This is a genomic window from Burkholderia sp. HI2761 (assembly GCF_002223355.1).
Classification (GTDB): Bacteria; Pseudomonadota; Gammaproteobacteria; order Burkholderiales; family Burkholderiaceae; genus Burkholderia.
Genome location: NZ_NKFN01000008.1, coordinates 167613 through 280876, shown reverse-complemented (window position 1 = coordinate 280876; position 113264 = coordinate 167613). Strand labels below are relative to the sequence as shown.

Genomic DNA, 113264 nt, shown 5'->3' with positions numbered 1-113264 from the left:
GAGTGGCTTTCGCGACATGCACGGCCGCGCCTTCGTCGGCGATCACCAGTTGCGCGGCCGCGCGCGACGCAGGCGCGAGGCTGAACGCGACGAACAGCGCGCCGGAGACGATGAAGTGCCGGCGGCCTTCGTCGATGTCGTCGTGGGAATTCATCACAGCCCCTTGCTGATCGTGACGGGAGCGGAAGCGGGTTCGGGGGGCGGCAGCCCCGCGACCGAGCGCACCGCCGCGAGAATCCGCATGTGCGTGCCGCAGCGGCACAGGTTCGGTTCCATGTGCGTGCGCAGTTCCTGCTCGCTCGGCTTCGGATTGCGTTCGAGCAGCGCCTGCGCGCGCATGATCATCCCGGCGATGCAGTAGCCGCACTGCGCGGCCTGGTGCTCGATGAACGCGCGTTGCAGCGGGCCGGGATGCTCGGCGGTGCCGAGGCTCTCGATGGTGCGCACGCTGCGCGAGCCGAGCGCGGCCACCGGCATCAGGCACGAGAAGGTCGGCTTGCCGTCGACGATCACGGTGCAGGCGCCGCATTGTCCCAGGCCGCAGCCGAACTTCGCGCCGTGCAGGTGCAGGTCGTTGCGCAGCGCGTACAGCAGCGGCGTGGACGGATCGATGTCCAGCGTGTGCCGCACGCCGTTGACGGTGAGGGTAATCATCGTGCGGAGTCCTCTTTTCTGAGCCTGGCGGCCATCGCGTTCACGCCGGACCATGCGGGACGATCGGTATAGGTCTCGCGCACGTATGCGGCGAGATCGGCGATCTGCGCGTCGTCGTACTGGTCGATGAACGAAGGCATCATGTTCAGCGTGTCCTCGCCGTGCCAGCCGATGCCGTTGAACATCATCTGGATCGCGTTACGCGGCGTATCGGCGTTGACCGCCGTGCTGAACGCGAGCGTCGGCCGCTCGCCGAGCGACTGCATCGGCGCGGCCGGCCCGTGGCACTGCGCACACGACGCCTGGAACAGCGTTGCGCCGCGCCGCGCGGCCGGCGTCGTCGCGGCGCGCTCTACCGGATTCGCGGCCGCACGCGCGTTCGCCGGTTTCTGGATCGACAGAATGTAGGCGGCGATCGCCTCGACGTCCTCCACCGGCACCGTCGCGAGATCGCGCGTGACCGGCAGCATCGGCCCGGCCGCCGCGCCGTGCTCGCTCGCTCGGCCGGTGCGCAGGTACGTGACGAGCTGCGCCTGCGTCCACGGGCGCGTCGCATGGCCCAGCGTATTGAGCGACGGCGCTTCCCAGCCGTCGACGATGCCGCCGTCGAACGCCTGGCCGCTGCGTTCGCCGCCGATCGCATTCAGCGGCGAATGGCACGACGCGCAGTGGCCGAGCCCGTCGACGAGCATCCTGCCGCGGTTCCATTGCGCGGACTGCGCGGGGTCCGGTTGATACGCGCCTTCGCGCAGGAACAGCACGTTCCAGAACGCGACCAGCGGCCGGAAGTTCAGCGGAAATATCAGGTCGTTGGCGGGCGCCGTCGCGTGTACCGGCTCGCGGGTCATCAGGTAGGCGTACGCGGCGGCGATGTCGTCGTCCGACATCCGCGTGAAATGAACGTACGGAAACGCCGGGTAAAGCGGCCGGCCGTTGCGTCCGATGCCGGTGCGCAGCGCACGAGCGAAGGCATCGCGCGACCAGCGGCCGATCCCCGTTTCGGCGTCCGGCGTGATGTTGGTCGCATAGATCGTGCCGAACGGCGTCGCGAGCGGCAGCCCGCCCGCGAACGGCTTGCCGTCCTTCGCGGTGTGACAGACGACGCAGTCGCCGAGCGCGACGACGCGCGCGCCGGCGCGCACCAGCTGCGGATCGAACGAAGCAGGGGCGGGCGGATCGATCGGCGCGATCGACGGCCGCACCATGATGCCGATCGCGACCGCGAGGCCGACGATCGCGATGCCGGCCGCGCCGAACCAGAGTCGTTTGTGCTTCATGTGCGCTCCAGGCGATGCGGTGCGCCGCAAGCCGTGCGATGCGCGGCAACACCGGACGATGCGTGTCGGCGATGCGTGGTCGTTCGATGCGGCCGCGACCGCCTTACCGCACGGCGATGATTGGCGACGGGGATCATATTGTCACTCCAGCAGTCGATGACGAGCGCAAGCGCCGTCCTGCGCGGCCGCTCATGAAGGCAGTCTACGCAGAGGCCGCGATGATTGCCTGAAGCGCGGGCTGAAACGTTCTGAAAGGTGTCCGGCCCCGGATCGACCGGGGTTCGGCGCCGGGGGCGGATGACGGCCGAGCGGGGGATACGCGGCATTGTGCGGCGCCGCGTCGCGGCCGGACCTTGATTGTCATGAAGCGGCCCGCGCGGCCCGCGCGTCGAGCGCCGGCGGCGTCCACCCGCCGCCCAGCGCACGCACGAGGCTCACCGTCGCGACGGCCAGCGCCTGCCGGCTGTGAATCAGCTGGCGCCGCGCATTCAGTGCATCGCGATCGGCGTCGATGACTTCCAGATAGCTGACGTAACCATGCGCGTAACGGCTCAGCGACAACCGCGCCGCCGCGTCCGTCGCGCGCGCCGCGTCGTCGTAGCGCACGATCCGCTCCTTTTGCGCGGCGATGTCGTTGAGCGCATCCTGCACGTCGCGCAATGCACCGATCGCGGTCGCGCGATAGTTTGCGTCGGCGATTTCGGTGCCGGCCCGCGCGGCGGCCACCGCGGCATCGCGCTTGCCGCCGTCGAACAGCGTCAGCGCGACGTTCGCGCCGAGACTCCACAGCGAGCTGTTGCGGTCGAGAAACGACCGCAGGTCGCGGGTGGCGAAACCGCCGTCGGCGGTCAGCGTCAGGGTCGGCAGCCACGCGGTGCGTGCGATGCCCAGTTCGAGCGACGCCGCATCGGCGCGCCGTGCCGCCGCGAATACGTCCGGGCGTTGGGCGAGCAGCGCGGACGGCAGCCCGGCCGGCACATCCGGCACGCGCACGGGCACGGCGCGCGTGTCGATGTCGAACGCGGTCGGCGATACGCCGGTCAGCACCGCAATGGCGTCGACGAGGTTCTCGCGCAGCCGGCGGCTCTCCGCGAGATCGGCATGCGCGGTATCGAGATCGGCCGACGCGCGCAGCCCGTCGAGATCGCTTGCCGCGCCGGCCCGCACGCGTGCGGCGATCACGTCGAGCGCGGTACGCCGCAACCCGATCGCGCGCATGAGTGTCATGAGATCGTCGTCGACGTAGCGCAGCGTCAGGTAGTCGACGGCCACTTCGGTTGCCACCCGAAGACGCACCGCATCGCGGTCGGCCGCCGCCTGCAGCACGTTCTGTCTGCCGATGTCGGCATCGCCGCGCAAGCGCCCCCACAGATCGACTTCGTAGCTCGCGGCGACGGGAACCGACCAGTTGTGCATCGTGCGCTTCGGCAGCGCGTTGTCGACCGTGCCGGATACGCGCGAGCGGCTGAACGACGGGTCGACGCGCACGCTTGGCGCCAGCGCGGCATCGCGCATGCCGAGCAGCGCTTGCGCCTGATCGACCCGCGCGGCCGCCGCGCGCAGGTCGAGGTTGTGCGCGAGCGCGGCGTCGACGAGGCGGCCGAGCTGTGGATCGCCGAACCCCGCGGGCCACTCGGCGAGCGACGGCGCGTGCGTATCGGTTGACGGATCGGCCGACGGATCGGCATGACGGAACCGGTCGGGCTCGACCGGGACGGGTGCGAGCGGCTGCGGTGCGATCGAGCACGCGGCCAGCAGGCTCGCGGCGAGCACGGCGAATGCGCGCTTCATCGCGATGTGCCGCCGTGCTGCAGCGTGACGACGACCGACAGCCCGGGCCGGATGCGCGGCTCCGACGCGGCCGGCCCGTCGAGCAGGATCTTCACGGGTACGCGCTGCGTGACCTTCGTGAAATTGCCGGTCGCGTTGTCGGGCGGCAGCAGCGCGAACTGCGCGCCCGTCGCGGGCGACAGGCTGTCGATGCGGCCGGTGAACGCGCGCCGCGGCAACGCATCGAAGCGCAGTTGGACGACGTCGCCGGCGCGCACGTGCCGCAGTTGCGTCTCGCGGAAATTGGCGACGATCCATGGATGCGGCTCGACCAGCGTGAGCAGTGCCTGGCCCGGCGCGACGTGTTCGCCGGTCTCGACGGTCTTCTTGCCGACGTAGCCGTCCGACGGCGCGACGACCGCCGTGTAGCCGAGTTGCAGCAGCGCGTCGCGCAATTCGGCATCGTTCTGGCTCGCTGCGGCATCGGCGGCCTGAGCGGCGGCGAGTGCGCTGCGCCGTTGCGCATCGGCCGCCGCGACGCGCGCGCGGGCGGATTTGCGTGCGGCATCGGCCGCGTCGAACTCCTGCTTCGACAAGCCGCGCGGCGTCTCGCGGGTCAGCTCGCGTGCGCGCGCGTAGTCGAGTTCGGCCTTGTCGGCATCGGCGTGCGCCGACACGAGCGCCGCGTCCGCCTGCTCGATCTGCGCGCGTGCGCGGCTCGCGTCGGCATGCGCCTGGGCGACGCGTGCGCGCTGCGCCGCGACGCGTACGTCGAAGTCGCGCCGGTCGATCTCGACGAGTGCGTCGCCCGCGTGCACGAACTGGTTGTCGTCGACGAGCACGCGCTCGACCGTGCCGGCGACGCGCGGCGAGATCACGTGCAGGTGGCCGGTCACGTATGCGTCGTCGGTGCCGCGATCGCGTGCGTCGAACTCGTACACGAGCAGTGCGACGAGCAGCAGCGCGATCATGGCGATCGCGACGATGGCCGGCCGTCGGGCGCGCGCGGACGCAGCGGGCGACGGCGTGGGGGAGGGTGGGGTCATGATCGGCAAACTCCATCGTACGGGCAGGATTCGACGCGCCGCGTTATGCTTGCGCCAGCTTGACAGGCGGGAGCCGCTCGACGATGAACACGACGTTCGCCACCGGCAGTGCCATGCCGGCGCCGGCCGCAGGCCCGGCCACCGACATCCCGACGTTTCGGTCGATCGCCGCGATCGCGGCCGTGCTGCTCGGCGCGATCATCGCGACGTTGACGTCGCGCATCACGTCGCTCGGGCTGGCCGACGTTCGCGGCGCGCTTGGCGTCGGCGTCGACGAAGGCGCGTGGATCAACACCGCGTTTACCGCGTCGCAGATGTTCGTCGGGCCGCTCGCGATCGCGGCGGCCTTCATGTTCGGCACGCGCCGCGTGTTGATGGCGGGCGCCGCGGTGTTTCTCTGTGCGGAAAGCGTGCTGCCGCTCTGCACGCAATTCGGCGCGTTCATCGTGTGCCAGGCGATCGCGGGGCTCGCATCCGGCGTGTTCGTGCCGTTGACGGTCGGCTTCGTCGTGCGCACGCTGCCGCCGCGGCTGATTCCGTTCGGCATCGCCGCGTATGCGATGAACCTGGAGATGTCGCTGAACCTGTCGGCCACGCTCGAAGGCTGGTACAGCGAACACCTGAGCTGGCGCTGGCTGTTCTGGCAGAACGCGGTGCTGACCGTGCCGTTCATCGCGTGCCTGATGGTGTCGCTCGCCGACGAGCCGATCAAGCGCTTCGCGTCCGGCATCGACGCGCGCGGAATGCTGCTCGGCGCGGGCGGCTTCGCGTGCCTGTGCATCGCGCTCGACCAGGGCGAGCGGCTGTTCTGGCTGCAGTCGCCGCTGATCGTCGCATTGCTGGCCGCCGGCATCCTGATGATCGCCGCGTTCCTGATTCACGAACTCGCGTCGCCGCGCGCGGGCCTCGATCTCGGCTACCTCGTGCGGCCCAACATCGCGCTGCTGATCGTGCTCGTCGGCCTCGTGCGCTTCACCGTGCTCAACACGAGCTTCATCCCGTCGCTGTTCCTCGCCAGCACGTACGGCCTTCGGCCGTTGCAGATCGGCGATACGCTGCGCTGGATCGCGATGCCGCAACTGCTGTTCGCGCCGTGCGTCGCGCTGTTGCTGCAGCGTGTCGATCCGCGGCGGCTCATCGTCGCCGGCTTCGCGATGGTGGCGATCGCGTTCGCGCTCGGGTCGCGGCTCACGCCGGTCTGGGCCGAGCCCGACTTCATTCCGTCGCAGTTGCTGCAGGCGCTCGGTCAGACGATGGCGCTCACGTCGGTCATCTTCTTCTTCGGCAAGCACGTGACGGCCGAACATGCGTTGACGTTCGGCGCGGTCGTGCAGACGACGCGCCTGCTGAGCGGGCAGCTCGGCACGACGTCGATCGCGGTGATTCAGCGCATCAGGGAGGCTACCCATTCGAATCTCGTCGGTCTGCATGTGTCGCTGTCGGATCCCGAGACGCTCGAGCGGCTGCGGGCCGGCGCGGCATCGCTGGTGGCGCATGGCGCCACGTTCGCGACGGGCAACCAGGCGGCCTATGCGCTCGTCGATCGCGCGGTGCGCGTGCAGGCCACCACGCTCGCGCTGGCCGACAACTTCCGCGTGGCGATGGCGTTCGCGCTCGCCGGTGCACTGCTCGGCATCCTGCTGCGTCCGGTGCGGGCGCCGTAAGCGCCGCATCGTGCGTCTGAAATAATCTGAAAATTCCTGAACGGCGCGTCTGCCGCGTCTGCCGCGGCGGCACGCGCGCCGCCGCGGCAGACGGCGCTTACGCTTGCAGGAACGCGAGCAGTTCGGCGTTGATGCGATCGGCGTTCACGACGCACATCCCGTGCGAGCCGCCCTCGATCACCTTCAGCACCGCGTGCTTCACGATCTTCGACGAGAGCCGGGCCGAATCGTCGATCGGCACGATCTGGTCGTCGTCGCCGTGCAGCACGAGCGTCGGCACGTCGATCTTCTTCAGGTCGTCGGTGTAGTCGACTTCGGAGAATTCCTTCACGCACAGGTACTGGCCGTGAATGCCGCCCATCATCCCCTGTGACCAGAAGGCGTCGATCGTGCCCTGCGACGGCTTCGCGTTCGGGCGGTTGAAGCCGAAGAACGGCACGGCGAGATCCTTGTAAAACTGCGAACGGTTCTCCGCGACGTTCTTGCGGATGCCGTCGAATACGTCCATCGGCAAGCCGCCCGGATTGGTCGGCGACTTCACCATCTGCGGCGGCACCGCGCCGATCAGCACGGCCTTCGACACGCGCTTCGTGCCATGGCGGCCGATGTAGCGCGCGACTTCGCCGCCACCGGTGGAGTGGCCGACGAGGGTGGCCTCGCGCACGTCGAGCGTGTCGAGCAGGGCGGCGAGATCGTCCGCGTACGTGTTCATGTCGTTGCCGAGCGACGGCTGGCTCGAACGGCCGTGGCCGCGGCGGTCGTGCGCGATCACGCGATAGCCGTGCTGCACGAGGAACAGCATCTGCGCATCCCAGGCGTCCGCGCACAGCGGCCAGCCGTGCGAGAACACGACCGGCCGGCCGCTGCCCCAGTCCTTGAAGTAGATCTGCGTGCCGTCCTTGGTGGTGATCGTGTTCATCGTGTGCGCTCCTGGGTGGGCTGAAGAGGTGCTGCGGGAAGGCGTGCCGGCTGCGGCCGCCATCGCGGGCAGGGCGGCTGCGGCGACGGCCGTCGCGCCGGCGAGCAGCATGTCGCGGCGGCGGGCCGACGCGACGGCATCGGTCTGTTCGGAATGCATCTGGACTCCTGAGGTATGCGGCTGCGATGCCGCACGGGATGGTGGATCGGTGGCGGTCTGCCGCGGCCATCCCGCCCGGCAGCCGTCCGGCCTGCGCCCGCCGCGCGACGACTGGTGCGCGCGGACGAACGAATGCCGTCAGGAGCGTATCCCGGCGCGGTGCGCGCCGTACTGAAATCCGGCTGAATTTTCTTGAACGCCGCGGCGTGGCGAGCGGATTTTGCCGCGCTGCAGAAAAATTAAGCGCGCGACCGGGACTCTTCAGCGAACGGCGGCTATCGTCAGCATCGGGTCACCGGCACACGTTGCGCACCATGCGAACGGCGCCGGCCGGCCCGCGCCGACCGTCACCTGCCTAGATATGCCGCCATGGACGCCTTCAATCGTTGGGAGCACATGATCACGTCGCTCAGGCCGTCGCCCGCCGCGAGCCTCCGGATGATGCCGATGCCGCGCGAGCGGACGGCCGACGGCTCGCGTCGCCCGCATCGGGACGACGCGCCGATGCCCTCGAGCGGCGACGTGCGCCGCCGCTGCGCGATCATCGCCGTCGAGCGGCAAACCGATTCGTCGATGCTGGTGTCGTGGAGCGACCCGACGCGCTGCCGCTACGACGAACAACGCTGGATCAGCGCGAAGGCGCGCGGGCCCGGGCTCGGCCGTTGCGCGCTCACCGGGCAGCCGATCCGGACCGGCGACGCGATCTACAAACCTCAGTGGCGCGGCGAGAAGCGCCCCGCGAATTGCCGCGAAATGATTCTCGCGACGGCGCTCGAGCAATTCGTCGCCCGGCAGTCCCGGGCATGACGTGCGGCGCCACACGCTTCGGCCGCGTCCGCGCACGCGCACGCGGCTTCCCTACTCGAAAGGAACCATCATGAGCACGTTCACCACCCGCGACGGCGTATCGATTCATTACAAGGACTGGGGCAGCGGCCGCCCGGTCGTGTTCATTCACGGCTGGCCGCTGAATGCCGACATGTGGGACGTGCAGATGCATCATCTCGCGTCGCACGGCCTGCGCTGCATCGCGTACGACCGGCGTGGCTTCGGGCGATCCGATCAACCCTGGAGCGGGTACGACTACGACACGCTGGCCGACGATCTCGCGACGCTGCTCGAGACGCTCGACCTGCATGACGTGACGCTCGTCGGTTTTTCGATGGGCGGCGGCGAGGTGGCGCGCTACATCGGCCGGCACGGTACGCGCCGCATCGCGAAGGCGGTGCTGATCGGCTCGGTGACGCCGCTCATGACGCGGCGCGACGATCATCCGGACGGCGTGGACGTCGCGGTATTCGACGGCATTCGCGCCGGCATCGTGGCCGATCGCGCGGCGTTTTTCGACAGCTTCTGGCCGCTGTTTACCGGATCGAACCGCGACGGTTCGACGGTTTCGCGCGCGGCGCTCGACTGGACGTCGTTCATGGCGCTGCAAGGCGGGATGAAGGGCACGCTCGATTGCGTTCGCGCGTTTTCCGAGACCGATTTCCGTGCCGACCTGCAACGGTTCGACGTGCCGACGCTCGTGATTCACGGCGACGACGACCAGACGGCGCCGCTCGCGCTGACGGGCGCCGCGACGGCGAAACGCATTCCGCATGCGACGCTGAGCGTCTACGAAGGCGGCCCGCACGCGCTCTACCTGACGCACGCGGCCAGGTTGAACGACGAGTTGCTGGCGTTCGCGCAGGCCTGAGCGAGCGAGGCATGCAGGCGGCGGGGCGGGCATGCGCGCCCGTTCCGCGCGGCGAATCGCGCCGCGAACGCAGTGAAACAAGCCGATGGACATTCGACCGCCGCAGTAATAGAAGGGCCTGAAAATAACCGGCCGGTCGAATCAAAACAAAAAAAGCACCGCATTGCTCCAATGGAAAACGATTCGTCTGATATATCGAAATCGTATTCATGGACGCATGCACGATTTGCACATGAAACGTGCGCGGCTCCGCCGCATTTCGGTGCAGGCGCGCAAAGCGGCGCCGCATCTCACTTCGCGGCGTTTTTTTGTCATTTCAAAAAATTCGAGCCGTTCATTCTGATAATTTGAATCATTCGACCATGCAAATACCGTAGCATTGATGCCGAACCGGCACCGGTTTCAATCGGAGCGCCGTTGAATGTCACCCACAAGAAATTCCCATGATCCGGATTGGAACACTTCACGTTTTTCTCGACAGACGTGAAATTCGTTCGAACGGCAAGCTGCTGCGTATCGGCAGCCGCGCATTCGAAATTCTCGAGCTGTTGATTCGGGCGAACGGTGCGCTGGTATCGAAAGACGACATCATGCAGCGCGTCTGGCCGCACACCGTGGTGGAGGAAAACAACCTGCAGGTGCACATCGCTTCGCTGCGCAAGGCGCTGGCCGGCGACCGCAACCTGATCGTGACGGTGCCCGGCCGCGGCTATCGGCTGGTCGTCGAGCAGGACGACGGCGATGCGCCCGTGCGTCCCGCGATGTGGCGGCCGTCCGCGGCGCCGAGCGCGTTGTTCGGCCGCGAACAGACGGTCGCCGACGTGCTGGCCGCACTGCGGAGCGCGCGCGTCGTGACGCTGGTCGGCGCGGGCGGCATCGGCAAGACACGGGTCGCGATCGAGGCGGCCGCGCGCGCCGACGCGCATTTTCCCGAAGGCACAGTATTCGTTTCGCTCGCCACCGTCGCGTGTCCGCGCTTCGTGCCGGACGCGCTCGCGGGCGCGTTCGGCATCGCGCAGCCGACCGGGTCGCTGACGCTCGAGGCGGTGCTTGCCAGCGTCGCGCGCCGCCGGATGCTGCTCGTGCTCGACAATTGCGAGCACCTGCTCGACGCCGCCGCGCGGATCGCGAGCGCGCTCACCGATGCGGACGACGGGCTGTGCGTGCTCGCGACGAGCCGGGAATCGCTGCGCATCCACGGCGAGCGCGTGTATCCGGTGCCGCCGCTCGACGTACTCGACGAAGGTGCCGGCGAGCGCGACGCGATGCGCGCGAGCGCGGTGCAATTGTTCGCGGCGCGTGCACGGGCGGCCGACCCGCGTTTTCCGCTCGATGCGCGCAGCCTGTCGTTGATGGCGTCGGTCTGCCGTCGCCTCGACGGCCTGCCGCTCGCGATCGAGCTGGCCGCGGCCCGTGCCGCCGTGCTGGGCATCGACGTGCTGGCCGCCCATCTCGACGATCACTTTCGGCTGCTGACCGGCGGTTTTCGCACCGCGTTGCCGCGCCATCAGACGCTGCAGGCGATGTACGACTGGAGCTACCGGTTGCTCGGGGAAGCCGAGCGCCTGCTGCTGCGATGGCTCGGCGTGTTCCGCGACGGCTTCTCGATCGAGGCCGTGCGCGAAGTCGTCGGTGCCAACGGGCCGGCCGGCGCCGACCTGCTCGATACGATCGCCGGCCTCGTGTCGAAGTCGCTGCTGATCCTCGAAACCGCGAACGGCGCGCCGCGCTATCGGCTGCTGACCACGACGCGGGCCTACGCGCTACAGCAGCTCGACAGTCACGGCGAGCGGGCGGCTGCCGCACGCGCGCATGCGACCTACTTCCTCGCGTTGTTCCGGCGCGCGACCTACGGCGGCGGCGAGCCGGGCAGCGAGGCGGGGAGCACGGCCCGGCTCGATGCGGTCCGACGCGAACTCGGCAATCTGCGTGCCGCGCTCGACTGGGCATTTTCGGCGCATGGCGACGCGGAACTCGGCATCGCGCTCGCGGCCGTCGCGGTGCCTTGCCTGTTCAATCTGTCGCTCGTCGACGAATGTCGCGAGCGGGCGCGCGCCGCGCTCGATGCGATGCGCGACGCGGACGCGGACGCGACCCCGGTGTCCGACGACGCGCGCGTGCGATTGCTGGCCGCGTATGCGGCTGCGCTCGCGCATACGGCAGGGTCGACCCAGGTCGCGCATGATGTGTGGTCGGAAGTGCACGCGCTCGGGCTCGGTGCGGCCGAGGCCGAGTTGCCGTCGCGCGAGTCGTGACACCGGCTTCGTGCGCATCGGTCACGTTTCAGAACGATTCAGCCCGGTTACAGGACAGCGGCAGGCGGCACGCGTAGATTGCGTGAACGGCGGGCGCCGGCACGCCGTCGGCACGCGTGCGCGCCGACCCCGAGCGCCCGTCGACATCGCGCGACCTCACTGAACGCCGGCGCGGCGAAATGCCCGGCGTGCGCGTCGTCGCGCATCCCGCTCAACCGACGAACCGCCGCATGAAACCTGACCCATCCGACCTTTCCCGTCACGCGACCGACCTCGGCCTGCTGTTCCTGCGTGTCGCCGCCAGCGTGCTGCTGATCGTGGTTCACGGCTTGCCGAAGATCGTTCATTACACAGCCGAAGCCGCCGCCATCGAGGATCCGTTCCATCTCGGCCGCACGCTGTCGATCCTGTTCGCGATCTTCGCGGAGGTCGTGTGCCCGATCTTCATGATCGTCGGTCTGTACCCGCGGCTGGCGGCGCTTCCGGTGATGATCGTCACGCTCGTCGCGCTGGTGTTCGTTCACCCTGACTGGCCGCTGCGCGATGCGCAGTTCGCGTGGATGCTGCTGATCCTGTTCGGCACGATCGCGATCGCGGGCGCCGGCCGCTATGTGTTGCGGCTGCCGTTGCCGGGTGTCATGCAGCGGCGCGACTAGCCGCTGCCAGCGCGTCGGCGGCCCGCACGCGATGTGCCTGCCGGTTCCGTGCCCGCAGCGACCTACGTGCTGCCGCTTTCACCCTTTCGCGCGCCGCGCTTGCGATCCGACATGTTGAATTTCTCCGATACGGCGCTCTACGGCGCGCCGATCGTGCTGGCCGACCTCGCCGCGTGGCGGCTGTTCGGGCGCGCGCGCTCCATGGCTCGTGCCGTCCGTCGATGCGCGGCGTTCGCCGCGCTGAGCGCCGTGCTGTTCGCGACCGGCATCAGCCCGCTCGCCGTTCCCGCCTCGCTAGGCGGGCTCGACCGAATCGTGGTCCAGGCCGTCTGCATCGCATGGTGGCTCCAGTGCGCGATCGTGTTCAGTCTGCTGATCAATCATCTGCTGCTGCCGCGTGCGTGGCGCAACCAGCGTCTCTTTCACGACATCGCCGAAGGCATCGTGTTCGGCGCGGCCGCGGTGGCCGCGCTGGGCTACGTGCTCGGCCTGCCGCTGAGCGGCCTGGTCGCGACATCCGGCGCCGTCGCGGTGATCCTCGGTCTCGCGCTCCAGAACACGCTGAACGACGTGTTCTCCGGGCTCGTACTGAATACCACGCAACCGTTCCGGCTCGACGATACGGTTTCGATCGGCGAACTCGAAGGGCGGATCGTCGAGAGCAACTGGCGGGCGACGAAGCTGATCGACAGTCTCGGCAACCTGGTCGTCGTGCCGAACAGCACCGCGGCGCGCGCGACGATCGTGAATCTCAGCGAACCCGCGGGCCTGCACGGCGTCACGCTCGTGCTCGACCTCGATCCCGCGGTACGGCCGGCCGTGGCCGTCGGCGCACTGGAGCGGGCCGCGGCGAGTTCGCTCGACGTGCTCGCGCGCCCCGCGCCGATCGCCGTCGTGAAGGCCTTCCGCGCGAACGCGATCCAGTACGAACTCGTCTGCTACGTCGACGCCCTGCTGAAGAAAACCGCCGTGCGCAACGCGCTCTACGATCTCGCGCATCGGCATCTGGCCGCGGCAGGCGTCGCGTGGCGGCCGCTCGCGGGCGCTGCGGCGGCGCCTGCATCGTCATCGATATCGCAAGGGCATCCGGTATCGCGTCGGCTGCTGCTGTTGCGTGCGGTCGAATTGTTCGCGTGCGTCGACGACGACGATCTGGCCGTGCTGGCGGATGCGCTGGTAGTGCGTTCGTTCGGCAGGGGCGACGTGATCTATGCGTCGAATTCGGAGTCGCGCGTGCTGACGGTCGTCGAATCGGGCGTCGCGGCGGTGTTCGTGCCGGGCGCGTCCGGCGATGTCGAAGTCAGGCGGATGGCGCCGGGCGATGCGATCGGGCAGTCGGTCGTGCTCGCCGGCACGCGGCTACACGCAACCGTCCACGCGGTGACCGCGATGACCGTGCATCAGTTGCGCAGCGAGGATCTGTCGGCGCTGATCGCCAGGAAGCCGGCGCTCGGCAGGCTGATGTGCGAGTCGCTCACCGACCATATCGCGACCGAGGAAAGGATGATGATTCCGCCGGTCGAGAAGGCGCACGCGGGATTCAGCCTGATCGGGTGGCTCGAGAAGGAAATGAAACGGCTGCACGATTCGCTCGGCTGACGCACGGCCGGATCGCGAGGGCCGCCCGCGGGCTGCGGCCCGTGAACGGGTGCGTCAGTCCGGCGTCGTGAACCGATCGACGAGATCGGGCTGGTCGAGTTGCTCGACCCACCAGTGCAGCGCGCGGCCCGCTTCGTCGCCGCGCCATGCGAGATAGCAGTGCGTGGTATCGCGCATGCCCGTCACCTGGCGCGCGACGAGCTTGCCGTCGGCGATCGCGCGCGCCGCGATGCATTCCGGCAGGGTGCCGACCGCGAGCCCTTCGCACTGCGCTTCGAGTTTCGCTGCCAGCGTCGGTACCGCGAGGTACGGCTGGCCTGCGTCGATCGCGACCGACTGCGGCTGCAATTCGCGCGACGTATCGCTGATCACCGCGCCGCGATACTGGACGACCGACGCCATCGACAGCGGTTCGGGCAGCGACGCGAGCGGATGGGACGGCGCGACCGCGAACAGATGTTTGAGCGAGCCGATCGGCCGCGCGATGATGCCCGGCAATTCCGGCGGTTCGCCCGCCGCGCCGACGACGAGATCCGCCCGCCGCGAAATCAGTGCATCCCACGCGCCGCCGAGCACTTCGGTCGACAATCGCAGCCGCGTGTCCATCCCGAGCGCATAGAACCGGTGTACATACGGCCACAGCGCGCCGAACGGCAGGATCTCGTCGATACAGACGCGGACTTCCGTTTCCCAGCCCTGTTGCGCACGCAGCGCCTTCATTTCGAGTTGCTCGGCCGCGCGCAGCAGACGCCGGCCTTCCTCGACGACGATGCGGCCCGCATGCGTGAGCTTCGCGCGCCGTCCGCTGCGGTCGAACAGCGCCACGCCGAGATCGCTTTCGAGTTTCTGCACCAGGTAGGTCAGCGCGGACGGGACGCGATGCAGCAGTTCCGCTGCTTCGGCGAAGGTTCCGGTGCGGTCGATCGCGTCCAGGGCTTCGAGCGCTTCGAATGACAGCTTCATCGCGAATTCCGGTAGGGTGGCTGGCGCATCATACCAGTGCCGGTACGGCGCGGGCGCCGGGCGAGCCGGTCCGTCGCGACGTGCTCGGCGTTCATGCGTAGAAGTCGATCAGCGTGTCGAGATTGCGTTGCGCGCGCCGCTCGAGCGGCGCGAATTCCGCCGATTGAAACAGCGGGGCCTGCTCGCGCAGATGCTCGAGCGCCTGCTTGCGGCCGGCGCGGAAGCTTGCCGACGGCGCATCGGGATCCTGCGCCCACTCGCGTGCAATTGCGCGGTCGTACTCGTGAAGCCGGTCGGGCGCGGCCGCGAGGATCGCGAGATCGGCGTCGAGAAAAATCCGCCCCGCGCGCTGCAATTGCGGATCGGCGGCGAACGTTTCGGGCAGCCGGTGCGACCGCGTCGCGAGGACGAAATCGGCTGCGACGGACACATGCGACGCGTGCGCGTGCAACCATGGAGCGGTACAGTGCGTGTTCGTGACCTGCGCGAGCCATTGCGCGCTGCGCGCTTCGTTGTCCGCGTAGTCGGGCAGCGTCGTCGCGTAGACGACATCGTGGGCCCATACCGCAAGCTCGATGGCCGGCCACAGCGGTTGCGACCGATACGGCGCGAGGTGCGCGAACAGTTCCGCCAGATGCGCGAGCGTGTGATAGAAGCGCTGCGGCTCGCCATAGGCGTGCGCGACGAGCGGCCACACGGCCGCCGTGCCGAAGCAGGCGTCGCAGGCGGCGCGCAGCGTGCGCTCGATATCGGGGGTGACGGCATTCATGGCGGCGATCGGCTCGGGCGGACGATGCGCGCAGCATAACAAACGCGGCGACGTGCAGGCATGCAACTTGCGCGCGAGCACGGCCCGCACCCCCTTCGGAGGTTTCCATGAAACGATGCTGGCCGCGACAATCGATGCTCGCGATAGGTGTGTCCGCGATATTCGGGCTGCATGCAGCCGCCGCATCGGCAGCGCCCGACGTCTCGATCAGCCGTGCGGATTACGGGACGACCGCGAGCGGGCAGGCGGTGAGCCAGTACACGCTCGCGAACCGGCACGGCGTGACGCTGAAAGTCATCACGTATGGCGGCATCGTGACTGCACTCGACGTGCCGGACCGCACCGGCCGCGTTTCCGACATCGTGCTCGGCTTCGATTCGCTGCGCGACTACGAAGCGCACAACGGCAACATCCATTTCGGCGCGCTGATCGGCCGGTATGCGAACCGCATTGCGGGCGGGCGTTTTACGCTCGACGGCAAAACGTGGAAGCTGCCGGTCAACGACGGGCCCAACACGCTGCACGGCGGCCCCGACAGTTTCGACGCGAAGGTGTGGACGGTCACCGGCACGCACAGCGACGCGAGCGGTTCGAGCGTCACGCTGCGCTACGTGAGCCCCGACGGCGAGAACGGTTTTCCCGGCACGTTGACGACGGACGTGACCTACACGCTGACCCGCGACGATCAGATCCGCATCGACTACCGCGCAACGACCGACAAGGACACGGTCGTGAACCTGACCAACCACAGCTACTTCAATCTGGCGGGGCAGGCCGGGGGCAGCGTCGAGCGGCAACTGATCGAGATCGCCGCATCGCGTTTTACGCCCACCGACGACACGTCGATTCCGACCGGGCAACTGGCGAGCGTCGCCGGCACGCCGATGGATCTGCGCCAGTTGACGCCGATCGGCGCGCATCTGCGCGATGCGTATCCGCAGCTCGCGATCGCCCATGGCTACGATCAGAACTGGGTGCTGGACCAGGGCGGTCAGCCGGCGCCGGCGTTTGCGGCGCGCGCTTACGACCCGGCGTCGGGGCGTTTCCTCGAGCTGTATACGACGCAGCCGGGGCTGCAGTTCTATACGGCCAACGGGTTGAACGGCAGTGTCGCGGGCAAGGGCGGCACGGTCTACCGGCAAACCGATGCGTTCGCGCTGGAAGCCGAGCATTTCCCCGATTCGCCGAATCATCCGGCCTTCCCGTCGACGGTGCTCAAGCCGGGCGAGACGCTGCACGAAGTGACGGTGTGGCGGGTGGGGGCGCGATGAGGGACGCTTTCAATGCGACGACACGAACACCGCATCGTCGAACGCCTCCGGAATCGCGAAGCTCGCGCGCATGCGCTGCGTTTCCTTCGCCGGCGTCAAGCCGAACAGGCGCTTGAATTCCCGGCTGAACTGCGACGGGCTCGTATAGCCGACCGCGTAGCCGGCCGCCTCCGCCGTCAGGTCCCGACGCACCATCAATAACCGCGCCTGATGCAGGCGCGTCGACTTCAGGTACTGCATCGGCGACACCTGCGTGATCGCCTTGAAATGACTGTGAAAGCTCGGCACGCTCATGCCGGCCGCGTCGGCCAGTTGCGACACGTCGAGCGGCCGCGCGTAATCGGTGTGGATCACGCGCAATGCGCGCCCGATCCGGCCGAATTGCCCGCGCATCGCCAGTGCGCTGCGCATCGCGTCACCCTGCGCGCCGGTCAGCACGCGGAAATACAGCTCGCGAAGCAGCGTCGGGCCGAGCACCGCGGCGTCGAGCGGCCGCTGCATCGCCTCGACGAAACGCAGCACCGACGCGTGCATCGCTTCGTCCATCGGCGTCGACATCATGCTCTTCGGCGCCTGCACGGTTTGCGCGAGGCCGGCGCGATCGATCTGCGCGGCGAGCTCGGCGGCCAGCGTGAAATCCAGGTGCAGGTACAGCGCGAGCAGCGGGCGCTCGGGCGTGGCGTCGGTTTCCATGCTGAACGGGACGGGCACGGAGACGGCCAGGTAATGACGCTCGTCGTACAGATAGCGCTCGCCGCCGAAGTAGCCGCGCTTCGATCCCTGGCACACGATCACGATGCCCGGGTCGTACAGCACCGGCGTGCGCGATAGCGCGCGGTTCGAGCGCAGGATGCGCACGCTCGGCAGCGCCGTCAGGTTGTAGCCTTCGTCGGGCGCCAGCGCGCGCAGCAGCGTCACCAGGCGCTTCCGGTCGCGCGGGGGCAGCGCAGGAGATCGGGCGGGGGCGGGCGAGCGGTTCATAGTTTTGTGCAAGAAAATCAGCGGAATCGGGCTTATTCGGCGCAGTTCGTCAGACTAGTATGCACGCTTCGATCGACATTCGGGAGAAGCTCACATGGCATCCGGCAACATCATGCTCATTACCGGCGTCAGCAGCGGTTTCGGCCGTGCGCTTGCCTGCGAGGCGCTGGCCGCCGGTCACACGGTGGTCGGTACGGTGCGCAGCGCGCAGGCGGCGCGCGACTTCGAGGCGCTGTCCGCGCACGCGGCCGTCGCGCGCGTGCTCGACGTGACCGACTTCGACCGCATCGACGGCGTCGTCGCGGACATCGAGGCGAACGTCGGGCCCGTCGACGTGCTGGTGAACAACGCGGGTTACGGGCACGAAGGGATCATGGAGGAGGCGCCGCTCGACGAGATGCGCCGGCAGTTCGACGTGAACGTGTTCGGCGCGGTCGCGATGATGAAGGCCGTCGTGCCGTTCATGCGCGAACGCCGGCGCGGCCGCATCCTGAACATCACGTCGATGGGCGGTCACATCACGATGCCGGGCATCGCGTATTACTGCGGCAGCAAGTTCGCGCTGGAAGGCATTTCCGAAACTCTCGGCAAGGAGCTCGAGCCGTTCGGCATTGCGGTGACGGCCGTGGCGCCGGGCTCGTTCCGCACGGACTGGGCCGGCCGCTCGATGGCGCGCACGCCGCGCTCGATTGCCGACTACGACGCGCTGTTCGACCCGATCCGACGTGCGCGCGAGGAGAAAAGCGGCAAGCAGTTGGGCGACCCCGCGAAGGCTGCGCGGGCGATGCTCGCCGTGATCGCAGCGGACCATCCGCCCGCGCATCTGCTGCTCGGCAGCGACGCGCTGCGGCTCGTGCGAAACAAACTGTCGGCGCTGGACGACGAAATCCGCGCGTGGGAAGCCGTGACGGTGTCGACGGACGGCTGACGCGCGCGGCATCGTTCATTTCCCGTCGGTGGATGATCGGCCCTCGCGGCCCGCGATGGCATTGGGGTTTCACAATAATGGCCGATAATGGCAGCCGGCCCGTTCGCCACGTTCATCCACCTCACAGGAGCATCGCGATGCCATACGTCACCACGAAGGACAACGTCGATATTTTCTACAAGGATTGGGGTCCGAAAGATGCACAGCCCGTCATGTTCCACCACGGCTGGCCGCTGTCCAGCGACGACTGGGATGCGCAACTGCTGTTCTTCGTTCAGAACGGCTATCGCGTGATCGCGCACGACCGGCGCGGCCATGGCCGCTCGGCGCAAGTCTCGGACGGTCACGACATGGATCACTACGCCGCGGACGCGTTCGCGGTCGTCGAGGCGCTCGACCTGCGCAATGCGGTGCATATCGGTCATTCGACGGGCGGCGGCGAAGTGGCGCGTTACGTCGCGAAGCACGGGGAGCCGGCCGGCCGCGTCGCGAAGGCCGTGCTGGTCAGCGCGGTGCCGCCGCTGATGCTCAAGACCGACTCGAACCCCGAGGGCTTGCCGCTCGACGTGTTCGATGGCTTCCGCAAAGCGCTCGCCGACAATCGTGCGCAGTTCTTCCTCGACGTGGCGAGCGGCCCGTTCTACGGGTTCAATCGCGAGGGTGCGACCGTGCACCAGGGCGTGATCCGCAACTGGTGGCGGCAGGGGATGGAAGGCAGCGCGAAGGCGCATTACGACGGCATCAAGGCGTTTTCGGAAACGGACCAGACCGACGACCTGAAGTCGATCTCCGTCCCGACGCTCGTGCTGCATGGCGAGGACGACCAGATCGTGCCGATCGCGGATGCCGCGCTGAAGTCGATCAAGCTGCTGAAGAACGGTACGCTGAAGACCTATCCGGGCTATTCGCACGGGATGCTGACGGTCAACGCGGACGTGCTCAACGCCGACCTGCTCGCGTTCGTGCGGGCATGACGGCGGCGGCGCCGGCCCGCTGCGGCGGGCGGCGTCGCGATCGAAGGCGGGCGATCCGGCCGCGCGTGGAAAAGGGCGGAGCGCCGGTGCCGACGGCCGGCTTGAACGGCAGCATGATCGCGAGCGCCGCGTAGCGCACCGGCGATCGGCATTACGCTTCGTTCGCGCCGCGTTTGCACGCGCTAGCCATTGCGCAGGAACACGACGTAGCCGCGGAACCACGGATTCGTTGCGAGATACGGCGGCGCGTCCCACTCGCCGCCCTGGATCACGCCGATGCGAAACGGCAGTTGCAGCCGTGCGACGCGCGGCAGATAGGCCGCGTAATCGGGGATCGTGCTGCGGCCCTGGTAGGTCTGCACGACCACCTCGTCGACGATCCCCTTGAGCTGGTTGACCTGGTCGGTATCGATGCGGCTGCTCCAGTCGAGCAGCCCCGTGATGCTCAGCCGGCAATCGGCGGGCAAGGTTTCGCGCAGCGTGCGCAGGAACGCGAGGTAATCCTGCAGGTGGCGCGTACCGGCGTCGAAATCGATCTGGATGCCGGCGATCGTGCGGCCCGACGCACGCCAGCGGGCGAGCTGCGCGAGCATGATCTGCGTGACGCGCGGCGTCCAGCGCAGCGTATGCGCACGATAGACGAGCCACACGCGCGCGTCGGGTGCGGGCGGCAACGCGACGCCCTGCGCGATCACGCGCACCTGCGACTCGTCGCGCGGCGACGCCTCGATCTGACCTTGCAGCACGTAGACGGCGCGCGCGCCGCGCACGACCGCCTGCGGCTTCACGCCCGCCCACAGCCAGAACGCGTCGTACCGTGCGGCGTCGACGGTGCCGGCCAGCGCGCCGCGCGCGGCCAGCAGCAGCGCGATGCACGCGATGCGCTTCATGCGGCGCTTACCAGTAGTAGCGAAGCTTCCGCGCCCACGGGCTGTCCGGATAGGCGGTCTTCAGCGTGTCGAACCAGCGCTTGCGCGTGCTCTTCGACACCTCCTTGCCGCCGCATTCGTTGGAGCCGCCCGGCGCGTAGCACTTGATCGCGCGATAGAACGCGTACGCGCGGTCGTTCGGGTTCGCCTGCGTATCGGCCATCACCGTCACGTAGCTCGACATCCGCTCGTACGGCTTGCCCGCGAACTGGGACGGCGCCGCGCCGAGCGTCGGCGGCACGCGCGTGGCAGTCGTGCTCGACGCGTTGCGAACCCACGGCGGCACCGGATCGATTTCGAGGCCGGGCGCCGGCGGATGAAGCCGCACGAAATCGGCGAGGCAGTTCAGCCCTTTCGGATCGGCGGGATTCTGCTGCAGCGTCGCGGCGATGTCGCGCGCCGAGAGGCACGTGTAACCGTCTTCGTTTTTCGCGCCGGCCGCGATGAACGGCTTCAACGGATCGGCGGGCGTGCCGGACACGAGCGCCGTATCGGCGAGGAAGTCCGCGTAGTGCGACCGCGTGAGCTCCTTGTACAGCAGCGTGTACAGCGCGGTGTCGCGCAGCGCGCCGCCGGTCGCCCGGTTTTGCGCCTGCGCGCGCAATAGGTCGGCATTGGCCGCGCGCTGCAGCAGCACCGCGCGGATCGCGGCGTTCTGCACGAGCGAATCGTCGGCGAACGCATCGTTGACGAGCCCGGCCTGCTCCAGGTTGATCGCGAGCGCGAGTTCCAGCATTTCGCGCTGGAAGCGGAATGTCGCGAGCGGGATCAGGTCGCGCCACAGCTGGCGCGCCTTGTCGTTCTGGCCGCTGTCCTCCAGCGCGAACCCGCGCAGCGCCTGCTGGCTCAGCCCGAAGTAGTCGAGCGGCGCGGCGGGCGTCTGCGGCAGCAGCTCGAGGGCGGCATCCGGCTTGTGCCCGATCTGCACGTACCAGGTCGCGAGCAGGTAGTCGTGGAGCGCGGGCGCGTTCGCGAAGCGCGGCTTCTGTGCCTGCAGTTCGTCGAGCGTCATCGGCTTGCGGTTCGCATCGCTGCTGTCCGACGCACGCATGCGCAGCAGATCGACGGTGGCGAGCACGGTCGGCGACTGGATCTGGCTTGCGTCGAATTCCGCGCCGAACAGCAGCTTGCTGTCGAGTTCGTTCGCCAGCTGCATCAGCGGCACGTTCGACGTCGCCGGCGACCAGCGCGCGAGCGCATGGCCGTACAGGTCGGCCTGTTGCGTGACGTTGCCGCCGAGCCATGCGACACGTCGCAGCAGCCCGGATGCGGACACCGCATAGCGGCCCTTCGGATACACCTTCAGGTAGGTCCGGAACACTGTGTTCGCCGCGTCGAGCGATACCTTCGTCACACGCGCGCGCGACGGTGTCGGGCTGTCGTTGTCGAATACGTTGGCCTGCGCGGCATTCAACTGCGCGCGCCCGGCCATGTAGAGGCCGGTTTCCTTCAGCCACGGGTCCGCGCTGTGCGATGCGTTCGCGAAGGCGCGGGTCGCGGTGAGGAAGTCGGCGCGATAGAACGCGTTCGTGCCGTCGAGGTACGCGGCGAACTGCTGGCCGAGCGGCGACTTGACCGGCGGCTTCGTCCACGCGGCGCTCGCGCCGCCCGCGGCACAGGTCTTCTGCGCGATGTCGGCGCGTGCCGCGCGCAGGCGCGCGGCTTCGTCGTCGGGCAGGCCGCCGGCGCCGCCCAATGCGTCGTTGAACGCTTCCGCGCCGGCGCTCATGCTGCGGCAGATGCTGCCTTCGCCGTCCGCGTACCGGTTCGACGACGCATCGGCATCCGCTGCGCCGTCGGTCTTGTCGGGCTCCTTCTGGCCGATATAGATCCATCCGGAGAAATCCATCGGGAACGGCACGACGATCCGGTCGATCCGCTCTTTCGCCGGGATGGTCTTCGGATCCGGAAACACCTGCGCGACCTTGCCGCTGTCGACCATCATCAGCATCGCGTTGATGCGCGTGTCGTTGGCGGGCGTCAGCATCGGCACGTTGCCGCACGAGTATGAAGTTTGCCGGAGCGTGTTCGGCACGTAGCAGCCGTCGTCTCCGCTGGCATGGGCGGCCGGCATCCAGAGCAGACCGGCCGCCAGCGCGGCGAACAGGTTTCGGTGCAGCATCGGGTTTCTTCGCATTTTTCTTGTGCTGGGTAGGGGGCCGCGACGGCCAGTTCTCTCAGGGGGCGCCTTGCCCCGGCGCGTATCGTACCTCACGGGCCGTCATGGTTGGCGTGGCCGGCGTGATCGGCGTGATCGGCGTGATCGGCGTGATCGGCGTGATCGGCGTGATCGGCGTGATCGGCGTGATCGGCGTGATCGGCGTGATCGGCGTGATCGGCGTGATCGGCGTGATCGGCGTGATCGGCGTGATCGGCGTGATCGGCGTGATCGGCGTGATCGGCAAGGTACCGTTCGGGGTGCTCACCAACTGAGCGGGCAGCACGCGGGCGTCGCGCGCCTGCCACGATCGCGCATCAGGCGCACACGCTGCTGGCGACGCCTCCGTCGTCCATCTCGTCGAGCGCGGCCCGCAAGTCGTCGATGGCCACCATCAGCTCGCGGACCTGCCGCAACGACGGGTACTGATGCAGCACGGCTTGCCATTGCGGCACGGTCAGCAGCGCGTGCCAGATGACACCGAGGCCGTCCGGATCGGCGTCCGGCTGCCGTGCGAGCGCGCTCGCGTATTCGAGGCTGGCCTGTGCCGACAGCAACTGCATCCGGCTCGCGGCGCCCAGCAGGCGCGGCGTCGCGTCCGCGGACGCGTCGCAGCAATACAGCACCTCGCGTTGCAGCGCCGCTTCGTTGGTCGTCAATGCGTGCAGCGATGCGCCATGCACGCGTACCGTGCCCTGGTGCGTCTCGAATGCATAGACCGTGTCGGGTGCCGCCTGCGCGAGCAGGTTCAGGCCGCGCAGCAGCCGCGGCAGGTCGGTCGTCGCGGCATCCGCGGATGCCTTCGCTTCGACGAGAAAGCGCACGTTCCACGCGAGCGCCGGATCGTTGCCGCGCGCGCGTTCGAGCAGAATCGCGTCCCATTCGGTTTTCGCGCGGTCGTGTTGGCCCGGGATCGACGAAGGCACGCGCATCGACGTGACCACGCGGTAGGTGCGCTGCTCGTCCACCGCGTCGAGCCGGCGCGCCAGCGCGTCGAGCGCCTGCGCCGCCAGCGCTTCGACGGCCGCGCCGCGCTGCTGGGACGCGGCGCCCTGCGCGACGGCGACCGTGCTGCCGACGAGCGGACCCTGACGGACCCACAGCGCGCGGTAGCGACGGACGTCGTTGTCCGCAGCCAGCGCATCGAGCCGCAGCATGCGTTCGAGCGCGGGGCTGTCCTTGAGCTTGACGATGTCCTGCTCGAACGCCGCGTCGCTCGCCATCTCGGGCAGCGCGAGCAGTTGCGCGAGCGCGGCACGCAGTTCGGCCCACGCCGCCGAGGTGGCGGCCGCATGCAGGCGCGCGAGGCCGTCGCGTTGCCAGGCCTGTGCGCTGCGTTCGAGCTTGGCCGGGTGCGCGATCGCATTGACGGCCGAGTGGAGTGCGCGCCGGTCCTGCTCGGCGTGCGCGGACAACGACGCGTATTCGCGCACGTTCGGCGCGTCGTGGCGCAGCACCGATGCCTGAAACGACGGATCGCCGGACGACGGATTCATCGCGTCGCGGATCATCCGTGCGAGCGCATCGATGAAGCGCTGCCGCAAGTCCGCGCCGGGCGCGTGGCCGTTCGCCAGCATCCCGCGCGCTTCCTCGATCACGACCGCCAGCGCGGTGGCCGGGTGCGTCGCACCGGTCAGCGACGACGCGCGGTCGAGCGGCGGCAGCCGATAACGGCGCGCGACGGTGCGCAGGGTGGCGTCGAGCAGGGCGGGAAGCGGTGTCAGCGACATGGCGGATCTGGGCGTGAATGCGGTTCGCGGGGGCGGCCGGCGGGCCGGAGCGCGCGACGATGTGCAACGTTATCACGGCGGGCTGAAGGTGCACGGTGCGGTGTTGTATCGGCGACGCGGGATGACGAGGGCGATGCTCGTGCCGTCGACGCCTGCACGCCACATTTCGCGCAATGCTGAAGCATCGCGCTTCCGGCCGTCGGCATAATCCGCACGTGCGGCCCGAAGCGAACGGGTCGACACCTCTCCGCCACGACCCCGAACGCGAGCGACCCGACATGCAGCCAGCCATGACCCGCAGCCCGCCCGCCGTCGCGGACCTGCTCCTGCTTTTGACGCTCTCGACGTTATGGGGCGCGTCCTACACGTTCATCCGGATCAGCGTCGAGACGATTCCGCCGCTGACGCTGATCGCGGCGCGGACCCTGATTGCGGGTTTGGTGCTGCTGCTATGGATGGGCGTCCGACGCATGCCGATGCCGCGCGATCGCGCGGTGTGGCGCCGCTTTTTCGTACAGGCGCTGCTGAACAGCGTCGTGCCGTTCACGTTGATCGCATGGGCCGAACGCTCGGTCGAGGCCGGCCTCGCGACGATCCTCAATTCCGCTTCGCCGGTGCTCGCGTTCGTCGGCACCTGGCTGTTCACGCGCCACGAACCCGTGACGCCGCGCAAACTGTTCGGCGTCGTCGCGGGGTTCGCGGGGATTGCGCTGGTGGTCGGCGTCGGTGCGCTCGACGGGCTGGGGCAGCAACTCGTGCCGCAACTGGCGATCGTCGCGGCCACCGTCTGCTACGCGGGCGCCGCAATCTACGGGCGCGGATTCAACGGGCTGTCGCCCGCGGCGCCCGCCGCGGGCTCGCTCGTCGTCGGCGCGCTCGTGCTGGTGCCCGCGAGCGTCGTGGTCGACCGGCCATGGACGCTGCATCCGTCGCCGCAATCGCTGCTGGCGCTCGCCGCGCTCGCGGTGTTCTCGACGGCGCTCGCGTTCGTCATCTACTTCCGTCTCGTGCAGACGCTCGGTTCGGTCGGCACGACTGCACAGGCCTATCTGCGCGTGCCGATCGGCGTCGGCATCGGCATGGCGCTGCTCGGCGAATCGCTGTCGATGTCGGCGTGGCTCGGGCTCGGCTGCGTGGTGGCGGGCGTGGCCGCGATGACGCTGCCGCCCCGCAGGGCCGCGCAGCCCCGCCCCTGACCCGTCACGCGGTCAACGTCACCGACAGGCTGCCGAGCTCGCCGAAGCGGACCGTCAGCACATCGCCGATCGGCACGTCGATCGCGCCCGCGTACGAGCCCGTCGTCACGATCTGGCCGGCACGCACCGCATCGCCGCGCGATGCGAGGAAATTGACGAGCCACACCAGCGGCTTGAGCGGATCGCCATCCGGATGGCGGCCGTCGATCGTGCGGTTCAGCGCGCCTTCGAACGACAGCGCCAGCGTCGCGAGCGGCACGTTCAGCCCGTCGGGCACGACCGGGCCGACGCACAGCCCCTGGTTGAATTGGCCGTCGGCCAGCAGCTCGAACTTCGACGCGCGCACCGGCTCCGCATAGCGGCAGCCAAGTATCTCGAGCACGACGCGCACTTCCCGGATCGCCGCCCGCACGTCGCCTTCGTCGTACGGCTGCTCGCGCGCGGGCAGGTCACGATCGAGCACGAATGCGATTTCCGGTTCGATCCGCACGATCGGCCCGCCGACGACGCGGTACGGCGCATCGGCTTCGCGGATCGTCGACGCGAAGATCGGCGCGAGGATCACGCGATCGGGCGGCGGCAGCGCGCATTTCCAGCCGCCGACGGGTTCGCCGAGCAGAACGGCGACGCGCTGCTGGATCGCGAGCGCGGTGTCGATGTCGTCGGGTCGCAGTGCATCGGGCAACAGCGGGCCGGGCGAGCCGGCATGGCGGGCGGCGACGAGATGCTGGGCGGCGCCGTCCACGCGTTCGGTAGTCGTTGTCATGTCGGTTGAGCGAGTTGAAAGTGGGGCCGGAAAAAAGGGCCGGACGAAAGTCGCACATTCGATGATAGCGCCTTCGGCGCGATGGCCGCTCGAAAGCGCGTCGGTGCACGCATGGCCGGCCCGCTTCGCGGCCTTGCCGACGACGCGAGCTTCCCCCCCTTCCCGTCGCGCCGTTTTGACGCATGCGTGCTCGCGGCCTCGTTTGACCGCCGTCAATATTCAAACTCGCCGTCGGCCGATGATGGAGACATGGCCGCGCGCGACAGGATGCGCGGCAACTCACCCCAGCGAGGTTTGCATGTACGAGAAGATCATGGTGGCCGTGGACGGCAGCGCTTCGTCGAAACAGGCGCTGGCCGAGGCCGTGAAGGTGGCGCTGGCGGGCGATGCGCACGTCAGCGTCGTGTACGTGGTCGACAAGTCGGTGCTGTTCACGTATGCCGGCCGCCTCGATCCGCACGCGCTCGTCGAGGAAATTCGCGACGACGGGCGCAAGGTGCTGCGCGAAGCCGAACAGATCGTCGCGCTGGCCGGTGCGAAGGGCGAAGCCGAACTGGTCGAGACCGAGAGCATCGGCGAGGACATCGCGGAACGCCTGCAACGTTACGTGAAGGAGCGCGGGATCGATCTCGCGGTGGTCGGTACGCACGGGCGGCGCGGCATCCGGCGCGTGCTGCTCGGCAGCGCTGCCGAGCGTTTCGTGCGCGGGTCGAAGTGCCCGGTGCTGTTGATTCGTGGCGACGACGCCGACGCGCCGGCCGCCGCGGCCGCGGCATGACGCGGCGCGCGCGATGATACGCCGCCAGTACCGGATCGTCGTCGCGGCGATCGCCGTGTTCGTGTCGCTCGCCGGGATGATGGCCGTCGTGACGGGCCTGCTGTTCGATGCGGCGACGGCGCTGCGCGGCGGCGCCCTCGCGTTGATCGTCGGCGTGGCCGGCTTCGTCGTGATGCTGAATCCGGGGCCGAAAGGCGAGGAGTGACCCGCATGGGCGAGGGGGCGGCGCACGTCCGGCCCCGGTGTCGCGACGACCGGCGATAGCCGTTGCCCCGCCCCGATTTCGCCTAGTCGCTCGTCGTCGCCTTCGTGCCGTCCTGCCCGACCTGAATCATCAGCCGCTTCAACGTTTCCGCCAGCGCGGCGTTCTTCGGCTGAATCTTCCCTGCCTGCGCGAACGCATCGCGCGCTTCGTCCTGGCGCCCCAGCTTCCACAGCACCTCGCCCTTGTGGGCCAACCCGGTCGCACGGGCTTCGCGCGCGTCGCCGTCGTCATCCTTCGCGAAGATCGCGATCGAGCGGTCGAACCACGCGAGCGCTTCGTCGTTGCGGCCGAGGCGATACAGCGCCCAGCCCTTGCTGTCGAGCGCGTACGCATCGTTCGGCGATTGCGCGAGATGCGCGTCGATCATCGCGAGCCCGCGCTCGACCTCGACGCCGGCATCGGCGAGCCGATAGCCGATATCGTTCAGGCGATCGTCGGGAATCCTGTCTAGATCGAGCACGGCGGCCACGCGGCTCGCGTCGCGTTCGGCGATCGCGAGCGACAGCAGCTTCGCGACGATCTGCCCTCGCAGCTCGCTGCTGATCCGCTCGCCGTTGGCGACCAGGGTGCCGAGGTACTGCGTATACAGGTCCGGTGCGCCGGGGGCGTTCGCGCTGTTCGCGATGGCCAGGCCCGGGCCCGCGCACCAGTCGATATCGGCCGAGCCGGCCAGCGTGCCGACGTAAAGATCGACGTTCCTCGGCGTGCGCGACTGCGCGTAGTAGGTGTAGCCGTTCGCATCCGAATAGCCGCACGCCAGATACTCGTTGTTCACGTCCAGCATGTACGGGACATGGCCGAGCTTCGCCGTGCCGCCCGGGTCGACGAGCCGGAACGATTCGCCCAGGTCGCCGTCGCCGACGATCGCGTTGAACACCCACTGCTTCAGAGGATGAAATTTCGGCAGGCGGATCTTGGCCGTGCGGCCGGCTGCGTCCGTCGTGCCGAAAATCACGCTGTCGTGCTGATCCGGCTTGACGGGCAGCCCTGCGATCACCTGGCCCGGCAGGAACAGTCGATAGCGCGCGTTCGGCAGCGGCTGCTGCGTGGCCGGGTCGCGCAGCACGAACTGGTGAACGTAAGCGCCTTTGCCGAGCGACACCGTCGGCGGGACATAGGTGCGGGCGTAGGCGGACGGCGCGGCGGCGCAATTCAAGGCCGCGACGATGAGCGCGGCGAGAAGTCGGGATGTCATGACAGTAGTTCTTATAGGTAGAGGTTTTATCGTTCGACGGCCGGAAATGCACTGAACGACCCACGCAGTCCTTGAAAAACGACGGGCGGCGGTGGGCGAATTCCGATGAGGTGAATCGAATCGTCCCGTGCAAATGAATGCGAATCCCGTATGCGTCGGCATGATGCAGCGAAGAGCCGGGCGGGCGATGCAGGAATGCAGTGCGCAGCATAGCAGGCTGCACGATTCGATCGATCCCGTCATCTGGTTTCGTTGTTGCAGGCGGATGAATGATTCCGTGATTTGTATCAAGTCGTGATATGCCGATCCGTCTGACAATGGGTTCGACCACGGTGAGCAGGGCGGAATGATCCAAATCCGATCGTCCTTTACAACCGGTATTTCACCTCCTTAAATAATCAGGGTCTGCCAAAAGACCGGAAAAACGAGATCCCCATGAGCCATTTCCTGGATAGATTGCGTTATTTCTCCACCGCGAGGCCACGTTTTTCCGACGGGCACGGCGCCGTCACCGACGAAGACCGCAAGTGGGAAGACGGTTACCGGATGCGCTGGCAGCACGACAAGATCGTCCGCTCGACCCACGGCGTGAACTGCACGGGTTCGTGCTCGTGGAAGGTCTACGTGAAAGGCGGGATCGTCACCTGGGAAACCCAGCAGACCGACTATCCGCGCACGCGTCCCGACATGCCGAACCACGAGCCGCGCGGCTGCTCGCGCGGTGCGTCGTACTCCTGGTATCTGTACAGCGCGAACCGTCTCAAGCACCCGATGGTGCGCAGCGCGCTCGTGAAGCTGTGGCGCGAGCGCCGCCGCACGCTCGGCCCCGTCGAAGCATGGCGTTCGATCGTCGACGACGATGCAGCGCGGCGCTCGTACCAGAGCCGGCGCGGCCTGGGCGGCTTCGTGCGTTCGAGCTGGGACGAGGTCAACGAGATCGTCGCGGCGGCCAACGTGCATACGGTCGAGCGGCACGGCCCCGATCGCGTGGTCGGCTTCTCGCCGATCCCGGCGATGTCGATGGTGTCGTACGCGGCCGGCTCGCGCTACCTGTCGCTGATCGGCGGGGTGTGCCTGAGCTTCTACGACTGGTATTGCGACCTGCCGCCCGCATCGCCGCAGACCTGGGGCGAGCAGACCGACGTACCGGAATCGGCCGACTGGTACAACTCAACGTTCATCATGATGTGGGGCTCCAATGTCCCGCAGACGCGCACGCCCGACGCGCACTTCCTCGTCGAGGCGCGCTATCGCGGCACCAAGGTTGTGTCGGTGTTTCCCGATTACGCGGAAGGCGCGAAGTTCGGCGACCTGTGGCTGCACCCGAAGCAGGGCACCGATGCGGCGCTCGCGCTCGCGATGGGTCACGTGATCCTGAAAGAGTTTCATCTGGCCGGGAAGAGCGATTACTTCGCCGACTACTGCAAGCGCTACACCGACATGCCGTGCCTCGTGCGCCTCGTGCCGCACGGCGACGGCTACGTGCCGGAGCGCCTCGTGCGCGCGTCCGACTTCGACGACGCGCTCGACGAAGCCGCGCATCCGGAGTGGAAGACCGTGATGATCGACGACGCGAACGGCGAATTCGTCGTGCCGGTCGGCTCGGTCGGCTTCCGCTGGGGGCAGCAGGACGACGCCGATAAAGGCAAGTGGAACCTGCGCGGCGAGACGTCGAAGGGCGCGGCGCTGTCGCCGCGGCTGTCGTGCACGGCCGCGCACGACGACGTGGTCGACGTGCTGTTCCCGTACTTCGGCAACCAGCCGCACGCGCACTTCAACTCGACGCAGCACGCGTCCGAGCTGTCGCGGCGGATCGGCGTGCGGCGCATCGCGACGCGCAACGGCGACATGCTGGTCGCGACCGTCTACGACCTGTTCGTCGCGAACTACGGGCTCGACCAGGGGCTCGGCGGCCGCGACGTGGCCGCAAGTTACGACGACGATCTCCCGTATGCGCCGGCCTGGCAGGAAACGATCACCGGCGTGAAGCGCGCGGACGTGATCTCGGTCGCGCGGCAGTTCGCGGAGAACGCGCACAAGACGCAGGGCAAGTCGATGGTGATCATCGGCGCGGGGATCAACCACTGGTTCCACATGGACATGTCGTACCGCGCGATCATCAACATGCTGATCATGTGCGGCTGTATCGGCAAGCCGGGCGGCGGCTGGTCGCACTACGTGGGCCAGGAGAAGCTGCGGCCGCAGACGGGCTGGACGGCGCTGTCGGGCGCGCTCGACTGGAGCCGCCCGCCGCGCCAGATGAATGCGACGTCGTTCTTCTACGCCCACACCGACCAGTGGCGTTACGACCCGATGGACCCGGCCACGCTGCTGTCGCCGCTCGCGGACAAGTCGCGGTTCCACGGTGCGCCGATCGACTACAACGTGCGCGCGGAACGGATGGGCTGGCTGCCGTCCGCGCCGCAGCTCTCGACGAACCCGTTGAAGATCGGCGCGGCGCTCGCCGATCCCGTGCACGCCGGCGCCGACATCGCGCAGCAATTGAAGGCCGGCACGCTGAAGCTGGCGAGCGAGGATCCCGACGCGCCCGGCAACTTCCCGCGCAACCTGTTCGTGTGGCGCTCGAACCTGCTCGGCTCGTCGGGCAAGGGCCACGAGTATTTCCTGAAGCACCTGCTCGGCACCACCAACGGCGTGCAGGGCGAGGATCTCGGCGCGACCGGCGGCCGGCGCCCCGAGGAAGTGACGTGGCATGACGAAGCGCCACGCGGCAAGCTCGACCTGCTCGTGACGCTCGACTTCCGGATGTCGACGACCTGCATGTATTCGGACGTCGTGCTGCCGACCGCGACGTGGTACGAGAAGGACGACATGAACACGTCCGACATGCACCCGTTCATCCATCCGCTGTCGGCGGCGGTCGATCCCGCATGGGAATCGAAGAGCGACTGGGAGATCTTCAAGGGGATCGCGAAGCGCTTCTCCGAGCTGTGCGACGGGCATCTGGGCGTCGAGCGCGACGTCGTGCTCGCGCCGATCGCGCACGACACGCCGGGCGAGCTCGCGCAGCCGTTCGACGTGCAGGACTGGAAGCGCGGCGAATGCGAACCGGTGCCGGGCCGCACGATGCCGAACGTGATCGTCGTCGAGCGCGACTATCCGAACACCCATGCGCGTTTCACGTCGCTGGGGCCGCTGATGGACAAGCTCGGCAACGGCGGCAAGGGCATCGGCTGGGACACGAAGGACGAAGTCAAGCTGCTCGGCGAACTGAACTACAAGGTGGCCGACGGTGCGGCGCAAGGGCGCCCGAGAATCGACACGGCGCTCGACGCCGCCGAGGTGATCCTCGCGCTCGCGCCCGAGACCAACGGCGAAGTGGCGGTGAAGGCGTGGCGCGCGCTGTCCGGCATCACCGGCATCGACCACACGCACCTGGCCGCCGCGCGCGCGGACGAGAAGATCCGCTTCCGCGACATCCAGGCGCAGCCGCGCAAGATCATCTCGTCGCCGACATGGAGCGGGATCGAGTCGGAGCACGTGTCGTACAACGCCGGCTACGTGAACGTGCACGAACTCGTGCCGTGGCGCACGATGACCGGCCGGCAGCAGCTCTATCAGGATCACGCATGGATGCGCGCGTTCGGCGAATCGCTGTGCGCCTACAAGCCGCCGGTCGATACGGGCAGCTACGAACACATGCTCGGCAAACGCTCGAACGGCAACCCCGAACGCGTGCTGAACTTCCTGACGCCGCACCAGAAGTGGGGCATTCACAGCACGTACACGGACAACCTGCTGATGCTGACGCTGTCGCGCGGCGGGCCGATCGTGTGGATGTCGGAGGACGACGCGAAGGCGATCGGCGCGGTCGATAACGACTGGATTGAGTGCTACAACTCGAACGGCGCGTTGTGCGCGCGGGCCGTCGTCAGTCAGCGGATTCCGTCCGGGATGGTGATGATGTACCACGCGCAGGAAAAGATCGTGAACACGCCGGGCTCCGAGATCACCGGCACGCGCGGCGGTATCCACAACTCGGTCACGCGCATCGCGCTGAAGCCGACGCACATGATCGGCGGCTATGCGCAGCTCGCGTACGGCTTCAATTACTACGGCACGGTCGGCTCGAATCGCGACGAGTTCCTGATCGTGCGCAAGATGAGCAGGATCGACTGGCTCGATGGCGAGGAAACCGCACCCGTCACCGCTCGCGCGGGAGAAACATCATGAAAATACGCGCACAGATCGCGATGGTGCTGAACCTCGACAAGTGCATCGGGTGCCATACCTGCTCGGTGACCTGCAAGAACGTGTGGACGAGCCGCGAAGGGATGGAATACGCGTGGTTCAACAACGTCGAGACGAAACCGGGCATCGGCTATCCGAAGGACTGGGAGAACCAGGACCGCTGGCGCGGCGGCTGGCAGCGGCGCGCGGACGGCAGGATCGAGCCGCGCCTCGGCGGCAAGTGGCGACTGCTCGCGCAGATTTTCGCGAACCCGCATCTGCCCGAGATCGACGACTACTACGAGCCGTTCACGTTCGATTACGCGCACCTGCAGGAGGCCGGCAACACGCGCGCGATGCCGGTCGCGCGGCCGCGCTCGGTGATCAGCGGCCAGCGGCTCGAGAAGATCGAGTGGGGGCCGAACTGGGAAGAAATCCTCGGCGGCGAATTCGAGAAGCGATCGAAGGACGCCAACTTCGAGAACGTGCAGAAGGACATCTACGGGCAGTTCGAGAACACCTTCATGATGTACCTGCCGCGCCTGTGCGAGCACTGCCTGAACCCGGCGTGCGTCGCGTCGTGCCCGTCTGGCTCGATCTACAAGCGCGAGGAAGACGGCATCGTGCTGATCGACCAGGACAAGTGCCGCGGCTGGCGCATGTGCGTGTCGGGGTGCCCGTACAAGAAGATCTACTACAACTGGCAGAGCGGCAAGGCCGAGAAGTGCATCTTCTGCTATCCGCGGATCGAGGCCGGCCAGCCGACCGTGTGCTCGGAAACCTGCGTGGGCCGCATCCGCTATCTCGGCGTGCTGCTGTACGACGCCGACCGGATCAGCGAGGCGGCCAGCGCCGAGAACGAGAAGGATCTCTACGAAGCGCAACTGTCGCTGTTCCTCGACCCGGACGATCCGGCCGTGATCGCGCAGGCCGAGCGCGACGGCGTGCCGGCCGCGTGGATCGAGGCTGCGCGGCGTTCGCCGACCTACAAGATGGCGATCGACTGGAAGATCGCGTTCCCGCTGCATCCGGAATATCGGACGCTGCCGATGGTGTGGTACGTGCCGCCGCTGTCGCCGATCAACGCGGCCGCCAACAGCGGCGATCTCGGCATGAACGGCTATCTGCCGGACGTCGAATCGCTGCGCATTCCGCTGCGCTATCTCGCGAACCTGCTGACGGCCGGCGATGAGGCGCCCGTGAAGCTCGCGCTCGAACGGCTGCTCGCGATGCGCGCGTTCATGCGGGCGCGCCACGTGGACGGTATCGACGCACGAGGCGTGCTCGACCAGGTGGGGCTGTCGCTCGCGCAGGTCGAGGAGATGTACCGCTATCTCGCGATCGCGAACTACGAGGATCGCTTCGTGATCCCGACCACGCACCGCGAATACGCGGAGAACGCGTACGACCTGCGCGCATCGTGCGGCTTCTCGTTCGGCAACGGCTGCTCGGACGGCCGTTCCGAGGCGAGCCTGTTCAGCCCGAGGAAGGGCAGCAAGACGATTCCGATTCACGAGGCTTCCCGATGACGAGCATCGCACCCGATCCGACCTATGCGGCGCTCGCTGCGCTGCTCGATTATCCCGACGAATCGCTGGTCGCCGCGCTCGATTCGATCGACACGCACCTGCGCGAGCGCACGCGCATGCCGAAAGCGGTGCGCGCGGGCCTCGACCGGTTCCTTGCGTACGTGCGCGAGCGCGATCTGCTGACGCTGCAGGAGAACTACGTCGGGCTGTTCGATCGCGGCCGTGCGACGTCGCTGTACCTGTTCGAGCACGTGCACGGCGAATCGCGCGACCGCGGACAGGCGATGGTCGACCTGCTGCAGATGTACGAGCGTCACGGGCTGTTCCTGAATCAGGGCGAGCTGCCCGACTACCTGCCCGTGTTTCTCGAATACCTGTCGCGGCTGCCGGCCCCCGATGCCCGCAAGCTGCTCGCCGAAACCGGCGAGATCCTGCGCGCGCTGGCCGGGCAACTCGCGCAGCGCGGCAGCCATTACAGCTTCGTGATGGGGGCGCTACTGCCGATGGCCGGCCTCACGCTCGCCGACGCGCCGGAGGCGGCCGACGACGACGTGGCCGCCGAGCGGCCGAGCGCCGCGGACTACCGCGCGCTCGATGCGTCGTATGCGGACGAGGCCGTGCGCTTCGTCGGCGCAGCAACACCGGCCGCGGAGCAGACGGTGCGATTCCATGACAAGCGGCCGGCCCGCGGCGCGTAAGCGCGGGCGCAACTGGGGAAAGACATGAACGCTTACCTGCATCAGTTCCTGTTCGGGATCTACCCGTACATCTGCCTCGCCGTACTGCTGGTCGGCAGCCTGATCCGCTTCGACCGCGAGCAGTACACGTGGAAAAGCGATTCGTCGCAGCTGCTGCGCCACGGCATGCTGCGGCTCGGCAGCAACCTGTTCCACTGGGGCGTGCTGGTCGTCGTGCTCGGGCACTTCGGCGGCTTCCTCGCGCCGCATTGGCTCGTGTCGCCGTTCCTGTCGGCGTCGGGGCACCAGCTCGTCGCGATGGTGGCGGGCGGCGCTGCCGGCGTCGCGGCGATCATCGGGCTGACGATCCTGATCTGGCGGCGCCTCGGCGACCCGCGCATTCGCCGCAACAGCCGCCGGTCGGACATCCTGATCGTGCTGATGCTGTGGGTGCAGCTCGCGCTCGGGCTCGGCACCGTCGTGCTGTCGACGCGCCACATGGACGGCGCGATGTTCGAACAGCTGACCGACTACGTGAAGGGCGTCGTCACGTTCCGTCCGGACATCGCGAGCCTGCTCGTCGGCGTGCCGCTCACGTACCGGCTGCACATCCTGCTCGGCTTCACGATCTTCCTCGTGTCGCCGTTCACGCGGATGGTGCACATCTGGAGCGGGATCGCGTCGGTCGCGTACCTGATCCGTCCGTACCAGCTCGTGCGCAAGCGCTGAGGAGGCCGCATGAACGACGTTCTCTCCGATGCACCGGTCGCGTTGCGCGTCAACGGCGTCGCGATCGGCGACGACGCGATCGCGGCCGAAGCCGCGCATCACGGCGATGCGTCCGATCCGCTCGATGCGGCGCGGCATGCGCTCGCGGTACGCGAACTGCTGCGGCAGCGCGCTGTGTCGCTCGCGCTGCTCGACGAAGGCGCGCCGCTCGACGACGCGGCCGTCGACGCGCTGCTCGAGCGCGAGTTGACGCATGTGCCCGAACCCGATCGCGCGGCTTGCGAGCGCTACTACGCGCAGCACCCGGCGCGCTTTCGGCGCAACGACATCGTCTATGCGAGCCACGTGCTGTTCGCGATGACGGACCGCGTGCCGCTCGCGCCGCTGCGGCAGCGCGCGGAACAGGCGCTCGCCGGCGTGGTGGCCGCGCCCGATACGTTCGAAGCGGTCGCGCGCGCGTCGTCGAACTGCCCGTCGGCGGAAGTGGGCGGCAGCCTCGGGCAACTGCTGCGCGGCGACACGGTGCCGGAATTCGAGGCCGCGCTGTTCGATACCGACGGCATCGGCGTGCTGCCGAAGCTGGTCAACACGCGCTTCGGCTTCCATATCGTGCGCATCGAGCGCCGCGTGCCGGGCGACGCGGTGCCGTTCGACGAAGCAGCCGACCAGATCGCCGCATACCTGGCCGCGCGCGTGCGACAGCAGGCGATGCGGCAGTACGTGGCGATTCTCGCGGGCGGCGCACGCGTCGAAGGCGTTGAATTCGACGGCGCCAACGGGCCGCTGGTCCAATGAAACGGGGTTTTGCGTATGGCAACTCAACAAGGTAATGCCGTGCCGGTCGCGAACGCGCCGGCCATCCCGCTGCGTGCGTGGTCGGTGCTGGCCGCGAGCACGCTCGCGTTCATGGTGTGTTTCGTCGTATGGATGATGTTCGGCGTGCTCGGCGTGCAGTTGCGCACCGACCTCGGGCTGAACAGCACGGAGTTCGGGCTGCTCACGTCGACGCCGGTGCTGACCGGCGCGCTGATGCGTTTGCCGCTCGGCACGTGGACCGACCGCTTCGGCGGCCGCATCGTGATGACGGTGCTGCTCGTCGTGTGCGCGGTGCCCGTCTACATCGTCAGCTACGCGACGCAGCTGTGGCAGTTCCTGCTGATCGGGCTGTTTCTCGGTTGCGTCGGCGCGTCGTTCGCGGTCGGCACGCCGTATGTCGCGCGCTTTTTCCCGCCGCAGCGGCGCGGGCTCGCGATGGGCGTGTTCGGCGCGGGCACGTGCGGCGCGGCCGTCAACCTGTTCGTCACGCCGCTGCTGCTCGACGCGTACGGCTGGCGCTTCGTGCCGCGCGTCTATGCGCTCGCGCTGCTCGTCACGGCGCTGATCTTCTGGTTCGCGTCGGCGCCCGATCCGGGTGCGGGCAAGCGCGGCGGGTCGATGCTCGATTCGTTCAAGGTGCTGCGCGACCCGCGCGTATGGCGGCTCTGCCAGTACTACTCGATCACGTTCGGCGGCTTCACCGCGCTGTCGCTATGGATTCCGCAGTACCTGAAGAGCGAATACGGGATGTCGCTCGTGATGGCGTCCGCGTTCGCGGCCGGCTTCTCGCTGCCGGGCTCCGTGCTGCGCGCGCTCGGCGGCGCGCTGTCCGACCGCTTCGGCGCGCATGCGGTCACGTGGTGGGGGCTGTGGGTCGCATGGATCGCGCTGTTCCTGCTGTCGTATCCGGCGACGGACTTCGTGATCCACACGATCGACGGCACCGCGACGCTGAACGTCTCGATGCCGGTGGCCGGCTTCGTCGCGCTGACCTTCGTGCTCGGCGCGGTGTTCGCGCTGGGGATGGCGTCGACTTTCAAATACGTCGCCGACGATTTCGCGGACAACATGGGCGTCGTCACGGGCATCGTCGGGCTCGCGGGCGGGCTCGGCGGCTTCCTGCTGCCGATCCTGTTCGGCGTGCTGCTCGACCTGCTGCGCGTGCGCACGACCTGCTTCATGTTCCTGTACGGAATCGTGTGGGTGTCGCTGATCCTGATCTACCGGTCGGAAGTGCGGCGCACGCCCGTCGTCACGGGCTGACGTCTTTTCGATCGATCCGATCCGATGCGCTTGCGCGATGCCCGCAGGGTACGGGGCCGCGCACGCGCATCGTCCCGTTCGGGAGGGCGCGCGCGACGTATCCGGCCGCGCGCGCTTCTGTCAAACTGGCGCCCATGAAACCGCGCCTCGCTTCACCGCTTTCTCCCGATTCCGCGCCTGCGCCCGCAGGTTTTCCCGACGCCGACGAACTGGCCGCCCTGCGCGCGTGCGTGAAGCGGGCGCGGCAGATGTCGAGTGCGTTCGGGGCGGACAAGTAGGCGAGTCGGACGTTGCCGGCTGGCACGTGCACGCTACGACAACGGTCGATGGTCGATGGTCGGGCGCGTTTCCCGTCCGCGAATGAATGACGCACCGCAGCGTATCGGCCGACGAGACGGAACGGTCCGGCCCAAACGACGGTCATAAACTTTTTCACCGGGAGCAGCGGATGGCATCGAGCCAGGGCACGGTCGATTTCATCGTCGAGCAGATCGCGGCGGCCGGCACGGTATCGGCCCGCAAGATGTTCGGCGAATACGGCATCTATTGCGACGGCAAGATGGTCGCGCTCGTCTGCGACGACCGGCTGTTCGTCAAGCCGACACCCGAAGGCCGCGCGTATCTCGGCGCGTGCGACGAAGCCCCGCCGTATCCGAGCGCGAAGCCGCACCTCGTCATCGCCGGCGATCGCTGGGACGACCGCGAATGGCTGTCGGCGCTGATCCGGATCACCGCCGCGCAGTTGCCGCTGCCGGTGAAGCGAAGCCGGTAGCGGCCGTGAGCCATGTGCCGTGTCGCGTAACGTGACATGGCGCACAGGCGTATTCTGTGACACATGCGCGCGACCCGCGCGCGCCCGGAGGGAGCACAAGAATGGAGACATCCGGACATCCGCGCGGCATGCGGCGTGCGGGCCACGCCTGGCACGCGTTCGTCGCGGCCGTTTGCGTCGGCTGGAGCGCGCTGGCGTTCGGCGCGGAAGGCGCAGGCGGCGCGGCCGCGCTGCTCGACCGTTACCACAGCCTCGGCGCGCAACTGAAGGACAACGCTTTCCGCCGGCCCGTGGTCCTCGAATCGTCGGAAGCATCGTCGTCGCTGAAGGGCGACATCTATGCGGTGGTCGACTATCCATTCCCGGTCGTGAACGGCCAGCTCAACGATCCCGCGCAGGGCCCCGCGAACTGGTGCGCGGTGCTGATCCTGCACCTGAACACCAAGTACTGTCACGCATCGAGCGGCGCCAACGGCCCGGTGCTCGACGTGAACCTTGGCCGCAAGATCCAGCAAAAGCTGTCGGACACCTATCGCGTGCAGTTCCGCTATCGTGTGGCGGCCGCGACGCCCGACTATTTCCAGGTCGACCTGACCGCCGACAGCGGCCCGATGGGCACGAAGGATTACCGGATCGCGCTCGAAGCCGTGCCGGTCGGCGCGTCGCGCACGTTCCTGCACCTCACGTATTCGTATGGCTTCGGCACGGTCGGCCGGATGGCGATGAAGACCTATCTCGCGACGGTCGGCAGCGACAAGGTCGGGTTTACGGCCGCCAGCGGCGCATCGGCCGCGCAGCCGCAGTACATCGGCGGCGTGCGCGGGCTGCTGGAGCGCAACACGATGCGCTATTACCTTGCGATCGACACCTATCTCGCGACGCTCGACAAGCCGGTCGACCAGCGCCTCGCGCGCTGGTTCGACGCGACCGAGCAGTATCCGCAGCAACTGCACGAAGTGGAAAAGGGCGCATATCTGCAGATGAAAGCGCAGGAGATACAGCGGCAGCAGGCGGCGCGGTAGGCGGCGCCCGCCGTCCTGCCGCTCAGTTCGATGCGCCGCCGACCGTGCGGATGCTGCGCCACTGCCCCTGTTCGACGCGGAACAGCGTGTAGGGCGGCTTGATCAGGTCGCCGCGCTCGTCGAACGAGATCTTCCCGGTCACGCCGGTGACCGACACGCCCGGCAGGCTCGCGACGATCCTGGCGCGATCGACCGAGTCGGCCTTGCGGATCGCCGCGATCATCGCGAGCGCCGCATCGTACGCGAACGGCGCATACAGCTCGACGTCCTGGTTGAAGCGCGCCTTGTAGCGCTGCGCGAATGCGACGGCGGATGGCAGCTTGTCGAGCGCGGGGCCCGGTTCGAGGTCCTGCGTGCCTTCGCCCGAATTGCCGGCGATCTTCAGGAATGCGTTGCTTTTCAGCGCGCCGGCGCCGAACAGTTGCGCGCGGATGCCGAGCGAGCGCATCTGCTTGATCAGCATCGCACCCTGTTCGTCGAGCCCGCCGAAGAAGATCAGGTCGACGTTGTTGCTCTTCATCGTCGTCAGGATGCCGCGGAAATCGACCGCCTTGTCGTTCGTGTATTCGCGGCCGACGATATTGCCGTGCGCGTCCTTCACGCCTTTCTCGAACGCGTCGGCGAGGCCTTGCCCGAACGCGGTGCGATCGTCGATGATGCCGATCCGCTTCGCCTTCAGCTGCTTGACCGCGAAGCGGCCGGCCACCACGCCGCCGATGCCGTCGTGCCCCATCGTGCGGAACACGTTCTTGAAACCCTGCATCGTCAGTTGCGGATTGGTCGAGCCGGGCGTGATCATCGCGACGTTCGCCTGCCGGTAGACGGCCGACGCGGGGATGCTGCAGCCCGAATTGTAGTGGCCGACCACGCCGGCCACGCCGTCGTCGACGAGCTTCTGCGCGACCTGGATCGCGATGCGCGGATCGGCCTGGTCGTCCTGCACGTCGAGCACGAAGCGCACCGGCTTGCCGCCGACGGTCGGATGCTTCGCGTTCTCCTCGTCGAGCGCGAGTTGCGCGCCGTATTGCAGGTCCTTGCCGACGCGCGCGACGGGCCCCGTCAACGGGCCGGCGAAGCCGATCTTGATGGTTTCCGGATCCGCGGCCTGCGCGGATGCGGCGACCGCGCCGAGCGAGCAGACGGCCAGCCAGACCAGCCAGTGACGACGATTCATGATGATCTCCTTGCGTTGGTTGAAATCGCGGCGCGCGTCAGAATCGCGCGGCCCGGTATGGCGCGAGGTCCAGCGGCGGTGCGCGCTGGACGACGAGGTCGGCGACGATCCGCCCGGTGATGCCGGCGAGCGTCACGCCGAGATGCTGATGACCGAATGCATGGATCACGCGCGCGCTGCGCCGCGCGCGGCCGATCACGGGCACGCCGTCCGGCAGGGTCGGCCGGAAGCCGAGCCAGCTGCGCGTCGGCGCGCCGAGCGACGGCAGCGCCTCACATGCCGAGCGCGTGAGCAGTGCGACGAGCGAGCGGTTCATCGGGGCGTCGAAGCCGCCGAGCTCGACGGTGCCGGCCGCGCGCAGCCCTTCGTCGAGCGGCGTCATGTAGAAACCGCGTTCGGCCCAGCCGACCGGCCGCGTGACGATCGACTCGTGTGCGGCGAACTGCACGTGATAACCGCGCTCGGTATCGAGCGGCACCGCGTCGCCGCACATCACCGCGAATTCACGCGAGCGTGCGCCTGCAGCGATGACGACGTGATCGAAGGTGCGCACCGAGCCGCCCGCGTTCACGTTCACGCCGTCGCCGACGGGCTCGATCCGCTCGACGCGCTCGCGTTCGAGCGTCGCGCCGCCGGTTGCGAGATGCGCGAACAGCTCGCCGAGAAACCCGTGCGGATCGGAGAAAAACCAGCTTCCGGCGAACAGCACGCCGCGCGCGAAGATCGGCGCGAGCGCGGGCTCGAGCCGGCGGATCCCGGTCGCGTCGAGTACCTCGAACGGCACGCCGAGCCTGCGCCGCAGCGCGAGCGACGGCTGCGCGGCATCGAACGACGCCTGCCGCGCATACAGGTACAGGCATTCACGCGGCCGCACGAACGCCGCGAGCCGCGCGGTGGCGAGCAGCGGCGCATAGCCGTCGGCGGCGCGCGACAGCAGCGCGGCCAGCGCGCTGGCGCTGCGTGCGTGGCGCGCGGGCGTCGATGCGAGCAGAAATCGCGCGAGCCATGGCGCGCCGCGCAGCAGGTACGGCCAGCGGATGCGCAGCGGGCTGTCGGCGGAGAACAGGAAATGCGGGATGTTGCCGAACACGGACGGGCCGTTCACCGGCACGCAGCCGTACGGCGCGAACGTCGCGGCGTTGCCGAACGACGCGCCGTGGCCGACGCCGGCCGGATCGAACAGCGTCACGCGATGCCCGTCGCGCTGCAGCCACGCCGCCGCGCCGAGCCCGATGAAGCCTGCACCCACGATGGCGACGTTCGCCATGACGCATTCCCTCCGGCACACATGGTTCACACAAAGTTGAGATAAAGAATCACACAGTAATTTTTTGTGTGCAATCAAAATGAGATTGTGTGGCGCTAGCGTTTACCCGATTTCAACTGGCTGATTCAACAGACTTTTCTGCCGACGTTTGACGGGGAGGGGATGTCATATACAATCGCTGGGCAGATCAAAATGACAGACAAACGCTTTTTGTGTGGTCACAGGCGACAAATGGCATCAGACAAACTTTCCGGCGAGCGCGACGGCGCAGCGCCGGTGCAGGCGAAGCGGCCGACTTATGTCGAGGTATCGAGCTCGATCGAGGAGGAAATCCGCAACGGCACGTATCCGCCGGGCAGCCGCCTGCCGCCGCAGCGCCAGCTCGCGACCGAGCTCGGCATCAACGTGTCGACCGTGTCCCGCGCGTACAAGGAGCTGCAACTGCGCGGCCTCGTGATCGGCAGCAAGCGCCGCGGTTCGCTCGTCACCGGCGGCGCGATGCCGAGCATCGCGCCGGCCCGCGCATCGCTCGCGGCGGGCAACGGCGTGATCGACCTGACCGTGAACCGCCCGGCGACCGGCGAGTTTCTGGCGAGCCTCGCGCAGACGTTCGGCACGCTGCCGAGCGACCCGCGTTTCGCCGCGCTGCAGGAATATCAGCCGCCGCAGGGTCCCGACTGGGCGCGCGCGGCCGGCGCGCAGTGGCTTGCCGCGCCCGGCTTCGAGCCGTCGCGCGACCAGGTGGTCGTCACGAGCGGCGCGCAGCACGGGCTGTATGCGGTGCTGAACAGCCTGATCGGCACCGACGGCGTGATCGTGGCCGATCGCCTCACGTATTACGGGCTCAAGGCGCTTGCGCCGGTGTTCCAGTTCGAGATCGTCAGCGCGCCGGCCGACGACGACGGCCTGCTGCCCGACGAGATCGAACGGATCTGCCAGCGCATGCCGGTCAAGGCGATCTTCGTCGTGCCGAATCTGCAGAACCCGACCGTGACGACGATGAGCCTCGCGCGCCGGATGGCGCTCGTCGACATCGCGCGGCGCCATCACGTGACGATCATCGAGGACGACGTGTACGGCCCGCTCGTGCGCGACCGGCTGCCGGCGATCGCGGGGCTGTGCCCCGAGCTGACGTTCCATATCGGCGCGACGTCGAAGATCCTCGCGCCGGGGCTGCGCCTCGGCTACCTGAGCTGCCCGCGCGACAGCGTCGCGCTGTGCGCGGAAGCGGTGCGCACGACCGCGTGGATGCCCGCGCCCACGTCGATGCTGATCGCGACGGTATGGATCGAGGACGGCACCGCCGAGCGGATCATGGCCTCGCAACTCGCGGAGATCCGCGCGCGCGTCGATCTCGCGCGGGAACTGCTGCCGGCCGGGCAGTTGAAGTCCGACCCCGCGTGCATGTTCGTCTGGCTGCGGCTGCCGCCGCCGTGGCGCGCCGACGACTTCGCCGCGAACGCGAAGGCGCGCGGCGTGATCGTGATGCCGTCGTCGACGTTCGCGGTCGATCGCGCGGAAATCGAGCACGGCGTGCGCATCAACCTCGCGTGCCCGGCCACGCGCGACGAGCTCGTTAACGGGCTGCGGATTCTGTCCGGCACGCTGAAGGACCGGCCGCGCGCGCTGTTCGGTTCGATCTGACGGCGAGCGTTCAGTCGATCAGGCCCGCGACGACGTCGACGATCCGCTGCAGCAGCGCTTCGTCGTAAGGCAGCCACGGTACCGCGCGCAGCGGCGAGGGCGGCGGCTCGATCGTCGCATCGACGGGCTCGCCGTCGCGCGTCACGCGCCCGGTCGCGCAATGCACCGACCACGCGCCGACGTGCACATGACGTTCGTCGATTGCCATCCTTCCTTGCGCGATCGCGTCGGCGAACACGAGCGACAGCACGTGCTTGCGATGCCGCGCCATCACACCCAGCGGCAAATCCGACAGCCGGTTCAGGCGCTGCCGGCGTTCCGTTTCCATCTCGCGCTGGCGAACCGGGTCGACCGTGAACGCGGCGGCGGCCGCGCGCGTCGCGTCGTCGTCGAGGGCGAACGCGGACACGCTGACGAGCAGGTCGACCGCGCGCGCCACTTCCGAGAACACGACGCGATCGATCTCGCCGATCGGCAGCGGCACCCAGCGCCGTTTGTCGCGGCGTTCGAAGTGCAGCCGGCGCGACGTGCCGTGAGTTTCCGAGCCGGGATAGAGCCGCGCATCGACGAGGAAGGTTGCACGCACGCCGCCGAACTCGCGGACGAGCCCGTCGTCGTACGCGCGGATCGACCAGCCCTCGCGGCGCGCGACGCCGAGCAGCGACCGGCTCGACAGCACGTGACCTTCGAACATCGCGGAATCGCCGGCTGCGGCGTCGCCGTCGGCCGGCACGTAGTACTCGCGGAATGCCTGCCTGACCGGCTGCCGCAGCGCGCCGCCGACGATCGCGCGCTGCCACGCGAGCCGCTCGTCCGCATCGGCCAGCAACGGGTGCCATAAGCGGATGTCGCTGCCGTCGGCGATGTCGCACGCGCGCCCGGCCGCATCGCGCGGCACGACCTTGCCTTTCGTGATTTCAGGCATGAACGACTGCGTCGTCCCATCGCGGCCGCACGCTTGCCAGATCATCCGCGCCGAGAACGCGGCGCCGGCCGGCGCATCGACGAGCCGCTCGCGCCATTCGGCGTGGCCGAGCGTCATCGGCTGCCAGAAGCCGGCCTCCATGCACGTGGCGAGTATCGCGAGCTGCTTCTTGTCGGGCTTCGCGTCGAGCGTCATGCGCAGCGCGGTATGCGGCCGCTCGCCGAGCACGCGTTCGGCCGGCTTCAGGTTGCGCGCGAGCTTCTTCTGCACGCCGGCGTGACGCACGACGGCCAGCGCGTCGCGCAGCGCGCGCACGCTCTCGGGTGTCGGGATCGTCTCGACCGCGTGGCCGAGCGCGATCGCGAGCGACTGCGACGGCGCCGTCTTCGCGGCCGTCGGCGCGACGCACACGCCCGTCAGCAGCGGCCCGATCAGCGGGCGCAGCCACGCTTCGTCGCGATATGCGGCCACGCGCGCCGCGCGGGCGACGACCTGCGCGTCGTCGGTCGTGAACGCGCGATCCGCAGCGTACGGAACGGCGCCGGCGTGAAGCGCCGCGACCTGCCGTGCGGCCTCGGTCAATGCGTCGCGCGCGAATTCGACATACGCGGCGTCTTCCGCGAGCGTGACGGCCGGATCGCTGAAATCGATCCACAGCCGCTTCGGCGCGAAGTAACCGTCGTGCGTCGCGGCCAGCGCGAGCAGCGCGGCCGGCCCGAGTTCGGGCAGCACGTCGAGTTCGCGTACGCGAAACGGCGAATCGGCCAGCGCTTGCGCATACGCGTCGCGTCGCGCCGAGAAATCGCGACGGCCGGCGAACCAGTCGAGTGCATAGGCGCCATACGCGGATGCCGCGCGCAGGCTGTCTTCCTCCGGTTCGCTCGCGATGCGCGCAAGTTCGGCCTGCAGCGCGGGCGACGGCAGTGCGTCGAGGCAGAGCAGTTCCTCCAGTGCACGCTTCCATGCGCCGGACGGGGTGTCGCGGAACAGCTCGAGCGCGGCATCGGCGTCGACCAGCGGCACGAGACCGAGCGCATCGATCTGCCCGCGCAGCCAGCGCACGAATTCGGCGCGCGGATCGTCGTATGCGTACGCGTGCTGGATGATCTCGCGCTCGGCACGACGCAGCGCCGGCCAGACCGCGCCGAGCGTGTGCGCGTCGAGCGCGGACAGGTCGATCGGCGTACCGGTGAAGCGCGGATAGTCGGCGGTGCCGGTCAGCCGCGCGACGAGCAGGGCGGCGAGTGCGCGTTCAGTCATGCGAGGTCTCCTTGCCAGCGGCGCGCGATGCGCGAATGCTGGCGCGGCGGCGCGCGCGCGCCGATTCGCGTTCGAGCCGTTCGTCGCCCGCATCGGGGAGGTCGACGACGATTCGGACGTCGGGCCCCAGCAGGATATGGAAAGCCTTGCCTCATTGCACGGTGTTCGCGCCGCGTTCGGCCTCGACCATGAGCGATTCGCTGACGCCGAGGCGGCCGGCCGCGGCGTTCTGGCGCGATTTCTGCTGTACTGGTCGCGCGACGCGTATCGCGCCGCCGACGCCGGCTACCTGTTCGATCGTGTGCTGCATGGTCTGGCTCTCACCTTGGAAACCCGGGGGGCGCACAGTATTGCACCCCAATTGGTCCGGTCGCCCGCAGGCCCGTGCGGCGGGGCTCCCGGGGCGGTCGGCCGTACCGCGTCGGCCCACCGGCCGTCCGGCCATTTCATAAGACGTACAGTTTTCCCGCGATGCGCGATTCGGGCCGAACTGTACTCTTGTTCGCGCGTGCGATGTGTGTACTCGCGGCCAACTGTTCTTCTCTTAAGATTCAACCATCAAGTGCACAGTGCCGCAGATCCGGTTGTCCGGACCTCTGCCGGCGCATCTTCAAGAGAGCCAGTGCGATGGAAAAGGCAAAACCGGAGGGAAAGATCAGGAATCACGACGGCCCGGTCGTCGGGCGAAACACGTGCGTGTCGGACGCACACGGCAGGGCGGCGCGGCTGCGCATGCCGGCGGGAGACGCACGATGAAACTCTATGAAAAACTCGCGGACGACATCGAGCGCCTGATCCGCCAGGGCGTGTACCGGCACGGCGACCGGATTCCGTCGGTGCGGCAGGCGAGCCAGCAGCACCGGATCAGCATCACGACCGTGCTGCATGCCTACTTGCTGCTGGAAAGCCGCGGGCTGCTCGAAAGCCGGCCGCAGTCGGGCTATTTCGTGAATCTGCGGCGCGACGACAGTCACGCGCCGGTGCGCGAGCTGCGGCCGTCGAAGCCGATCGCGATCTCGTCGTCGGTCGACGTGAGCCGGCTCGTGCTGTCGACGCTGCGCTCGATCGGCACCGACGACGCGGTGCCGCTCGGTTCGCCGTATCCGGACCCGAGCCTGTTCCCCTTCGAGAAGCTGAACCGCTACGCGTATGCGGCCGGTCGCGACAAGTCGCTGTGGGGTGTGACCGACGGATTGCCGCCGGGCCATCCGCGGCTGATCCGGCAAATTGCACGCCGCTACCTGGAAAACGGGATGTCGGTGGACCCGAACGAGATCATCGTGACGGTCGGTGCGACGGAGGCGATCAACCTGTGTTTGCAGGCGGTGGCGAAGCCGGGCGATACGATCGCGGTGGAATCGCCGACGTTCTACGCGATGCTGCATGCGATCGAGCGGATGGGGATGAAGGCGATCGAAGTGGCCACGCATCCGGAATACGGAATCGACATAGCGGCGCTGGCCGCGATCGCGAAATCGCAGCCGATCGCCGCATGCATGGTGATGCCGAACTTCCAGAACCCGCTCGGCTTCCAGATGCCGGATGAGCGCAAGCGCGAACTGGTTGAGTTTGCAACAAGGGCCGGGATGCCGATAATCGAGAACGGCGTGTACAACGAACTGTATTTCGGCGACACGCATCCGAGTTCGCTGAAGTCCTACGACCGGACCGGGATCGTGCTGCATTGTTCGTCGTTCTCGAAGAGCCTGACGGCCGCATACCGGATCGGGTGGGCGTTGCCGGGCCGCTACCGCGATCAGGTCGAGAAACTGAAATTCCTGAATACGCTCGCGACGCCGTCGTTGCCGCAACTCGCGATCGCGGAGTTTCTCGAACGCGACGGCTACGAGCACCACCTGCGGCGCTTGCGCAAGGCGTATGCGCAGCAGGCGAACCTGATGCGCGCGATGGTGTCGCGGTTCTTCCCGGAGGGCACGCGCATTTCGAGCCCGGCGGGCGGCTACGTGCTGTGGGTCGAGTTGCCCGCGCAGGTCGATGCGATGCGGTTGTACCAGCTCGCGCTGGAGCAGGGGATCACGATCGGGCCCGGCTACATGTTCTCGATCACCGACAACTACCGGAACTTCATCCGGCTGAACTACAGCAGCCCATGGTCGCCGGAGATCGAGCAGGCGGTGATCACGGTCGGGAAGCTGGCCGCGGCGTGCATGCGGTGAGCGGGTGCGCTCGGTACGGTGTGCTTCGACGACGAAGCCGGCCTCGTGCCGGCTTCGTTTTTTGACGCTACGAATACGGCTGAATCCTCGATCTTCATTTTTCAACTTCAGGGGGCGGTTCAGCATCGACGCCGACCTTCATTTCCGCAAGGCTGCGACGCAACACGTCCACGTTTTCCGTTCCGTTCAGGACGCTGAACTGGTGCTGCGCCTCATGCCAGAGCGGTGCCGCCTGTTCGAAAAGCTTCGTGCCGTCCGGCGTGAGTTCGACCAGGCGGATACGACCGTCCTCGGCGGACGGCCGTACCCTGACGAAGCCATCGCGCTCCAGGAAGCCGATCATCTTTCCCATGGCCGTGCGCTCGATGTCGAGACGCTCGGCCAGTACATTGACCGACGCGCTTTGCCGCTCGTTCAACGTGGCGAGGATCAGAAACTGCGTGATGCGAAGGCCGGATGGCTGGAGATACGCGTCGTAAAGACGCGAGATCTGACGGGCGGCCTTCCTCACCGTAAAGCAGTTGCATTGATCCACGCCGATGGGTTGGTTTTTCGCCCGCATTTCTCTTCTCCTTGACGTTGGCAAATTGCCGGGTTCGTGCGCATTTCACTCGAAAGCGCCGCGGTACTTCTCGATGAACGCGCGCACCGACAGCGCGGGCGTACCCGTGATCTGCTCGACGACATCGTTGGTACCCTGGAAGACGCCCTCTTGATAATGCTGGGCGACCTCGACGAGATGCTGGACCAGGAACGGAGGGAACTTGTACAGCTGTTCCATCTGTTGCTTGAACACATCGATCGAAGTCGGAGCATATTCGATCTTGACGCCGAGCACCTCGCTGATAATCGCGGCGATCTCCGTATGATTCAATTCCACGGGGCCGTGAAGAGTGTAGGTCTTGCCCCCGTGCCCAGCCGGGTTCGCCAGCAGGTGAGCGATGACCCTGCCCTGGTCGTCCGTGCTGATCGGTGCGTGGCGCCCGTTTCCGAACGGGAACGCGATCTTCTTCGTGGCCCGGATTTCCTTCGCGAAATGCGGATAGACGAGCCAATCCGCGAAGAAGGTCGGGCGCAAGTGAGTCGTTGGTACACCTGACCAGTCGAAAATGCGCTCGGACACCCAGTGGTCCTGCGCCGCATGGCTGGTCGATTCGCGCCGCGCCGAAATCTGCGACATGTTGACGATCGCACCCACGCCGGCTTCCTTTGCCGCCTGCGCGAAATAGGCCGCGGCCCCAAGGATGCCCGGTGCGATCGGGTGCAGGAAGTAGGCGGCACTCGCGCCCTCCATCGCGGCGCGGATCGCATCGATGTCGGTGAAATCCCCGACGGCGATTTCGACACCGCGCGCACGCAGCGCCGCTGCGCGTTCGTCGTCCGAGCGCACATACGCACGGACGCGCTTGCCCATCTGCAGCAGTTCGTCGATGGCTGCACCACCGGTGCGGCCGGTTGCGCCGCTGACGAGAATGGATGTTTCGTTCATGGCAGTAATTCTCCGTGAAATAAAGAGCATATGCTCCTATCAGTCAATATAGGAGCATATGCTCTCATGTGCAAGTTTTTTATGCGGGCGGCTCGGGTATCGCACCAGGTGAAACGTGCTTGCGGCCGCCGAACCAGGGTGAGGGCGCCGCTTAAACGCTGCCATGCGCGAACGACGGCCGGTCGCGCATCGATTTTTGCGTACCAGGCGTGAAGCAGGGGGAGCGCGGACCAATCGAGCGCCTGCCTCACGGCAAAGGCGCTCGTATGGGCGGCGAAGTATGCGGTGTCCGTCAAGAAGCGTTCGGCGCGAACGCGCGCGTCGATGGCGCGACCGGCAAGCAATCGGGCGCCGGGTCGTCGCCTTTCACTTCACGCCGCGCGCCTCGGCGGTAACGGGGCCGCCGATCGGCGCGATGAATCGCGCGGCCTACAGGCAACGGACCATTGCGAGGGCGGACCTTCATGCCTCTCCGCGAAGTGACATCCCCGGTTGTTCGATGAATTGTCGAATGGCCGTTGCGATCGCAACCGGATCTTCGAGGGGAGACAGATGGCCTGTACCGGGGAGCACCATCATTCGGGCTGCCGGGATTCGCGGCAGCAATTCGTTCTGCAGCGTCTCCGGCCGATCGACCTGATCGAGTTCCCCGGCGATGACGAGCACGGGTACGTCGATGGACGCGACGTCGGCGGTAATGTCTTCGACCATGCCGCCGAGCGGCCATGCGCGCTTCGCCTGCGGTGCGCCGCGCAGGCTGTCGGCGATAACCTGTTCGCGAAGTTCCGGTGTCAGTTTTTTCGCGGTGAGGACGTTGTCGAGCGCCCAGCCGATCGACTCCCGGGTGTCATAGACTCGGGCCATCTCGGCCCGCTGCTCGCTGGAAAAGTGCATCGGTGACGGCGGCGACGGCGCGACGAGGACGAGGCCCTCGAGTCCCGGCGGCCGGCGCGACGCGAGCAGCTGCGCGACCTTTCCGCTCATCGAGTGTCCGACGATCACGTAGCGTTCGAGCTTCAGGGCTTCAACGACGTCCTGTACGTCGTTCGCGAGATCGCCGATCGCATAACCCTGCTCGGGCGCGTCCGAGTTGCCCCAGCCGCGGTGGTCCATGCCGACCGTTCGATACCGCCCGCCCAGGCCGTGGATCACGCCGTTCCAGGTTCGGCTCGACCCGCCGTAGTAATGCAGAAACAAAAGCGTCGGTTCACCGCTTCCGCGCGCCTCTGTGTAAATTCGTGTTCCTCGTGTCGTGACATGCATTTCGGTTCTCCAGGTATGCAGATCGCTTTCGATGGCTGACGGTTGCCATACGCATCGCCGGTGCGGGAAACCAGTGGACGGTGGTCGCCGCGAGGGCGGGGTGGCGATATGCCGCGTCAGCTTTCGAACGGCGCATCATGAATCAGATCGCACACGTCCGGAATGTCGAAACCGTGTACGTGACGCCGGCCGATATCAGCAATTCCGGTGCCGACGGTCGTATGCGGCTTTTTTCTGGCGACTTCAGCCAGCGCTTCGGTAAACGCTGCTTTAAATCCGACTCGGGGATAAAGCGCGAGCGTGTCGTCGATCAGCGATGGCGTGACTTCGTCGAGAAACAGTCCGAAGACGTCGAGGTGGGCGCCCATATAAACGAGCGCGATTTCCGGCTGCTTGCGATCGGCGAGGCCGCCGGCGGAGTGAAGCGCGATCGCATCCCACACGAGTTCCGTTTTCGCTTTCGGGTAGTCGTGAGCAAGCAGGATGCGGCTGGCCGCATCGGCACCGCCCACTTCGAAGCGCTGGTCGGCGGCAAATTCGTCCGTGAGACCAAGGTCGTGAAGCAGCGACGCGAGATACACCACTTCCCGGTCGTACTTCAAGCCCCGCTTCCTGCCCAGGAATTCGGCGAACCACCAGGTCCGGTGCACGTGATGCATCATGGCCGGGGAGTGGACCTGTTCGACGAGGGAAGCGGCCTGGCCGGCCATCTTCGAATCCGGCGCACTGACTCCGCCGATAACCACGGGTTCAAGCACGGTATATCTCCAGGAAATGCAACGTAGCAGAGCTGCCCAGTCTAGGCGGCGCGCCGATGGCACAGATGACAGATCCAGGACGATTTCTGCCACAATTGCTGGCCCGAACGCCCCGACACGTGGACCGCTCATGAGAAAACCGACGAAACCGGTCGCCCCGCCTGCAGACGCGGAACAGAAGCGGGTTGTCATATTGGGTTTGCCGCCGGTGGACGCGCTCGACGTGATCGGCCCGGCGGAAGTATTCGCGTGGGCGAATCAGCTTCACGGTGGTGGCACTGCACCGTACGTGCTCGAACTGATCTGCTCGGCTGCCGATCACTACCTGGACAGCGAAACGGGCATCGGGCTCAGAGGACATGGCACGCTCGAGCAAGAGCGTCGCGATAACAAACCCATCGACACCTTGCTCGTGACGACGGGCTCCAGGACGTTCGAACAGGTTGATCGGGCAGCGGTAGCGTGGCTTCGAACGCGCGCGCCGACAGTGCGTCGCGTGTGTTCCATCTGTGTCGGCGCGTTTGCACTCGCGGCCGCCGGCCTGCTGGACGGACGCCGCGCGACGACGCATTGGGGCGTCGCCCGGCGCCTGGCGGAGCGCTATCCGAAGGTGCAGGTGGATCCGGCGCCCATCTGGATAAAAGACGGCAACGTCTATACGTCGGCCGGCATCTCGTCGGGAATCGACCTCGCGCTCTCGCTGGTCGGCGAAGATCTGGGAAACGACTTTGCGCTGGAAATCGCGAAGAATCTGGTGCTGTTCCTGCGCCGCCCCGGCGGGCAGGCACAGTTCAGCTTCGCGCTTCAGTCGCAGCGCGCGCACGATTCGAGTCTGAACGCGTTATGCCTTTGGATCGGCGAGCATCTGCACATGGACCTCACGGTCGAGATAATGGCCGCCCGGGCTTCGACCAGCGTCAGAACGTTGATGCGGATGTTTCAGCGGGAATTGCAGACGACGCCCGCGAAATATGTCGAAAACGTTCGGCTGGAGGCGGTTTGCCGTTCCCTTGCGCTGGGCGGGAAATCGATGCACGACATCTGTCGCCTGAACGGGTACCGTAGCGTCGACGTGTTGAGGAAGGCGTTTACACGCCGCTTCGCGATGAGCCCGACGGAATACGCGCGCCGCTTCGGCGAGCGCGCGACACCGAAGCAGCGCGTTTGACGCGCGTCTTACCCGCCCGTCACCGGCGGAAAGAACGCAACCTCGCTATCCTCCCGCACGACGAATTCCCCGGTCACCATCTCGAGGTTCACGGCCGCCCGCACGGGGCGATCCATCCGCAGCGCGTCCGCGCTGCGGGCGTCGCGTGCGGCCAGCGTGCCGCGCAGCGCGTCGACGGTGAGCTCGCGCGCATCGATTTCGACGGTTTCCTCATCGAGCGCCAGTTGTTCGCGAATGCTCGCGAAATATTTGATCGTCAGTTTCATTGCGATGTCTTGAATGGAATCGGCAGAATCGGAAAACGCGAAGCGAACGGGCTCAGCCCCAGCGCCGCATCGCCTGATCGTCGTGCGCCTTCGCCTCGACCCAGCCGGATTCGCCGTCGTGCCTGATCTCCTTCTTCCAGAACGGCGCATGGGTCTTCAGGAAATCCATCAGGAATTCGCACGCATCGAACGCGGACGCGCGATGTGCGGCGGCCACCACGACCAGCACGACGGGCTGGCCGAGCGGAATGCGGCCGACACGGTGCACGATCCTGACGGCTTCGAGCCGCCAGCGCGCAGTCGCCTCCTCGACGATGCTCCACAGCGCCTGTTCGGTCATCGTCGGGTAGTGCTCGACTTCCAGTGCGACGACGTCGTCGACGTCGCCTTCCTTGCGCACGACGCCGAGAAAATTCACGACCGCACAGACATTCGGATTCCTAACGATAGGCGCAAGCTCCGCGCCCGCATCGATCGGCGCATGCTGCACGCGCACTTCGAAGCCGGCGGCAATCGCGGGCGCCGATTCGGGGTGCGGGTCGGTCGCGTCGACGGGCGGCGGGGGACTGCCGGCACGCAGCGGATCGTCGGGCAGCCCGGCGCGGGATTCGGTGAAGGTCGTCATGACAGGTTCTCCAGTGGGCGGCGCATTCTGTGTCGCGCGGCGGCCCGTCAGCCGCCGACGAGCGACATGCGCACGGTCGGATAGGTCTTGCCCGATGCGCGGGCCGGCCGCGCGGCCCGGCGCTCGGAATAGCGGTCGTCGCGCTGCATCCAGCGTTCGCGCACGGCGGCGGCGAGGTCGCCGGTCGAGGCCGCGTCGTCGAGCCACGGCCGCAGGTCGGTGCCTTGGGTCGCGAACAGGCACGTATAAAGCTGGCCGTCGGCCGACACGCGGGCGCGCGAGCAGGTGCCGCAAAACGGATGCGACACGCTCGCGATGAAGCCGACTTCGCCCGCGCCGTCGATGTGTGCGCAACGGATCGCGGTCGCGTCGTGCCCCGGTTCGCCGACGAGCACGAGCGGGTAGTGTGCGTCGATCAGCTCGCGCATCCGCGCGGCCGGCACGACCTTGTCGCCGGACCAGAAGCTGGCGCCGCCGACGTCCATGTATTCGATGAAACGCACGGCCACGCCCGTATGCCGGAAGTGCCGCACGAGCGGCAGGATCTGGTCGTCGTTCACGCCGCGCTCGATCACTGCGTTGACCTTGACCGGCGCGAGCCCGGCCGCATGCGCGGCCTCGATGCCGGCGAGCACGCGCGACACCGGCACGTCGGCGTCGCTCATCCGGAGGAACACCGCGTCGTCGAGCGCGTCGAGGCTCACGGTCACGCGCGACAGCCCCGCATCGCGCAACGAGCGTGCCTTCGCGGCGAGCAGCGAACCGTTGGTCGTCAGCGCGATTTCGACGGGCTTGCCGTCGACGGTCGTCAGTGCGGCAAGGCGTTCGATCAGCGCTTCGAGATGGCGGCGCAGCAGCGGCTCGCCGCCCGTGATGCGGATTTTCTCGACGCCGAGGGACGTAAAGGCACGCGCGATCCTTTCCAGTTGCGCGAACGACAATCGTTCGGACGACGGCATGAACGCGTAGTCCGCGCCGAAACTTTCGCGCGGCATGCAGTAGCCGCAGCGGAAATTGCACTGGTCGATGACGGACAGGCGCAGGTCGCGCAGCGGACGGCCGAGCGTGTCGGACGGGCGGGAGAAAGCGCCGGGCGATGCGCCGCCGGATGAAGCGGCGACGGCCGGCGCGGCGGAAACGATGGCATTCACGATCGGGTCGTCGGCCTGCATGAAGTAAGCGGAGGGGCGTCGCCGCTCGGCCATGCGGGTGCCGACGTGTCGGCGCACAGGTCGTGACGAGCCTCATCGTGAGCATAGTCCCGCAGGTTTTGCCGGCAGAGACACAATCGCGCCCGAATTGCAGGAATACAGTTCGCCGCGCGGAATGCGCGACGAATGCGGGGAATGCGCCGCATCGGGCGGCTATTCGGCGTCATGCTCATGCGAGCCAGCGCGCGAATTCGTAGTACGGTACCGCGTCGCCGCGCGCGATGCGCCGCCCGGCCGGCAGCCGCGCGAGCCCGCTTGCCTGCACCAGCGACTGCAGCGTGCCGGCGCCTTGCTGACGCAGCGTATCGAGCACCGGCGCGCCGCCTGCGCCCACAGTACAGCACACGCGTACGAAGCGCTCGCGCTGCGCATCCGGCTCGAAGTCGGTGTCGATCGGCAGCGACGGCACGATCGGCAGGCACGCATCGCGCCCCTGCAGGCGGCGGATCAGCGGCGCGACGAACAGCGCGAACGTCGTCATCGCGGCGCCCGGATTGCCGGGCAGCAGCACCACCGGCCGCGCATCGAGCCGCGCGAGCGCGACCGGCTTGCCGGGCTTCATGCGCACGCCGGAGACGACGAACGACGCGTCGAGCGCGGCCAGCGCAGGGCGCAGCAGATCCTTGTCGCCGACCGACGCGCCGCCGACGCAGATCACGAGGTCGCACTGCGCGTGCAGATCGCGCAGTGCCCGATCGACGGCGGCCGTCGTATCGGCCGCGTGCATGCGCATCGCGACGTCGGCACCGGTTCCCGCGACCAGCGCGGCGAGCATCGGCGCATTGCTGTTGTAGATCTGCTGCGGCGCACGCGGCTCGCCGCACGCGACCAGCTCGTCGCCGGTCGTCAGGATGCCGACGCGCAGCGCCGCGCGCACGTCGATCCGCGCGAATCCTTGCGCGGCGGCCACGCCGACGTGCATCGCGCCCATCCGCACGCCGGCCGGCACGAGCCGATCGCCGGCGCGCACTTCCTCGCCGCGGCGGCGGATGTGCGACCCGCTGCGTTGCGACGCGTCGAACGTGACGCCGCCGTCCCGTTCGTGCGCATGCTCCTGCATCACGATGGTGTCGGCGCCGGGCGGAATCAGGCTGCCGGTGAAGATGCGTGCGGCCGTGCGCGGCGCCAGCGGCGCCGGCATGTCGCCGGCATAGCAGCGCTGCGCGACGCGCAGCGGCTCGCCGTGCGCGAGGTCGGCATGCCGCACGGCGTAGCCGTCCATCGCGCTCTGGTCGGCCGGCGGCTGGTCGAGCACCGCGGTCAGCGGCGCGGCGAGCACGCGGCCGGCTGCGTCGGCGACCGGTACGGATGCGGCGGCCTCGAGCGGCGCGAACGCGCCGGCGAATTGTTGCTGCGCGGTATCGAAATCGAACAGGTGTTTCATGACGAGTGGGCCGGGTGCGCCGGTGCGGGCAGTGGGTCGAGGTGAGCGGCGGCGGGCGACACGTATTCGACGAAGCCGTCGTTGCGGCAGAAACCGAGCAGCCGCACGCCGGCTTCGCGGGCGACGTCGATCGCGAGCGACGTCGGCGCCGAGATCGTCGCGATGATCGGGATGCCGACCCGCGCGGCCTTGCGCACCAGCTCGTAGCTCGCGCGGCTCGACAGGAACACGAAACCCGCGCGCGGATCGGCCCGGCGGCGCGCGAGCTGCCCGATCAGCTTGTCGAGCGCGTTGTGGCGGCCGACGTCCTCGAACACGTCGAGCACGGCGCCGTCGCGGTCGCACCACGCGGCTGCATGGATGCCGCCCGTCTCGCGCATCAGCGCCTGTCGGGCCGGCAACGCACGCGCGGCGCGCGCGATCGCGTCGGCGCCGATGCCCGCGGCCGTGCCGGCGGCCGCGATCCGCGGCGGGTGCAGGTCGAGCTGCGCAATGCTTTCGATGCCGCATACGCCGCAGCCCGTGCGGCCGGCCAGCGCGCGGCGGTGCGCCTTCAGCGCCATGAACGCCTGCTGCGACACGGTGAGCCGCACTTCGGCGCTGCCGGGCCGGCATTCGCTTTCGATGTCGAAGACGTCCGACGCGCGCTCGACGATGCCTTCGCTCAGCGCGAAGCCGAGGCCGAACGCGTCGAGGTCGAGCGGCGTCGCCATCATGACCGTGTGCGAGATGCCGTTGAACACGAGTGCAACCGGGGTTTCGTCGACGACGCGATCGACGGTGTCGCATACGTCGCCGGCACGATGGCGGGTCACCTGACACGCGGTGCTGCCGGTCGGATCGTCGGGGCGGGTGCAAAACTCCATACAGGTTTCTCCAGGCGGGCCGGCCGGGCACGGCGCATGCGCCGAACGACGGAAATCGATGCCGCCGGGCGGGTGCCCGACGGGCGCACGACCGCCTCGGGCAGGCGTTGCATGACATGTTAAGTGGAGTGAACAGTGCGCCGGAGGCACAGCGCCGCCACGCGGAAAGCAGTACAGCTGACCGCCCCGCAGGCACGGAATATGTTTTCCGTGCACACATCTTTGGCGGCGCAAGCAGCACAGTTTCAGCGCACGTTCGAGTGATTGCGAGTATCGTTGCAAACGCGATATCGTCATTCACGCTTCGATGCCATGCGAGTGACCGGTTGTGTTCGCATGTGTTGTCGCCAAGCCGTCGCGCGATTTCCTGCTTCGGGCGTACGTCCTCACAATCACGAGCAAATTACGGTCATGGAAATCTTCGATGCGTTCCATCTCGCCCGCTTGCAATTCGCATTCACGGTGTCGTTCCACATCGTGTTCCCCGCGATCAGCATCGGCATGGCGAGCTTCCTGGCGGTGCTGGAATGGCGCTATCTCGTCACCGGCGACGCCGCCTACAAATCCATGTTCCAGTTCTGGTCGAAGATCTTCGCGATCGGCTTCGGGATGGGCGTCGTCTCCGGCGTCGTGATGGCGTACGAGTTCGGCACCAACTGGGCCGGCTTCTCGCGCGTCGCGGGCAACATCACGGGGCCGCTGCTCACGTATGAAGTGCTGACCGCGTTCTTCCTCGAAGCCGGCTTCCTCGGCGTGATGCTGTTCGGCTGGCAGCGCGTGAGCCCCCGCGCGCACTTCTTCGCGACGCTGATGGTCGCGGTCGGCACGCTGATCTCGACGTTCTGGATTCTCGCGTCGAACAGCTTCATGCAGACGCCGCAAGGCTACAAGATCGAGAACGGCCTCGTCGTGCCGGTCGACTGGTTCAAGATCATCTTCAACCCGTCGTTCCCGTATCGTCTCGTGCACATGACGATCGCGGCGTTCATCGTCGCGGGCTTCATCGTCGCCGCGTGCGGCGCGTGGCACCTGCTCAAGGGCCGCCGCGACGAGCCGGTGAAGCGCAGCTTCTCGATGGCGCTGTGGATGTTGCTGGTGCTCGCGCCGATCCAGATCGCAGTCGGCGACGCGCACGGGCTGAACACGCGCGAATACCAGCCGGCGAAGATCGCGGCGATCGAGGGGCTGTGGGAAACCGAGAAGGGCGGCACCGCGCTGAACCTCGTCGGGCTGCCCGACATGCAGGCCGAAACCACGCGCTATGCGATCCAGGTGCCGCACCTCGGCAGCCTGATCCTCACGCACAGCTGGGACGGCGAGATTCGCGGGCTGAAGGAATTCGCGCCGCAGGACCGCCCGTATTCGCCGATCATCTTCTGGACGTTCCGGATCATGGCCGGCCTCGGGATGCTGATGCTGCTCACCGCACTGCTCGGGCTGCTGCTGAGAAAGGGCGGGCGCCTGTACGAGACGCGCTGGTTCCAGTGGTTCGTGGTGGCGATGGGGCCGTCGGGCATCGTCGCGCTGCTGGCCGGCTGGATCACGACCGAGGTCGGCCGCCAGCCGTGGACCGTGTACGGCGTGCTGCGCACCATCGATTCGGTTGCGCCGCTCAGTGCGCAACAGGTCGGCGTATCGCTGCTGATCTTCGTGGTCGTGTACTTCCTGGTATTCGGAACGGGCATCTACTACATGATGAAACTGATGAAGCGCGGGCCGGCTGCCCAGGCCGGCTACATCGAGCTGCACCGGCATCCGGGGCTGCGCAAGAGCGCGCTGTCCACGCCGCTGAACGTCACCGAGGCGGAGTAACCATGCACATCGATCTTCCCGTCGTCTGGGCCGCGATCATCGGCCTCGGCGTATTCCTCTACGTGATGCTGGACGGCTTCGATCTCGGTATCGGGCTGCTGTTTCCGTTCTTCGACGCGAAGGCCGAGCGCCAGGTGATGCTCGACACCGTCGCGCCGGTGTGGGACGGCAACGAGACGTTCCTCGTGCTCGGCGGCGCGGGCCTCTACGGTGCGTTCCCGGTCGTGTATTCGACGCTGCTGCCGGCGAACTACCTGCCGCTGGTGCTGATGCTGGTCGGACTGATCTTCCGCGGCGCCGCGTTCGAGCTGCGCGCGAAAGCCACCCGCACGCAGCACATGTGGGATCTCGCATTCATCGGCGGCTCGGCGCTTGCGGCGTTCTGCCAGGGGATCGTGCTCGGTTCGCTGCTGCAAGGCATCAAGATCGTGAACAACCAGTTCGCGGGCGGGCCGTTCGACTGGCTGTCGCCGTTCAGCATGCTGTGCGGGATCGGCGTGCTCGTCACCTATGCGACGCTCGGCTGCGGCTGGCTGATCCTGAAGGTCGACGGCGAACTGCAGCGCAAGATGCGGTTGCTGATGAAGCCGCTCACGGGCGTGCTGCTCGCGGTGATGGGCGTGGTCAGCCTGTGGACCGTGATCGGGCTGCCGGCCGTCGCGCACCGCTGGTTCGGCAGCGGCAACCTCGGCTGGTTCCTGCCGGTGCCGATCCTCGTCGTCGCATGCGTGTGGGGCATCTTCCACTCGGTGAAGCGGGCGCACGAGGCCACGCCGTTCCTGCTGACGCTCGCGCTCGTGTTTCTCGGCTACACGGGGCTCGTGATCAGCATCTGGCCGAATATCGTGCCGCCGTCGCTGACGATCTGGGACGCGTCGTCGAGCCATTCGAGCCAGTTGTTCGCGCTCGTCGGCACCGTGATCGTGCTGCCGATCATTCTCGTGTACAACGCGATGCAGTACCGCGTGTTCCGCGGCAAGGTGCGCGAGGGCGATATCGGCTATCACTGAGCGGCAAGCAACGTGACGGGGCGCGGCGCGCGCGTATCATCACGCGCAGCGCGCTGCGTCCGGCCCGGCACCCGACCGAAAAGCGGCCCGCCACGCGCGGGCCGTTGCATATCGGGTGCGGGCGCAACGGGTTGCGTAATCCTTGGGCAGTCGAGAAAACATCATGATCGTCAGACCACGACAGAACTGGCTCCGGATGCTGTTCGTATGGAACGGCTCCGTGCTGCAATCGATCATTCCGCAGCTCGTGTTCATGGCGATCGTCAGCACGCTGGCGGTCTTCACGAACGGGCGCATCTTCGGCGAGAAGATTCCGCTCAACACCGCGCCGTTCACGCTGTTCGGGCTCGCGCTCGCGATCTTCCTCGGGTTTCGCAACAACGCGAGCTTCGAGCGCTTCAAGGAAGCGCGGCATCTGTGGGGCAACCTGCTGATCGCCGCGCGCGCCGTGACGTCGCAACTGCATCGCTACCTGCCCGACAGCGTGAGCGACGCCGAGCGCAACCGGCTCGCCGATCTGCTGATCGCGCTCGCGTATGCGTTGAAACATCAACTGCGTCATACCGATCCGACCGAAGACCTGCTGCGCATTCTCGGGGCGGAGCGCACGACCGCGCTCGGCGGCAAATGCTACAAGCCCGTTGCGATCCTCGACGAACTGCGTGGCGGCATCGTCCGTGCGCTGGGGCGCGCGCCCGGCGGCGACGCGACCTGCTGGATGTTCGAGACGCAGCTCGACGAGCTCGGCAAGTCGGTCGGTGGTTGCGAGCGCATCCTGTCGACGCCGATCCCGTTTTCGTACAGCGTGCTGCTCCATCGCACCGTGTACGCGTATTGCGTGCTGCTGCCGTTCGGGCTCGTCGATTCGACGGAGTTCTTCACGCCGCTGATCTGCGTGTTCATTTCCTACACGCTGATCGCGCTCGAAGCGATCGCGAACGAAGTGGCCGAGCCGTTCGGCCTCGCGCCGAATGCGCTCGCACTCGATGCGATGACGCGCACGATCGAGCGATCGATACTCGAACTCGGCGATCGGCCGATGCCCGAGGAATTCGTGCCGGCATCGACGTATCAGATCACGTAGCGGCATGGCCGGTAGTGTGGTCGTCGGTAAGGTTGCTCGGCCGGAGCGATGACGGGTGTGTAGACTCGTGCTCGTTCAATGGAGCCCACACCATGCACCTTCTCGATCACGTGTCGATCGGTGTTCCGGATATCGATCTGGCGCGCCGCTTCTACGATGCCGTCATGGCTGCGCTGGGCGCGACCAAGGTCTATGACCGGCCCGATGCGCTCGGCTATGGTGAGCGTTGCAGCGCGAATGATCCGGAGTCGACTTTTCTGGCGGTGTATCTGGATTCCGCCGAAGTCGGGACGAGCAAGCGGCACTGGTGTTTCAAGGCCGCATCCCGCGAGCAGGTACATGCGTTTTTCGAGGCCGGCCTGTCCGCGGGCGGCCAGCCCGACGGCGACCCTGGATTGCGGCCGCACTACCACGCCGACTACTACGCGGCTTTTGTGGTCGATCCGGCCGGCAACCGGATCGAGGCCGTGTGTCATGCGGCGGCGCCGGGGCGCGAGCGGCCGTGATGGCGTCGCTCAATCGAAATACGTCAATCCCATCGCCCCCTTCACCTCCGCGAGCGTTGCGCCCGCCACTTCCCGTGCATGCAGCGTGCCGCGCTTCAGGATCATCATCACTTCGGCCTTGTCGGCCTCGAACTCGCGGCGGCGCGCGCGAATCGGCTCGATCAGCGCCTGTAGCCGCTCGTTCAGCACGCGCTTGACGACGCTGTCGCCGAGGCCGCCGCGGCGATAGTGGGCCTTCAACTCGTCGACCTTCGCCACGTCCGGCTCGAACGCATCGAGGAACGTGAACACGACGTTGCCCTCGACCTGGCCCGGGTCGCTCACGCGCAGGTGGTTCGGATCCGTGTACATGTCCTTCACGGCTTGCGCGATCTCGTCCGGCGTCGAACCGAGCGTGATCGCGTTGCCGAGCGACTTGCTCATCTTCGCCTTGCCGTCGATGCCCGGCAGCCGCGTGACCGACGACAGCACGGCCTCGCACTCGACCAGCACCGGCTGATCGACGGTTGCATTGAAGCGACGTACGAGTTCGTTGGTCTGCTCGATCATCGGCAACTGATCGTCGCCGACCGGCACATGGGTCGCCTTGAATGCGGTGATGTCGGCCGCCTGGCTCACCGGGTAGGTCAGGAAGCCGGCCGGGATGTCGCGTTCGAACCCGCGCAGGCGGATCTCTTCCTTGATGGTCGGATTGCGTTCAAGGCGCGCGACCGTGACGAGGTTGAGCAGGTATTGCGACAGCTCGGCGAGTTCAGGCACCTGCGACTGCACGACGATCGTCGAGATCGCCGGATCGATGCCGACCGCGAGGTAGTCGAGCGCGACCTCGATCACGTTTTCGGTGACGCGCTGGCGGCGGCCCATGTTGTCGGTCAGCGCCTGCGTATCGGCGAGCAGCAGGAACTGCCGCGCTTCGTGCTGCATCTGCACGCGTGCGCGCAGCGAGCCGATGTAGTGGCCGAGATGCAGCGGGCCGGTCGTGCGGTCGCCGGTGAGGATGGTCGGGCGGGTGGGTTGCGTCATGGTCGTCGTGGGCTCCGGGTTGTCGAAGCCGCCAGCCAGGACGTCAGCGCAGAAACGCAAATGCCGCCATCGCTGGCGGCATCACGTTTGGGACATGCAAAAGGAAACGGGCCGCCTGGGTCAGGCGCGCCACCAGCAATGCACGATCGGCGAGGCGGGTTGGGTTTCCATCGAGCGAGTATAACGCAGGGCGTGATTGGCGGTGCGCGTCAGCGGATCACCGATTCCATCGCGAGGTAGGCGGTTTCGGCGGACGGCCACAGCAGGTACAGCAGGCCGGCCATCAGCAGCCACGCGCCGGCGCGGACGAGCGGCGTGCGGTCTTTGTCGCGTGGGGAATGGGTGAGCTGCTTCGATTTCTTCATGCTTGCAGGCGCGGGGTGCGCCACTCCAACGGTTACTGCAACGGGTCGCGCGGGGCGAGCCGGGGTGTTGCGGGGTTCTACGGGGATAAACACGTGGTGCGCCGTTTGATCGTGCAGTCGGCACGTGCGTCGGTTCGGCGCGCGACGATCCGGGGTGGATCGGTCATGGTGTGCGACCCGCATGCTATCAGGTTGGCTACCCGCCAACCGTAAAGGATTGTCGGGCGATGGCCGAGGCGGTATGCGTCGAGACGGGGCGACGTTTGCCGTCGATTGTCCGAAATAATTTAAAAAACCAATAAAATCAATGAGTTGATCGGGTGGGTGATTGACCAGTGGGGGCATCGCGCATTCATCGCGGCTTCTGGCACAGGAGAATCTACATCCACAGTAAACTGTTGATGACCGACGACAGTTTCTTCACGTTGGGCAGCGCCAATCTGAATTTGCGGGGCGTGGCAGTGGATGCCGGGACCAACGTGGGAACCAACGACCGTACGAAAAGCAGAAGATCTGCGCAAACGGGCGTCGAAGTTTCACACTGGAAACGCAGCGGATTGCAATCCGTCTTCGCTAACTCCGTGGGCCATGTCGAAGGCGTTCCGCAACTGGGTGAATTTGCTGCGGGCCAACGAGATCGTCCGAAAGAAGGGAGACGCGCCAGTTGGTTTCCCGCATCCGTTCCACGATGAGCGTGTGACAGACATTCGCTTATCCTGAGTAGGCCTCCTGAATCGTGCTAAATCAATTACGTTCGACTCCTGCCAACCGCATCGGCTTCGCCCGGTTAGTTTCTGCTTTCCTATTCCTTGCATGTGCTGCCTGCTCGACGAACGATTCTCTTCCTCGCAACATGTCGTTGACCGCCTTCAATCCGCATCGCACGGCGTTCGAGTGCAAACACGAGGCTGACGTGGCTCCCCCGCTCGATCCGGAGGCCGATCGCTGGAATCAGCAGGCAATGGCGCTGACTAGTTCGCTGTTGTGGCCGAACCAGCGCGATTACAAGGGCGCTGTCGATTTGTGGACGAGGGCGGCCGAGCGCAAGCACTGGAAAGCCATGTTGAATCTGGCGAATGCCTACGCCCAGGGGGAGGGCGTGGAACGTAGTTCAGAACAGGCCGTTCAGATCACCGAACAGGCGATGAAACTGGGTATTCCTGCAGCCTACGATCTGATGGGCACGTACCACATGAACGGGATGGGCGTTAAGCAGGATGCTAGCCGCGCTTATGCATTCTGGCAACTGGCCGCCGATATGGGCAGCCCAAGTGCGATGGCGTATCTGGGTGGCAAGATGGACGCGCTCTATGACGACCCGAAGGCGGGCTTCTGGGGTAACCGCAAGATTGCACTCCAGATGCTCGAATGTGCGGTCGCGCAGGGCAACGGACTTGCTGCATATGAGTTGGGAACGACGATTGTGGGTGATCGAGCCGAGTTGAGCGAGAACAACGAACGCGCACTCAGAACGCTGCATGCGGGTGTGAAATTCGGCAGTGCAGAGAGTGCGGGGTGGTTAAGTGCGTCGTTTGGCAAGGGGGACGCCCTAGTCGGCCATGTCAAGGATGAAGCCCGTGCCGAGCGCTACAGCGTCCTTGCCGATCGCCTCGAGCGCGACCCCGACCTGCGTCTGCCGAATCTGGACAAGGTCGTGCCGCTCCCACCCGCCAAGCTGCCCAGGTGGGACGGCAACAAGGAGACGTTGATCGACGCGGCGAAAGCGGTGGCGTCCGTGCCGGTGTCGCCGGTCAAACCCGCCGCGCCCCCCGTGTCGCTACGTACGGGCAGCGCGCATGTGCCCGATGACTATATGCTGGAGAAGCCGCAGGTCGGCGATCCGCCGGATCAGCATGCGCGCAGCTCGGTAACATGTTCGGCGGCGGCAGCGGTGTGCGCCTGGGCTTGAGAAACAAGCATTGAACCGAGAGAAGATCGAATACGGCGGCACTTGCTGCGAAAGTACCGTGTGACGACGCGGAACATCGCGAGGTCGCCACCCCCGCTGTGCCCGGATCCGAATCACATCCGATACGGGCGCAAATGTCTCCGCCGAATCGTGTGATGCGCGGCGGGCCATCCCCGACCGCCCCGGTTTCTGCCCGCCGATACCGGCAAAAAAGATCGTTTCGCGCACGTGTGCTGCCCGTCCGCTCGAACAGCGTGTAGTCCTGCCGATGCCCGCCGTCACGCGAGACCCGGACGTCGGCGACATCGGACTCCAGACACACGCCGCCCGCACGCGGTGCCGACCGACTTCACAGACCCGCCGCACGGTTCGTCCTTGCAGCGGGTCCTGCCGAAATTTCCGGCGGGCCGTCGCGCATCCTTTTCCCGGAGAACACCATGCGATATCCATTGCAGCCCGCCGACCGAGCCATCGTGACACGGCGTCCACCCGATCCCGCGTCGCACGTACCCGTGCCGCGAGCGAATCTCGAGGAGGTGTGAGCCATGAGCAACGAAGCACTCGACCCGCTGCTGCGGCAGTTCGCGGAGAAGCGCCTGGGCCGGCCTCTCGAGCCCGGCGAAGAAAAGGTGCTGCTGGAGGGGTTGCCGAGCCGGCACGCGAACCAGCCGGCGCCCGCCGCCGGCCCGGCCACACCGGCGAGCGCCGCTAATCGGCCATTGCCGCAGTTGAAAACCCGGCAAGAGGCACGCCAACAGGTCAAGCATTTCCTGCAGCTCAACCAGCAAAAGGCGTACGAGAAGATGCGCGGCATCCTGCAGACGATCGACACGCAGAACGAGACGACGCTCGGCATGCTGGCGTCGGAACAGCAGAAAGTATCGGGTGTACTCGACGCGCACGCGCAGGGCGACGACGCGCAGGCATCCGCCACAGCCGAGATCCAGGACAGCACCCGCGAGGCACTGACGATGATCGGGGAACAGCTGACGGGCATGATCCGGCAGGAAATCGAAACATGCTTCCGGCAATACGGCGATGCGCTCGCGGAACGGCTCGCCGAAGGGCTTGCCGAAAGGCTTGCCGAACGGCTCGCCGCCAGGCTCGACGCGATGGAGGACCGGTTGCGAAGCACCGGCGCCGGTCCGGCCGAGCCGTCCAAACCCACCACCGCCGTTCACGATACGCCCGGCCGAGCGTCCATGGAGTAGCACGCGGGTCATGCGGCCGAACGCGAAACCGGCCGGCCCCGATGTGCGACCTCTCAACTACGTGAACCAAGGAGCAACAAATGGCTGATACGTGTCAAGTGTGCCAGGTCAATCCCGCGATTACCGATGCGGTCACACAGGTCAACGTCAAGGTGGTCGCGGAAGCGCCGGCAATGGCGATGGGCTCGCTGTACCAGGCCCAGAGCCATTCGCTCAGCATCCTGTTCGAGAACGCGGTGCAGCAGCAGTCGCAGGCCGCGATCCAGTCGCAAACGTCGACGAACGTGGGGACGATGCAGCTCTACACGATCGGGCCGGAAAGCGCGGGCGCGGCCGCCACGGAAATCGGCGCGAACGGGATCATTTCGATTCTGGCCGACGTGATCGCGATCGGGAAGGCAGTGACCACGCCGTAAGGCGTCATCGCAGCGCCGTGGTTGAGGCGGCGGCTCGAGCGGCACACGCTGCCGATACCGCCGCCGAGCCGCGGATACGTAGCATGACCGCCAGCGCCCGACCAAGGCGCCGCGCGGTGTTCCGGAGCAAACGACGGAACGGGTAGAGCCGATTCGACGCGGTGCCCGTTCGCGAACCAGGAGAAATACGATGCCGAATGACGCAAACGACTCGAAAGACCCGAAGGACCCCTGCAAGACCTGTGCGGTCAACGCCGCGATCACCGACGCGGTCACGCAGACCAACGTCAAGGTGGTCGGCGAAGCGCCCGCGATGGTCACGGGCTCGCTGTACCAGGCCCAGAGCCATTCGCTCAGCGTGCTGTTCGAGAACGCCGTGCAGCAGCAGTCGCAGTCCGCGGTGCAACTGCCGACCTCGACGAACGTGGGCACGATGCAGTTGTACACGCTCGGGCCGGCGAGCGCCGGCGCCGCCGCGACGGAGATCGGCTCGAACGGCGTGCTGTCCGTACTGGCCGACGTGCTCGCGCTCGGCAAGGCGCTGACCTGACGCGTAACCCTGCGTCGACGCCGGGCGGCGGCCCCCGATCGCGGTGGCTGCCGCCCGGCCCCCGACGTCGTGTCGACGCCCGGGGCGGCGGCCACCGTGCCGCGCATCGACGGCGCCGACCGACCCACTCGTGCTTTCGTCATCATGACTGCGCCGCAGCGGCGCGCAACCCAGGAGCAACGACATGCCGGAACAGGTTTCCCCTGCGATGACCGATGCAGTCACGCAAGCCAACGTCAAGGTGGTGGGCGAAGCGCCCGCCGTGGCCTTGGGCACGCTCATGCAGTCGAACAGCCATGCGTCCGCGATCCTGCTTCACAACGCGGTGCAGATGCAGGCGAATCAGGCGGCGTCCAACCTCGCCGCCACGACCGTCGGCATCATGCAGCTCTATGCCGGCTCGCCGGTGGCGCAGGCCAGCGCGGCGCGCTCGTCGAACGACAACTTCGTATCGCAACTGGCCGCCGTCGCGCAGTTGATGAATGCCCTCGGCCACGGGCGCGGCTGACCTTCAGGCGCGCCGCGCAACCCGGCGCGCAACCTGCCCGCACGGCGCCGCCGCGTGACGCACGCGCTTGCCGGGGCGGGCGTCAATTGGCGTCGGCGATGGTCCGGAGCCGTTCCGGTTTCTCGATCGTCACGCCGTGTTCGTGCAGCCGGATCAGACCGTCGCGCTGCATCTTCCGCAGGCTGCTGTTCAGCCGCGGCCGGCTGACGTTGAGCATCGCGGCGAGGATGCTCTGGCTCTCCGGCAGCGGCACCTCGAGATCATTCCCTTGCATGCGGTTCAGCAGATGGCGCGCGAGCCGTGCTTCGAGCCGGTACAGGCACGCCGACTCGACGAAGTCGCTCAACTGGTGAATGTGCCGGCACAGCTGCTCGTGGATGCGCGCCATGAATTCCGCGTTGGCCTGCAGCGGCGCGAAGTGCTGGCGATGCAGCAGCGAAATGCGGCAGTCGGCGCTCAACTGGGCGGTGAAGCTGCGCCGGTGCGCGCGGATCAGCGTGTTTTCGCCGATGAGGTCGCCCGGTATCGAATGGCCGAGAATGATCTCGCGCCCGCCGGGTTCGTGCAGGGTCTTGTAGACGCGGCCCTGGCGCACGAACGCGACGAAATCCCCCGGATCGCCCTTGAAGAACAACAGGCGATTGCCGTGTTCGGGCCAGGGCGTGACGTGCCGCTCGACATGGGCGAGCAGGCTTTCCGGTAGATCGGTGAGTATCGGTATATTGCGCAGCGTTTGAGCGTCAGCAAGGGCAGGCATGTTTTCCGCGCGAGGTTGTTTGACGATACGGCCACCTAGCGAAAAACGCTGCCTTCGGCATTACGTGAAAAATGAATAATGAAAGTATTGAAATAATCGGCAGGCAGTCCGGACAGGGCGGCACTTCGGCGGCAGGCGCGCTTGATCGACCGACATGGAAAGCAGCATGCCGACGCACGGGCGCATCGCGGCGGTAGTCGTTCTTTTTCATCGCAATGCCGTTATTCGGTCAAGCCCGGCGGCGCATCTGAAACGACGGATCGGGCTATGCCGGTTAATTAAAATTTCTGTTCATAATAATCAAGAAAATTTACCGAAGCCGATTATCGTTTTATCGGTGTTACACGGGTAACAGCGCCATTCCCGGCATCGAATCGATTCTGTGTTTTCCATATAAAAGGAAGACACGGGATGACAACCTCGAACCAGCACGCTGCCACGACGCCCGAGTCTTCGGCGCAGCAGCTCGACCGTACGTGGCGGGAAATGCAGGGGAAGCTGCGGCGCCGCGCGCGCATGTTGTGCAAGGGTGATATTCACCGTGCCGACGAACTGCTTTCCGATACCGCACTCAAGGTCCACATCTACCTGCAGCGCTCGCCCGAGCGCGTTCGGAACCTCGCAGGCTTTCTCTTTCTGGCGCTGAATCACGCGTTCCTCGATGGCGCGCGCCGCCGTCTGCGCGAAAGCGGCATGCTCGAATTCGACCCGGCCTGGGACGACGATCACGCCGTCGAGCTGGCCGGCCACGCGCCGTCGGTGGAGCAGCAACTGCTGCTTCGGCAACAGTTGCTCCGCCTCGAGCAGGCGCTGTCCATGCTGCCCCCGCAGCAGCAAATGCTGTTCACGCTGAAGTTCGAGGAGGACCGGCCCTATCTGCACATCGCCGCGACGCTCGGGATCAACGAGCCGCTTGCCAGAAAACGCGTCGAGCTGCTGCGCAAGAAATTGCGCGAGGAACTCGCGTGAGCGCGTTCACGAATGCCGGCAGCAAGCGTTCCTAACGGCATGCGCGGCGTCGATGGCCTGCCGGCCCGCCCGTTCCTTCAATCGCATGCCGGAGCCGAGATCCGAGGAGGCCTCGTGGCAGACAAAGTCAATGAGCAGATTACCGACGCGCTGACGCAGACCAACGTCAACGTCGTCGCGGGATCGCCGGCCCAGGCGCTGGGCATGCTTTACCAGATGTTCAGCCAGGCCGTCGGCATCTCGGCGCAGAACATGACACAGCAGCAGGCGGCGCTGAACCAGATTTCGAACGCCGTCGTGTCGAAGGCGGTGTCCATGATCCTGTCCGTCGAAGCGTCTCCGAAGCCGGCATCGGGCGGCGCGACGCCGCCCTTGGCGAGCGGGCCGCAGACGGGTTCCACGCATTAGGGCACGACGACTATCGGGATACCTGAATAATGAACATGAAAGATTCTTTGGGTGGACGCGGAGACGGCGCGACGCAAGCGCCGGATGACGCCGCGGACGCCGCAGCCGAAGCCATGACGCGGGCCGATGCCGCGCCGCACGCCGCAGTTGCGACAGCCGGCACGCGCGCATGGCCGGTCAGCCGGCTGCGCAGGTTCACCGAGACGCTGAAGGCGCCGGACCAGATCGCGGGTGCGACCGGGGCCGCCACCTCGGCGCTGCAGACCGTGCAGGCGATCAACGCGGAGGCCGCGTCCTACGCGACGACGCAGATCGCCGTCGGCCCGAACATGCTGATCACGCAGGCCGGCGGCATGGTCGCGCAGGCGGCGGCCAACTACTTCGAGGCGTCGACGTCGCTGGCGATCGCGGGCAAGAGCGTGCTGATGAAGGACCTCGCGCAGAAGACCATCGACGAGGACGTGAAAGGCATGGCGATGGATGCGGTGGGCCTGCTGTTGACGGACCTGTTCGTCGCGACCGCGGCGGTCGTCGCGGGCGCCGCGGAGGCGATCGAAGGGGAGGCCGCGAGCATCGCGCTCGACAGGATCGACGAGAGCCTGCAGAAGTATCAGGCGCTGCTGGACAAGAAGGGCACGTAGGGCGCGGCGTCGATGACGAACGTCGCCCGCAGTCATGCGCCGTGAACCGCGGGCGATCGACTGCCGCGCGTGCAGCGACACGGTATCGATCGACACGACCCGCCGGGCCGTCGGGCCCGATGCGGGATGTGAGCGGCGGGAGCGACGCACGTTTTTTGGCTGAACACGTCGCGGTCCGCTATTGGCAGTCCTGTCCAGTCATGTGAGGAACCCATGTCCTACATCATTCAGAACGTACACGGTCCCGCGCCGCTGGGGGTTGGCGAGCGCAAATGGGGCGATGCGACGGAAATCGATTTCGGCGCGATGACGAGCTGCATCGCGCTCGTCGAGCAGACACCGGGTCAGCCGACGCTGGTGCGCGGGGTCCATTTGTCGATCGTCAGCCCCGACGGCACGAAGGTCTGCGATTCGGCGGCGGATGTCGCCGGACAGGTCGAGACGATCATGCAGCAGAGCGGCGACATGCGTGCGTGCCTTGGGCGCATCGACCTCTGGCAGGCCAACGAATCGCAAGAGGTGCAGGATTTCTTCGTCGGATTGATGATGAGCCTCGACATGATCAACTGGGTGAGGGTGCCGGACGGCAACCTGCGGGTGCGGATCCACGGCGGCGTGATGGAGTATCAGAAGGGCACCGACGCCTGGGCCCGCGTGTAGCCGGCACGATCCGCGCAAACCGGCGCCCGCGATGCGCGCGGGCGCCGGCGACATACGGTTCGATGGCGCCGACCATCGACTCGATTGGGTCGAGGCATCCGTTTTTTCGGCACCGGTACGCAGGTGTCGGACTGTTCCCGACCGAGATGCCGCTTCGGATCGCGTGCATGTACTTCGCTAGCCAGCGGCCCCCGCCCCAGCTTTTTGCTCGTCAACACCAACAAAAAACCTCATTTCGCGCCACGCAGCCTGTCCGCAGAATGTCTCCATTCCCACTTACGCGACAACACGAGCGTCGCATGAGCCGCACTTCAGAAGGAGACAGCCGTGGCAGTCGAAACAACCTCAATCGATACGCTCGTCGTCGGCGCCGGGCAGGCCGGCGTGGCCATGAGCGAGCATCTGGGCAAGCTGGGCGTGCCCCATCTCGTGCTGGAGCGCGACCGTATCGCCGAACGCTGGCGCACGGGGCGCTGGGATTCGCTGGTCGCGAACGGCCCTGCGTGGCACGACCGTTTCCCGGGCCTCGAATTCGACGGTCTCGACCCCGACGCATTCGCATCGAAAGACCAGGTCGCGGACTACTTCGAAGCGTATGCGCGCAAATTCGACGCGCCGATCCGCACCGGGGTCGACGTGCGGAACGTGGTGCGCAACACGGGCAAGCCGGGCTTCGTCGTCGAGACGTCCGACGGCACGATCGAGGCGAACCGCGTGGTGGTCGCGACGGGGCCGTTCCAGCGCCCGGTGATTCCGCCGATCGCGCCGGACGACACGCGCCTCGTGCAGATTCACTCCGCCGACTATCGCAACCCGGCCCAGCTTCCGGCAGGCGCGGTGCTGGTGGTCGGCGCGGGTTCGTCGGGCGTGCAGATCGCCGACGAACTGCAGCGTGCGGGGCGGCAGGTCTACCTGTCGGTCGGGCCGCACGATCGGCCGCCGCGTGCGTATCGCGGCCGCGACTTCTGCTGGTGGCTCGGCGTGCTCGGCGAATGGGACAAGGAAGTCGCGACGCCCGGCCGCGAACACGTGACGATCGCGGTGAGCGGCGCGCGCGGCGGCCATACGGTCGATTTCCGCGCGCTCGCGAACCAGGGCGTGACGCTGGTCGGGCTGACGAAGTCGTTCGACGGCGGCGTGGCGGTGTTCGAACGCGATCTCGCGGCCAATCTCGCGCGCGGCGACGAGAACTACCTGTCGCTGCTCGACGCGGCCGACGCGTATGCGGCCCGCAACGGCCTCGACTTGCCGGAAGAGCCCGACGCACGGCGCATCCTGCCGAACCCCGACTGCGTCGCGCATCCGATTCTCTCGCTCGATCTCGCCGCTGCAGGCATCACGTCGATCGTCTGGGCCACGGGCTATGCGGTCGACTACGGCTGGCTGAACGTCGACGCGTTCGGGCCGAACGGCAAGCCGCAGCACCAGCGCGGCGTGTCGAAGGAGCCGGGCATCTATTTCCTCGGCTTGCCGTGGCTGTCGCGACGAGGCTCCAGCTTCATCTGGGGCGTGTGGCACGACGCGAAGCACATCGCCGATCACATCGTCACGCAGCGCAAGTACCTCGCATACCACGACGCGTCGCGGCACCGCGCGGCCGCCGCGCAAGCGGCACGGTCCGACGCACGCCCGCTCGCCGAAGCGACGAACTGACCACCTGACCGCCTGACCCATCCCGCCGCGCCGCGACTGCTTCCGGCGCGGCGGGCGACCCCACCGACACTCGAAGGATCTCGATGAGCCAGCCTACCCATACGCGTATCCGGATGTTCAACACGAAGGATACCTACCCGAACCAGACGCTCGACAACGACCTGTGCCAGGCCGTGCGGGCCGGCAACACCGTCTACGTGCGCGGTCAGGTCGGCACCGATTTCGACGGCAATCTGATCGGCCTCGGCGATCCGCGCGCGCAGGCCGAGCAGGCGATGAAGAACGTCAAGCAGTTGCTCGAGGAAGCCGGCAGCGACATCACGCATATCGTGAAGACGACGACCTACCTGATCGATCCGCGTTATCGCGAACCCGTGTACCGGGAAGTCGGCAAGTGGCTGAAGGGCGTCTATCCGATCTCGACGGGGCTCGTCGTCTCCGCGCTCGGCCAGCCGCAGTGGCTGATGGAGATCGACGTGATCGCGGTGATCCCCGACAACTGGCAGCCGAACCGCGCATAGGAGGCGACATGACTTTCTCCATCGTCGGGCGCTGCCCGGAGACGGGCCAGCTCGGGATCGCGATCAGCTCGTCGAGCATCGCGGTGGGCGCGCGCTGCCCGTGGATGCGCGCGGGCGTCGGCGCTGTCGCGACGCAGAACATCACGCTGCCGGCGCTTGGGCCTCAAACCCTCGACCTGATCGAACACGAGCAGCTTTCGCCTGCCGCGGCGCTCGACCGCGCGTTGAGCGCGAACGGCTGGAGCCAGTACAGGCAGGTCACGGCGATCGACGCGCAGGGGCAGACGGCATGCTTCACCGGCAAGGAGGCGCTCGGCACGCATCACGCGGTGCAGGGCGAACAATGCGTGGCGGCCGGCAATCTGCTGGCCGCGCAAGCCGTGATCGACGCGATGGTGCGGGCCTTCGAACAGGCGTCCGGCCTGCTCGCCGATCGGCTGATGGCCGCGATGCACGCGGCGATGGCGGCCGGCGGCGAGGCCGGCCCAGTGCATTCGGCCGCGTTGAAGGTGGCCGGTGACGTGACCTGGCCGATCGTCGACCTGCGCGTCGACTGGGCCGATGCCGATCCGATCGGGCAGCTCGATGCGTTGTGGCGCGCATATCGGCCGCAGATGCAGGACTACCAGACGCGCGCGCTGAACCCGACCGCCGCGCCGAGCTACGGAGTGCCGGGCGATGAGTGATCCGTCGAGCCGGGCGCTGCTCGAACGGCTGATCGGCTTCGCGACGGTCAGCCGCGATTCGAACCTCGAGATGATCGCCTTCATCCGCGACACGCTCGCGTGTTTCGGTGTGGAAAGCGAACTGTTCTACAACGCGGAACGCACGAAGGCGAGCCTGTATGCGACGATCGGCCCGCGCGATCGCGGCGGCGTCGCGCTGTCGGGGCATACCGACGTGGTGCCGGTCGACGGGCAGGCGTGGACGGTCGAGCCGTTCCGGCTGACCGAGCGCGACGGCCGGCTGTACGGCCGCGGCACCGCCGACATGAAGGGCTTCATCGCGTCGGTGCTCGCGGCCGTTCCGGCGTTCGTCGCGCGGCCGCTGAGCCTGCCCGTGCATCTCGCGTTCTCGTACGACGAGGAAGTCGGTTGTCTCGGTGTGCGGCCGATGCTCGAACATCTGGCCGCGCGCGAACATCGTCCGCGGCTGTGCCTGATCGGCGAGCCGACCGAACTGAAGCCGGTGCTCGGTCACAAGGGCAAGCTCGCGATGCGCTGCCACGTGAAGGGCGCCGCATGCCACTCGGCTTACGCGCCGTCGGGCGTCAACGCGATCGACTATGCGGCGAAGCTGATCGGCCGGCTCGGCGAGATCGGCGCGGCGCTCGCGCGGCCGGAACGGCACGACGGCCGCTTCGATCCGCCGTTCTCGACCGTGCAGACGGGGCTGATCAAGGGCGGCCGCGCGCTGAACATCGTGCCGGCTGAATGCGAGTTCGATTTCGAGGTGCGTGCGCTGCCGGATTTCGATGCGCACGACGTGCCGAGGACGCTGCGGGACTATGCGGAATCCGAACTGTTGCCGAGAATGCGCGCGGTGCAGCCCGATACCGATATTCAGTTGCAGCCGCTCGGCGCGTATCCGGGGCTGGCGACCGCGCCGGACAGCGAGGCCGCGCGCCTGCTCGCGCTGCTGAGCGGCTCCGACGCGTTCGGCACGGTGGCGTTCGGCACCGAGGGCGGGCTGTTCGGGCAGGCCGGCATTCCGACCGTGGTGTGCGGGCCCGGCAGCATGGACCAGGGGCACAAGCCCGATGAGTTCGTCACGCTCGAACAACTGCATGGATGCGACGCGATGCTGGGCCGTCTGGTCGCGTATCTCTCGCTCGCCGCCTGAACGGGCGGCCGGCACGCACGCGCTGCACCCGGCGGCGCGTGCGTTGTCCCGTTCCCGGTCGTCGACCTTGCCGCCGTTATCGAACCGATTGTGCCGATTGTGCCGATTGCGCCGATTGCGCCGATTGCGCCGATTGAGCGACGATCTGCGCGAGCCGCTCGCGGCAGAAATCGACGAACGACTGCGCCTGTTTCGTGAGCTGACCGCGCTTGAGCCGTGCGCTCACGAGCCCGGACGGGCTGACCGTTTCGCTGAGGCCGATCGTCACGACGCGCTGGCCGTCGTACGTATATTCGGAATGCGGGCGCGTGACGAGCAGCGAGAAGCCGAAGCCCCGGCCGACCATTCCACGCACCATCTCGATCGACGGCGAGCCGAACACGATGTTCGGCGTGAGCCCGAGCTCGTGAAACAGGCTGACGAAATACGTGCGGCTCGGCTGCACGTCGAGCAGGATCATCGGCTCGACGCACAGGTCGCGCAGCGACACGTGCGTCTGACCCGCGAACCGGTGGTTCTCCGGCAGCAGCACGTACGGCTGCTGTGGCGGCATCAGCGGCTCGGTTTCGATCGTGCCGTCGAGATCGTGGTCGTACATCAGCGCGAGATCGAACGTACCGGACGTCAGCCCCTGCACCAATTCCTGCTGGTCGCCGTCGCGCAGCCGGATGTTCACGCCCGGGTAGCGCTCGCGAAAACCCGCGATCAGTTGCGGCAGATAGAGCGGCGCGACCGTCTCGAAGCAGCCGATGTCGATCTGTCCGGTAATCACGTCGTTGTCGGCGAGCGCGTTCTGTTCGAACTCGTGCGCGATGCGCAGCAGTTCCTGCGCTTTCCGGTAAAAGCGCGTGCCGCTTGGCGTCAGCGACACGCCCTGCGCGTGGTGGCGAATGAACAGCTTGACGCCGAAGCTCTCTTCCAGCCCCTTGATCGCGCTCGAAATCGACGGCTGCGCGATGAAGAGCTGACGCGATGCCTCGGCGACGCTGCCGGATTCGACCGTCGTGATGAAGTATTTCAGTTGCCGCAAAGTGTAGTGAGCCACAAGCACCTCTGATGCCCGGCCCCGGCGTGCCGCCGCGGGCGCATGCTGTTGGTTTCGCGTAGCACCTTACCTGAAGTCGTTCGGCGCCGAAATTTCCGCTGCAGAGCTTTTTCGTATGTCGCGAAAATATTTTTAGTATTTTCCGGTCCCGATGGGCGTGGCGCACCATCGTCTCCAACCTGGATCGCGACGCGGCCGCGTGTAGCGCCGGCGGGACATGTCATCCGTCCCCGCTTGGCCGTGCACGCGGCGCCCGCGTATCCGGACCGATTGCCGGCGCGCACCCCGACGCGCGCCGGCGCACACGGCACGCGCGCATCGCCGCGCAGGACTGGAGACATCACCATGACGAACGCGCAACCCAATGCGTCCCCGATGATAGAGAAGCACACGATCGGCTATGTGCCGCCCGCGGAACGCCACGGCAAGGTGCGCGACCTGTTCACGCTCTGGTTCGGCGGCAACATCGCGCCGCTGCCGATCGTGACCGGCGCGCTCGGCGTGCAGATGTTCCATCTGAACCTGATGTGGGGCATCGTCGCGATCGTCGTCGGCCAGGCGGTCGGCGGCGTGCTGATGGCGCTGCATTCTGCGCAGGGGCCGCAGATGGGCATCCCGCAGATGATCCAGAGCCGCGCGCAGTTCGGCTCGTGGGGCGCACTGCTCGTCACGGTGATCGCGGCCGTGATGTACGTCGGCTTTTTCGCATCGAACATCGTGCTCGCGGGCAAGTCGGTGCACGGCATCGCGCAGTCGGTGCCGGTCCCCGTCGGCATCGTGATCGGCGCGGTGGGCTCCGGGCTGATCGGGATCGTCGGCTATCGGTTCATCCACATCCTGAACCGTATCGGCACGTGGGTGCTCGGCATCGGCATCGCCGTCGGCTTCTGGATGATCCTGTCGCACGTGAGCACCGCCGATTTCCTGACGCGCGGCGGCTTCGACTTCGCGGGCTGGCTCGCGACGGTGTCGCTGTCGGCGCTGTGGCAGATCGCGTTCGCGCCGTACGTGTCGGACTATTCGCGCTATCTGCCGGAAAACGTCGGCGTCGCGTCGACGTTCTGGGCAACCTATCTCGGCTGCACGATCGGCTCGACGCTCGCGTTCATCTTCGGCGCGGTCGCGGTGCTCGCGGTGCCGGCCGGCGCGGACACGATGGATGCGGTCAAGCAGGCGACCGGCCCGCTCGGTCCGCTGATGCTCGTGCTGTTCCTGCTGAGCGTGATCAGCCACAACGCGCTGAACCTGTACGGCGCGGTGCTCGCGGTGATCACGTCGGTGCAGACGTTCGCATACAAATGGATTCCGACCGCGAAGGCGCGCGCGGTGGTGTCGGTCGCGATCTTCGTCGCCTGCTGCTACGCGGCGATCGGCGCGTCGACGAACTTCGTCGGCAACCTCGTCGATCTGGTGCTCGCGCTGCTGGTCGTGCTGGTGCCGTGGACGGCGATCAACCTGATCGACTTCTACGTGATCCACAAGGGCAAGTACGACATCCAGTCGATCTTCATGGCGGACGGCGGGATCTACGGCCGCTTCAATCCGCAGGCGCTGCTCGCGTATGCGATCGGCATCGCCGTGCAGATTCCGTTCATGAACACGCCGATGTACGCGGGCCCGATTCCCGCCCATCTGGGCGGCGCGGACCTGTCGTGGCTCGTGGGCCTGCTGCTGACGTCGCCGTTGTACTACTGGCTCGCGACGCGCGACAGCGCGTATCGGCGCCGGCAGACGGGCGCGACGATGCCGCCGACGGCGGCGCGATAAAGGAGGGGCCGCCGCGCCGGTCGCGACGCGGCGGCAAGCGAAAGGAAGCGGGCAGGCGCGCGCCGGACTAAATGGCGTGCGCCTGCCGCGGCATCAGACGAGCGCCGAGCGCGCGACGCGCACCGGCACCGACTTGTACGACGGCGTGCCGCTTTCCTTGTCGATGTAGTCGAGCGGCACGAGCACGTTCGCTTCCGGGTAGTACGCGCCGACCGAGCCCGGCGCGATGTCGTACTCGATCGCGGTGATCTTCTCGAGGCGCAGCGTACGGCCCGATGCGGTGACCGTCTCGATGTCGACGAGGTCGCCGTGTTCGAGCCCGTACTTCACGAGATCGGACGCGTTCATGAACAGCACGTCGCGCCGGCCGAACACGCCGCGATAGCGATCGTCGAGCCCGTAGATCGTCGTGTTGTACTGGTCGTGGCTGCGCAGCGTGATCAGGCGCAGCACCTGTTCGGCGCCGAGCACGTCCGCGTCCTCCTTCACGCCCTTGTAGACCGAGAACATCGCCTTGCCGGTCGGCGTCGGCCACACGCGCTCGGTGGGCGGCAGCGGCAGGCGGAAGCCGCCCGGCGTGCGGATCCGCTCGTTGAACGCCTCGAAGCCGGCTACCGTCTTGTCGATCAGGTCGCGGATGCGGTCGTAGTCGGCGATCAGGTCGAGCCACGCGACCTTGCTGTTCGGCAGCGTCGCATGCGCGATGCCTGCCACGATCGCGGGCTCCGAGCGCAACTGGTCCGACGCGGGCTTGAGCTTGCCGGCCGACGCATGGACCATCGACATCGAATCCTCGACGGTGATCGACTGCCGGCCGGTGGCCTGCATGTCGAGCTCGGTGCGGCCAAGCACCGGCAGGATGAAGGTTTCCTTGCCGACCAGCAGGTGCGAACGGTTGAGCTTCGTGCCGAGATGCACGCTCAGGTCGAGCTTCGCCATTGCCGGGAACGACAGTTCGGGATCGGGCAGCGCGACCGCGAAGTTGCCGCCGAGGCACAGCAGCGCCTTCGCGGTGCCGTCGATCATCGCCTGCATGGCCTGCACCGCGTCGTGCCCGTGCCGCGCGGGCGGCGTGAAGCCGCACACGTCCTCGATCTTCTTCAGGAATTCGGCCGACGGCTTCTCGGTGATGCCGACCGTGCGGTTGCCTTGCACGTTCGAATGGCCGCGCAATGGGCACACGCCGGCGCCGGGCTTGCCGATGTTGCCGCGCATCAGCAACAGGTCGGCGATCAGGCGCACGGTGGCCGTGCCCTTGTTGTGCTGCGTGACGCCCATCCCGTACGTGACGATCGTCGCGTTCGACTTCGCATACGCGAGCGCGACCTGTTCGAGCTGCGCCTGGCTCAGGCCGCTCGCGCGTTCGATGTCGTCCCACGACGTGGCGTCGAGATCGGCCGAGAATGCATCGAAGCCGTTGGTGTGCTGCGCGATGAAGTCGCGGTCGAGCACGTCCCCGCGCTCGGCCTCGAGCTGCAGCAGCGCCTTCATGATGCCCTTCAGCGCGGCCGCGTCGCCGCCCGCGTCGACTTGATAGTACGTCGACGCGATTCGCGTCGAGCCGAACGACGCCATCTCGATCATGTCCTGCGGATCGGCGAAGCGTTCGAGCGCGCGTTCGCGCAGCGGGTTGAACACGATGATCGGCACGTTGCGGCGCGCGCACTCGTGCAGCGTGCCCATCATCCGCGGATGGTTCGTGCCGGGGTTGTGGCCGATCGAGATGATCAGCTCGCAATGGTCGAAATCCTCCAGCGACACGGTGCCCTTGCCGATGCCGATCGATTGCGGCAGGCCGACGCTGGTCGGTTCGTGGCACATGTTCGAGCAGTCGGGGAAGTTGTTGGTGCCGAGCTCGCGCGCGAACAGCTGGTACAGGTACGCGGCTTCGTTCGACGCACGGCCCGACGTGTAGAACTCGACCTGCTCGGGCGGCAGCGCGCGCAGCACTTTGCCGATGCGCGCGAATGCGTCGTCCCATTCGATCGCGCGGAACGTGTCGGTCGCGCGGTCGTAGACGAGCGGATGGGTGAGCCGGCCCATGTTCTCCAGTTCGTAGTCCGACATGCGCAGCAGCGACGACACGGTGTTCGCCGCGAAGAACCCGGGCGTCACGCGCTTGGTCGTCGCTTCCCACGTGACGGCCTTCGCGCCGTTCTCGCAGAACTGGAACGTCGACTTGTGTTCCTTGTCGGGCCAGGCACAGCCGGGACAGTCGAAGCCGTCGGGCTGGTTGGTCCGCATCAGCACGATCGGCGCCTCGATGGTTTCCATCTGCGTACGTACCGCATCGGCTGTCGCGCGAAGCGCGCCCCAACCGCCGGCGGGCCCGTCGTATTTCCTGATGCCTGGCACTTCGCGTCGATTTGTCATGTGAATCTCCAATGGCCGGGCCCGGTGCGGGTGGCTCGATTGCGCCGTGTCGCGGCGTGGGGCGGCTCCGTCCGGCGGACGGAGCCGGTCATGCGTGTCCCGCGTTGCGGGGCAGGCGTTTTTCTAGTGGGCGTCCTTCTTCGCGCCCGACGACTTCTTGCCGGGCTTCGCCGCGGGCGGCGGGGCGTCGGCGGGCGTGTCGTCCGGCTTCGCGTCGCCGGCCGCCCTGGCGGCCTTGCCGTTCGCCTTGAGCTTGCCGTCGGCGTCCGGCTTCGCGTCCTTCGTGCCTTTTGCCTCGTTGGTTTCCTTGGCTTCCTTCGCTCCAGGCGCGGCGAGCCGGTTGAACTTCACTTCGTCGCTGTCCTTGTCGTAGTCGATCTCGCACCGGTCGCCCGACTTCAGCCGGTCGGCGAGGATCTCCTTGGCGAGCCGCGTCTCGATGGTCTGCCGGATCTGGCGCTTCAGCTCGCGCGCGCCGAATTCCGGCTGGTAGCCGGCTTCGGTCAGGTGCGCGACGAGCGAGTCGCCCATCACGAGCGTGATGTCCTGCGCGGCGGCCGTGCGCACCACGCGGTCGAGCTGGATCCGCACGATCGCGCGGATGTCGTCCTTCGACAGCGCGTGGAAGACGATCACCTCGTCGATCCGGTTCAGGAACTCGGGCCGGAAATGCCCTTTCAGCACCTGCATCAGTTCGTCGCGGATCGCCTTGTCGGTCTTGCGCGCGGCTTCCGGCTGCGTGAGGTTGTCCATGATGATTGCCGCGCCGAGGTTGCTGGTCGCGATGATGATCGTGTTGCTGAAATCGACCACGCGGCCCTTGCCGTCGGTCAGGCGGCCGTCGTCGAACACCTGCAGCAGCACGTTGTAGACGTCCGGATGCGCCTTCTCGATCTCGTCGAGCAGGATCACGCTGTACGGGCGGCGCCGCACGCGTTCGGTGAGCTGCCCGCCTTCGTCGTAGCCGACGTAGCCGGGCGGCGCGCCGATCAGCCGCGCGACCGCGTGGCGCTCCATGTATTCCGACATGTCGATGCGGATGATCGCCTGCTCGTCGCCGAACACGGTCTCGGCCAGCGCTTTCGCGAGCTCGGTCTTGCCGACGCCCGTCGGCCCGAGGAACAGGAACGTCGCGATCGGCCGGTGCGTCTGGCCGAGACCCGCGCGCGACAGCCGCACGGCATCGCTGACGGCAACCACCGCATCGCTCTGGCCGACCACGCGCTCGCGCAACTGCTCTTCCATCTTCAGCAGCTTCTGGCGTTCTTCCTGCGTGAGTTCGGACACGGGGATGCCGGTCAGCCGCGACACGACCTCGGCCACCGATTCGACGGTCACTTCGAGCGTCTCCGAACCGGTCTTGCGCTGCCACGCCTCCATCATCTCGTCGACGGCCTTCTGCTTCGCGTTGATCTGCTCTTCGAACTGCTTCGCTTCGTCGAAGCGCTTGCGCGAGGTCGCATAGTCCTGCTCGCGCTTCAGTTGCACGATCTGCGCTTCGCTTTCCTGAATGTCGATCGGGCGCGACGTCGCGCCGATCCGCACGCGCGCGGCGGCCTGGTCGATCAGGTCGATCGCCTTGTCGGGCAGGAAGCGCGACGTGATGTAGCGGTCGGCGAACTCGGCGGCCGCGACGAACGCGTCGTCGGCGAACGTCACCTGGTGGTGCGCCTCGAGGCTGTCGCGCAGTCCGCGCAGGATCACGATCGTCTGCTCGACGCTCGGCTCCGGCACGAACACGGGCTGGAAGCGGCGCTCGAGCGCGGCGTCCTTCTCGATGTACTTCTGGTATTCGTTGAGCGTCGTCGCGCCGATCAGGCTCAGTTCGCCGCGCGCGAGCGCGGGCTTCAGCACGTTCGCGATGTCGAGCCCGCCTTCGCCGCCGCCCTGGCCCGCGCCGACGATCGTGTGCAGCTCGTCGATGAACAGGATCAGTTCGTCCTGCTTCGCCGTCACTTCGTCGATCAGCTGCTTCGCGCGTTCCTCGAATTCGCCGCGATACTTCGCGCCGGCCACCATCGAGTTGATGTTGACTTCGACGAGCCGCTTGCCGCGCAGCACCTCGGGCACGTCGCCGTTGACGATCCGCTGCGCCAGCCCTTCGACGATTGCCGTCTTGCCGACGCCCGGTTCGCCGATCAGCACCGGGTTGTTCTTCTTGCGGCGCGCGAGCACCTCGATCGTGCTTTCGATTTCCTGCGCGCGGCCGAGCACTGGATCGAGCTTGCCCTGGCGCGCGATCGCGGTGAGGTCGCGGCCGAACTTGTCGAGGTTCGGCGTGCCGGTCGGCGCATCGACGCGGCCGTCCTCGGCGCCCTTGCCGACCACCTTCACGACCTTCTGGCGCAGCGCCTCGGGCGTCACGCCGTATTTCTTCAGCAGCGTGCCGGCGACGCTGTCCGGCACCGATGCGAGACCGATCAGCAGGTGCTCGGGGCCGATGTACGAGTGGCCGAGATCGCGCGACGCCTGGAACGCGTACTGGACGGCCTTCTTCACGCGCGGCGAGATCGACAGCTTGTCGAGCGGCGCATCGGGGGCGGCCGTGCCGGTGTGCGCGTGCTCGTCGATGTACGACCGGATGTCCTGCGGCGACAGCTTCAATTCCTTCAGCAGCGCGGCGCAGACGTCGGTGTCGGCGAGCGCGTACAGCAGGTGCTCGGAATCGAGCTCGCCGCGGCGCAGCTCGTGCGCCTTCTCGGCCGCGCGCTGCAGCAGTTCGAGCGTCTGTTCGCTGAACGCGTCGGTCGGGTCGACCGATTCGCGCGGAATCTCGGCGGCGAGCGGCGATTCGTCGCCGAGCCCGCCGAACAGCGACGACGGTCCGCCACCGCCCAGCAGCGAATCGAACGGATTCAGCATGCTCTGATGCCGCATCAACTGTCGGAAGTGGTAATCGCAGATCGAGATCGTCTTGCGCTCGCCGTCCTGCATCACGGTTGCGCGCGCGACGGCCGGCCGGGCGTGACAGATATCGCAAAGTGCGGGCATGGTGGTCTGGCTCCTGTCGGTGAAGGTGGGTCGAAGGGTGAAGCCCGATGCGGTGCGGCGCTCGCGCGTTCCGACCGCGCATGCGCGGCACGCACGACACGCACGACACGCACGACACGCACCGCGGCGGCGCGCGTGCCGCACCCGTGCGATCGTGCAGCGCGCGCGCCGGCGTGGCGCACGGTCGCGATCGGGGCGAAAAGCGCGAGTGCTGCGAGGAGCCCGCGGCATCGTTTCGACTGCGTTCAAAATAGCGAATCGGCGCGAGCCATCCAAGACACAGTTCCATGCCGGACCGGCCGTGAATTGCACCCTCACATGGGCGCGCGATTCGGCGGCGAGGAGTACAGACGGGCGCGCACGGCGGCGCGGGCGTGCGCGGCGTGTGCGGCTTGCGGTGGAAGGGGGCGGGAAAGGGGCGGTAAAGGACGACGGGCGAACGGCGCGGTGCGACATCGGCGCGCAGGGCGCGGGCAGCCGGCAATCGGGGAGCGAAGCGGAACGAAAAACGGGACGCCACGCGCAGCGCGGGCGCGAACCGGTTACGTTCGGCCCCGCACGCCCCGCACGCCCCGCACGCCCCGCACGCCCCGCGGCCGATGCGCGCGGTGGGGCCGGCGAAGGCGAGCGCGGTGTGTACGGTACGCGCCGGACATCGCGCGACCGCGGTGAACCGCGATCAGTCCGTCAGCGTCATCGCGAGCCGTTGCCGTGCGATCTGCTTCACGTCGGCCGAGAGCGCAGCATTCGGCAGACCATTGGCCCAGACGGAGAACGAATCCTCGATCAGGTTGCGCGTGTCGGGCGGCAACTCGGCCAGCATCAGCGACACGACGGTAAACAGCACGGCGGTGTCGCCGGCCTGGCTGCCCGCGTTTGCGTCGACCGTCTGCTTCAGGGAAGCGACGGACGCCTGCAGCGCCTGTAATGCGTCATTCGATTCGCTCATGACATCCTCCGTGCGAGATGGGCTGGATCGGCGACGAACCCGCGGCCGGCCGGCGGTGCGGCCGCCTCGCGCGACGCCCGGGCGGGCATCGCGCGCCGGCAACCGCGCTCAGGCGGCCGCGTTGCCCTGCGGCGCCACGGCCACCGATGCCTCGCTCGTCAGCATCAGGAACGTGAACGTTTCACGCAGGTACAGGCGGACGTCCTTGTCGGTGTGGCTCGTGTAGCCGATCGACACGTCTTCCCCGAGGTGCAGCTCGTAATCGCCGCCGCGCGTGGACAGCACGCAGCCGCCGCTGATCGCCGGCGCCCAGATGATCTCGCCGCTGACGATGCGTTTGATATGGCCGAGGACCGGATAGCCCTGGTCGCGCGCTTCGCTGAGCGCGGTGTACGCGTCCGACCCGAGCACGACCGAGTACGGGCCGTCGACGCCGGCGAGGCGCAGCGCTTCCAGCGCATCGCTGATCGCGTCCGGGTACGCGCCGACGTCCGCCGGCAGCGTGAGCCGGCGGTTCGACGTGCCTTCGCGGATGCCGACGATGCCGGCCGCGCGGTAGCCGTCGAAGATCGCGTCGTCTTCGGCGAACGCGAGCCGCTGCGCGGCTTCCTTCGCCGGCTGCCAGTCGGCGTCGCGCGCGCCGCGCTCGACGCTGTCGATCGCGGCGCGGCTCAGCTCGAACGGCACCGTCAGCTCGACGATCGTGCGCACTTCGCGCAGCCGCGCGTTCACGTGCTCGCGCGGCGCGTCGACGTCGAGCAGATGCCCGGTGCCGACGGCCGACAGCTCGGCGCCTTCGGGGCCGTCAACATCGACGACGCGGCGCCCGGCCACCGATCGTTTGAACGTGCGCGCCACTTCCTCCTCGATCTGTTCCCAGGCGGACGACGAGATCGGGGCGAGTTCACGGTGCAGGTTATTCATAGGTCGGGATTCCTTTCAGCGAGCCGATGTTCAGTGAGCCGTCGCGCTGCGGTGCGGACGGCGCGGCTTCCGGTTGGGCGGCGCCGGCGGCCGGCGCCGCGCGATCGGCGAGCGCTTCGAGCAGGTCGGCCGACGGCACGAAGAACAGCGAGCCGGTGACCGCGCGGCTGTAGTCGAGCAGGCGGTCGTAGTTGCCGGGCGGGCGGCCGACGAACATGTTCTCGAGCATCTGCTCGATCGGCGCCGGCGAGCGCGCGTAGCCGATGAAATAGGTGCCGAATTCGCCGGCGCCCGGGCGCCCGAACGGCATGTTGTCGCGCAGGATCTTCACTTCCTGGCCGCCCTCGTCGAGCGTGGTCAGCGAGCTGTGCGAGCACGACGGCTTCACGTCCGGCGCGAGCTCGATGTCGGCCAGCTTGGTGCGGCCGATGATGCGCTCCTGCGTCTCGACCGCGAGCGCGTTCCAGCCGGCCATGTCGTGCAGGTACTTCTGCACGAGCACGTAACTGCCGCCCGCGAATTCGGCATCCTCGTCGCCGATCACCGTGAAGTCGACCGCTGCGCGGCCTTCCGGATTCTCGGTGCCGTCGACGAAGCCGATCATCGCGCGCTGGTCGAAATTGCGGAAGCCATGCACCTCGTCGACGACCGTGACCGCGCTGCCGAGCGCGCCGAGCAGTTGGGTCGCGAGTTCGAAGCACAGATCCATCGCTTCGGCGCGGATGTGCAGCAGGATGTCGCCGGGCGTCGCGGCCGCGACGCGCTGGCCGGCGCCGAATTCGCGGAACGGATGCAGCGACGCCGGGCGCGGCTCGCCGAACAGCGCATCCCATGCGTCGGAGCCGAAGCCGCATACGCACGTGAGGTTGCCGCCCGGTACGCGCTTGCCGACCGAGCGCACGAGCGCGGCGATGTCGCCGCACCACGAACGGATCGTGTCGGCGTGATCGGCACCGGGATTGATCGTCGCCACGAGAAAGATCGCGGTGCGCGTGATCGTGCTGTGAACGGCCTGGGAGATCGGGGAAGGGGTGGTCTGCATCGCGGCCTGCCGGTCAGTCGTGTCGGGACGGACGGGCCGCGGCAGCCGCGGCGCGCGAAGGCGAACGGTTGAACTGTGTCATGCGACTGTTCTCTGTGTGACATGCGGATGAAGGACGTTGCGCGGGCATCGCGCAACGGGCCGCAGCGGCGGTGGCAGCCCCCCGGGCGCGAAGAGGAGGCAGACAGTGGCGCCGCGCGTTCGCCCGGCGCGTGAGCCGCCGCACCGCGTAACGTCGTCGAGCATGCAATCTAGCAGCTTCGACGGGTCTTTGGAACACGTATCGACGATCTGTCATTCGAATGGGTCAAACAGGGCGGTTTTTTGTGCGGCGACGGCGCAGCTGTACTCCTGACGCCCGCGGCGCTGTGCTCTTGAGCGTGCGTGTCGCGTGCAGTAGATTAGGTTCCGCTGCACCCGGCTGAGGCCGTCATGATGAACCTTCTGAAAGCGATGCGTATCGTCGGTGCAATCGTCGAGCATGGCGGGCCGTCCGGCGCGATCGAAGCCGATGCGGGCGCAACGGTTTGCCGTTCGCCGGTCGCAGGCTGTCCTTTGCCCGAGGCCACTCGTCGCGGCGACGCGGCATCGATCGCGGCCCCTACGACACTGCACCGGTTAACGCGTTGAATAGCCTTGAATACGTCCACTGCATCCGCCGATACGACCGCCGAGCGCATTCGCCGCCGCTTCGGCCATTTCCTTCACGCGGCCGAGCTGGCCGGGCTGGTCGTGATCGGGCTGGCGACCGCGTTTGCGATGACGCAGGAGGCGTGGAAGGTCGTGCTCGCGGGCGAAGTGTCGCTGACCGACCTGCTGCTGATGTTCCTGTATCTGGAAGTGCTCGCGATGGACCTGCGCTACCTGCGGCTCGGCCGGCTGCCGGTGCGGTTTCCGCTGTTCATCGCGATGACGTCGCTCGCGCGCGACCTGATCCTGCGCGGCGCGACCGACGGCCCCGAGCGGATGTTGATGACGACCTTCGGGATCGTGCTGCTCGCGCTCGGCGTGCTGATCCTGAGTTTCGGCCAGCACCGCTTTCCGGCGGACGTCGACGATGTCGAGGACGACGTGCATGCCCGCCGGTAACGCGCGGGCGGCAGTCGAAGCGAACCCCGGCGCGCCGTGCGAGGTGCGGCGGCCCCACCCTCATCCCAACACACGAGGTGTCGCATGACCAGGCAATTGATCGTCGCCGTGTTCGGCAGCGTCGACACGGCTCGCCAGGCCGCGAACGATTTCGACGCGCTGTCGGAGAAGAACGAAGGATTCCACATCGAGAACGGCGTCGTCGTCGAGAAGGACGCGAACGGCAAGCTCGCGGTGCTCGACGCCGAATCGCGGCCGTTCAAGGGCGGCGTGATCGGCGCGATCGCGGGCGGGTTGCTCGGCCTGCTGGCCGGGCCGATCGGCGTGGTGACCGGCATGGCGGCCGGCGGGCGCCGGCATTCTCGCGCATGCGGCCGGCAATGCGCTGCTCGACGGTACGTTCGTCGAGACGGTCGCGGCGCGGCTCGTGCCCGGCAGCGTCGCGGTCATTCTCGAAGCGAAGGAGGACACGCCGTTCTCGGTCGACAACGTCGTGACGGGATTCGGCGGCAAGGTCTTTCGCCAGGCGCTCGACTGAGCGCCCCTTTCGAACCGATTCGGGAGCTTTGCATGCGCATCGATCAATCGTACCGGCGCTTCGACATCGCGGCGACGCTGTCGCCGTTGCTCGGCAACCGCGCGCTCGCGGTCGTCGACGTGACGACCGACGATCCGGACCGCATCGCCGATCTCGGCACCGGCCAGTTCCTGCAGATCCGCAAGTGGATCGAGTCGAACGACATCGCGCTGCTGACGGTGGTGTTCGACGAGTGCAAGGTTGCGATCGACCACTACGCGGACAACGTCGACGACGCTTGAATGTGCTGTAGCCGATCGCTTCCAGAACCCGCTCGGCTTCCGGATGCCGGACGAATGCAAGCGCGAACTGGTTGAGTGCGCAACAAATGCCGGGATGCCGATCACCGAGAACGGCGCGTACGACGAACCGTATGTCGGCGACACGCATCCGAGTTCGCCGAAATCCTGCGACCGGACCGGGATCGTGCTGCATCGACGGAGGAGGTGGCACGCGGCTTGCGCGGGTCGCAGGCCCCCCTCGCACAGCGGCCGGCGTGTTGCGCCGCAACGTCGATCACGTTCTACGCCGGTCACGGACCGCGTACAAGCGACAGCCGGTGTGTGCATGCGCTGCGGGGCGTCCGCACCTGTTCTTTTCAGGACGGATGTCGATAATGGGATCGTTACCTGACTTTCCGGGAGCCACGTCATGACTGAAAGGGATGCTGCGTCCTCACCCGATCTCACGCAAGGGATCGCCCTCGACGATCTCGCCGACGGCGCGATGATCGAGGGCCATGTCGGCGAAGCGGCGGTGCTGCTCGTGCGCCGCGCCGACGAACTGTTCGCGGTGGGCGCGCAATGCCCGCACTACGGCGGCCCGCTGGCCCAAGGCCTGCTGGTCGGCGACACGATTCGCTGCCCATGGCATCACGCGGCGTTCTGCCTGCGCACCGGCGAGAGGGAGCGCGCGCCGGCGCTCGACGGGCTGTCGTGCTGGCGCGTCGAGCGGCGCGATGGCCGCGCCGTCGTACTCGATGCGCGGCCTGCCGCCGTAGCGCCTAAGCCGAACACAGCCGGGCTGCCCGCGTCGGTCGTGATCGTCGGCGGCGGCGCCGCCGCGATCGCGGCCGCCGTGATGCTGCGGCAGGAAGGCTATCCGCATTCGATCACGCTGCTGAGCGCCGATGCCGATCCGCCGTACGACCGGCCGAATCTGTCGAAGGATTACCTCGCGGGCACGGCTCAGGCCGACTGGCTGCCGCTGCGCGCGCCGTCGTTCTATGCCGAGCAGCGGATCGACGTACGCTGCAATACGCGGGTCGCGCGCATCGATCCCGCGCAGCGGGCGGTCGAGCTGGCCGACGGCAGCCGTGTCGAATACGGCGCGCTGCTGCTCGCCACCGGCGCCGAGCCGAACCGGCTGGACGTGCCCGGTGCCGATCTGCCGCACGTCTGTGTGCTGCGCTCGCGCGCCGATTGCGATGCGCTGATCGGCAAGCTGAAAACGGCGCGCCGTTGCGTGGTGGTCGGCGCGAGCTTCATCGGGCTCGAAGCGGCCGCCGCGTTGCGCACGCGCGGGCTCGACGTGCATGTCGTCGCGCCCGATACGCATCCGATGGGCCGCGTGCTCGGCGATGCGCTGGGCGACACGATCAAGGCGCTGCACGAAGCGCACGGCGTCGTGTTCCATCTCGGCGCGATGCCCGCGCGGATCGGGCCGGACAGCGTGACGCTGTCGAACGGCGACGTGCTGCCGGCGGACGTCGTGCTGGTCGGCATCGGCGTGCATCCGAATGTCGAGCTCGCGCAGGACGCGGGGCTCGCCGTCGAACGCGGCGTGACGGTCGACCGCTTCCTTCAGACGAGCGCGCCCGGCATCTACGCGGCCGGCGACATCGCGCGCTGGCCCGATCCGCTGACGGGCGAGCGGATTCGCGTCGAGCACTGGGTCGTCGCCGAGCGGCAGGGCAGCGTCGCGGCGCGCAACATGCTCGGCCAGCAGCAACCGTTCGACGCGGTGCCGTTTTTCTGGAGTCAGCATTACGACCTGACGATCCGCTATGTCGGCCATGCCGAGCAATGGGATCGCGTCGAGATCGACGGCGACCTCGGCGCGCACGATTGCTCGATCGGGTACTGGCGCGGCGACACGCGGCTCGCGGTCGTGACGATCGGCCGCGATCTCGACAGCCTGAAGGCGGAAGCGGCCCTCGAGCGGCAGATGGCCGCCGTGTGACGGCGGCGTGACGATGCGCATCGTTGATGGAGGCGAGATGAACCCCGACGTCCGTGCACGTGTTGAAGCCGGGTTCGCGCCGCGCATCGCGACGCGGCGGCGTGGCCTGTATCGGCGTGGCGATGCTGATCGGCGACCTCGATTCGATGCATGACCCGCACCGTGCCATGCCGGCCGACGATGCGCGGATGATGCACGCGTCGTTACCGGTCGCGCGTCCTGATCATCACGCGCCCCTCGTCGATGCCGCCGCGCAGCGCTTCGTCGCACGTGAGCCATTCGGGCGTGACGAGTTCGGGCGCTGGCAGATCGACCGGTGCGCCGTCGCGGAAGATCCGCACCTGCGCGACCCACGCGCCGTTCGCGTTGCGCGTGGCGTCGACGCGAATTTCGTGATCCATGAAAGTGTCGGTGGCTTGCATCGGTCGGGGCCCTCCGTCGTGCATGAACGCGGTGCGTCGATCGTATCAGCATGGCGGATGCCGCGCATCGAAAACGAACCGGCGTTTGCCTTTCACTTGCCGCGCGAGACGGGAGCGACCTCGTGGCCTTCGACCTGACTTTTTCCATCAAGGTATTCGCGGCGCTGTTCGCGATCATGAACCCGATCGCGAACATCCCGGTGTTCCTGTCGCTGACCGAAGGCGCGGCGGACGCCGTGCGCCGCAAGGTCGCGCTGACGGCCGCGATCGGCGTGACGGTCGGCTGCATCGTGTCGGCCGTCGCGGGCGGTGCGATCCTGCGCGTGTTCGGTTTGACGATCGACGATTTCCGCCTCGCGGGCGGGCTGCTGGTGCTGCTGATCGCGCTGTCGATGCTGCATGGTGCGCCGAGCCGCCAGCATGCGCCGGGCCGCGACGAAGGCGCGGATCCCACCGCGGCCGAAAGCGTCGCGATCTACCCATTGACGATCCCGTTGCTGGTGGGCCCCGGCACGATCGCGACGATGATCGTGCTCGGGCACGGCGCGGTCACGACCGGGCAGGAGTTCGCGTTTGCGCTCGGGCTTGGCGCGTTTCTCGTGCTGCTGGCGGTGTCGCTGCTGTCGGCGCCGCTGATCGGCCATTACCTGTCGCCGCGCGTGACGGCCGTCACGCAGCGCCTGATGGGGATGATTCTCGCGGCGATCGCGATGCAGATGATCGTCGCGAGCCTGAAAGCCGCGTTCGGGTTGCCGCACTGAGCGCGCCCGTTCGCGCATCGCGGCGCGCCGCGCGCGCTGCGCAGGCGCATGCCTTGCTCGATCGGCTCGACGGTCACATTGACCGTTTCCGCTTTCGACAAGGAGGGCCAGACATGAAAGCAGTCGTATTTCACGGCATCGGCGACATACGCATCGACACGGTGCCCGATCCGGAAGTCTCCGAGGCGACCGACGCGGTCGTGCGCCTGACCGCCAGCGCGATCTGCGGCACCGATCTGCACATGGTGCGCGGCACGCTCGGCGGCATGAAGCCGGGCACGATCCTCGGCCACGAAGGCGTCGGCATCGTCGAGGCGGTCGGGCGCGACGTGCGCAACCTGCGGCGCGGCGACCGCGTGCTGATTCCGTCGACGATCGCGTGCGGCAGTTGCGCCTACTGCCGCGCGGGCTACACCGCGCAATGCGACGTCGCGAACCCGGGCGGGCCGCGCGCGGGCACCGCGTTCTTCGGCGGGCCCGCCGAGACGGGCCCGTTCGACGGGCTGCAGGCCGAATACGCGCGCACGCCGCTTGCGCACGCGAGCCTGATCCGGCTACCCGACGCGATCGACGACGATCGCGCGATCCTGATGTCGGACATTTTCCCGACCGGCTATTTCGGCGCGCAGCTCGCGGAAGTGAAGCCGGGCGATACGGTCGCCGTGTTCGGCGCGGGGCCGGTCGGCCAGTTCGCGATCGCGAGCGCGAAGCTGATGGGCGCCGGACGCGTGATCGCGATCGACCGCATCGCGTCGCGGCTCGAGATGGCCTGCGCACAGGGCGCCGAGATCGTCGATTTTTCCGAGGACGATCCGGTCGATACGGTGCTGCGACTGACGGGCGGGATCGGCGTCGACCGCGTGATCGACGCGGTGGGCGTCGACGCGATGCGCGCGACGCATGGGCCGGCGGCGGCCGATCGCGAGGCCGCGCGCGCGTTCGATGCGGAAGTCGACGCGATCGCGCCGCACCGCAAGCCGGACGGTCGCAACTGGGTGCCGGGCGACGGCCCGTCGCAGGTGCTGCAATGGGCGGTGCGCGCGGTCGCGAAGGCCGGTACGGTCGCGGTGATCGGCGTGTATCCGCCGGCGGCCCGCGTGTTTCCGATCGGCGAGGCGATGAACCGCAACCTGACGATCAAGATGGGCAACTGCAATCACCGGACGGTGACGCCGCCGCTCGTCGAGCTGGTGCGCAGCGGCGCGTTCGATCCGCTGTCGGTGCTCACGCGCTGCGAGCCGCTGACGAACGCGATCGACGCGTATCGCTCGTTCGACGTGCGCGAGCCGGGCTGGATGAAGGTGAAGCTGACGCCGTGACGACATGAACCGCAACCGGGAGCACTGCAATGACCGATCGATACGACAACTGCATGGCCGCGTGCGACGCCTGCGCGCACGCGTGTGATACCTGTGCGGCCGCCTGCCTTGCGGAGCGCGACGTGCACGCGCTGGCCGGCTGCATCGCGCTCGACATCGAATGCGCGCAGCTGTGCCGCTTCGCGTCGGGCGCGATGGCGCGCCGCAGCGCGTTTGCCCCGCGCATTTGCGCGCTGTGCGCGCACGCGTGCGACCTGTGTGCGGCCGAGTGTTCGCGGCACGCGCACGAACATTGCCGCCGCTGCGCGCTCGCGTGCGAGGCCTGCGCGGCGATGTGCCGCGCGATGGTCTGAGCACGCGCGCTTACGGCGTATCCTGAATTTCGCGGGCGACGCGCTCGAGCAACGCATCGAGCACGGCCATCTCGACGGGCTTCACGAGATGATCGTCGAAGCCCGCGCGTTCGGAGCGCGCGAGATCCGACGCGCGTGCATGGCCGGACAGCGCGACACAGGCCGTATCGCGCAGTGCGTCGATCGCGCGCAGCTCCTGCAGCAGCGTGAAGCCGTCGACGTCCGGCATCGTCAGGTCGAGCAGCATCAGCTGGGGCGCATAGTCGCGCGCGAGGGTCAGCGCGTCGGCCGCGTTGTACGCGACGCGCGGCGCATGGCCTTTCAGTTGCAGCAGCACCGCGAGCGTGTCGGCCGAGTCGCGGTTGTCGTCGACGATGACGATGCGAAGCGGCACGGCGGCCGGCTGCGCGGGCGCGGCCGGCGCATGCGGTGCGGCGCGCTCGTTGCGCGTCGTTTGCACGATCGGCAGCCAGACCGTGAACGTCGAGCCGTGGCCGGGCCCGTCGCTTTCCGCGACGATCCGCCCGCCGTGCAGTTCGACGAAGGACCGGCAGATCGCGAGGCCGAGCCCGAACCCGCCGGACGGAGAGCGGCTCGACGCACCTTCCTGATGGAACAGGTCGAAGATCGTTTCGAGCGCGCCGGGCGCGATGCCCACGCCGTGATCGACGACGTCGATCGCCACCGACGATCCTTCGATACGCGCGCCGACGTCGATCCGGCCGCCGTGCGGCGAGAATTTCGATGCGTTGTCGAGCAGGTTGTGCAGCACCTGGACGAGCCGTGCGTCGTCGCCGTGCAGCACCACGGAATCGGCGGGCAGGTCGACACGGATCCACTGCCCGCGCGCGGCCAGTTTCGGCTGGATGCTCTCCACGCCGCGGCACACGACGTCGCGCACGGTGACGGGGCGATCGTCGAGTTCGACCTTGCCGGCCGTGATGCGCCCGACGTCGAGCAGATCGTCGACGAGCCGTGTCAGTTGCCCGACCTGGCGGTGCACGGCGTCGCGGCACTGCGCGAGCGCGGGCGCCGGATCGGGGAGGCTCTGCAGCACGCCGACCGAATGGCGCAGCGGTGCGAGGTGATTGCGCAGCTCGTGCGCGAGCATCGCGATGAACACGCTGAGCCGGTGCGTCGACGCTTCGAGCTCCTCGAGCCGCTTGCGCTCGGTCATGTCGCGCGTGATCTTGATGAAACCGCATAGCTGGTGCGTCGCGTCGTGCACCGGCGTGATCGTCACGCTCGCCCAGAACTGCGTGCCGTCCTTGCGCACGCGCCACCCTTCGTCCGCGAAGTGGCCGCGCGCGGCGGCCAGCGCGAGCCCGTGCTCCGGCCGGCCGGCCGCGATCGCGTCGGACGGATAGAACAGCGAGAAGTGGCGGCCGACGATCTCGGGAGCGCGGTAGCCCTTGATGCGCTGCGCGCCGGCGTTCCAGGTCGCGACGTTGCCGTGCGGGTCGAGCATGAACACCGCGTAGTCGGTGATCGACTCCACCACGGTCTGGAACCGGAATTCGGCGAACCGGTGCAGCAGATCCCGCGGGCCGGGCGGGCCGGGTGGCGGGGAAGGCGAGTGAAGGTCGGCGTCGTCGTTCGTCATCGGAGCGGCAGGTCGAAAATGCGGGCGGCCGAATACCGCCCGGCCGCCGCCGGACACGCCGGGGGCGGCTACACGAACCGGATTGGCACGTCCGAAAGAATAAAGGAACTCGATTCAGCTGATCAATGGGTGCGCATCGGCCGTGCCGTCCGTCATGTCCGCGAGCCGGATCCGTGCCGGCGCACCCGGCGGCGGGCGCGGCATGCCGATTGCACGACCGTGCGGTGCGCCTGCCGTGCCACGGCCGTTCGGCCGATCGTGCGGCCGCAAGCCACGCAAGGAGATCCATATGAACAGCACGTTGAATCCCGACAACGAACCGGCCGGCCCGGACGACGACAACGCCAGCCGCGGCCGCGACGGTCGCGCGCTCGGCCCGAGCGACTCGTCCGACAGCGGCAGCGACACGGCGGGCGCACGGCGCCATCCGTTCGATATCGATTCGCCGCTGGACGATCACGCGCTCGAACGCGGCGACGCATCGCTCGACAGCGATACCGACCGTGCGGGCACTGGCGAGCGCGCGTCGGCGGACGGCGACTCGACGCTCGAGGAAGGCGCCGACATCGAGCCGGACCGCACCGAGCGGCTGAGCGAACCCGGTCGCACGGATGAACCGGATGGCGGCGACGACCCGGACGACCTCGGCGCCGCGCCGTGACGTCCGGCACGCAAAAACTGCAATCGCGTTGCAGATTGGGGCGCCTGGCGGCTTCCCGGCGCTGCGGCGCACAACCGCGGCGGCACGGCAACGACGCCGGCACGCGATTTGCATTGACCCGACCGACGCGCGCCGCGACGCGGCATGGAGCCGTGCGCAGCGCAGGCGCGATCAAGGAGAGACACGATGCAACGACGATATCCCGGACGGCACGGCGAGCGCGGCGGCCCGCCCGACTGGCAGGAGCGCAACGAACGCGCGTACCGGGGCGCCGGCGAGCACGGCATCCCGGACGACCCGGCCCGATGGCCGGAAGAAGACGATGAATCGGCTTACCGCCGCTTCGCGAGCGAAGACGTGGGCCCGGAAGACTGGGGCAGCGAGTGGACCGAGCGCGCCGCGCGCCCGGCCGACCAGCGGCGCGGCGGCGCCGACCCGGACTGGCCGGGCGGCGCGCGCCAGCCGGCGCGGGATCCGGAGCGCGGCTATGGCGGGCCAGGCCGCCGTGCGCAGGGCCACGAAGGCCGATACGGCGGCGAGCGCCCGGAATTCCGCGGCCAGCACCGGATGGGCTGGTACGGCGGCGAGCGCGATATCGGTAGTCTGCGCGGCGATCCCCGTGGCGACCCGCGCTACGGCGGCCATGCCCCCGACCTCTCACGGTTCGGCAGCGAAGCCGAACGCGACGCGCTGCGCCACCGCCGCGGGCCGAAAGGCTATACGCGCTCGGACGAGCGGATTCGCGAGGACGTGTGCGAGCGGCTCGCGCATGCGCTCGAGATCGACGTGAGCGATGTCGCCGTGCAGGTGAAGGAAGGGCGCGTCGAGCTGGACGGCACGGTGCCGGCACGCTGGATGAGGCACGACATCGAGGATCTCGCCGACGGCTGCATGGGCGTGCTCGATGTCGAGAATCGCGTGCGCGTGCGCCGCGACGGCGAACACGATACGGGCATGGTGCTGCATCCGGATCAGCGGACCGTCACGCCGACCCAGCCTGCCGTGCGCGACCCCGAGCCCGGCACCGTCGTGCCCGGCCGCGAGCGTGAATCGCGCCACTGACGACCGTGCGTGAAACGGCCCGACCCCCGACCGCAACGCGTGCATGACGACCGGAATCGACGACACGCCAATCAGGCACCGTGAGGCACCCGCAGCCCGCGACCGCCGCGATCGCCGCGACGGGCGCGGCCTGCGGCTGCGGATCGCGGGCGAACTCTGGCGCGCGATCTGGCATTACCGCGCGCGCGTGCTCGCGGCGATCGTGCTGCTGGTACTCGCGAAAGCGGCGGCCGTCTCGGTGCCGCTGCTGCTCAAGGACATCGTCGACGGCTTCGGCCGCGCGGCCGGCCAGCCGATGGCGTGGCCGGTGCTGCTGCTGTTCGCGTACGCGGTCGTGCGCTTCGCGTCGAATGCGCTGAACGAAGTGCGCGACATGACCTTCGTGCAGGTCACGCAGCATACGGTCGCGTCGTTTACCGTGCGCACGTTCGGTCACCTGCACCGGCTCGGCGCACGCTTTCATGCACAGCGCGAGACGGGCGCCGTCGTGCGCGACCTCGAGAAAGGCACGGCCGGCATCGGCTATCTGCTCGGCGTCGCCGTGTTCACGGTCGTGCCGACGGCCATCGAGATCGGCTCGGTGCTCGTGATCGTGATCAGCAAGTACGGCGGCGGCTTTACCGCGATCATTCTCGTCACGTTCGCCGTCTACGCGGCGTATACGGTGGTGTTCACGCGCCGCCGCATGCGTTACCAGCGGCGTGTGAACGCGCTCGAGGCCGAGTCGAATTCGCGGGTGGTCGACAGCCTGCTGAACGTCGATACGGTCAAGTACTTCGCACGCGAGGACGTCGAGCGCGATCGGCTCGAGCGCGTGCTCGACGCGTGGCGCGAAGCCGGCGTCGACAACCAGTATGCGCTGTCGATGCTGCACATCGGGCAGAGCGCGTGCATCGGCGCGGGGATCGCGGCCGTGATGCTGCTCGCCGGGCAGCAGGTCGCGCGCGGCGCGATGACGATCGGCGATCTCGTGCTGATCAACGCATACATCATCCAGATCAGCCTGCCGCTGAACGCGCTCGGCTTCGTGTTTCGCGAGGCGAACGACGCGATGACGAACATCGAGCGGCTGTTCGGGCTGCTCGATGCGCGCGGCAAGCCCGGCGAGGACGGCGATGCGCCCGGTGCGCAGCCGCTCGTCGTGCGCGGCGGCGCGATCGAGTTCGAGCATGTCGACTTCGGCTACGAGCCGAGCCGGCAGATCTTGTCCGACGTGTCGTTCCGCATCGAGGCCGGGCAGACGATCGCCGTGGTCGGCGGCAGCGGCTCGGGCAAGTCGACGCTCGCGCGACTGCTGTTCCGGCTGTATCAACCCGACGCGGGCACGATCCGGATCGACGGCCAGGACTTGCGGCTCGTCACCGAGCGCAGCCTGCGCGACGCACTCGGCATCGTCCCGCAGGACACCATCCTGTTCAACGACACGCTCGCGTACAACATCGCATACGGCAAGCGCGATGCGACGCGCGGCGACGTGATCGCCGCCGCGCGCGGTGCACAGCTCGACGCGTTCATCGAGCGGCTGCCCGACGCCTACGACACGCGCGTCGGCGAGCGCGGCGTGCGGCTGTCGGGCGGCGAGCGGCAACGTGTCGCGATCGCGCGCGCGTTGCTGAAGGCGCCGCCGATCGTCGTGTTCGACGAGGCGACGTCGGCGCTCGACACGCGCTCGGAGCGCGCGATCCAGCAGGAGTTGATGCGCGTCGCGCAGCATCGCACGAGCCTCATCATCGCGCACCGGTTGTCGACCATCGTCGATGCCGATCGCATTCTCGTGATGGAGCACGGCCGGCTCGTCGAGCACGGTACCCACGACGAGCTGCTCGAAAGCGGCGGCGTGTATGCGCAGATGTGGTCGCTGCAGGCGAAGCAGCGCGAACTGGAACGCACGGAGGCGAAGTTCGCGCGGCAGCCGGTGCGGATCAATCCGCTCGTGTCGCAGGTACTCGATTCGCTGGCGGAGGCGGCCGCGCAGCGCGGCGTGCCGGTGTTCCGCCACGTGTCCGACGAGGATCTCGTCGTCAAGGCCGATCCGGCCGCGCTGCGGCGCTTCGTCTGGGAACTGTGCCGCGGCGCCATCGACGCGAGCAGCGGCGGGCAGCTCGAGGTGCGCACGGCGCGCCACGATCCGGAAGCGCGGATCACGATCGCGTGCGCGGGCGTCGACGCCACCGAGCTGTCGCTGATCGATCTCGAACGACTGCAGGACACGATCGAGGAGGCCGGCGGCTACGTCGTGCGCGAACGCGACGATATCGGCGTGACGCTGCACCTGTCGCTGCCGATGTGCGCGGTGGCGCCGGCATCGCTGCAGCCCGACGGCGCCGGGCCGAACGCGGAGGCCGGCGCGGCGGAGACGGCAACGCCGCTCGACGGCCTGCGCATCGCGTGCGTGGACGATCACGACGAGGCGCGCGAGGCGCTCACCGCGCTGCTGAAGGTGGCCGGCGCCGACGTGCACGCGTATGCGTCGGGTCAGGCGTTGCTGGACGACCTGTGGCGCGCGCGCCGGGCCGACTGGCCGGCGCTGCTCGTCTGCGACATCGACCTCGGCGAAGACGAGGAGGACGGCTATACGGTGATGTCGCGCGTGCGCCAGCTCGACGCCGCGCGCGAGCGCGACGGCCGCGCGCCGCTCGAGGCGCTGGCATTGTCCGGCCATGCGCGCGATCGCGATCGCACGCGTGCGGTCGAAGCCGGTTTCCATGCGTACCTGACCAAGCCCGCGGTAGCGGCCGACCTGATCGCGGCGTTGCGTGCGCTCGCGTTTTCCTCCGGAGAAATCCATGCCGAACCTTCTGAATCCGACGACACCCGAAGCCCTGAACGCGCGTCGCGGCGGTAGTGCGTTCGCCGACCGCCAGGCCGCGGTGGCGGCCGTCGAGCTGCTGTTGCCGAGCCTGGCCGCCGCGCTGCAGAGCGACTTCGTCGGCGACAGCGGCTGCCTGCACATCGTGATCATGGACCCGGCGCTCGGGCCGCACGACGCGGCGTTCGAGGACGCGATCTTGTATGAGTTTTCGCTGCCCGACCCGAAGGACTGGGACGCCGACTATCGCGCGTATGCGCGGGCCAAGGCGCGGCTGTCGTGGGAAACGGGCCGCGACGGCCACGTCGTGCAGGCGCTCGAGCCGTACCGGCTGCGCGCGGGCGACACGAACCTGTGGGGCGGCGTCGCGCTCGGCGGCATCGTGGTCGGCGTGTCGGGCGCGCAGCCGTGGTTCGACGAGGCGTTCGCGGGCTGCATCGCGCACTGCCTGCGCGCGCTCGCGAAGCACCGTGCGCAGGCGACGCCAGACGGGCTCGCGATCTGAGGGGGCCGCCTGGGCGCGGCCGCCCGGACCCGTTTTTACAGCCGGTTATAAAAAAGCCAGCGAGCGCGCGGCCCGGCCCGATGCGGCGTGGGCGCGCGCAGGCCGGCACGGTTTTCGCTGTACCTCCTGCACGGACGGTTGTCGCGACAAGCGTCGCCGTCAGCCGGATTGCTTTCCGACATCGACAGGAGGTGCAGGTGAACGCGATTCCCGATTCAGCCAGACCGCCGCTCGCCGGCCGGACCGCACTCGTGACCGGGGGCGGCCGCGGTCTCGGCGAAGCCATTTGCGAAGAGCTTGCGCGCCATGGCGCGCACGTGGTCGTCGCCGACCTCGACGGCGATCGCGCGGCGGCCGTCGCGCAGCGGCTCGAACGGCACGGCGGGCAGGCGGTGGGCCGGCCGCTCGACGTGCGCGACGAGGCATCGGTGCTGCAGGTCGTGCACGATGCGCGCGAGTCGCTCGGCGACCTCGACGTGATCGTCAACAACGCGGCGATCGACGTGACCGCGCCGATCGACGACGTGAGCGTCGACGCGTGGCAGCAGGTGCTGATGACGAACCTGTTCGGCCCGTACCTGATGTGTCACGCGGCCGTGCCGATGATGAAGGCGCGCGGCGACGGGCATATCGTCAACATCGCGTCGACCGCGTCGAAGCGGGCGTGGCCGAACGCGTCCGCGTATCACGCGACGAAGTGGGGGCTGCTCGGCCTGTCGCACGCGCTGCATGCCGAACTGCGGCCGAGCGGCGTGCGCGTATCGGCGATCGTCGCGGGCGGGATGCGTACACCGTTCCTGCTCGACCGTTTTCCGGACATCGACGAGGACACGCTGCAGCCGCCGGAGCACGTCGCGGCCGCCGTGCGCTTCGTGCTGACCCAGCCGCCGGGCACGGTCGTGCCGGAACTGATGGTGCTGCCGATGAAGGAGACGTCATGGCCCTGAAGCGCGAAGGGCGGCTGCCCGGCGCGGTGCTGCTCGACAAGGACGGCACGCTGCTCGACGACGTGCCGTACAACGTCGATCCGGCACGGATGCGCCTCGCGCCGGGCGCGGCGCGCGCGCTGCGCACGCTCGGCGCGACCGGCATGCCGCTGGCGGTCGTGTCGAACCAGTCGGGCGTCGCGCTCGGCCGCTTTACCGAAAACGAGCTTGGCGCGGTCCGCCAGCGTCTCGCCGAATTGTTCGAAGCGAACGGCGCGACGCTGGCGGATTTTTTTTACTGCCCGCATCACCCGCAGGGCAGCGTGCCGCGCTACACCTGTGACTGCATCTGCCGCAAGCCGCGCCCCGGCATGCTGCGTCGCGCGCTGGCGGCGCTCGGCGCCGTCCCCGAATGGAGCTGGATGATCGGCGACATTCTCGACGACGTCGAGGCCGGCCGCACCGCGCGCTGCGGCACGATCCTGGTCGACTGCGGTCACGAGACCGAATGGCGCGTCAACGCCGCCCGCACGCCGCACCACGTCGTCGACCGCGTCGACCTGGCCGCCGACATCGTCGTGCGCGAAGCCGTGCGGCGGCACGGCTCGTGGGTGCGGCGATGAGCACGGCCTGGAGCCGCGCCCGCCGCATCCTGTGCGTGCGGCTCGACAGCCTCGGCGACGTGCTGATGACGACGCCCGCGCTGCGCGCGCTGAAGGAAAGCGGCCCGGACCGCCGGCTGACGCTGCTGACGTCGCGCACGGGCGCCGCGCTCGCCGGGCATCTGCCGATGGTCGACGACGTGTGGAGCTACGACGCGCCGTGGGTCAAGCATCCCGACGTGCGCGGCGATCCGGTGGCCGATCTCGACATGATCGACCGGCTGCTGGCGGGCCGCTTCGACGCGGCCGTGATCTTCACCGTCTACAGCCAGAATCCGTTGCCCGCCGCGATGATGTGCTGGCTCGCCGGCATTCCGCTGCGGCTCGCGCATTGCCGCGAGAACCCGTATCAACTGTTGACCGACCGCGTGCCGGAAACCGAGCCGGAATCGCACGTGCGCCACGAGGTCGCGCGCCAGCTCGCGCTGGTGCGCACCGTCGGCGCGACGACGTCGGACTGGCGGATGGCGTTCGATCCGGGCGACGCGGCGCGGCGCGCGGTGCACGCGCGCTTGCAGGCCGCGTTGCAACGCCCGGGCGGCGCGCGCGGGGCGGATGCGCGGCGCGCGCGCTGGCTGGTCGTCCATCCGGGCGCGAGCGCGGCGTCGCGGCGCTGGCCCGCCGAACGTTTCGGCGAAGCGGCCGCCGCGCTCGCGCCGCTGTTCGACGGCATCGCGGTGACGGGCAGCGCGGGCGAACGCGCGCTGGTCGACGCGGTGTGCGAACGCGCCGGGCCGCGCGCGGTGCCGCTCGCCGGCGTGTTGCCGCTCGGCGAACTCGGCGCGCTGATCGAGACGGCCGACCTGCTGCTGTCGAACAACAGCGGCCCCGTGCATCTCGCGGCCGCGCTCGGCACGCCGGTGGTCGACCTGTACGCGCTGACCAATCCGCAGCACACGCCGTGGCGTGTGCCGCACCGTGTGCTGAACGTCGACGTGCCGTGCCGCAACTGCTACCGCAGCGTGTGCGATCAGCCCGGCCACCCGTGCCTGCTCGGCGTGAGCGTCGACGACGTGGTCGCCGCCGTGCACGCGTTGCTGCGCGGCCGTGCGCGCCATGCGCAACGCGCGGCCGCGCGGGCTGCCGGGCACGGCAGCGAGCCGGTTGCGGTGAACGCATCGAACGTGCTTCCGTTCGCGCACGTCATCACGAGGAACTGACGTATGCCTGACCCGATCCATACGCTCGGCATCAATGCCGCTTTCCACGACAGCGCCGCGTGCATCGTGCGCGACGGCGTCGTGATCGCGGCGGCCGAGGACGAACGCTTCACGCACGTGAAGCACGCGAAGCGCCCGGTGCCGTTCTCGACCTGGGAGCTGCCCTTTCACGCGATCGACTATTGCCTCGCGGAAGCCGGCATCACGCTCGCGGACGTGGACCACGTCGCATATTCGTACGACCCGTGGTTCGAACTCGACCGCGAAGGCACGGCGCCGTCGCTGACCTTGCCGCTGTCGCCGTCCGCGCATGCGCCGCGCGAAGACGGCGCATCGCCGTGGCATCCGCTGTTCCTGTCGTCGATCGTCAACGCGCCGCGCCAGCTCGCGGGCGGCGTGCCGCATCATCTGCAGCGGCGCTTTCGCGGCGTCACGCACGACGGGCCGTTCCGCTGGCATTTCATCGAGCACCATCTCGCGCACGAGGCGAGCGCGTTTCTCGCGGCACCGTTCGAGCGCTGCGCGGTGATGACGATGGACGGGCGCGGCGAGCGCGCGACGACGAGCTACGGCGTGTTCGACGGCCGCTCGTACCGGCGGCTCGGGCAGGTCAACCTGCCGCATTCGCTCGGGCTGCTGTACGAGCGCGTGACCCGCTATCTCGGCTTCCTGCACTCGTCCGACGAATACAAGGTGATGGCGCTCGCGTCGTACGGCAAGCCGGTGTTCGCCGACGAGATGCGCAAGCTCGTGCAGTATCGCGGCGAAGGGCGTTACGACGTGATCGACGCGGATCTGGCCGCGCAATTCGGGCCGCCGCGCGAACGCGGCGGTCCGATCGAGCCGCATCATTGCGACATCGCGCATGCGTTGCAGCTGGTGCTCGAGGAGACGACGCTGCAGGCGGTCGACTGGCTGGCCGCGGAAACCGGCGAGCGGCAGCTCGCGATGGCGGGCGGCGTCGCGCTGAACTGCGTGATGAACGCGAAGATCCGCGATCGCGGCCCGTTCGACGACGTGTGGGTGCAGCCGGCCGCAGGCGACGCGGGCACGGCGCTCGGCGCCGCGCTGTGGACCGACTTCCGGATGCGCGGCGAGCGCGGCGCCTGGCGGATGGACCATGCGTATCTCGGGCCGGCTTACGACGACGATACGATCGAGGCGTTCCTGAAGGAAGCGCAGTTGCCGTACCGGCGGCTCGCCGACGTGGCCGCGCAGACGGCCGCGCTGCTCGCGGCGAACCGCGTGATCGGCTGGTTCCAGGGGCGCATGGAATTCGGCCCGCGCGCGCTCGGCGCACGGTCGATCCTCGCGTCGCCGATCGACCCGGACATGCAGCGCAAGCTGAACCGGATCAAGGATCGCGAGGATTTCCGGCCGGTCGCGCCGGTCGTGCTCGAAGACCGTGCGCATCACTGGTTCAGCGGCGGCCGAGTCACGCCGCTGCGCGCGCCGTTCATGCTGTTCGTCTACGACGTCGTGCCCGAGCGCGCCGCGAAGATTCCGGCGGTGCGCCACATCGACGGCACCGCGCGCGTGCAGACCGTAGACGACACGCAGCATCCGCTGCTGCATGCGCTGCTGACCGAGTTCGACGCGCTCACCGGCGTGCCGGTGCTCGTCAACACGTCGTTCAACACGCGCGGCGAGCCGATCGTATGTTCGCCGCGAGACGCGATCGAATGCTTCTGGACGTCGCCGCTCGACGCGCTCGTGATCGGCCCGTTCCTGCTGGAGAAACCCAGATGAACGCGCGCGACACGCATCTGCCGCCGGTCGTGTCGGTCGTCGTGCCCACCTACCGGCGGCCCGACCTGCTCGCACGCTGCCTCGACGCGCTGTGCGTGCAGGTGTTCGATCCGACCACCTACGAGATCGTCGTCGTGGACGACGATCCGGCCGGCAGTGCGCGCGCCGTCGTCGATGCGTGCCGCACGCGCGTGACCGACGTGCCGGCGATCCGCTACATGACCGCGCCCGACACGCAGGGCCCGGCCGGCGCGCGCAACGTCGGCTGGCGCAGCGCGTGCGGCGCGCTGATCGCGTTCACCGACGACGACACGATTCCCGACCCGACCTGGCTGCGCCACGGCGCCGACGCGCTGCTGGCCGAGCCGTCGGCGGCGGCCGCGGCCGGCCGGATCGACGTGCCGCTGCGGCCGTGCCCGACCGACTACGAACGCGATGCGGCCGGGCTCGCACATGCGGAATTCGCGACCGCGAACTGCTTCGTGCGGCGCGCGGCGCTCGAACGCGTCGGCGGCTTCGACGAACGCTTCACGCGCGCGTGGCGCGAGGATGCCGACCTGATGTTCGCGCTGCGCGAGCATGCGGGGCCGATCGTCGAGGCCGACGCCGCACGCATCGTGCATCCGGTGCGTCCCGCACGCTGGGGATCGAGCATCGGCGCGCAGTCGAAGGTGTATTTCGACGCGCTGCTGTACAAGAAGCATCGCGCGACTTACCGGCGTCATATCCGGCCGGTGCCGCCGTGGCATTACTACGCGGCCGTGCTGGCCGCGCTCGGCGCGCTTGGCTGCCTCGCGGCCGGCTTGCCGGCGCCGGCCATCGCCTGCGCGGCGGTGTGGGCCGCGATTACCGCGGGGTTCTGCGCGAAACGATTGCGCGGCACGCAGCTCACGGCGTCGCACGTGGCCGAGATGATCGTCACGTCCATCGCGATTCCGCCCGTGTCGCTGTATTGGCGCATGCGCGGCGCGCTTCACTTCCGAGTACTGTTCCTATGAAGCTCGACCCCAACGTCGATTCCGACGGCCGGCGCGGCCCGAAGCGGATCGCCGTGTTCCGCGCGCTGCAGCTCGGCGACATGCTGTGCGCGGTGCCCGCGCTGCGCGCGCTGCGGCGCGGCGAACCGGATGCGCGCATCACGTTGATCGGCCTGCCGTGGGCCCGCGAGTTCGCATCGCGCTTTTCGGACTACATCGACGGTTTCATCGCATTCCCCGGCGCGCCGGGGCTCGCCGAACAGCCCGAACCCGACGCGGCCGCGCGCGAGGCGTTCGTCGCCGAATGCCGTTCGCGCGATTTCGATCTCGCGATCCAGCTGCACGGCAGCGGCGCGCACACGAATGCGATCGTCGCGTCGCTCGGCGCGACGCGCACGGCCGGTTTCGTGCCGGCCGACGGCGGCACGGCCGCGCTCGACTGCGCGCTCGTGTGGCGCGACGACGAACCGGAAGTGACGCGCTATCTGGCGCTCACGCGCAAGCTCGGCTACGCGGACTGGGGCGACTACCTCGAATTCCCGCTCGGCGGCCTCGACTATGCGCTGTGGCACGTGCTCTGCGACGAACACGCGCTCGATCCCGGTCGCTACGTGATCGTCCATCCCGGCGCGCGGATGGCGTCGCGGCGCTGGCCGGTCGAACGCTTCGCGCTCGCCGCGCGGCAGCTCGCCGACGACGGCTGGCAGATCGTGCTGACCGGCACGCGCGCGGAACTGGCGCTGGCGAGCGCGTTCGCCGAGCACCTCGGGCGGCCGTGCGTGAACCTGTGTGGCCGCACGCCGCTCGGCGCGCTCGCCGCGCTGATCGCCCGCGCGCGGCTGCTGTTGTGCAACGACACGGGCGTGTCGCATGTCGCGGCGGCGCTCGGCACGCCGAGTATCGTCGTCGCGTGCGGCAGCGATACGGCCCGCTGGGCGCCGCTCGACGCCGAACGCCATCGCGTGCTCGCGAACTACCCGGCGTGCCGGCCGTGCATGTTCGATACGTGTCCGTACGGGCACGAGTGCGCGACGGCGATCGGCGTCGGCGAAGTGATCGACCGGGCGGGCGAACTGCTCGCGGAGGAGAGACGTCATGTCACGTAAGCGGTTGCGCGTGCTGACCTGGCACGTGCATGGCAACTATCTGTATTACCTGTCGCAGGCGCCGCACGACTTCTACATCGTGACGAAGCCGCAGCATCCGCCCGGCTATGCGGGCCGCGTCGGGCACCTGCCGTGGGGCGACAACGTGCACGAGGTGCCGGCCGAGTGCGTGCGCGACACCGAGTTCGACTGCGTGCTGTACCAGCACGTGAATCATTACCGGCACGACCGCCTGCGGCTGCTGAGCGAGGCGCAGCGCGCGCTGCCGACGCTGTTCGTCGAGCACGATCCGCCGCGCGAGCATCCGACCGACACGCTGCATCCGGTGCAGGATCCGAACGTGTTGCTGGTGCACGTGACGCCGTTCAACGCGCTGATGTGGGACAACGGTGTGACGCCGACGCGCGTGATCGAGCACGGCGTGCTGATGCCGGAAGGCATCGAGTATCACGGCACGCTGCCCAAGGGCGTGGCCGTGGTGAACAATCTCGCGCGCCGCGGCCGGCGCCTCGGCGCGGACCTGTTCGAGGTCGTGCGGCACAGCGTGCCGATCGACCTGGTCGGGATGGGCTCGACCGAACTCGGCGGGATCGGCGAAGTGCCGAACCCGGCGCTGCCGCAGTTCCTGTCGCACTACCGGTTCTTCTTCAATCCGATTCGCTACACGAGTCTCGGGCTCGCGGTGATCGAGGCGATGATGATCGGGCTGCCGATCGTCGCGCTCGCGACGACCGAGATGGCGCAACTCGTGAAGACCGGCAGCAACGGCGTGGCCGATACGCGGCCGGCCGTGCTGATCGACGCGATGCGGATGCTGATTCGCGATCAGGAACTGGCGCGCGAGTGGGGCGCGGCGGCCAGGCGCGACGCCTGCGAGCGATTCGGCATCGAACGCTTCGCGCGCGACTGGGACGCCGCATTGCGCGACGTGGCGGCGTGACGGCGGCGGCGTGACGACGTGACGACGTGACGAAGGCGGCGTGAGCCGCCGCATTCACGGCGCCGTCGCGGGCGGAGAAGCGGACGGTGAGGGCGGCGAAGCGCTCGCGCTGCCGCCGCTCGCGGCGTTCGGCGCCGCCGGCGCGATGCCGCTGGCCGCATTGCGCTCGTTTTCGGGCAGCAGCGCGAGGCGGTTGTACAGCGTTTTCAGGCTGATGCCGAGCGCCTTCGCGGTGCGCGGCTTGTCGCCGTTGAAATGGCGCAGCGACGCGACGATGAAGCGCTGCTGCGTATGCGCGAGCGTCGTGCCGATATGCAGCGTCATCGCGTTGTGGCGCACTTCCTCGCGCGGCGGCTGGCGGCGCGGCAACTGCAGTTCGATCTGCTCGTCGGCGAGGATGAATGCGCGCTCCAGCGCGTTGCGCAGTTCGCGCACGTTGCCGGGCCACGTGTACGCGCGCAGCGCCTTCATCGCCTGCGTCGACAGGCGCTTCCTCGTGCGGTGCCGCGCGTTCAGCCGTTCGACGATCTGCAGCGCGATGTCGCCGACGTCGTCCTCGCGCTGCCTGAGCGCGGGCACGTGCAGCGCGACCGGTGCGATCCGGTAGAACAGGTCTTCGCGCAGCCTGCCGCTGCGCAATGCCTCGACCGGATCGTGGTGGGTGGCCGCGACGATTCGCACGTCGAGCGGAATCGCCTCGTGGCCGCCGACGCGCACGATCGTGTTGGTTTCGAGCGTGCGCAGCAGCTTGACCTGCAGCTCGGCGGGCATCTCGGCGATTTCATCGAGAAACAGCGTGCCGCCGCGCGCGGCTTCGAACATGCCGACATGTTGCGCCACGGCGCCCGTGAAGCTGCCTTTTTCGTGACCGAACAACTGCGACTCCGCGAGGTCCTTCGGAATCGCGCCGCAGTTGACGGGCACGAACGGCCCGCGCCGGCGCGGGCTCATGTCGTGAATGAGCCGGGCGACGATATCCTTGCCCGCACCGCTTTCGCCGACCACCAGCACACTCAGGCGGGTGGCGGCGACGCGCGACACTTTCAGCAGCAAATCCTGAATTGTTCGCGAACGACCGAACAGTCGCGTGCCGTCATCGTCGGATTTCGACATGGGGTATGACCGGGTTGGGAAGTTTTGACCGAACGTGTCGTGATCAGGTAAAAAACGACGTGGCATACGTCGTCTTTCACGTAAGCAGGATACCTTTTATACCGATTCGTCGACATTGAATCTGGCAATGCAGCTTGCGCCGGCAGATAGATTTATTCGATGAGCGGCGAATGCACGACATCGTTCTTCTATACTGCTAAGCACTCGTTTTCAGTGCAGGACAGCTTGTCTGCCCGTTCGTGTGCAGCGTTGAAAGTGCCGTCGTGGGCTCGCTGACGCGCATGACGCTGCACGTGGTCGCGGTGCCGGCCCACGTATGCGCCGGGCCGCATTACAAGGAGCCTCGATGCCTTACGTCCTGATCGTCGAAGACGACGCCGATACGCGAACGATGCTGGCCACGCTCGCGCGCACGCAGCAGCTTACGTGCGATACGGCCGCGACGCTTGAAGAAGCGCGCACGCTCGTCTCGACGCATACCCCCGATCTCGTGCTGTGCGATCTCGTGCTGCCCGACGGCAACGGGATGGATCTGTTCGACGCATTACCCAAGCGCGGGCATTGCGAAATCGTGTTGACCACCGGCCACGCGAGCCTCGAAACCGCGATCGATGCGTTGCGGCGCGGCGCGACCGACTATCTGGTGAAGCCGCTCAACATGCAGCGGCTCAACAGCATCTTCGCGCGCGTGCCTCGCACGACCGCGCTGCACGAGGAAATCGCGGAGCTGCGCTCGGAACTGCAGCGCCTCGGCCGGTTCGGCCGCATGCTCGGCAGCTCGCCGGCGATGCAGGCCGTCTACGACGCGATCGGCCGCGTCGCGCGCACCGAGGCGTCGGTGCTGCTCACCGGCGAATCGGGCACCGGCAAGGAGCTCGCCGCGCAGACCGTGCACGACCTCAGCCTGCGCCGGCGCGGCCCGTTCCTCGCGGTGAACTGCGGCGCGATCGCCGCGAATCTCGTCGAGAGCGAGATGTTCGGCCACGACCGCGGCAGCTTCACCGGCGCGGAACGCCAGCACAAGGGCTTCTTCGAACGCGCGGACGGCGGCACGCTGTTTCTCGACGAAATCACCGAGATGCCGGTCGAATCGCAGGTCAAGCTGCTGCGCGTGCTGGAGACCGGGCGCGTCACGCGGCTCGGCTCGACGCGCGAGATCGACGTCGACGTGCGTATCGTCGCCGCGACGAACCGCGACCCGGAAGCGGCGATGGCGGACGGCAAGCTGCGGCCCGACCTGTTCCACCGGATCAACGTGTTCCCGATTCCGCTGCCGTCGCTGCGCGAACGCGGCGACGACATCCCGATGCTCGCCGACGCGTTCCTGCAGCGCTACAACGAGGAAAGCGGCCGCAACCTGCGCTTCGCGCCCGCCGCACGCGAGGCGCTGAAGAGCTACGAATGGCCCGGCAACGTGCGCGAGCTGCGCAACTTCGTGCAGCGCGCGAGCATCTTCACCGATGCCGACGTGATCGAGACGCTGCCTCCACCAATCATGGACGAGCTGTCCAGCATGGTCGATTCGCATGAAGATCGCGTCACGGTGCCGTTCGGCACGCCGCTCGAGGAGGTCGACCGCAAGCTGATCCTTGGCACGATCGCGCAATGCGGCGGCGTGAAGGCGCAGGCGGCCGAGGTGCTCGACGTCAGTCTGAAGACGATCTACAACCGGCTCGCGCAACTGGAAGACGAAACGGAAAAGCCGGATTCCTGATGTGGCCTCGATCGCGCTCATGTACCCGCTCACGTACCCGTTTCGGCCTCGCGGTGCGTGTCGCGCTCGAGCCGGCGACGCATGCGTTCGACGTGCGGCGGGATAGCACGTCGTTCGCGCAGGATCCACGGCAGGCCGGCGAACGTGCGCAGGAGCGCGCGTTCGCGGCGCAGCACCGGCAGCATGCGCACCGTATGCTGCCACGCCGCCGTGGCCGGCCATCTGAGCCACGCCGTCCATACCGCGTTGCGGGCGGCGGTGCGCGCGCGCGTAGGCCGGTCGCGCAGCGCCGACGGGTGGTGATGGACCGTCAGGTGGGGCGCATACACGAGCCAGTGGCCGGCGCGAGTCAGGTCGAGCGCGAGCAACGCTTCCTCGCCGCCGAGAAAGTAGCGCGGATGGTAGCCGCCCGCGCGCACGAACGCGTCGCGCCGGAACGCGGTCGCGCCGGCCAGCAGCCCGAGGATCGGCCGGCCCGGCAGCGCGACGGGCGCGTCCAGCGGGCTGTCGGCCATCAACCGGCAGGTCGGGTCCTCGCGCCGGTCGGGGCCGACGAGCACGCGCGCGGTGACGGCCGCGACGTGCGGATACGCGTCGAGCAGGTTCGCGGCTTCGGCGATCGAACCGGGCGCCCACCACGTGTCGTCGTCGCAGAACGCGACATGGCGCGTGCGGGCCACGGCCACGCCGAGATTGCGGCCGGCCGCGCCGAGGTTGCCCGGCGCGTGCACGAGCGCGACATGCGCAAAGCGCTCGCGGATCAGCGTGGCCGTCTCGGCGTCGGCTGCGTTGTCGACGACGACGATCGCCGGCCGGTCGGGCAGCGCGGAAAGGTGTTCGAGCGTGCGCGCGAGTTCGGCGGCGCGCCGGCAGGTCAGCACGACGGCGGTCACGCGCGGCTCGGCCGGCGGCAGCGCGACGCGCGCGGGCGTTACGCGGACGTGACGTCGCATTCGAGCCGCCAGATCGTTTCGGGTTCGCGGAGAGCAGCGCGCATATGAGGTTCGAACAGCGTTACCTGGCTTGCATAGGCTTCGACGGCGGCGGCTTTCGCGGTGGCGCCTTCCGTATCGCCGCCGGCCGGCGGCGCGACCGGATGCGCGATCCAGCCGCGCTCGCGCCAGCCGATCACGCGCCTGGCCATCAGCCCGTCGATGCGGCGGTAGGGCATGTCCTCGTAGAAGCGCCAGATGCGCGACGGCTCGTCTTCACGCAACAGCGACAGCATGGCTTCCTGCACCTGCAGGTGATCGCGGTGGAACAGGCCGGCCGGCGCGAGCACGCCGAAGCCCGGGTGCGCGTCGATCGTCGCGGCCACGCGTGCGGCGATCGCGGTCGACGTGGCCGGCAGGCCGTACTGATCGTCGAGGAAGTCGAGCCACACGGGGTGCGCGTCGAGCAGCGCGAGCGCGCGGCGGTCTTCGTCGCGGCGCGCTCGCACCGCCTCGTCGGCTTGCTGGAACCCCGCGCGGCGATCCCATGGCGGCGCGGGCGTGCCGCGCGGCGGAATCCCCGCGAATACGGTGACGACGATCGAACCGGGCGCCTGCGCGAGCAGTTGCCCGCAACTGAAGACGGCATCGTCGAGATGCGGCGAGACGACGAGCCAGCGTGTCGGATCGGGCATGGCGTGAAGATCTCCATCGTGAGCGGCCGGGCCGCCGGTGCCGATCGGCCAGCATGCGCCGTGCCCGCCGGCGGCGCCCGCGCGGGCCGCTGTCGACTGTTTCCGCAGGAGCGTGTTCAATGATCGAAATTGCACGGCCGCAGGCCGGAAATTACGCAACGGCCGTGATGCTGGTCGCGATCGCGACCGTGTTGCAGACGCTCGCGATCCGGTTCGGCGGCGTGAATCTGCCGTTCGTGCTGTATTACCCGCTGCTCGCCGGCGCCGCGTGGGCGACGTCGTTCCTGTTCGGGATCGTGTCGACCGTGGTCAGCGGGCTGCTCGTCTGGACGCTGTTCCTGTCCGATCCGGCCGCTTATACGGCGCCGCTGCCCGAGCGGCTCGTGCAGCTCGGCACGTTCATGCTGGTCGGTGCGCTGGTGTGCGCGATCGCGTCGATGCTGCATCACACGCGCGTCACGAACGATCGCGCGAGCCGACGCGAGGCGGCCGCGCGCCGGCAGCTCGAAGCCGTGCTGGGCGCGCTGCCGCACGGTGTGATCGCGACCGATACGAAAGGCCGGCTCACCTATCTCAACGCGGCGGCGGCCCAACTCGTCGGCTGCCAGGCGGACGATGCGGTCGGGCGGCCGGTGCGCGACGTCCTGCGGATCGTCGACCACGAAGGCCGTCGCGTGCCGACCACACCGCTCGATCGCGCGCTCGGCGGCGCCGAGGCGACGTCGGACCGGCACTGGCTGCAGGCCGGCGACGGCGAGCCGGTGCCGATCGTCGCGGTCGCGTCGCCGCTCGGCGATGCGGACGGCAACCTCGACGGCGCGGTGCTGTTGCTGCGCGATGCCGGCGCGGACCGTGCGCGCGTCGACGCGTCGCGGGTGCAGCATGCGGTCGTCGACGCCTCGCCGGACGCGATCGTCGGGATCGACGCCGGCGGCCGTATCGCGAGCTGGAACCCCACTGCGCAGCGGATCTTCGGATACGACGAGGCCGATGCGCGCGGCCGCCGGTTCGACACGCTGATCGCGCCGCGCTGGCTGAGGCTCAATCCGCTCGCCAAATCGTTCGACGCGATGCGCGAGCCGGTCGGCCCGCTCGAGCTGCTGTGCGTGCGGCGCGACGGCCGGCGTTTTCGGGCGACGGTATCGGCGTGCCCGGTGCAGGGCGATGCGCGGGCCTGCGTCGCGCTGTCGCTGACGCTGCGCGAAACCGGCGCGCAGCGCCGCCGCGAACTGCGGGCCCAGCGCTCGCTGCAGGGCGCGCGCCATGCGCGCGAGCAGGCCGACACGTCGAACCGGCTGAAGGACGAATTGCTGGCCACGGTGTCGCACGAATTGCGCACGCCGCTGAACGTGATCTACGGGTGGATCGAGGTGCTGCGCAATACCGGCGACCATGCGTTGCAGCATCAGGCGATCGACGCGATCGACCGCAGCGCGCGTTCGCTCACGCGGATGGTCGGCGACATCCTCGATGCGTCGTCGCTCGCGACCGGCAAGCTGCGGCTCGACGCGACGCCGGTCGACGTCGTGCGGCTGTTCTCCGACCAGGTCGGCACGTTCCAGACCGCCGCATCGTCGGCGGGCATCATGCTCGAATTCGACTGCGACGTGTCCGCGTGCATCGTGTCGGGCGACGCCGAGCGGTTGCGGCAGATGCTGTCGAACCTCATCTCGAATGCGCTGAAATTCACACCGGCCGGCGGCAGCGTGACGGTCCGGCTCGCGCGCGAAGACACGCATGCGGTGCTGACCGTCGTCGATACGGGGCAGGGTATCGCGACGGAATTCGTCCCGTACGTGTTCGACATGTTCCGCCGGGCGGACGATTCGCCCGCGTCGCCGCGGCGCGGGCTCGGTCTCGGCCTGTCGATCGTGCGACACATCGCGCAGCTGCACGGGGGCCGTGTGACCGTCGCGAGCGCCGGCCGCGATCGCG

At 68.0% G+C, this 113264-nt stretch carries 105 protein-coding genes and 2 pseudogenes (2 of these 107 cut by a window edge); 66 read left to right on the top strand and 41 right to left on the bottom strand.

Going from position 1 to position 113264, the window contains the following annotated elements; translation table 11 throughout:
* From CFB46_RS31260 to CFB46_RS31240, 5 genes are all read right to left on the bottom strand, one after another.
* Positions 1-154: the 5' end (the start) of a xanthine dehydrogenase family protein molybdopterin-binding subunit gene (locus CFB46_RS31260; protein WP_089502437.1), read on the bottom strand. Its footprint begins 2108 nt before the window's first position; the window shows 154 of its 2262 coding nt (coding positions 1-154); its start codon is at positions 152-154; its stop codon lies off the left edge, out of view.
* Complete coding sequence (locus CFB46_RS31255) at positions 154-654, bottom strand: (2Fe-2S)-binding protein (protein ID WP_027786120.1); 501 nt, start codon at positions 652-654, stop codon at positions 154-156. The genes CFB46_RS31260 and CFB46_RS31255 overlap by 1 nt, the downstream gene beginning before the upstream one ends.
* Positions 651-1931, bottom strand: a complete 1281-nt coding sequence (locus CFB46_RS31250; protein WP_027786119.1) for a c-type cytochrome — start codon at positions 1929-1931, stop codon at positions 651-653. The genes CFB46_RS31255 and CFB46_RS31250 overlap by 4 nt, the downstream gene beginning before the upstream one ends.
* Positions 1932-2291: 360 nt before the next feature.
* Positions 2292-3722: an efflux transporter outer membrane subunit gene (locus CFB46_RS31245; RefSeq protein WP_027786118.1), complete on the bottom strand. Its 1431-nt coding sequence runs from the start codon at positions 3720-3722 to the stop codon at positions 2292-2294.
* Entirely contained in the window at positions 3719-4747 is a 1029-nt protein-coding gene (locus CFB46_RS31240) for an HlyD family secretion protein (RefSeq protein WP_027786117.1), read from the bottom strand. The genes CFB46_RS31245 and CFB46_RS31240 overlap by 4 nt, the downstream gene beginning before the upstream one ends.
* 83 nt (positions 4748-4830) lie before the next feature.
* On the opposite strand from CFB46_RS31240, the gene CFB46_RS31235 reads away from it, so the two are divergent.
* Positions 4831-6411: an MFS transporter gene (locus tag CFB46_RS31235; protein ID WP_027786116.1), complete on the top strand. Its 1581-nt coding sequence runs from the start codon at positions 4831-4833 to the stop codon at positions 6409-6411.
* A gap of 97 nt (positions 6412-6508) precedes the next feature.
* Here the strand turns inward: CFB46_RS31235 and CFB46_RS31230 are convergent, their stop codons facing one another.
* Positions 6509-7489 carry an alpha/beta fold hydrolase gene (locus CFB46_RS31230; protein WP_027786115.1) on the bottom strand — a complete coding sequence of 327 codons (981 nt, stop codon included), beginning with the start codon at positions 7487-7489 and terminating at the stop codon, positions 6509-6511.
* Between the two features lie 369 nt (positions 7490-7858).
* On the opposite strand from CFB46_RS31230, the gene CFB46_RS31225 reads away from it, so the two are divergent.
* The 6 genes from CFB46_RS31225 to CFB46_RS31205 all read left to right on the top strand — a co-directional run bounded on the left by CFB46_RS31225 (position 7859) and on the right by CFB46_RS31205 (position 13698).
* Positions 7859-8296 carry a DUF3331 domain-containing protein gene (locus tag CFB46_RS31225; RefSeq protein WP_027786114.1) on the top strand — a complete coding sequence of 146 codons (438 nt, stop codon included), beginning with the start codon at positions 7859-7861 and terminating at the stop codon, positions 8294-8296.
* A 70-nt stretch (positions 8297-8366) separates the two neighbouring features.
* The gene (locus tag CFB46_RS31220) at positions 8367-9188 is read left to right on the top strand and encodes an alpha/beta fold hydrolase (protein ID WP_027786113.1); all 822 of its coding nucleotides are present in this window, start codon (positions 8367-8369) and stop codon (positions 9186-9188) included.
* Between the two features lie 72 nt (positions 9189-9260).
* Positions 9261-9539, top strand: coding sequence for a hypothetical protein (locus CFB46_RS36145; RefSeq protein ID WP_152777545.1), 279 nt, complete (start codon positions 9261-9263; stop codon positions 9537-9539).
* Positions 9540-9631: 92 nt separating this feature from the next.
* Entirely contained in the window at positions 9632-11443 is a 1812-nt protein-coding gene (locus CFB46_RS31215; RefSeq protein ID WP_027786112.1) for a winged helix-turn-helix domain-containing protein, read from the top strand.
* 230 nt (positions 11444-11673) lie between these two features.
* Positions 11674-12099, top strand: a complete 426-nt coding sequence (locus tag CFB46_RS31210) for a DoxX family protein (protein ID WP_027786111.1) — start codon at positions 11674-11676, stop codon at positions 12097-12099.
* A 111-nt stretch (positions 12100-12210) separates the two neighbouring features.
* A complete protein-coding gene (locus tag CFB46_RS31205; protein WP_027786110.1) occupies positions 12211-13698 on the top strand; it encodes a mechanosensitive ion channel family protein in 1488 nt (495 codons plus the stop codon).
* A gap of 54 nt (positions 13699-13752) precedes the next feature.
* On the opposite strand, the gene CFB46_RS31200 is transcribed toward CFB46_RS31205, so the two are convergent.
* Both CFB46_RS31200 and CFB46_RS31195 read right to left on the bottom strand, forming a co-directional pair.
* A complete protein-coding gene (locus CFB46_RS31200) occupies positions 13753-14661 on the bottom strand; it encodes a LysR family transcriptional regulator (protein WP_027786109.1) in 909 nt (302 codons plus the stop codon).
* Between the two features lie 91 nt (positions 14662-14752).
* Positions 14753-15430 carry a hypothetical protein gene (locus tag CFB46_RS31195; RefSeq protein WP_143751681.1) on the bottom strand — a complete coding sequence of 226 codons (678 nt, stop codon included), beginning with the start codon at positions 15428-15430 and terminating at the stop codon, positions 14753-14755.
* Positions 15431-15537: 107 nt separating this feature from the next.
* On the opposite strand from CFB46_RS31195, the gene CFB46_RS31190 reads away from it, so the two are divergent.
* A complete protein-coding gene (locus CFB46_RS31190; protein ID WP_027786108.1) occupies positions 15538-16701 on the top strand; it encodes an aldose epimerase family protein in 1164 nt (387 codons plus the stop codon).
* Between the two features lie 9 nt (positions 16702-16710).
* On the opposite strand, the gene CFB46_RS31185 is transcribed toward CFB46_RS31190, so the two are convergent.
* Positions 16711-17682, bottom strand: coding sequence for an AraC family transcriptional regulator (locus CFB46_RS31185; protein ID WP_027786107.1), 972 nt, complete (start codon positions 17680-17682; stop codon positions 16711-16713).
* 94 nt (positions 17683-17776) lie between these two features.
* Between CFB46_RS31185 and CFB46_RS31180 the strand changes: the two genes are divergently transcribed.
* Positions 17777-18610, top strand: a complete 834-nt coding sequence (locus tag CFB46_RS31180) for an oxidoreductase (RefSeq protein ID WP_027786106.1) — start codon at positions 17777-17779, stop codon at positions 18608-18610.
* Positions 18611-18747: 137 nt separating this feature from the next.
* The gene (locus CFB46_RS31175; protein WP_027786105.1) at positions 18748-19584 is read left to right on the top strand and encodes an alpha/beta fold hydrolase; all 837 of its coding nucleotides are present in this window, start codon (positions 18748-18750) and stop codon (positions 19582-19584) included.
* A 182-nt stretch (positions 19585-19766) separates the two neighbouring features.
* Here CFB46_RS31175 and CFB46_RS31170 read toward each other — a convergent pair whose 3' ends face one another.
* The gene (locus CFB46_RS31170) at positions 19767-20474 is read right to left on the bottom strand and encodes a DUF3142 domain-containing protein (protein ID WP_027786104.1); all 708 of its coding nucleotides are present in this window, start codon (positions 20472-20474) and stop codon (positions 19767-19769) included.
* A 7-nt stretch (positions 20475-20481) separates the two neighbouring features.
* Positions 20482-22650, bottom strand: a complete 2169-nt coding sequence (locus tag CFB46_RS31165; RefSeq protein ID WP_027786103.1) for a hypothetical protein — start codon at positions 22648-22650, stop codon at positions 20482-20484.
* An 86-nt stretch (positions 22651-22736) separates the two neighbouring features.
* Between CFB46_RS31165 and CFB46_RS36140 the strand changes: the two genes are divergently transcribed.
* A complete protein-coding gene (locus CFB46_RS36140) occupies positions 22737-22946 on the top strand; it encodes a hypothetical protein (RefSeq protein ID WP_179235144.1) in 210 nt (69 codons plus the stop codon).
* Between the two features lie 42 nt (positions 22947-22988).
* Here CFB46_RS36140 and CFB46_RS31155 read toward each other — a convergent pair whose 3' ends face one another.
* Positions 22989-24401: a hypothetical protein gene (locus tag CFB46_RS31155; RefSeq protein WP_027786102.1), complete on the bottom strand. Its 1413-nt coding sequence runs from the start codon at positions 24399-24401 to the stop codon at positions 22989-22991.
* A 290-nt stretch (positions 24402-24691) separates the two neighbouring features.
* Between CFB46_RS31155 and CFB46_RS31145 the strand changes: the two genes are divergently transcribed.
* A complete protein-coding gene (locus CFB46_RS31145) occupies positions 24692-25597 on the top strand; it encodes a DMT family transporter (RefSeq protein ID WP_027786100.1) in 906 nt (301 codons plus the stop codon).
* A 4-nt stretch (positions 25598-25601) separates the two neighbouring features.
* Here CFB46_RS31145 and CFB46_RS31140 read toward each other — a convergent pair whose 3' ends face one another.
* Entirely contained in the window at positions 25602-26363 is a 762-nt protein-coding gene (locus CFB46_RS31140; protein ID WP_027786099.1) for a 2-keto-4-pentenoate hydratase, read from the bottom strand.
* A 298-nt stretch (positions 26364-26661) separates the two neighbouring features.
* Here CFB46_RS31140 and CFB46_RS31135 point away from each other — a divergent pair, with 298 nt between their 5' ends.
* Together CFB46_RS31135 and CFB46_RS31130 are read left to right on the top strand one after the other, a co-directional pair.
* A complete protein-coding gene (locus CFB46_RS31135) occupies positions 26662-27141 on the top strand; it encodes a universal stress protein (protein WP_089502436.1) in 480 nt (159 codons plus the stop codon).
* 13 nt (positions 27142-27154) lie between these two features.
* Entirely contained in the window at positions 27155-27346 is a 192-nt protein-coding gene (locus CFB46_RS31130) for a DUF2964 family protein (protein WP_027786097.1), read from the top strand.
* 82 nt (positions 27347-27428) lie between these two features.
* Here CFB46_RS31130 and CFB46_RS31125 read toward each other — a convergent pair whose 3' ends face one another.
* A complete protein-coding gene (locus tag CFB46_RS31125) occupies positions 27429-28601 on the bottom strand; it encodes a tetratricopeptide repeat protein (RefSeq protein ID WP_051421430.1) in 1173 nt (390 codons plus the stop codon).
* Positions 28602-29036: 435 nt separating this feature from the next.
* Between CFB46_RS31125 and CFB46_RS31120 the strand changes: the two genes are divergently transcribed.
* The 8 genes from CFB46_RS31120 (at position 29037) to CFB46_RS31085 (ending at position 39600) form a co-directional block, all read left to right on the top strand.
* A complete protein-coding gene (locus tag CFB46_RS31120; protein WP_027786096.1) occupies positions 29037-32795 on the top strand; it encodes a nitrate reductase subunit alpha in 3759 nt (1252 codons plus the stop codon).
* Entirely contained in the window at positions 32792-34321 is a 1530-nt protein-coding gene (narH, locus tag CFB46_RS31115; protein WP_027786095.1) for a nitrate reductase subunit beta, read from the top strand. Before CFB46_RS31120 ends, narH begins: the two co-directional genes overlap by 4 nt.
* Complete coding sequence (gene narJ / locus CFB46_RS31110) at positions 34318-35019, top strand: nitrate reductase molybdenum cofactor assembly chaperone (protein WP_027786094.1); 702 nt, start codon at positions 34318-34320, stop codon at positions 35017-35019. The genes narH and narJ overlap by 4 nt, the downstream gene beginning before the upstream one ends.
* 24 nt (positions 35020-35043) lie before the next feature.
* On the top strand, positions 35044-35727 hold the full coding sequence (narI, locus tag CFB46_RS31105; protein ID WP_027786093.1) for a respiratory nitrate reductase subunit gamma: 684 nt from the start codon (positions 35044-35046) through the stop codon (positions 35725-35727).
* A 9-nt stretch (positions 35728-35736) separates the two neighbouring features.
* A complete protein-coding gene (locus CFB46_RS31100) occupies positions 35737-36522 on the top strand; it encodes a peptidylprolyl isomerase (RefSeq protein WP_027786092.1) in 786 nt (261 codons plus the stop codon).
* A gap of 15 nt (positions 36523-36537) precedes the next feature.
* Positions 36538-37806, top strand: coding sequence for an MFS transporter (locus CFB46_RS31095; RefSeq protein WP_027786091.1), 1269 nt, complete (start codon positions 36538-36540; stop codon positions 37804-37806).
* A gap of 448 nt (positions 37807-38254) precedes the next feature.
* Positions 38255-38578: a TfoX/Sxy family protein gene (locus tag CFB46_RS31090; RefSeq protein WP_027786090.1), complete on the top strand. Its 324-nt coding sequence runs from the start codon at positions 38255-38257 to the stop codon at positions 38576-38578.
* Positions 38579-38679: 101 nt separating this feature from the next.
* A complete protein-coding gene (locus tag CFB46_RS31085; RefSeq protein ID WP_027786089.1) occupies positions 38680-39600 on the top strand; it encodes a hypothetical protein in 921 nt (306 codons plus the stop codon).
* Between the two features lie 22 nt (positions 39601-39622).
* On the opposite strand, the gene CFB46_RS31080 is transcribed toward CFB46_RS31085, so the two are convergent.
* Both CFB46_RS31080 and CFB46_RS31075 read right to left on the bottom strand, forming a co-directional pair.
* Complete coding sequence (locus CFB46_RS31080) at positions 39623-40774, bottom strand: branched-chain amino acid ABC transporter substrate-binding protein (RefSeq protein WP_027786088.1); 1152 nt, start codon at positions 40772-40774, stop codon at positions 39623-39625.
* A 37-nt stretch (positions 40775-40811) separates the two neighbouring features.
* Entirely contained in the window at positions 40812-42041 is a 1230-nt protein-coding gene (locus tag CFB46_RS31075) for an NAD(P)/FAD-dependent oxidoreductase (protein WP_027786087.1), read from the bottom strand.
* A 231-nt stretch (positions 42042-42272) separates the two neighbouring features.
* On the opposite strand from CFB46_RS31075, the gene CFB46_RS31070 reads away from it, so the two are divergent.
* Positions 42273-43685 carry an aminotransferase-like domain-containing protein gene (locus tag CFB46_RS31070; RefSeq protein ID WP_027786086.1) on the top strand — a complete coding sequence of 471 codons (1413 nt, stop codon included), beginning with the start codon at positions 42273-42275 and terminating at the stop codon, positions 43683-43685.
* Between the two features lie 10 nt (positions 43686-43695).
* Here CFB46_RS31070 and CFB46_RS31065 read toward each other — a convergent pair whose 3' ends face one another.
* Both CFB46_RS31065 and CFB46_RS36660 read right to left on the bottom strand, forming a co-directional pair.
* Entirely contained in the window at positions 43696-45870 is a 2175-nt protein-coding gene (locus CFB46_RS31065) for a DUF4132 domain-containing protein (RefSeq protein WP_027786085.1), read from the bottom strand.
* A gap of 151 nt (positions 45871-46021) precedes the next feature.
* Positions 46022-46180 carry a hypothetical protein gene (locus CFB46_RS36660; RefSeq protein WP_227789569.1) on the bottom strand — a complete coding sequence of 53 codons (159 nt, stop codon included), beginning with the start codon at positions 46178-46180 and terminating at the stop codon, positions 46022-46024.
* 442 nt (positions 46181-46622) lie between these two features.
* Here CFB46_RS36660 and CFB46_RS31055 point away from each other — a divergent pair, with 442 nt between their 5' ends.
* Complete coding sequence (locus tag CFB46_RS31055; protein WP_027786084.1) at positions 46623-48047, top strand: aminotransferase-like domain-containing protein; 1425 nt, start codon at positions 46623-46625, stop codon at positions 48045-48047.
* A gap of 94 nt (positions 48048-48141) precedes the next feature.
* Here the strand turns inward: CFB46_RS31055 and CFB46_RS31050 are convergent, their stop codons facing one another.
* The 4 genes from CFB46_RS31050 to CFB46_RS31035 all read right to left on the bottom strand — a co-directional run bounded on the left by CFB46_RS31050 (position 48142) and on the right by CFB46_RS31035 (position 51557).
* Entirely contained in the window at positions 48142-48609 is a 468-nt protein-coding gene (locus CFB46_RS31050; RefSeq protein ID WP_034185505.1) for a MarR family winged helix-turn-helix transcriptional regulator, read from the bottom strand.
* Between the two features lie 45 nt (positions 48610-48654).
* Positions 48655-49536, bottom strand: coding sequence for an NmrA family NAD(P)-binding protein (locus CFB46_RS31045; RefSeq protein ID WP_027786083.1), 882 nt, complete (start codon positions 49534-49536; stop codon positions 48655-48657).
* 462 nt (positions 49537-49998) lie between these two features.
* Entirely contained in the window at positions 49999-50799 is an 801-nt protein-coding gene (locus CFB46_RS31040) for an alpha/beta fold hydrolase (RefSeq protein WP_027786082.1), read from the bottom strand.
* Positions 50800-50915: 116 nt separating this feature from the next.
* Positions 50916-51557 (bottom strand): HD domain-containing protein, encoded by a 642-nt coding sequence (locus CFB46_RS31035; protein WP_027786081.1) that lies wholly within the window; start codon positions 51555-51557, stop codon positions 50916-50918.
* Between the two features lie 130 nt (positions 51558-51687).
* Here CFB46_RS31035 and CFB46_RS31030 point away from each other — a divergent pair, with 130 nt between their 5' ends.
* Complete coding sequence (locus CFB46_RS31030; protein ID WP_027786080.1) at positions 51688-52725, top strand: GlxA family transcriptional regulator; 1038 nt, start codon at positions 51688-51690, stop codon at positions 52723-52725.
* A gap of 8 nt (positions 52726-52733) precedes the next feature.
* Here CFB46_RS31030 and moaD read toward each other — a convergent pair whose 3' ends face one another.
* The 5 genes from moaD to fdhD all read right to left on the bottom strand — a co-directional run bounded on the left by moaD (position 52734) and on the right by fdhD (position 57077).
* Positions 52734-52991 carry a molybdopterin converting factor subunit 1 gene (gene moaD, locus CFB46_RS31025; RefSeq protein WP_006498429.1) on the bottom strand — a complete coding sequence of 86 codons (258 nt, stop codon included), beginning with the start codon at positions 52989-52991 and terminating at the stop codon, positions 52734-52736.
* Between the two features lie 52 nt (positions 52992-53043).
* Entirely contained in the window at positions 53044-53616 is a 573-nt protein-coding gene (locus CFB46_RS31020; RefSeq protein ID WP_027786079.1) for a molybdenum cofactor biosynthesis protein MoaE, read from the bottom strand.
* A gap of 47 nt (positions 53617-53663) precedes the next feature.
* On the bottom strand, positions 53664-54788 hold the full coding sequence (gene moaA / locus CFB46_RS31015; RefSeq protein WP_027786078.1) for a GTP 3',8-cyclase MoaA: 1125 nt from the start codon (positions 54786-54788) through the stop codon (positions 53664-53666).
* Between the two features lie 208 nt (positions 54789-54996).
* Positions 54997-56211 carry a molybdopterin molybdotransferase MoeA gene (locus tag CFB46_RS31005; protein WP_027786077.1) on the bottom strand — a complete coding sequence of 405 codons (1215 nt, stop codon included), beginning with the start codon at positions 56209-56211 and terminating at the stop codon, positions 54997-54999.
* The gene (gene fdhD, locus CFB46_RS31000) at positions 56208-57077 is read right to left on the bottom strand and encodes a formate dehydrogenase accessory sulfurtransferase FdhD (protein WP_027786076.1); all 870 of its coding nucleotides are present in this window, start codon (positions 57075-57077) and stop codon (positions 56208-56210) included. The genes CFB46_RS31005 and fdhD overlap by 4 nt, the downstream gene beginning before the upstream one ends.
* A 411-nt stretch (positions 57078-57488) precedes the next feature.
* On the opposite strand from fdhD, the gene CFB46_RS30995 reads away from it, so the two are divergent.
* The 4 genes from CFB46_RS30995 to CFB46_RS30980 all read left to right on the top strand — a co-directional run bounded on the left by CFB46_RS30995 (position 57489) and on the right by CFB46_RS30980 (position 61489).
* Complete coding sequence (locus tag CFB46_RS30995) at positions 57489-58889, top strand: cytochrome ubiquinol oxidase subunit I (protein WP_027786075.1); 1401 nt, start codon at positions 57489-57491, stop codon at positions 58887-58889.
* 2 nt (positions 58890-58891) lie between these two features.
* Positions 58892-59899, top strand: a complete 1008-nt coding sequence (gene cydB, locus CFB46_RS30990) for a cytochrome d ubiquinol oxidase subunit II (RefSeq protein ID WP_027786074.1) — start codon at positions 58892-58894, stop codon at positions 59897-59899.
* 163 nt (positions 59900-60062) lie between these two features.
* Entirely contained in the window at positions 60063-60983 is a 921-nt protein-coding gene (locus tag CFB46_RS30985; RefSeq protein ID WP_027786073.1) for a bestrophin family protein, read from the top strand.
* A 92-nt stretch (positions 60984-61075) separates the two neighbouring features.
* Entirely contained in the window at positions 61076-61489 is a 414-nt protein-coding gene (locus CFB46_RS30980) for a VOC family protein (protein WP_027786072.1), read from the top strand.
* A 9-nt stretch (positions 61490-61498) separates the two neighbouring features.
* On the opposite strand, the gene trpS is transcribed toward CFB46_RS30980, so the two are convergent.
* Both trpS and CFB46_RS36135 read right to left on the bottom strand, forming a co-directional pair.
* On the bottom strand, positions 61499-62512 hold the full coding sequence (trpS, locus tag CFB46_RS30975; protein WP_027786071.1) for a tryptophan--tRNA ligase: 1014 nt from the start codon (positions 62510-62512) through the stop codon (positions 61499-61501).
* A 209-nt stretch (positions 62513-62721) separates the two neighbouring features.
* Complete coding sequence (locus CFB46_RS36135) at positions 62722-62877, bottom strand: hypothetical protein (RefSeq protein WP_175888595.1); 156 nt, start codon at positions 62875-62877, stop codon at positions 62722-62724.
* A 401-nt stretch (positions 62878-63278) separates the two neighbouring features.
* Here CFB46_RS36135 and CFB46_RS30970 point away from each other — a divergent pair, with 401 nt between their 5' ends.
* The 6 genes from CFB46_RS30970 to CFB46_RS30945 all read left to right on the top strand — a co-directional run bounded on the left by CFB46_RS30970 (position 63279) and on the right by CFB46_RS30945 (position 67471).
* Positions 63279-63569, top strand: a complete 291-nt coding sequence (locus CFB46_RS30970; protein ID WP_227789570.1) for a hypothetical protein — start codon at positions 63279-63281, stop codon at positions 63567-63569.
* A 161-nt stretch (positions 63570-63730) separates the two neighbouring features.
* A complete protein-coding gene (locus CFB46_RS30965; protein WP_227789571.1) occupies positions 63731-64786 on the top strand; it encodes an SEL1-like repeat protein in 1056 nt (351 codons plus the stop codon).
* 545 nt (positions 64787-65331) lie between these two features.
* On the top strand, positions 65332-65997 hold the full coding sequence (locus CFB46_RS30960; RefSeq protein WP_089502435.1) for a hypothetical protein: 666 nt from the start codon (positions 65332-65334) through the stop codon (positions 65995-65997).
* 80 nt (positions 65998-66077) lie between these two features.
* The gene (locus CFB46_RS30955) at positions 66078-66413 is read left to right on the top strand and encodes a RebB family R body protein (RefSeq protein WP_027786069.1); all 336 of its coding nucleotides are present in this window, start codon (positions 66078-66080) and stop codon (positions 66411-66413) included.
* 190 nt (positions 66414-66603) lie between these two features.
* A complete protein-coding gene (locus CFB46_RS30950; RefSeq protein WP_089502434.1) occupies positions 66604-66963 on the top strand; it encodes a RebB family R body protein in 360 nt (119 codons plus the stop codon).
* A 184-nt stretch (positions 66964-67147) separates the two neighbouring features.
* Complete coding sequence (locus tag CFB46_RS30945) at positions 67148-67471, top strand: RebB family R body protein (RefSeq protein ID WP_027786067.1); 324 nt, start codon at positions 67148-67150, stop codon at positions 67469-67471.
* A gap of 82 nt (positions 67472-67553) precedes the next feature.
* Here the strand turns inward: CFB46_RS30945 and CFB46_RS30940 are convergent, their stop codons facing one another.
* Positions 67554-68228: a Crp/Fnr family transcriptional regulator gene (locus CFB46_RS30940; protein ID WP_027786066.1), complete on the bottom strand. Its 675-nt coding sequence runs from the start codon at positions 68226-68228 to the stop codon at positions 67554-67556.
* Positions 68229-68639: 411 nt separating this feature from the next.
* On the opposite strand from CFB46_RS30940, the gene CFB46_RS30935 reads away from it, so the two are divergent.
* The 8 genes from CFB46_RS30935 (at position 68640) to argE (ending at position 74922) form a co-directional block, all read left to right on the top strand.
* On the top strand, positions 68640-69197 hold the full coding sequence (locus tag CFB46_RS30935) for an RNA polymerase sigma factor (RefSeq protein WP_027786065.1): 558 nt from the start codon (positions 68640-68642) through the stop codon (positions 69195-69197).
* Between the two features lie 12 nt (positions 69198-69209).
* Positions 69210-69605 (top strand): RebB family R body protein, encoded by a 396-nt coding sequence (locus tag CFB46_RS30930; RefSeq protein WP_227789572.1) that lies wholly within the window; start codon positions 69210-69212, stop codon positions 69603-69605.
* A 113-nt stretch (positions 69606-69718) separates the two neighbouring features.
* On the top strand, positions 69719-70246 hold the full coding sequence (locus CFB46_RS30925; protein WP_227789573.1) for a hypothetical protein: 528 nt from the start codon (positions 69719-69721) through the stop codon (positions 70244-70246).
* Between the two features lie 213 nt (positions 70247-70459).
* Complete coding sequence (locus CFB46_RS30920; RefSeq protein ID WP_027786062.1) at positions 70460-70906, top strand: hypothetical protein; 447 nt, start codon at positions 70460-70462, stop codon at positions 70904-70906.
* Positions 70907-71233: 327 nt separating this feature from the next.
* The gene (locus CFB46_RS30915; RefSeq protein ID WP_027786061.1) at positions 71234-72559 is read left to right on the top strand and encodes a flavin-containing monooxygenase; all 1326 of its coding nucleotides are present in this window, start codon (positions 71234-71236) and stop codon (positions 72557-72559) included.
* Positions 72560-72642: 83 nt separating this feature from the next.
* A complete protein-coding gene (locus tag CFB46_RS30910; RefSeq protein WP_027786060.1) occupies positions 72643-73080 on the top strand; it encodes a RidA family protein in 438 nt (145 codons plus the stop codon).
* An 8-nt stretch (positions 73081-73088) separates the two neighbouring features.
* On the top strand, positions 73089-73766 hold the full coding sequence (locus CFB46_RS30905) for a DUF1028 domain-containing protein (RefSeq protein WP_027786059.1): 678 nt from the start codon (positions 73089-73091) through the stop codon (positions 73764-73766).
* On the top strand, positions 73759-74922 hold the full coding sequence (gene argE, locus CFB46_RS30900) for an acetylornithine deacetylase (protein WP_027786058.1): 1164 nt from the start codon (positions 73759-73761) through the stop codon (positions 74920-74922). Before CFB46_RS30905 ends, argE begins: the two co-directional genes overlap by 8 nt.
* 76 nt (positions 74923-74998) lie before the next feature.
* Here the strand turns inward: argE and CFB46_RS30895 are convergent, their stop codons facing one another.
* Complete coding sequence (locus CFB46_RS30895; protein WP_051421428.1) at positions 74999-75967, bottom strand: LysR substrate-binding domain-containing protein; 969 nt, start codon at positions 75965-75967, stop codon at positions 74999-75001.
* Between the two features lie 345 nt (positions 75968-76312).
* Here CFB46_RS30895 and CFB46_RS30890 point away from each other — a divergent pair, with 345 nt between their 5' ends.
* Positions 76313-77734: a purine-cytosine permease family protein gene (locus CFB46_RS30890; protein ID WP_027786057.1), complete on the top strand. Its 1422-nt coding sequence runs from the start codon at positions 76313-76315 to the stop codon at positions 77732-77734.
* Positions 77735-77827: 93 nt separating this feature from the next.
* Here the strand turns inward: CFB46_RS30890 and CFB46_RS30885 are convergent, their stop codons facing one another.
* From CFB46_RS30885 to CFB46_RS30865, 5 genes are all read right to left on the bottom strand, one after another.
* On the bottom strand, positions 77828-80107 hold the full coding sequence (locus tag CFB46_RS30885) for an FdhF/YdeP family oxidoreductase (protein ID WP_027786056.1): 2280 nt from the start codon (positions 80105-80107) through the stop codon (positions 77828-77830).
* Between the two features lie 123 nt (positions 80108-80230).
* Positions 80231-83098 carry an ATP-dependent Clp protease ATP-binding subunit gene (locus tag CFB46_RS30880; RefSeq protein WP_027786055.1) on the bottom strand — a complete coding sequence of 956 codons (2868 nt, stop codon included), beginning with the start codon at positions 83096-83098 and terminating at the stop codon, positions 80231-80233.
* Positions 83099-83777: 679 nt separating this feature from the next.
* Positions 83778-84047, bottom strand: coding sequence for a hypothetical protein (locus CFB46_RS30875; protein ID WP_027786054.1), 270 nt, complete (start codon positions 84045-84047; stop codon positions 83778-83780).
* A gap of 108 nt (positions 84048-84155) precedes the next feature.
* On the bottom strand, positions 84156-84971 hold the full coding sequence (locus tag CFB46_RS30870; protein WP_027786053.1) for a family 1 encapsulin nanocompartment shell protein: 816 nt from the start codon (positions 84969-84971) through the stop codon (positions 84156-84158).
* A complete protein-coding gene (locus CFB46_RS30865) occupies positions 84964-86013 on the bottom strand; it encodes a Dyp-type peroxidase (protein ID WP_027786052.1) in 1050 nt (349 codons plus the stop codon). The genes CFB46_RS30870 and CFB46_RS30865 overlap by 8 nt, the downstream gene beginning before the upstream one ends.
* A gap of 432 nt (positions 86014-86445) precedes the next feature.
* Here CFB46_RS30865 and CFB46_RS30860 point away from each other — a divergent pair, with 432 nt between their 5' ends.
* From CFB46_RS30860 to CFB46_RS30835, 6 genes and pseudogenes are all read left to right on the top strand, one after another.
* Positions 86446-86643: a hypothetical protein gene (locus tag CFB46_RS30860; RefSeq protein WP_080681403.1), complete on the top strand. Its 198-nt coding sequence runs from the start codon at positions 86446-86448 to the stop codon at positions 86641-86643.
* Between the two features lie 6 nt (positions 86644-86649).
* A complete protein-coding gene (locus CFB46_RS30855; protein WP_027786051.1) occupies positions 86650-87102 on the top strand; it encodes a phosphate-starvation-inducible protein PsiE in 453 nt (150 codons plus the stop codon).
* A gap of 84 nt (positions 87103-87186) precedes the next feature.
* Positions 87187-87640 (top strand): annotated as a pseudogene (locus tag CFB46_RS30850) (DUF1269 domain-containing protein).
* A 32-nt stretch (positions 87641-87672) separates the two neighbouring features.
* Positions 87673-87921 (top strand): hypothetical protein, encoded by a 249-nt coding sequence (locus CFB46_RS30845; RefSeq protein ID WP_027786049.1) that lies wholly within the window; start codon positions 87673-87675, stop codon positions 87919-87921.
* A 1-nt stretch (position 87922) separates the two neighbouring features.
* Positions 87923-88114: pseudogene (locus tag CFB46_RS36655) on the top strand (PLP-dependent aminotransferase family protein); the annotation flags it as partial.
* A gap of 216 nt (positions 88115-88330) precedes the next feature.
* On the top strand, positions 88331-89860 hold the full coding sequence (locus CFB46_RS30835) for an FAD-dependent oxidoreductase (RefSeq protein WP_027786048.1): 1530 nt from the start codon (positions 88331-88333) through the stop codon (positions 89858-89860).
* A 203-nt stretch (positions 89861-90063) separates the two neighbouring features.
* Here the strand turns inward: CFB46_RS30835 and CFB46_RS30830 are convergent, their stop codons facing one another.
* Positions 90064-90282, bottom strand: a complete 219-nt coding sequence (locus tag CFB46_RS30830) for a DUF6566 family protein (RefSeq protein ID WP_027786047.1) — start codon at positions 90280-90282, stop codon at positions 90064-90066.
* Between the two features lie 122 nt (positions 90283-90404).
* Between CFB46_RS30830 and CFB46_RS30825 the strand changes: the two genes are divergently transcribed.
* The 3 genes from CFB46_RS30825 (at position 90405) to CFB46_RS30815 (ending at position 92715) form a co-directional block, all read left to right on the top strand.
* Positions 90405-91043, top strand: coding sequence for a MarC family protein (locus CFB46_RS30825; RefSeq protein WP_027786046.1), 639 nt, complete (start codon positions 90405-90407; stop codon positions 91041-91043).
* 113 nt (positions 91044-91156) lie between these two features.
* Positions 91157-92362, top strand: a complete 1206-nt coding sequence (locus CFB46_RS30820; RefSeq protein ID WP_027786045.1) for a zinc-dependent alcohol dehydrogenase — start codon at positions 91157-91159, stop codon at positions 92360-92362.
* Positions 92363-92391: 29 nt separating this feature from the next.
* A complete protein-coding gene (locus CFB46_RS30815) occupies positions 92392-92715 on the top strand; it encodes a four-helix bundle copper-binding protein (RefSeq protein ID WP_027786044.1) in 324 nt (107 codons plus the stop codon).
* Between the two features lie 10 nt (positions 92716-92725).
* Here CFB46_RS30815 and CFB46_RS30810 read toward each other — a convergent pair whose 3' ends face one another.
* Complete coding sequence (locus CFB46_RS30810) at positions 92726-94318, bottom strand: PAS domain-containing hybrid sensor histidine kinase/response regulator (protein ID WP_027786043.1); 1593 nt, start codon at positions 94316-94318, stop codon at positions 92726-92728.
* Positions 94319-94607: 289 nt separating this feature from the next.
* On the opposite strand from CFB46_RS30810, the gene CFB46_RS36130 reads away from it, so the two are divergent.
* From CFB46_RS36130 to CFB46_RS30755, 11 genes are all read left to right on the top strand, one after another.
* Positions 94608-94979, top strand: coding sequence for a hypothetical protein (locus tag CFB46_RS36130; protein ID WP_027786042.1), 372 nt, complete (start codon positions 94608-94610; stop codon positions 94977-94979).
* A 186-nt stretch (positions 94980-95165) separates the two neighbouring features.
* Complete coding sequence (locus tag CFB46_RS30800; protein ID WP_027786041.1) at positions 95166-96041, top strand: BON domain-containing protein; 876 nt, start codon at positions 95166-95168, stop codon at positions 96039-96041.
* 43 nt (positions 96042-96084) lie between these two features.
* Positions 96085-98886, top strand: coding sequence for an ABC transporter transmembrane domain-containing protein (locus CFB46_RS30795; protein WP_027786040.1), 2802 nt, complete (start codon positions 96085-96087; stop codon positions 98884-98886).
* A complete protein-coding gene (locus CFB46_RS30790) occupies positions 98828-99355 on the top strand; it encodes a hypothetical protein (protein WP_034185503.1) in 528 nt (175 codons plus the stop codon). Before CFB46_RS30795 ends, CFB46_RS30790 begins: the two co-directional genes overlap by 59 nt.
* 197 nt (positions 99356-99552) lie before the next feature.
* Positions 99553-100302 (top strand): SDR family oxidoreductase, encoded by a 750-nt coding sequence (locus CFB46_RS30785; protein WP_027786038.1) that lies wholly within the window; start codon positions 99553-99555, stop codon positions 100300-100302.
* Positions 100293-100904 (top strand): D-glycero-alpha-D-manno-heptose-1,7-bisphosphate 7-phosphatase, encoded by a 612-nt coding sequence (locus tag CFB46_RS30780; RefSeq protein ID WP_027786037.1) that lies wholly within the window; start codon positions 100293-100295, stop codon positions 100902-100904. The genes CFB46_RS30785 and CFB46_RS30780 overlap by 10 nt, the downstream gene beginning before the upstream one ends.
* On the top strand, positions 100901-102103 hold the full coding sequence (locus tag CFB46_RS30775; protein WP_027786036.1) for a glycosyltransferase family 9 protein: 1203 nt from the start codon (positions 100901-100903) through the stop codon (positions 102101-102103). The genes CFB46_RS30780 and CFB46_RS30775 overlap by 4 nt, the downstream gene beginning before the upstream one ends.
* A gap of 3 nt (positions 102104-102106) precedes the next feature.
* Entirely contained in the window at positions 102107-103852 is a 1746-nt protein-coding gene (locus CFB46_RS30770) for a carbamoyltransferase family protein (protein ID WP_027786035.1), read from the top strand.
* On the top strand, positions 103849-104850 hold the full coding sequence (locus CFB46_RS30765) for a glycosyltransferase family 2 protein (RefSeq protein WP_027786034.1): 1002 nt from the start codon (positions 103849-103851) through the stop codon (positions 104848-104850). The genes CFB46_RS30770 and CFB46_RS30765 overlap by 4 nt, the downstream gene beginning before the upstream one ends.
* Positions 104847-105935, top strand: a complete 1089-nt coding sequence (locus CFB46_RS30760) for a glycosyltransferase family 9 protein (protein WP_027786033.1) — start codon at positions 104847-104849, stop codon at positions 105933-105935. Before CFB46_RS30765 ends, CFB46_RS30760 begins: the two co-directional genes overlap by 4 nt.
* Entirely contained in the window at positions 105925-106875 is a 951-nt protein-coding gene (locus CFB46_RS30755; RefSeq protein ID WP_027786032.1) for a glycosyltransferase, read from the top strand. The genes CFB46_RS30760 and CFB46_RS30755 overlap by 11 nt, the downstream gene beginning before the upstream one ends.
* A 54-nt stretch (positions 106876-106929) precedes the next feature.
* On the opposite strand, the gene CFB46_RS30750 is transcribed toward CFB46_RS30755, so the two are convergent.
* Positions 106930-107988, bottom strand: coding sequence for a sigma-54 interaction domain-containing protein (locus CFB46_RS30750; protein WP_089502431.1), 1059 nt, complete (start codon positions 107986-107988; stop codon positions 106930-106932).
* Positions 107989-108334: 346 nt separating this feature from the next.
* Between CFB46_RS30750 and CFB46_RS30745 the strand changes: the two genes are divergently transcribed.
* Complete coding sequence (locus CFB46_RS30745; RefSeq protein ID WP_027786030.1) at positions 108335-109702, top strand: sigma-54-dependent transcriptional regulator; 1368 nt, start codon at positions 108335-108337, stop codon at positions 109700-109702.
* Positions 109703-109731: 29 nt separating this feature from the next.
* Here the strand turns inward: CFB46_RS30745 and CFB46_RS30740 are convergent, their stop codons facing one another.
* Positions 109732-110655 carry a glycosyltransferase family 2 protein gene (locus CFB46_RS30740; RefSeq protein WP_027786029.1) on the bottom strand — a complete coding sequence of 308 codons (924 nt, stop codon included), beginning with the start codon at positions 110653-110655 and terminating at the stop codon, positions 109732-109734.
* Complete coding sequence (locus CFB46_RS30735) at positions 110634-111329, bottom strand: PIG-L family deacetylase (RefSeq protein WP_027786028.1); 696 nt, start codon at positions 111327-111329, stop codon at positions 110634-110636. The genes CFB46_RS30740 and CFB46_RS30735 overlap by 22 nt, the downstream gene beginning before the upstream one ends.
* A 119-nt stretch (positions 111330-111448) precedes the next feature.
* On the opposite strand from CFB46_RS30735, the gene CFB46_RS30730 reads away from it, so the two are divergent.
* Positions 111449-113264 carry the 5' portion of a hybrid sensor histidine kinase/response regulator gene (locus tag CFB46_RS30730; RefSeq protein ID WP_027786027.1) on the top strand. 491 nt of this gene lie beyond the right edge of the window, so only the first 1816 of its 2307 coding nucleotides appear in the window; the start codon lies at positions 111449-111451; its stop codon lies off the right edge, out of view.

Excerpts from the sequence above, each read along its gene's own strand:
- CFB46_RS30940 (WP_027786066.1), bottom strand. The coding sequence starts at position 68,228 with ATGCCTGCCCTTGCTGACGCTCAAACGCTGCGCAATATACCGATACTC.
- moaA (WP_027786078.1), bottom strand. The coding sequence starts at position 54,788 with ATGCAGGCCGACGACCCGATCGTGAATGCCATCGTTTCCGCCGCGCCG.
- CFB46_RS30820 (WP_027786045.1), top strand. The coding sequence starts at position 91,157 with ATGAAAGCAGTCGTATTTCACGGCATCGGCGACATACGCATCGACACG.
- CFB46_RS30745 (WP_027786030.1), top strand. The coding sequence starts at position 108,335 with ATGCCTTACGTCCTGATCGTCGAAGACGACGCCGATACGCGAACGATG.
- CFB46_RS30985 (WP_027786073.1), top strand. The coding sequence starts at position 60,063 with ATGATCGTCAGACCACGACAGAACTGGCTCCGGATGCTGTTCGTATGG.
- trpS (WP_027786071.1), bottom strand. The coding sequence starts at position 62,512 with ATGACGCAACCCACCCGCCCGACCATCCTCACCGGCGACCGCACGACC.
- narJ (WP_027786094.1), top strand. The coding sequence starts at position 34,318 with ATGACGAGCATCGCACCCGATCCGACCTATGCGGCGCTCGCTGCGCTG.
- CFB46_RS30760 (WP_027786033.1), top strand. The coding sequence starts at position 104,847 with ATGAAGCTCGACCCCAACGTCGATTCCGACGGCCGGCGCGGCCCGAAG.
- CFB46_RS31145 (WP_027786100.1), top strand. The coding sequence starts at position 24,692 with ATGACCCGCAGCCCGCCCGCCGTCGCGGACCTGCTCCTGCTTTTGACG.
- CFB46_RS30885 (WP_027786056.1), bottom strand. The coding sequence starts at position 80,107 with ATGACAAATCGACGCGAAGTGCCAGGCATCAGGAAATACGACGGGCCC.
- CFB46_RS30945 (WP_027786067.1), top strand. The coding sequence starts at position 67,148 with ATGCCGGAACAGGTTTCCCCTGCGATGACCGATGCAGTCACGCAAGCC.
- CFB46_RS30965 (WP_227789571.1), top strand. The coding sequence starts at position 63,731 with ATGTCGTTGACCGCCTTCAATCCGCATCGCACGGCGTTCGAGTGCAAA.
- CFB46_RS31255 (WP_027786120.1), bottom strand. The coding sequence starts at position 654 with ATGATTACCCTCACCGTCAACGGCGTGCGGCACACGCTGGACATCGAT.
- CFB46_RS30935 (WP_027786065.1), top strand. The coding sequence starts at position 68,640 with ATGACAACCTCGAACCAGCACGCTGCCACGACGCCCGAGTCTTCGGCG.
- CFB46_RS30835 (WP_027786048.1), top strand. The coding sequence starts at position 88,331 with ATGACTGAAAGGGATGCTGCGTCCTCACCCGATCTCACGCAAGGGATC.
- CFB46_RS31170 (WP_027786104.1), bottom strand. The coding sequence starts at position 20,474 with ATGAAGCGCATCGCGTGCATCGCGCTGCTGCTGGCCGCGCGCGGCGCG.
- CFB46_RS36130 (WP_027786042.1), top strand. The coding sequence starts at position 94,608 with ATGAACAGCACGTTGAATCCCGACAACGAACCGGCCGGCCCGGACGAC.
- argE (WP_027786058.1), top strand. The coding sequence starts at position 73,759 with ATGAGTGATCCGTCGAGCCGGGCGCTGCTCGAACGGCTGATCGGCTTC.
- CFB46_RS31210 (WP_027786111.1), top strand. The coding sequence starts at position 11,674 with ATGAAACCTGACCCATCCGACCTTTCCCGTCACGCGACCGACCTCGGC.
- CFB46_RS36140 (WP_179235144.1), top strand. The coding sequence starts at position 22,737 with ATGGTTGGCGTGGCCGGCGTGATCGGCGTGATCGGCGTGATCGGCGTG.
- CFB46_RS30865 (WP_027786052.1), bottom strand. The coding sequence starts at position 86,013 with ATGCAGACCACCCCTTCCCCGATCTCCCAGGCCGTTCACAGCACGATC.
- fdhD (WP_027786076.1), bottom strand. The coding sequence starts at position 57,077 with ATGGAGTTTTGCACCCGCCCCGACGATCCGACCGGCAGCACCGCGTGT.
- CFB46_RS30830 (WP_027786047.1), bottom strand. The coding sequence starts at position 90,282 with ATGCAAGCCACCGACACTTTCATGGATCACGAAATTCGCGTCGACGCC.
- CFB46_RS31240 (WP_027786117.1), bottom strand. The coding sequence starts at position 4,747 with ATGACCCCACCCTCCCCCACGCCGTCGCCCGCTGCGTCCGCGCGCGCC.
- CFB46_RS30815 (WP_027786044.1), top strand. The coding sequence starts at position 92,392 with ATGACCGATCGATACGACAACTGCATGGCCGCGTGCGACGCCTGCGCG.
- CFB46_RS36660 (WP_227789569.1), bottom strand. The coding sequence starts at position 46,180 with ATGCAGCACACGATCGAACAGGTAGCCGGCGTCGGCGGCGCGATACGC.
- CFB46_RS30755 (WP_027786032.1), top strand. The coding sequence starts at position 105,925 with ATGTCACGTAAGCGGTTGCGCGTGCTGACCTGGCACGTGCATGGCAAC.
- CFB46_RS30905 (WP_027786059.1), top strand. The coding sequence starts at position 73,089 with ATGACTTTCTCCATCGTCGGGCGCTGCCCGGAGACGGGCCAGCTCGGG.
- CFB46_RS31005 (WP_027786077.1), bottom strand. The coding sequence starts at position 56,211 with ATGAAACACCTGTTCGATTTCGATACCGCGCAGCAACAATTCGCCGGC.
- CFB46_RS30845 (WP_027786049.1), top strand. The coding sequence starts at position 87,673 with ATGCGCATCGATCAATCGTACCGGCGCTTCGACATCGCGGCGACGCTG.
- CFB46_RS30790 (WP_034185503.1), top strand. The coding sequence starts at position 98,828 with ATGCCGAACCTTCTGAATCCGACGACACCCGAAGCCCTGAACGCGCGT.
- CFB46_RS30775 (WP_027786036.1), top strand. The coding sequence starts at position 100,901 with ATGAGCACGGCCTGGAGCCGCGCCCGCCGCATCCTGTGCGTGCGGCTC.
- CFB46_RS31100 (WP_027786092.1), top strand. The coding sequence starts at position 35,737 with ATGAACGACGTTCTCTCCGATGCACCGGTCGCGTTGCGCGTCAACGGC.
- CFB46_RS30740 (WP_027786029.1), bottom strand. The coding sequence starts at position 110,655 with ATGCGACGTCACGTCCGCGTAACGCCCGCGCGCGTCGCGCTGCCGCCG.
- CFB46_RS30890 (WP_027786057.1), top strand. The coding sequence starts at position 76,313 with ATGACGAACGCGCAACCCAATGCGTCCCCGATGATAGAGAAGCACACG.
- narH (WP_027786095.1), top strand. The coding sequence starts at position 32,792 with ATGAAAATACGCGCACAGATCGCGATGGTGCTGAACCTCGACAAGTGC.
- CFB46_RS31230 (WP_027786115.1), bottom strand. The coding sequence starts at position 7,489 with ATGCATTCCGAACAGACCGATGCCGTCGCGTCGGCCCGCCGCCGCGAC.
- CFB46_RS31095 (WP_027786091.1), top strand. The coding sequence starts at position 36,538 with ATGGCAACTCAACAAGGTAATGCCGTGCCGGTCGCGAACGCGCCGGCC.
- CFB46_RS30955 (WP_027786069.1), top strand. The coding sequence starts at position 66,078 with ATGGCTGATACGTGTCAAGTGTGCCAGGTCAATCCCGCGATTACCGAT.
- CFB46_RS31185 (WP_027786107.1), bottom strand. The coding sequence starts at position 17,682 with ATGAACCGCTCGCCCGCCCCCGCCCGATCTCCTGCGCTGCCCCCGCGC.
- CFB46_RS31200 (WP_027786109.1), bottom strand. The coding sequence starts at position 14,661 with ATGAAGCTGTCATTCGAAGCGCTCGAAGCCCTGGACGCGATCGACCGC.
- CFB46_RS31220 (WP_027786113.1), top strand. The coding sequence starts at position 8,367 with ATGAGCACGTTCACCACCCGCGACGGCGTATCGATTCATTACAAGGAC.
- CFB46_RS31090 (WP_027786090.1), top strand. The coding sequence starts at position 38,255 with ATGGCATCGAGCCAGGGCACGGTCGATTTCATCGTCGAGCAGATCGCG.
- CFB46_RS31215 (WP_027786112.1), top strand. The coding sequence starts at position 9,632 with ATGATCCGGATTGGAACACTTCACGTTTTTCTCGACAGACGTGAAATT.
- CFB46_RS31165 (WP_027786103.1), bottom strand. The coding sequence starts at position 22,650 with ATGCGAAGAAACCCGATGCTGCACCGAAACCTGTTCGCCGCGCTGGCG.
- CFB46_RS31070 (WP_027786086.1), top strand. The coding sequence starts at position 42,273 with ATGGCATCAGACAAACTTTCCGGCGAGCGCGACGGCGCAGCGCCGGTG.
- CFB46_RS30770 (WP_027786035.1), top strand. The coding sequence starts at position 102,107 with ATGCCTGACCCGATCCATACGCTCGGCATCAATGCCGCTTTCCACGAC.
- CFB46_RS31235 (WP_027786116.1), top strand. The coding sequence starts at position 4,831 with ATGAACACGACGTTCGCCACCGGCAGTGCCATGCCGGCGCCGGCCGCA.
- CFB46_RS30950 (WP_089502434.1), top strand. The coding sequence starts at position 66,604 with ATGCCGAATGACGCAAACGACTCGAAAGACCCGAAGGACCCCTGCAAG.
- cydB (WP_027786074.1), top strand. The coding sequence starts at position 58,892 with ATGCACATCGATCTTCCCGTCGTCTGGGCCGCGATCATCGGCCTCGGC.
- CFB46_RS31030 (WP_027786080.1), top strand. The coding sequence starts at position 51,688 with ATGAGAAAACCGACGAAACCGGTCGCCCCGCCTGCAGACGCGGAACAG.
- CFB46_RS31055 (WP_027786084.1), top strand. The coding sequence starts at position 46,623 with ATGAAACTCTATGAAAAACTCGCGGACGACATCGAGCGCCTGATCCGC.
- CFB46_RS31205 (WP_027786110.1), top strand. The coding sequence starts at position 12,211 with ATGTTGAATTTCTCCGATACGGCGCTCTACGGCGCGCCGATCGTGCTG.
- CFB46_RS30780 (WP_027786037.1), top strand. The coding sequence starts at position 100,293 with ATGGCCCTGAAGCGCGAAGGGCGGCTGCCCGGCGCGGTGCTGCTCGAC.
- CFB46_RS30765 (WP_027786034.1), top strand. The coding sequence starts at position 103,849 with ATGAACGCGCGCGACACGCATCTGCCGCCGGTCGTGTCGGTCGTCGTG.
- CFB46_RS31135 (WP_089502436.1), top strand. The coding sequence starts at position 26,662 with ATGTACGAGAAGATCATGGTGGCCGTGGACGGCAGCGCTTCGTCGAAA.
- CFB46_RS31075 (WP_027786087.1), bottom strand. The coding sequence starts at position 42,041 with ATGGCGAACGTCGCCATCGTGGGTGCAGGCTTCATCGGGCTCGGCGCG.
- CFB46_RS31190 (WP_027786108.1), top strand. The coding sequence starts at position 15,538 with ATGAAACGATGCTGGCCGCGACAATCGATGCTCGCGATAGGTGTGTCC.
- CFB46_RS31130 (WP_027786097.1), top strand. The coding sequence starts at position 27,155 with ATGATACGCCGCCAGTACCGGATCGTCGTCGCGGCGATCGCCGTGTTC.
- CFB46_RS30735 (WP_027786028.1), bottom strand. The coding sequence starts at position 111,329 with ATGCCCGATCCGACACGCTGGCTCGTCGTCTCGCCGCATCTCGACGAT.
- CFB46_RS30970 (WP_227789570.1), top strand. The coding sequence starts at position 63,279 with ATGACCGACGACAGTTTCTTCACGTTGGGCAGCGCCAATCTGAATTTG.
- CFB46_RS30875 (WP_027786054.1), bottom strand. The coding sequence starts at position 84,047 with ATGAGCGAATCGAATGACGCATTACAGGCGCTGCAGGCGTCCGTCGCT.
- CFB46_RS36135 (WP_175888595.1), bottom strand. The coding sequence starts at position 62,877 with ATGAAGAAATCGAAGCAGCTCACCCATTCCCCACGCGACAAAGACCGC.
- CFB46_RS31045 (WP_027786083.1), bottom strand. The coding sequence starts at position 49,536 with ATGAACGAAACATCCATTCTCGTCAGCGGCGCAACCGGCCGCACCGGT.
- CFB46_RS31195 (WP_143751681.1), bottom strand. The coding sequence starts at position 15,430 with ATGAATGCCGTCACCCCCGATATCGAGCGCACGCTGCGCGCCGCCTGC.
- CFB46_RS30910 (WP_027786060.1), top strand. The coding sequence starts at position 72,643 with ATGAGCCAGCCTACCCATACGCGTATCCGGATGTTCAACACGAAGGAT.
- CFB46_RS30810 (WP_027786043.1), bottom strand. The coding sequence starts at position 94,318 with ATGACGAACGACGACGCCGACCTTCACTCGCCTTCCCCGCCACCCGGC.
- moaD (WP_006498429.1), bottom strand. The coding sequence starts at position 52,991 with ATGAAACTGACGATCAAATATTTCGCGAGCATTCGCGAACAACTGGCG.
- CFB46_RS31125 (WP_051421430.1), bottom strand. The coding sequence starts at position 28,601 with ATGACATCCCGACTTCTCGCCGCGCTCATCGTCGCGGCCTTGAATTGC.
- CFB46_RS31050 (WP_034185505.1), bottom strand. The coding sequence starts at position 48,609 with ATGCGGGCGAAAAACCAACCCATCGGCGTGGATCAATGCAACTGCTTT.
- narI (WP_027786093.1), top strand. The coding sequence starts at position 35,044 with ATGAACGCTTACCTGCATCAGTTCCTGTTCGGGATCTACCCGTACATC.
- CFB46_RS31140 (WP_027786099.1), bottom strand. The coding sequence starts at position 26,363 with ATGACAACGACTACCGAACGCGTGGACGGCGCCGCCCAGCATCTCGTC.
- CFB46_RS30795 (WP_027786040.1), top strand. The coding sequence starts at position 96,085 with ATGACGACCGGAATCGACGACACGCCAATCAGGCACCGTGAGGCACCC.
- CFB46_RS31020 (WP_027786079.1), bottom strand. The coding sequence starts at position 53,616 with ATGACGACCTTCACCGAATCCCGCGCCGGGCTGCCCGACGATCCGCTG.
- CFB46_RS30925 (WP_227789573.1), top strand. The coding sequence starts at position 69,719 with ATGACGCGGGCCGATGCCGCGCCGCACGCCGCAGTTGCGACAGCCGGC.
- CFB46_RS30980 (WP_027786072.1), top strand. The coding sequence starts at position 61,076 with ATGCACCTTCTCGATCACGTGTCGATCGGTGTTCCGGATATCGATCTG.
- CFB46_RS31180 (WP_027786106.1), top strand. The coding sequence starts at position 17,777 with ATGGCATCCGGCAACATCATGCTCATTACCGGCGTCAGCAGCGGTTTC.
- CFB46_RS31175 (WP_027786105.1), top strand. The coding sequence starts at position 18,748 with ATGCCATACGTCACCACGAAGGACAACGTCGATATTTTCTACAAGGAT.
- CFB46_RS31080 (WP_027786088.1), bottom strand. The coding sequence starts at position 40,774 with ATGAATCGTCGTCACTGGCTGGTCTGGCTGGCCGTCTGCTCGCTCGGC.
- CFB46_RS31040 (WP_027786082.1), bottom strand. The coding sequence starts at position 50,799 with ATGCATGTCACGACACGAGGAACACGAATTTACACAGAGGCGCGCGGA.
- CFB46_RS30995 (WP_027786075.1), top strand. The coding sequence starts at position 57,489 with ATGGAAATCTTCGATGCGTTCCATCTCGCCCGCTTGCAATTCGCATTC.
- CFB46_RS31250 (WP_027786119.1), bottom strand. The coding sequence starts at position 1,931 with ATGAAGCACAAACGACTCTGGTTCGGCGCGGCCGGCATCGCGATCGTC.
- CFB46_RS31225 (WP_027786114.1), top strand. The coding sequence starts at position 7,859 with ATGGACGCCTTCAATCGTTGGGAGCACATGATCACGTCGCTCAGGCCG.
- CFB46_RS31085 (WP_027786089.1), top strand. The coding sequence starts at position 38,680 with ATGGAGACATCCGGACATCCGCGCGGCATGCGGCGTGCGGGCCACGCC.
- CFB46_RS31065 (WP_027786085.1), bottom strand. The coding sequence starts at position 45,870 with ATGACTGAACGCGCACTCGCCGCCCTGCTCGTCGCGCGGCTGACCGGC.
- CFB46_RS30800 (WP_027786041.1), top strand. The coding sequence starts at position 95,166 with ATGCAACGACGATATCCCGGACGGCACGGCGAGCGCGGCGGCCCGCCC.
- CFB46_RS30880 (WP_027786055.1), bottom strand. The coding sequence starts at position 83,098 with ATGCCCGCACTTTGCGATATCTGTCACGCCCGGCCGGCCGTCGCGCGC.
- CFB46_RS30920 (WP_027786062.1), top strand. The coding sequence starts at position 70,460 with ATGTCCTACATCATTCAGAACGTACACGGTCCCGCGCCGCTGGGGGTT.
- CFB46_RS30960 (WP_089502435.1), top strand. The coding sequence starts at position 65,332 with ATGAGCAACGAAGCACTCGACCCGCTGCTGCGGCAGTTCGCGGAGAAG.
- CFB46_RS30870 (WP_027786053.1), bottom strand. The coding sequence starts at position 84,971 with ATGAATAACCTGCACCGTGAACTCGCCCCGATCTCGTCGTCCGCCTGG.
- CFB46_RS30930 (WP_227789572.1), top strand. The coding sequence starts at position 69,210 with ATGCCGGCAGCAAGCGTTCCTAACGGCATGCGCGGCGTCGATGGCCTG.
- CFB46_RS30750 (WP_089502431.1), bottom strand. The coding sequence starts at position 107,988 with ATGTCGAAATCCGACGATGACGGCACGCGACTGTTCGGTCGTTCGCGA.
- CFB46_RS31245 (WP_027786118.1), bottom strand. The coding sequence starts at position 3,722 with ATGAAGCGCGCATTCGCCGTGCTCGCCGCGAGCCTGCTGGCCGCGTGC.
- CFB46_RS31120 (WP_027786096.1), top strand. The coding sequence starts at position 29,037 with ATGAGCCATTTCCTGGATAGATTGCGTTATTTCTCCACCGCGAGGCCA.
- CFB46_RS31155 (WP_027786102.1), bottom strand. The coding sequence starts at position 24,401 with ATGTCGCTGACACCGCTTCCCGCCCTGCTCGACGCCACCCTGCGCACC.
- CFB46_RS30860 (WP_080681403.1), top strand. The coding sequence starts at position 86,446 with ATGATGAACCTTCTGAAAGCGATGCGTATCGTCGGTGCAATCGTCGAG.